Origin of the sequence: Bradyrhizobium sp. 170 (assembly GCF_023101085.1) — a bacterium.
GTDB lineage: Bacteria > Pseudomonadota > Alphaproteobacteria > Rhizobiales > Xanthobacteraceae > Bradyrhizobium.
The window spans coordinates 2731857-2846806 of the sequence record NZ_CP064703.1 but is presented as its reverse complement, the minus strand read 5'-3'; the positions used below and the strand labels follow the sequence as shown (position 1 = coordinate 2846806).

General features: G+C 61.5%; 101 protein-coding genes and 9 pseudogenes (1 of these 110 only partly in view). 34 read left to right on the top strand and 76 right to left on the bottom strand.

Going from position 1 to position 114950, the window contains the following annotated elements; genetic code table 11:
• The 7 genes and pseudogenes from IVB05_RS13330 to IVB05_RS13300 form a co-directional block, all read left to right on the top strand.
• Positions 1 to 1067 carry the 3' portion of an HlyD family efflux transporter periplasmic adaptor subunit gene (locus tag IVB05_RS13330; protein ID WP_247784819.1) on the top strand. Its footprint begins 184 nt before the window's first position, so the window shows 1067 of its 1251 coding nt (coding positions 185–1251); its start codon lies off the left edge, out of view; the stop codon is at positions 1065 to 1067.
• A gap of 4 nt (positions 1068 to 1071) precedes the next feature.
• Positions 1072 to 3510: a peptidase domain-containing ABC transporter gene (locus IVB05_RS13325; RefSeq protein WP_247784818.1), complete on the top strand. Its 2439-nt coding sequence runs from the start codon at positions 1072 to 1074 to the stop codon at positions 3508 to 3510.
• A gap of 201 nt (positions 3511 to 3711) precedes the next feature.
• A pseudogene (locus IVB05_RS13320) lies at positions 3712 to 3933 on the top strand (catalase-related domain-containing protein); the annotation flags it as partial.
• A gap of 1526 nt (positions 3934 to 5459) precedes the next feature.
• Positions 5460 to 8816 (top strand): LuxR C-terminal-related transcriptional regulator, encoded by a 3357-nt coding sequence (locus IVB05_RS13315; RefSeq protein ID WP_247784817.1) that lies wholly within the window; start codon positions 5460 to 5462, stop codon positions 8814 to 8816.
• Between the two features lie 432 nt (positions 8817 to 9248).
• Complete coding sequence (locus tag IVB05_RS13310) at positions 9249 to 9893, top strand: response regulator transcription factor (protein WP_247786678.1); 645 nt, start codon at positions 9249 to 9251, stop codon at positions 9891 to 9893.
• Positions 9894 to 10028: 135 nt separating this feature from the next.
• The gene (locus IVB05_RS13305) at positions 10029 to 10721 is read left to right on the top strand and encodes a cation-translocating P-type ATPase C-terminal domain-containing protein (RefSeq protein ID WP_247784816.1); all 693 of its coding nucleotides are present in this window, start codon (positions 10029 to 10031) and stop codon (positions 10719 to 10721) included.
• Between the two features lie 506 nt (positions 10722 to 11227).
• The gene (locus IVB05_RS13300; protein ID WP_247779089.1) at positions 11228 to 12184 is read left to right on the top strand and encodes a LysR family transcriptional regulator; all 957 of its coding nucleotides are present in this window, start codon (positions 11228 to 11230) and stop codon (positions 12182 to 12184) included.
• On the opposite strand, the gene IVB05_RS13295 is transcribed toward IVB05_RS13300, so the two are convergent.
• The 16 genes from IVB05_RS13295 to IVB05_RS13220 form a co-directional block, all read right to left on the bottom strand.
• Positions 12160 to 12399: a DUF2274 domain-containing protein gene (locus tag IVB05_RS13295; RefSeq protein WP_247779090.1), complete on the bottom strand. Its 240-nt coding sequence runs from the start codon at positions 12397 to 12399 to the stop codon at positions 12160 to 12162. The genes IVB05_RS13300 and IVB05_RS13295 overlap by 25 nt on opposite strands.
• A gap of 4 nt (positions 12400 to 12403) precedes the next feature.
• On the bottom strand, positions 12404 to 13534 hold the full coding sequence (locus IVB05_RS13290; RefSeq protein WP_247786677.1) for a TrbI/VirB10 family protein: 1131 nt from the start codon (positions 13532 to 13534) through the stop codon (positions 12404 to 12406).
• A gap of 62 nt (positions 13535 to 13596) precedes the next feature.
• Positions 13597 to 14508 (bottom strand): P-type conjugative transfer protein TrbG, encoded by a 912-nt coding sequence (gene trbG / locus IVB05_RS13285; protein ID WP_346771785.1) that lies wholly within the window; start codon positions 14506 to 14508, stop codon positions 13597 to 13599.
• 68 nt (positions 14509 to 14576) lie between these two features.
• Positions 14577 to 15260 (bottom strand): conjugal transfer protein TrbF, encoded by a 684-nt coding sequence (gene trbF, locus IVB05_RS13280; RefSeq protein WP_247779091.1) that lies wholly within the window; start codon positions 15258 to 15260, stop codon positions 14577 to 14579.
• Positions 15260 to 16507, bottom strand: a complete 1248-nt coding sequence (gene trbL / locus IVB05_RS13275; protein WP_247779092.1) for a P-type conjugative transfer protein TrbL — start codon at positions 16505 to 16507, stop codon at positions 15260 to 15262. Before trbL ends, trbF begins: the two co-directional genes overlap by 1 nt.
• A 384-nt stretch (positions 16508 to 16891) precedes the next feature.
• Positions 16892 to 17629: a P-type conjugative transfer protein TrbJ gene (trbJ, locus tag IVB05_RS13270; RefSeq protein ID WP_247786675.1), complete on the bottom strand. Its 738-nt coding sequence runs from the start codon at positions 17627 to 17629 to the stop codon at positions 16892 to 16894.
• Positions 17626 to 20067: a conjugal transfer protein TrbE gene (gene trbE / locus IVB05_RS13265; RefSeq protein WP_247779093.1), complete on the bottom strand. Its 2442-nt coding sequence runs from the start codon at positions 20065 to 20067 to the stop codon at positions 17626 to 17628. Before trbE ends, trbJ begins: the two co-directional genes overlap by 4 nt.
• A 7-nt stretch (positions 20068 to 20074) precedes the next feature.
• Positions 20075 to 20338, bottom strand: coding sequence for a VirB3 family type IV secretion system protein (locus IVB05_RS13260; protein ID WP_247779094.1), 264 nt, complete (start codon positions 20336 to 20338; stop codon positions 20075 to 20077).
• The gene (locus tag IVB05_RS13255; protein WP_247786674.1) at positions 20338 to 20634 is read right to left on the bottom strand and encodes a TrbC/VirB2 family protein; all 297 of its coding nucleotides are present in this window, start codon (positions 20632 to 20634) and stop codon (positions 20338 to 20340) included. Before IVB05_RS13255 ends, IVB05_RS13260 begins: the two co-directional genes overlap by 1 nt.
• Positions 20635 to 20657: 23 nt before the next feature.
• Positions 20658 to 21626 carry a P-type conjugative transfer ATPase TrbB gene (gene trbB / locus IVB05_RS13250; RefSeq protein ID WP_247784815.1) on the bottom strand — a complete coding sequence of 323 codons (969 nt, stop codon included), beginning with the start codon at positions 21624 to 21626 and terminating at the stop codon, positions 20658 to 20660.
• A gap of 129 nt (positions 21627 to 21755) precedes the next feature.
• On the bottom strand, positions 21756 to 22190 hold the full coding sequence (locus IVB05_RS13245; protein ID WP_247784814.1) for a ribbon-helix-helix domain-containing protein: 435 nt from the start codon (positions 22188 to 22190) through the stop codon (positions 21756 to 21758).
• Between the two features lie 9 nt (positions 22191 to 22199).
• Complete coding sequence (locus IVB05_RS13240) at positions 22200 to 24194, bottom strand: conjugal transfer protein TraG (RefSeq protein WP_247784813.1); 1995 nt, start codon at positions 24192 to 24194, stop codon at positions 22200 to 22202.
• A gap of 819 nt (positions 24195 to 25013) precedes the next feature.
• Complete coding sequence (locus IVB05_RS13235; RefSeq protein WP_247784812.1) at positions 25014 to 25874, bottom strand: alpha/beta fold hydrolase; 861 nt, start codon at positions 25872 to 25874, stop codon at positions 25014 to 25016.
• Positions 25875 to 25925: 51 nt separating this feature from the next.
• Positions 25926 to 26132 (bottom strand): hypothetical protein, encoded by a 207-nt coding sequence (locus IVB05_RS13230; protein WP_247784811.1) that lies wholly within the window; start codon positions 26130 to 26132, stop codon positions 25926 to 25928.
• A gap of 381 nt (positions 26133 to 26513) precedes the next feature.
• Positions 26514 to 27443, bottom strand: a complete 930-nt coding sequence (locus tag IVB05_RS13225) for an ABC transporter substrate-binding protein (protein ID WP_247784810.1) — start codon at positions 27441 to 27443, stop codon at positions 26514 to 26516.
• 160 nt (positions 27444 to 27603) lie between these two features.
• Positions 27604 to 28584: a tripartite tricarboxylate transporter substrate-binding protein gene (locus IVB05_RS13220; RefSeq protein WP_247784809.1), complete on the bottom strand. Its 981-nt coding sequence runs from the start codon at positions 28582 to 28584 to the stop codon at positions 27604 to 27606.
• Between IVB05_RS13220 and IVB05_RS13215 the strand changes: the two genes are divergently transcribed.
• Complete coding sequence (locus IVB05_RS13215; RefSeq protein ID WP_247784808.1) at positions 28555 to 29631, top strand: LysR family transcriptional regulator; 1077 nt, start codon at positions 28555 to 28557, stop codon at positions 29629 to 29631. The two genes, IVB05_RS13220 and IVB05_RS13215, sit on opposite strands and share 30 nt — an antisense overlap.
• Positions 29632 to 29671: 40 nt before the next feature.
• On the opposite strand, the gene IVB05_RS13210 is transcribed toward IVB05_RS13215, so the two are convergent.
• Positions 29672 to 31255 carry a winged helix-turn-helix domain-containing protein gene (locus tag IVB05_RS13210; RefSeq protein WP_247784807.1) on the bottom strand — a complete coding sequence of 528 codons (1584 nt, stop codon included), beginning with the start codon at positions 31253 to 31255 and terminating at the stop codon, positions 29672 to 29674.
• Between the two features lie 153 nt (positions 31256 to 31408).
• On the opposite strand from IVB05_RS13210, the gene IVB05_RS13205 reads away from it, so the two are divergent.
• Together IVB05_RS13205 and IVB05_RS13200 are read left to right on the top strand one after the other, a co-directional pair.
• The gene (locus IVB05_RS13205) at positions 31409 to 31648 is read left to right on the top strand and encodes a DUF1127 domain-containing protein (RefSeq protein ID WP_247784806.1); all 240 of its coding nucleotides are present in this window, start codon (positions 31409 to 31411) and stop codon (positions 31646 to 31648) included.
• A 749-nt stretch (positions 31649 to 32397) separates the two neighbouring features.
• Positions 32398 to 32874: a tyrosine-type recombinase/integrase gene (locus tag IVB05_RS13200; RefSeq protein ID WP_346771854.1), complete on the top strand. Its 477-nt coding sequence runs from the start codon at positions 32398 to 32400 to the stop codon at positions 32872 to 32874.
• A gap of 140 nt (positions 32875 to 33014) precedes the next feature.
• Here the strand turns inward: IVB05_RS13200 and IVB05_RS13195 are convergent, their stop codons facing one another.
• The gene (locus tag IVB05_RS13195; protein WP_247784805.1) at positions 33015 to 34952 is read right to left on the bottom strand and encodes a tetratricopeptide repeat protein; all 1938 of its coding nucleotides are present in this window, start codon (positions 34950 to 34952) and stop codon (positions 33015 to 33017) included.
• 360 nt (positions 34953 to 35312) lie between these two features.
• The gene (locus IVB05_RS13190) at positions 35313 to 35597 is read right to left on the bottom strand and encodes a hypothetical protein (protein ID WP_247784804.1); all 285 of its coding nucleotides are present in this window, start codon (positions 35595 to 35597) and stop codon (positions 35313 to 35315) included.
• Positions 35598 to 35629: 32 nt separating this feature from the next.
• On the opposite strand from IVB05_RS13190, the gene IVB05_RS13185 reads away from it, so the two are divergent.
• Positions 35630 to 36172, top strand: coding sequence for a DUF2380 domain-containing protein (locus IVB05_RS13185; protein WP_247784803.1), 543 nt, complete (start codon positions 35630 to 35632; stop codon positions 36170 to 36172).
• Positions 36173 to 36227: 55 nt separating this feature from the next.
• Here the strand turns inward: IVB05_RS13185 and IVB05_RS13180 are convergent, their stop codons facing one another.
• The 6 genes and pseudogenes from IVB05_RS13180 to IVB05_RS13155 all read right to left on the bottom strand — a co-directional run bounded on the left by IVB05_RS13180 (position 36228) and on the right by IVB05_RS13155 (position 44020).
• On the bottom strand, positions 36228 to 37667 hold the full coding sequence (locus IVB05_RS13180; RefSeq protein ID WP_247784802.1) for an IS1182 family transposase: 1440 nt from the start codon (positions 37665 to 37667) through the stop codon (positions 36228 to 36230).
• Between the two features lie 428 nt (positions 37668 to 38095).
• A complete protein-coding gene (locus tag IVB05_RS13175) occupies positions 38096 to 38875 on the bottom strand; it encodes a cyclic nucleotide-binding domain-containing protein (protein ID WP_247784801.1) in 780 nt (259 codons plus the stop codon).
• Positions 38876 to 39217: 342 nt separating this feature from the next.
• Positions 39218 to 40423: a serine hydrolase gene (locus IVB05_RS13170; protein WP_247784800.1), complete on the bottom strand. Its 1206-nt coding sequence runs from the start codon at positions 40421 to 40423 to the stop codon at positions 39218 to 39220.
• Between the two features lie 224 nt (positions 40424 to 40647).
• Positions 40648 to 42085 (bottom strand): annotated as a pseudogene (locus tag IVB05_RS13165) (IS1182 family transposase).
• 185 nt (positions 42086 to 42270) lie between these two features.
• On the bottom strand, positions 42271 to 43644 hold the full coding sequence (locus IVB05_RS13160; protein ID WP_247784799.1) for a (Fe-S)-binding protein: 1374 nt from the start codon (positions 43642 to 43644) through the stop codon (positions 42271 to 42273).
• 118 nt (positions 43645 to 43762) lie between these two features.
• Positions 43763 to 44020 carry a DUF1127 domain-containing protein gene (locus IVB05_RS13155; RefSeq protein ID WP_247784798.1) on the bottom strand — a complete coding sequence of 86 codons (258 nt, stop codon included), beginning with the start codon at positions 44018 to 44020 and terminating at the stop codon, positions 43763 to 43765.
• 150 nt (positions 44021 to 44170) lie between these two features.
• On the opposite strand from IVB05_RS13155, the pseudogene IVB05_RS13150 reads away from it, so the two are divergent.
• Positions 44171 to 44938: pseudogene (locus IVB05_RS13150) on the top strand (winged helix-turn-helix domain-containing protein); the annotation flags it as partial.
• Positions 44939 to 45086: 148 nt separating this feature from the next.
• Here the strand turns inward: IVB05_RS13150 and IVB05_RS13145 are convergent.
• Together IVB05_RS13145 and ltrA are read right to left on the bottom strand one after the other, a co-directional pair.
• A complete protein-coding gene (locus tag IVB05_RS13145) occupies positions 45087 to 45890 on the bottom strand; it encodes a class I SAM-dependent methyltransferase (RefSeq protein ID WP_247784797.1) in 804 nt (267 codons plus the stop codon).
• Positions 45891 to 46066: 176 nt separating this feature from the next.
• Positions 46067 to 47596: a group II intron reverse transcriptase/maturase gene (ltrA, locus tag IVB05_RS13140; RefSeq protein WP_247784796.1), complete on the bottom strand. Its 1530-nt coding sequence runs from the start codon at positions 47594 to 47596 to the stop codon at positions 46067 to 46069.
• Between the two features lie 48 nt (positions 47597 to 47644).
• Here ltrA and IVB05_RS13135 point away from each other — a divergent pair, with 48 nt between their 5' ends.
• A complete protein-coding gene (locus IVB05_RS13135) occupies positions 47645 to 47884 on the top strand; it encodes a hypothetical protein (protein ID WP_187436064.1) in 240 nt (79 codons plus the stop codon).
• 302 nt (positions 47885 to 48186) lie between these two features.
• Here IVB05_RS13135 and IVB05_RS13130 read toward each other — a convergent pair whose 3' ends face one another.
• Entirely contained in the window at positions 48187 to 48420 is a 234-nt protein-coding gene (locus IVB05_RS13130; RefSeq protein WP_247784795.1) for a DUF1127 domain-containing protein, read from the bottom strand.
• 138 nt (positions 48421 to 48558) lie between these two features.
• Between IVB05_RS13130 and IVB05_RS13125 the strand changes: the two genes are divergently transcribed.
• Positions 48559 to 50121, top strand: coding sequence for a winged helix-turn-helix domain-containing protein (locus tag IVB05_RS13125; protein ID WP_247784794.1), 1563 nt, complete (start codon positions 48559 to 48561; stop codon positions 50119 to 50121).
• A 226-nt stretch (positions 50122 to 50347) separates the two neighbouring features.
• Here IVB05_RS13125 and IVB05_RS13120 read toward each other — a convergent pair whose 3' ends face one another.
• From IVB05_RS13120 to IVB05_RS13070, 11 genes are all read right to left on the bottom strand, one after another.
• On the bottom strand, positions 50348 to 52114 hold the full coding sequence (locus IVB05_RS13120) for an adenylate/guanylate cyclase domain-containing protein (protein ID WP_247784793.1): 1767 nt from the start codon (positions 52112 to 52114) through the stop codon (positions 50348 to 50350).
• Between the two features lie 242 nt (positions 52115 to 52356).
• A complete protein-coding gene (locus IVB05_RS13115) occupies positions 52357 to 53631 on the bottom strand; it encodes an MFS transporter (protein ID WP_256473442.1) in 1275 nt (424 codons plus the stop codon).
• 136 nt (positions 53632 to 53767) lie between these two features.
• Positions 53768 to 54340 (bottom strand): ribbon-helix-helix domain-containing protein, encoded by a 573-nt coding sequence (locus IVB05_RS13110; protein ID WP_247784790.1) that lies wholly within the window; start codon positions 54338 to 54340, stop codon positions 53768 to 53770.
• Positions 54341 to 54552: 212 nt separating this feature from the next.
• A complete protein-coding gene (locus tag IVB05_RS13105; protein ID WP_247784788.1) occupies positions 54553 to 56307 on the bottom strand; it encodes a VirD2 family relaxase/mobilization nuclease in 1755 nt (584 codons plus the stop codon).
• 1017 nt (positions 56308 to 57324) lie between these two features.
• Complete coding sequence (locus IVB05_RS13100) at positions 57325 to 57834, bottom strand: S26 family signal peptidase (RefSeq protein ID WP_214489754.1); 510 nt, start codon at positions 57832 to 57834, stop codon at positions 57325 to 57327.
• A complete protein-coding gene (locus tag IVB05_RS13095) occupies positions 57831 to 58298 on the bottom strand; it encodes a DUF2840 domain-containing protein (RefSeq protein WP_247784787.1) in 468 nt (155 codons plus the stop codon). The genes IVB05_RS13100 and IVB05_RS13095 overlap by 4 nt, the downstream gene beginning before the upstream one ends.
• Before the next feature lie 250 nt (positions 58299 to 58548).
• Entirely contained in the window at positions 58549 to 59454 is a 906-nt protein-coding gene (locus tag IVB05_RS13090) for a replication initiator protein A (protein WP_247786673.1), read from the bottom strand.
• Positions 59454 to 59735, bottom strand: a complete 282-nt coding sequence (locus tag IVB05_RS13085; RefSeq protein ID WP_247784785.1) for a helix-turn-helix domain-containing protein — start codon at positions 59733 to 59735, stop codon at positions 59454 to 59456. The genes IVB05_RS13090 and IVB05_RS13085 overlap by 1 nt, the downstream gene beginning before the upstream one ends.
• Before the next feature lie 133 nt (positions 59736 to 59868).
• Complete coding sequence (locus IVB05_RS13080; protein WP_346771853.1) at positions 59869 to 60216, bottom strand: DUF2285 domain-containing protein; 348 nt, start codon at positions 60214 to 60216, stop codon at positions 59869 to 59871.
• Positions 60217 to 60445: 229 nt separating this feature from the next.
• Positions 60446 to 60643 carry a DUF6499 domain-containing protein gene (locus IVB05_RS13075; protein ID WP_214489758.1) on the bottom strand — a complete coding sequence of 66 codons (198 nt, stop codon included), beginning with the start codon at positions 60641 to 60643 and terminating at the stop codon, positions 60446 to 60448.
• Between the two features lie 148 nt (positions 60644 to 60791).
• Positions 60792 to 61079 carry a DUF2285 domain-containing protein gene (locus IVB05_RS13070; protein ID WP_247784783.1) on the bottom strand — a complete coding sequence of 96 codons (288 nt, stop codon included), beginning with the start codon at positions 61077 to 61079 and terminating at the stop codon, positions 60792 to 60794.
• 216 nt (positions 61080 to 61295) lie between these two features.
• On the opposite strand from IVB05_RS13070, the gene IVB05_RS13065 reads away from it, so the two are divergent.
• Entirely contained in the window at positions 61296 to 61550 is a 255-nt protein-coding gene (locus IVB05_RS13065; protein WP_247784781.1) for a helix-turn-helix transcriptional regulator, read from the top strand.
• A 153-nt stretch (positions 61551 to 61703) separates the two neighbouring features.
• Here IVB05_RS13065 and IVB05_RS13060 read toward each other — a convergent pair whose 3' ends face one another.
• The 11 genes and pseudogenes from IVB05_RS13060 to IVB05_RS13010 all read right to left on the bottom strand — a co-directional run bounded on the left by IVB05_RS13060 (position 61704) and on the right by IVB05_RS13010 (position 74217).
• Entirely contained in the window at positions 61704 to 62027 is a 324-nt protein-coding gene (locus IVB05_RS13060) for a DUF736 domain-containing protein (protein WP_247784780.1), read from the bottom strand.
• A gap of 1 nt (position 62028) precedes the next feature.
• A complete protein-coding gene (locus IVB05_RS13055) occupies positions 62029 to 62214 on the bottom strand; it encodes a hypothetical protein (RefSeq protein WP_247784778.1) in 186 nt (61 codons plus the stop codon).
• 368 nt (positions 62215 to 62582) lie between these two features.
• Positions 62583 to 63056, bottom strand: coding sequence for a hypothetical protein (locus IVB05_RS13050; RefSeq protein WP_247784776.1), 474 nt, complete (start codon positions 63054 to 63056; stop codon positions 62583 to 62585).
• A gap of 165 nt (positions 63057 to 63221) precedes the next feature.
• A complete protein-coding gene (locus tag IVB05_RS13045; RefSeq protein ID WP_247784775.1) occupies positions 63222 to 64163 on the bottom strand; it encodes a DUF2493 domain-containing protein in 942 nt (313 codons plus the stop codon).
• Between the two features lie 324 nt (positions 64164 to 64487).
• A complete protein-coding gene (locus IVB05_RS13040) occupies positions 64488 to 65555 on the bottom strand; it encodes a toprim domain-containing protein (protein ID WP_247784773.1) in 1068 nt (355 codons plus the stop codon).
• A 1-nt stretch (position 65556) separates the two neighbouring features.
• Positions 65557 to 69900: a strawberry notch-like NTP hydrolase domain-containing protein gene (locus tag IVB05_RS13035; RefSeq protein WP_247784771.1), complete on the bottom strand. Its 4344-nt coding sequence runs from the start codon at positions 69898 to 69900 to the stop codon at positions 65557 to 65559.
• A 301-nt stretch (positions 69901 to 70201) separates the two neighbouring features.
• A complete protein-coding gene (locus IVB05_RS13030) occupies positions 70202 to 70675 on the bottom strand; it encodes a hypothetical protein (protein ID WP_247784770.1) in 474 nt (157 codons plus the stop codon).
• 121 nt (positions 70676 to 70796) lie between these two features.
• Positions 70797 to 72911 (bottom strand): ParB/RepB/Spo0J family partition protein, encoded by a 2115-nt coding sequence (locus IVB05_RS13025; protein ID WP_247784768.1) that lies wholly within the window; start codon positions 72909 to 72911, stop codon positions 70797 to 70799.
• Positions 72912 to 73039: 128 nt separating this feature from the next.
• Positions 73040 to 73255, bottom strand: a pseudogene (locus IVB05_RS13020) (zincin-like metallopeptidase domain-containing protein); the annotation flags it as partial.
• A gap of 207 nt (positions 73256 to 73462) precedes the next feature.
• Positions 73463 to 73855, bottom strand: coding sequence for a hypothetical protein (locus tag IVB05_RS13015; protein ID WP_247784766.1), 393 nt, complete (start codon positions 73853 to 73855; stop codon positions 73463 to 73465).
• Positions 73855 to 74217 (bottom strand): hypothetical protein, encoded by a 363-nt coding sequence (locus IVB05_RS13010; protein ID WP_247784764.1) that lies wholly within the window; start codon positions 74215 to 74217, stop codon positions 73855 to 73857. The genes IVB05_RS13015 and IVB05_RS13010 overlap by 1 nt, the downstream gene beginning before the upstream one ends.
• Positions 74218 to 74324: 107 nt before the next feature.
• Here IVB05_RS13010 and IVB05_RS13005 point away from each other — a divergent pair, with 107 nt between their 5' ends.
• Together IVB05_RS13005 and IVB05_RS13000 are read left to right on the top strand one after the other, a co-directional pair.
• Entirely contained in the window at positions 74325 to 74795 is a 471-nt protein-coding gene (locus IVB05_RS13005; RefSeq protein WP_247784762.1) for a helix-turn-helix domain-containing protein, read from the top strand.
• Between the two features lie 135 nt (positions 74796 to 74930).
• Positions 74931 to 75896: a bile acid:sodium symporter gene (locus IVB05_RS13000; RefSeq protein ID WP_247784761.1), complete on the top strand. Its 966-nt coding sequence runs from the start codon at positions 74931 to 74933 to the stop codon at positions 75894 to 75896.
• A 27-nt stretch (positions 75897 to 75923) separates the two neighbouring features.
• Here IVB05_RS13000 and merBA read toward each other — a convergent pair whose 3' ends face one another.
• The 4 genes from merBA to IVB05_RS12980 are packed head-to-tail and all read right to left on the bottom strand — an operon-like array spanning position 75924 to position 79172.
• A complete protein-coding gene (merBA, locus tag IVB05_RS12995; RefSeq protein ID WP_247784760.1) occupies positions 75924 to 78185 on the bottom strand; it encodes a bifunctional organomercurial lyase/mercury(II) reductase MerBA in 2262 nt (753 codons plus the stop codon).
• Positions 78182 to 78430, bottom strand: coding sequence for a mercury transport protein (locus tag IVB05_RS12990; RefSeq protein ID WP_247784759.1), 249 nt, complete (start codon positions 78428 to 78430; stop codon positions 78182 to 78184). Before IVB05_RS12990 ends, merBA begins: the two co-directional genes overlap by 4 nt.
• A 1-nt stretch (position 78431) precedes the next feature.
• Positions 78432 to 78725 carry a cation transporter gene (locus IVB05_RS12985; protein ID WP_247784758.1) on the bottom strand — a complete coding sequence of 98 codons (294 nt, stop codon included), beginning with the start codon at positions 78723 to 78725 and terminating at the stop codon, positions 78432 to 78434.
• Positions 78726 to 78746: 21 nt separating this feature from the next.
• Positions 78747 to 79172: a mercuric transporter MerT family protein gene (locus IVB05_RS12980; RefSeq protein WP_247784756.1), complete on the bottom strand. Its 426-nt coding sequence runs from the start codon at positions 79170 to 79172 to the stop codon at positions 78747 to 78749.
• Positions 79173 to 79257: 85 nt separating this feature from the next.
• Between IVB05_RS12980 and IVB05_RS12975 the strand changes: the two genes are divergently transcribed.
• Positions 79258 to 79686, top strand: coding sequence for a helix-turn-helix domain-containing protein (locus tag IVB05_RS12975; protein ID WP_247784751.1), 429 nt, complete (start codon positions 79258 to 79260; stop codon positions 79684 to 79686).
• Positions 79687 to 79729: 43 nt separating this feature from the next.
• On the opposite strand, the gene IVB05_RS12970 is transcribed toward IVB05_RS12975, so the two are convergent.
• The 9 genes and pseudogenes from IVB05_RS12970 to IVB05_RS12930 all read right to left on the bottom strand — a co-directional run bounded on the left by IVB05_RS12970 (position 79730) and on the right by IVB05_RS12930 (position 92314).
• Positions 79730 to 80665, bottom strand: a complete 936-nt coding sequence (locus IVB05_RS12970) for a zincin-like metallopeptidase domain-containing protein (protein WP_247784750.1) — start codon at positions 80663 to 80665, stop codon at positions 79730 to 79732.
• Between the two features lie 223 nt (positions 80666 to 80888).
• A complete protein-coding gene (locus tag IVB05_RS12965) occupies positions 80889 to 81329 on the bottom strand; it encodes a hypothetical protein (protein ID WP_247784748.1) in 441 nt (146 codons plus the stop codon).
• The gene (locus tag IVB05_RS12960; protein ID WP_247784747.1) at positions 81326 to 83488 is read right to left on the bottom strand and encodes a hypothetical protein; all 2163 of its coding nucleotides are present in this window, start codon (positions 83486 to 83488) and stop codon (positions 81326 to 81328) included. The genes IVB05_RS12965 and IVB05_RS12960 overlap by 4 nt, the downstream gene beginning before the upstream one ends.
• Positions 83488 to 85329: a hypothetical protein gene (locus IVB05_RS12955; protein WP_247784746.1), complete on the bottom strand. Its 1842-nt coding sequence runs from the start codon at positions 85327 to 85329 to the stop codon at positions 83488 to 83490. Before IVB05_RS12955 ends, IVB05_RS12960 begins: the two co-directional genes overlap by 1 nt.
• On the bottom strand, positions 85326 to 86552 hold the full coding sequence (locus tag IVB05_RS12950) for a tyrosine-type recombinase/integrase (RefSeq protein ID WP_247784745.1): 1227 nt from the start codon (positions 86550 to 86552) through the stop codon (positions 85326 to 85328). The genes IVB05_RS12955 and IVB05_RS12950 overlap by 4 nt, the downstream gene beginning before the upstream one ends.
• A gap of 375 nt (positions 86553 to 86927) precedes the next feature.
• Positions 86928 to 87662: pseudogene (locus IVB05_RS12945) on the bottom strand (ArdC-like ssDNA-binding domain-containing protein); the annotation flags it as partial.
• Between the two features lie 1065 nt (positions 87663 to 88727).
• Complete coding sequence (locus IVB05_RS12940) at positions 88728 to 90392, bottom strand: recombinase family protein (protein ID WP_247784744.1); 1665 nt, start codon at positions 90390 to 90392, stop codon at positions 88728 to 88730.
• A gap of 204 nt (positions 90393 to 90596) precedes the next feature.
• The gene (locus IVB05_RS12935) at positions 90597 to 91211 is read right to left on the bottom strand and encodes a cell envelope biogenesis protein TolA (protein ID WP_247784743.1); all 615 of its coding nucleotides are present in this window, start codon (positions 91209 to 91211) and stop codon (positions 90597 to 90599) included.
• Between the two features lie 170 nt (positions 91212 to 91381).
• Positions 91382 to 92314: a Ku protein gene (locus tag IVB05_RS12930; protein WP_247784742.1), complete on the bottom strand. Its 933-nt coding sequence runs from the start codon at positions 92312 to 92314 to the stop codon at positions 91382 to 91384.
• A gap of 144 nt (positions 92315 to 92458) precedes the next feature.
• Here IVB05_RS12930 and IVB05_RS12925 point away from each other — a divergent pair, with 144 nt between their 5' ends.
• The 4 genes from IVB05_RS12925 to IVB05_RS12910 all read left to right on the top strand — a co-directional run bounded on the left by IVB05_RS12925 (position 92459) and on the right by IVB05_RS12910 (position 95907).
• Positions 92459 to 92854 (top strand): hypothetical protein, encoded by a 396-nt coding sequence (locus IVB05_RS12925; protein WP_247784739.1) that lies wholly within the window; start codon positions 92459 to 92461, stop codon positions 92852 to 92854.
• A 37-nt stretch (positions 92855 to 92891) separates the two neighbouring features.
• On the top strand, positions 92892 to 93341 hold the full coding sequence (locus IVB05_RS12920; RefSeq protein ID WP_092514826.1) for a hypothetical protein: 450 nt from the start codon (positions 92892 to 92894) through the stop codon (positions 93339 to 93341).
• A 61-nt stretch (positions 93342 to 93402) separates the two neighbouring features.
• Entirely contained in the window at positions 93403 to 95466 is a 2064-nt protein-coding gene (locus IVB05_RS12915) for an ATP-dependent helicase (protein WP_247786671.1), read from the top strand.
• Positions 95467 to 95562: 96 nt separating this feature from the next.
• Positions 95563 to 95907, top strand: coding sequence for a thermonuclease family protein (locus tag IVB05_RS12910; RefSeq protein WP_247784737.1), 345 nt, complete (start codon positions 95563 to 95565; stop codon positions 95905 to 95907).
• 256 nt (positions 95908 to 96163) lie between these two features.
• On the opposite strand, the gene IVB05_RS12905 is transcribed toward IVB05_RS12910, so the two are convergent.
• The 5 genes from IVB05_RS12905 to IVB05_RS12885 form a co-directional block, all read right to left on the bottom strand.
• Entirely contained in the window at positions 96164 to 96628 is a 465-nt protein-coding gene (locus tag IVB05_RS12905; RefSeq protein WP_247779135.1) for a carboxymuconolactone decarboxylase family protein, read from the bottom strand.
• Positions 96522 to 96992, bottom strand: a complete 471-nt coding sequence (locus tag IVB05_RS12900) for a MerR family transcriptional regulator (protein ID WP_247779136.1) — start codon at positions 96990 to 96992, stop codon at positions 96522 to 96524. Before IVB05_RS12900 ends, IVB05_RS12905 begins: the two co-directional genes overlap by 107 nt.
• A 311-nt stretch (positions 96993 to 97303) precedes the next feature.
• Positions 97304 to 98293 (bottom strand): tyrosine-type recombinase/integrase, encoded by a 990-nt coding sequence (locus tag IVB05_RS12895; RefSeq protein WP_247779137.1) that lies wholly within the window; start codon positions 98291 to 98293, stop codon positions 97304 to 97306.
• Positions 98290 to 99213, bottom strand: a complete 924-nt coding sequence (locus IVB05_RS12890) for a tyrosine-type recombinase/integrase (protein WP_247779138.1) — start codon at positions 99211 to 99213, stop codon at positions 98290 to 98292. The genes IVB05_RS12895 and IVB05_RS12890 overlap by 4 nt, the downstream gene beginning before the upstream one ends.
• A complete protein-coding gene (locus IVB05_RS12885) occupies positions 99210 to 100433 on the bottom strand; it encodes a site-specific integrase (RefSeq protein ID WP_247779139.1) in 1224 nt (407 codons plus the stop codon). The genes IVB05_RS12890 and IVB05_RS12885 overlap by 4 nt, the downstream gene beginning before the upstream one ends.
• Before the next feature lie 174 nt (positions 100434 to 100607).
• Here IVB05_RS12885 and IVB05_RS12880 point away from each other — a divergent pair, with 174 nt between their 5' ends.
• The 3 genes from IVB05_RS12880 (at position 100608) to IVB05_RS12870 (ending at position 103827) form a co-directional block, all read left to right on the top strand.
• Positions 100608 to 101252, top strand: a complete 645-nt coding sequence (locus IVB05_RS12880) for an SOS response-associated peptidase family protein (RefSeq protein ID WP_256473441.1) — start codon at positions 100608 to 100610, stop codon at positions 101250 to 101252.
• Between the two features lie 134 nt (positions 101253 to 101386).
• Positions 101387 to 103462, top strand: a complete 2076-nt coding sequence (locus tag IVB05_RS12875) for an ATP-dependent helicase (protein WP_247786670.1) — start codon at positions 101387 to 101389, stop codon at positions 103460 to 103462.
• Positions 103463 to 103560: 98 nt separating this feature from the next.
• On the top strand, positions 103561 to 103827 hold the full coding sequence (locus IVB05_RS12870) for a hypothetical protein (RefSeq protein WP_247784729.1): 267 nt from the start codon (positions 103561 to 103563) through the stop codon (positions 103825 to 103827).
• Between the two features lie 38 nt (positions 103828 to 103865).
• Here IVB05_RS12870 and IVB05_RS12865 read toward each other — a convergent pair.
• Positions 103866 to 104049, bottom strand: a pseudogene (locus tag IVB05_RS12865) (DUF3606 domain-containing protein).
• A gap of 109 nt (positions 104050 to 104158) precedes the next feature.
• Between IVB05_RS12865 and ligD (IVB05_RS12860) the strand changes: the two are divergent.
• Both ligD (IVB05_RS12860) and IVB05_RS43505 read left to right on the top strand, forming a co-directional pair.
• Positions 104159 to 105080: pseudogene (gene ligD / locus IVB05_RS12860) on the top strand (non-homologous end-joining DNA ligase).
• Positions 105080 to 105208 (top strand): hypothetical protein, encoded by a 129-nt coding sequence (locus IVB05_RS43505; RefSeq protein WP_256473283.1) that lies wholly within the window; start codon positions 105080 to 105082, stop codon positions 105206 to 105208. Before ligD (IVB05_RS12860) ends, IVB05_RS43505 begins: the two are co-directional and overlap by 1 nt.
• Before the next feature lie 86 nt (positions 105209 to 105294).
• On the opposite strand, the gene IVB05_RS12855 is transcribed toward IVB05_RS43505, so the two are convergent.
• The gene (locus tag IVB05_RS12855) at positions 105295 to 105909 is read right to left on the bottom strand and encodes a cell envelope biogenesis protein TolA (protein ID WP_247784728.1); all 615 of its coding nucleotides are present in this window, start codon (positions 105907 to 105909) and stop codon (positions 105295 to 105297) included.
• Positions 105910 to 106051: 142 nt separating this feature from the next.
• On the opposite strand from IVB05_RS12855, the gene ligD (IVB05_RS12850) reads away from it, so the two are divergent.
• Positions 106052 to 106999 carry a non-homologous end-joining DNA ligase gene (gene ligD / locus IVB05_RS12850; RefSeq protein WP_247784726.1) on the top strand — a complete coding sequence of 316 codons (948 nt, stop codon included), beginning with the start codon at positions 106052 to 106054 and terminating at the stop codon, positions 106997 to 106999.
• A gap of 84 nt (positions 107000 to 107083) precedes the next feature.
• Here ligD (IVB05_RS12850) and IVB05_RS12845 read toward each other — a convergent pair whose 3' ends face one another.
• From IVB05_RS12845 to IVB05_RS12825, 5 genes are all read right to left on the bottom strand, one after another.
• Positions 107084 to 107548 carry a metallophosphoesterase family protein gene (locus IVB05_RS12845; protein ID WP_247784723.1) on the bottom strand — a complete coding sequence of 155 codons (465 nt, stop codon included), beginning with the start codon at positions 107546 to 107548 and terminating at the stop codon, positions 107084 to 107086.
• Positions 107545 to 108048 (bottom strand): NUDIX domain-containing protein, encoded by a 504-nt coding sequence (locus IVB05_RS12840; RefSeq protein ID WP_247784721.1) that lies wholly within the window; start codon positions 108046 to 108048, stop codon positions 107545 to 107547. The genes IVB05_RS12845 and IVB05_RS12840 overlap by 4 nt, the downstream gene beginning before the upstream one ends.
• A 68-nt stretch (positions 108049 to 108116) precedes the next feature.
• On the bottom strand, positions 108117 to 108791 hold the full coding sequence (locus tag IVB05_RS12835) for an HAD family hydrolase (RefSeq protein WP_247784720.1): 675 nt from the start codon (positions 108789 to 108791) through the stop codon (positions 108117 to 108119).
• A complete protein-coding gene (locus IVB05_RS12830) occupies positions 108778 to 109113 on the bottom strand; it encodes a hypothetical protein (protein WP_247784719.1) in 336 nt (111 codons plus the stop codon). Before IVB05_RS12830 ends, IVB05_RS12835 begins: the two co-directional genes overlap by 14 nt.
• Before the next feature lie 6 nt (positions 109114 to 109119).
• On the bottom strand, positions 109120 to 110046 hold the full coding sequence (locus IVB05_RS12825; RefSeq protein WP_247784717.1) for a Ku protein: 927 nt from the start codon (positions 110044 to 110046) through the stop codon (positions 109120 to 109122).
• Positions 110047 to 110189: 143 nt separating this feature from the next.
• Here IVB05_RS12825 and IVB05_RS12820 point away from each other — a divergent pair, with 143 nt between their 5' ends.
• The 3 genes and pseudogenes from IVB05_RS12820 (at position 110190) to IVB05_RS12810 (ending at position 111378) form a co-directional block, all read left to right on the top strand.
• Complete coding sequence (locus tag IVB05_RS12820; RefSeq protein ID WP_247784713.1) at positions 110190 to 110585, top strand: hypothetical protein; 396 nt, start codon at positions 110190 to 110192, stop codon at positions 110583 to 110585.
• 47 nt (positions 110586 to 110632) lie between these two features.
• Positions 110633 to 110922 (top strand): annotated as a pseudogene (locus IVB05_RS12815) (hypothetical protein); the annotation flags it as partial.
• Positions 110923 to 111021: 99 nt separating this feature from the next.
• Complete coding sequence (locus tag IVB05_RS12810) at positions 111022 to 111378, top strand: Rid family hydrolase (protein ID WP_346771852.1); 357 nt, start codon at positions 111022 to 111024, stop codon at positions 111376 to 111378.
• Here the strand turns inward: IVB05_RS12810 and IVB05_RS12805 are convergent.
• Positions 111303 to 111467: pseudogene (locus IVB05_RS12805) on the bottom strand (GMC oxidoreductase); the annotation flags it as partial. The gene IVB05_RS12810 and the pseudogene IVB05_RS12805 sit on opposite strands and share 76 nt — an antisense overlap.
• A 590-nt stretch (positions 111468 to 112057) precedes the next feature.
• Here IVB05_RS12805 and IVB05_RS12800 point away from each other — a divergent pair.
• The 3 genes from IVB05_RS12800 (at position 112058) to IVB05_RS12790 (ending at position 113796) form a co-directional block, all read left to right on the top strand.
• Complete coding sequence (locus IVB05_RS12800; protein ID WP_247784712.1) at positions 112058 to 113230, top strand: MFS transporter; 1173 nt, start codon at positions 112058 to 112060, stop codon at positions 113228 to 113230.
• Positions 113231 to 113336: 106 nt separating this feature from the next.
• Entirely contained in the window at positions 113337 to 113714 is a 378-nt protein-coding gene (locus IVB05_RS12795; protein WP_247787446.1) for a hypothetical protein, read from the top strand.
• Complete coding sequence (locus IVB05_RS12790) at positions 113653 to 113796, top strand: DUF305 domain-containing protein (RefSeq protein WP_247784711.1); 144 nt, start codon at positions 113653 to 113655, stop codon at positions 113794 to 113796. Before IVB05_RS12795 ends, IVB05_RS12790 begins: the two co-directional genes overlap by 62 nt.
• Positions 113797 to 114950: the final 1154 nt, after the last annotated feature.

Sequence of the window (114950 nt, the reverse complement as noted above, 5' to 3'; positions counted from 1 at the left end):
TCACCGGCTATCTAACGCCGACCTTCGGAACGGCCAAAATTTTGGTGCCGCAACAGGGTTTCATCAAAGAACTCCACGTCAAGGAGGGTCAGGAGGTTGCCGAGGGCGACCCGCTCCTGACCATAGTCACTTCTCAAATCAGCGCCAACGGCGATGACGTCAATGCCGCCGTCCTCGCAGCGCTGGCGCGGCAACGCGAGGTCATCGAGCGACAGATCGTTGCGGAGGAGCGCCGGACCGCCTCGGAACACGATCGCCTCGCTTCTACGGCCAACGGGATCGAGGGGGAGATCGCCCAACTCGAGGACCAGCGCAACATCCAGAGCGAGCGGCTGAAGCTTTCCGAGAGTTTTGTGTCGACCGGGGCCACGCTAATCGCGAAGGGAGCGTTGCCAGCCGTCGAATTGAAGCGCCGCGAGCAGGCGGCGCTCGAACAAGCGCAGAACTTGGCGTCGCTCGATCAGCAGATCACTGTACGGCGCACCCAACTGACTGATGCTCGGCATACGATCGAGCAACTTCCGACCGTTGCCGCAGAACGAACTCGCGTATTGCGCGGCGATCTCTCCTGGATCGAACAGCGCACCGCCGAGGTAGACGGACGGCGGGCCTACGTTATCAAGGCGCCGACGAGTGGGCGCGTGTCCACGCTGCAGACGACCGTCGGCAAGGTCGCTGATCCAAAGCATACGCAGCTCGAAATCATTCCGCTTGATTCGACCTTGCAGGCGGAGCTGTTCTTTCCGACGCGCGCGTCCGGATTCGTGCGCCCCGGCCAGCAGGTCAGGATACTCTACGATGCCTTTCCTTATCAGAAATTCGGCACCTACCGCGGCACCGTGGAAAAAGTCTCTCACACGATCCTGACCGGCAATGATGCTACCGGGCCGATCACCCTCAAAGAGCCGGCCTACCGCGTGACTGTGCTTCCCGAGCGGCCCGACATCGATGCCTATGGGCGCAAGATGTCGCTTCAGCCAGGTATGCTGCTCAAGGCCGACGTGATCCTTGAGCAACGCTCGCTGATGCGGTGGCTGCTTGACCCGATGTTGAGCGCAAGGATGTAGCCGCATGCAGGGACTGTTGAATTTCAGCGGACGCGGGTTCCTCCCGGTCATCAGACAGACAGAGGCAGCGGAATGCGGGCTGGCATGCCTTGCCATGGTAGCGTTCTATCATGGCCGTCGAACTGACATGAATAGTCTGCGGCGGCGGTACGCGGTCTCGCTGAAGGGTGTCACTCTCCGCGACCTCATGGAGATAGCGGCTCACATGGGCCTGGCATGCCGGCCGCTGCGAATCGAGGTTGACCATCTGTGCCAACTGCGTCTCCCGGCCATCCTGCACTGGGACATGGATCATTTCGTTGTCCTGAAGGCGTGCAAGAAACACGGGATCGTGGTTCACGATCCCGCCGCCGGAGAGAAATGGTTTCCCATCACCGAAGCATCGAGACATCTCACTGGAGTCGTACTCGAACTCTCACCCAGTGAAGAGTTCTGTTGCACAGACCAGAGGGTGCGACTACCGTTCTCAGCATTCTGGAGCGGAATGAGGGGAAACTCTCATGTCTTAACGCAAATATTGGTTCTCTCGGTGGTCATCGAGATCCTTATCCTCGCCGCTCCTTTCTACATGCAGCTCACGGTTGACGAGGTCATCGCCAGAGGCGACGTCGATCTTCTGCTCGTACTCGGGCTTGGATTCGCGCTACTCGTCCTGGTCAAAGTCGCGTCGACCGCGACCCGCTCGTTCATTGTTCTTCTTCTGCAGAACACGCTGAGCTTTCAGATCGGCGCCCGGCTGTTTCATCATCTGGTGCGTTTGCCTCTCTCATTTTTCGAAAAGCGGCACATCGGCGACATCCTGTCGCGCTTCGGCTCGATTGAGCCCATCCGCAACATGCTCGCGGAGGGACTCATCACGGGCTTGATCGACGGTCTCATGTCGGTGTTGATGCTGGCGTTGATGTTCGCATACAGCGTCCAGCTCGGATTCGTCGTCCTGTTCGCGTTCGCGCTGTACGCCGCTTTGCGACTAGCTCTCTTCAGGATATTCCGACAACGGAGCGAAGCGGCCATTCACAGCAAGGCACAGGAAGACTCCAACTTCATCGAAACCGTGCGGGCGGTGCAGAGCCTGAAGCTGCTCAACCGAGAGAACGAGCGGGAGAGCCAGTGGTTGAACCGCTATGCTGAGTACGTAAATGCCAACGTGCGGCTAGGCCGGGCGAGGATCAGCTTCAAAGCGATCAACGACACGATATACGGCCTGGAGAACGTAATCACAATCTATCTCGCCGCTAGCCTCGCACTAGACAATCTTATCACGGTTGGCATGATATTCGCGTTCGTCAGCTACAAGCTGCAGTTCGCCGAACGGACAGCGCTGCTAATCGAGAAACTGGTGGACCTGCGCATTCTCGGACTGCACCTGGAGCGCCTCGCCGATATTGCGCTCACCCCCCTAGAGCGGGGGCACGACCAGGATCTGTCGTATGTGCGACCGATCCGCGGCTCGATCGAACTGCGCAACGTGTGCTTCCGCTATGCAGAAGCAGAGCCTCTGATTCTTAATAACGTCAATCTGTGCGTTGCTCCGGGACAATTCGTGACGATCATGGGGCCTTCCGGCTGCGGCAAGACAACTCTAGTCAAGATTATGCTCGGGCTGCTCGAGCCAACGAGCGGGGAGGTCCTGATCGACGGCCTTCCGCTAGGCCAGATCGGACCGCGCGTTTATCGCGAACACATCGGCGCGGTGATGCAGGAGGACCAATTGCTGTCAGGATCTATTGCCGACAACATCTGCTTTTTTGAGACAACATTCGATCAGCAATGGATGATCGAGTGTGCGCAGATTGCCGGCATCCACGACGATATCATGGCAATGCCGATGAGCTACAATAGCCTCATCGGTGACATGGGAAGCTCATTATCTGGCGGGCAGAAACAGCGAGTACTGCTTGCGCGCGCGCTCTATCGCCGACCAAAGATCCTGTTTCTGGACGAGGGCACGGCACATCTGGACACCGACAAGGAAAAAGAAATCAATGCCAATCTCCAGCATTTAAATATGACACGCGTGAGTATCGCACACCGACCCGAAATCGCCCACGGAGCGGATGTGATCATCCGTCTTCCCACGGCGGCCCGGCCGTTTCATGTCGGAGTTACAGGCCGCAGACCAGCTGCGGAGCCTGCGCGCGATGCTGGTCTCACCGGGTCTGCCGCCAAAGGTGCGAAATCGACCAAAGTCGCGCAGGGCCACGACTACTGCTCCGATGACAGCCGCAAAGGCGATCATTCGAAGCGTGCCGGGAAGGTCGACTGCTCGAAAGACGGCAAGGGCGAGTACTCCAAGCACGATGGTGGCTGGAAGGACGCCAAGAACGATGACTGCCAGCCCCAGAAGGATGGTTGCGACCCCAAGCCGTCCAGCGACTGCGGCAAGGGCGACACCTACCGTAACCCGGGTGAAGCGCTGGCCCAGTTCGACTTCTCACGATGATTTCGGCTCGCATGGTCCGGATCATTCGGGTGATATGCAGGGCTCGGCGCGTCGAAGACGGCCCTTTGGTCCGCCGCCTGCGTTGTTTGATCCAGCTACAGGTCTCAACGCTGCGTTCGATGAAGGAAGCGAGGTTCTCAGGTATCGCCCTTGGGAGACTTCAGCTGCCTGACGGTCTGCTTCCAAGGTTCGACGACGGTCGAACAAGGTCCCAAACGCCGGCCGCGCGCCGAGAGTTTCGCAGACCACTACAGCCAAGCCCGACAGTTTTTCATCAGTCAAACCATGGGCGAGCAGGCACACATCGCTGCCGCTCTGACGTTCGAACTCAGCAAGGTCAAAACGCCAGCCACCAGGGAGCGTATGGTCTCGCATCTCTTGAATGTCGATGAGACGCTGGCCAACAAAGTTGCCGCAAAGCTTCAGGACGCCTTCTGTTCCCCTATGTTGCGGCTTTCAGCTGGTCTAGTTGGAGTCGCATTTCGCCTGCGGTTGCCTATTTATCCCGCATGAGTATATCTGCGTTCGATCCTTGCATTCCGACGCGCGGGACCAAAGTTCCTAACCGACCGGAACGGCTCCATGTGATCAAGCACGACGGCTATCGCCTAATAGTTCAACGTGAAGGCAAGCGCGTTCGGCTATTCGCCCGCACGGATACGATTGGAGCCGCCGCTTCCCGCTCATCTCGAAGCGGCGCCACGAAACCGGCAGAGCTCATTTGTAATCGATGGCGATCAGTACCCTGATCCTCCATGCCGGTTTTTGAGTTCGCTTGCCGCGTCCTAAGCAATACTCATTCATCTCGAAACAGCTGAATTGATCGACGTATTGTCGTTAGCCAGTGACGGACATATTGCCTTGTACCTATCTGGTGTTCTGGAGTTGGGTAGCAAAATGGTAGCTAAGGACTGCGTGTGACAGTGCTACTTTTGGTGTGACTTTTATCCGAGGGTTCGAGTCCCTCCGCGCTACCAGTAAAATCAAATACTTAACGCGGAAAAACTTTCTCAAAAAAGGTTTTTTTGGTGCCCACACCCGCACACTCAGCAAGGTTTTGTGAACATCCGGCGCACCGCAGACACTTCCGGACGACACCCGCCGGGACTGCCACCCGGCCCGTTAGCCAGATGGCATATTCAAACTGGAGGGTAATATTGGCAAAATTGTGCGCATGCCAGACGAGAAGTTCACCTTTGGAGAGATGCAGGAGTTGGGTGCCTCAGGCGTCGTCGTGTTCTGCAGCGACTATCACTGTGCTCATTCCGTGAAGCTCTCAGCCGACTGCTGGCCAAACCATCTGCGGCTGTCGGATATCGAAAGTCTGTTCGTCTGCAAGGTTTGCGGCAATCGCGGTGCTGACGTTCGGCCGGACTATAGTGGTTTGCGAAGAAAGGCCGTCCCCGAGCAACCAAAGACGCCCTAAGTCAAACCTCTTGCTGCAGCGCCCAGCCTCGCCCCGCTTCGGAGGGCGGCCCTTTCGTCAATCACCAGCTCCGGCTCCCGAAGGGGAAGCCGATGCTCGGCCCGCCCCGATGTTAGCCGTAGCCGCGATCGCAGCCCGAGCCGCAGTAGTATCCGTAGCTCCGGCGCACCACGTAGCCGTCGTCGCTGCCGTAGTAGGGCTGGACCTAGCGGGGTCCGCAGGTCCGGGGTAGCAGCGGCCGAACTCGTTGCAAACCAGGCGGACCTAGTCGACGCCGGCGTGCGGTGGGGCACAAAAAAGCCATTCTGAACGGAAAATATCTAAGACTTGCAAGTGGGTTGGACGGTCTCGCACCGCACCAAAAAGCAAACATGGCAGCTACGTCGCCTTCCCCCTTGGAAATGGGTTATCCTGATCAGGCACTGAGGCGGGTAGCCCGGGTTGCCGACGCCAGACAATTTAGACTTTTCGTCGGGGTAGCAAGAGTAATCAGGCACCGCGCTGGGCAAGCGAGGTCAAGCCCGTGTTAGATGTGTCCGCGGACCAGGAGACATTCACGCGCTGCATCCGACTGGTGATCGCAGATCGACAACCGATTGTTCTCCAGGGGTTGAAGTCGGTCTTCGCAGGACAGCGCGACTTCGAGGTTGTTGCGTCGTGTAGCACCGGAACAAGCTGCCTCGAAGCAATTCGGAATTTGGCACCAGACGTCGCGCTTCTTGCTGATACGTTGGCTGACCTGACGGTATCCGAGATCTCCGCCATTGCGAAAGCTGAGAATCTTTCCACACGGCTGGTGTTCTTTACCGAATCCGAAAGCAACGACGATCTCACCGCGGCAATCGCGGCCGGCGCTTGCCGTGCAATTTCGAAATACTCGAACCCAGACACTATGCTGCGATCCCTGAGGCTGATGACGGGGCGCATCAGTGCGTCACCGGAACAGTCCCGCTCGCCAAACGGAAAGAAAGTAGACGGCGCCAAAATCGAAAAAATGCTGGGGGCGCTGACGCACCGCGAGCGCCAAATTGTGCGACTAGTGTGCGACGGTTTGTCGAACAAAGAGATTGCGCGCCAGCTGAACGTTTCGCGAGGCACGGTCAAAGTACACCTCCACAACATATTTCAGAAGCTTGAAATCAGTAATAGGACCGTGCTCGCCACGATCGCGTCGTTGCAACGATCCGCCGCCTTCGGCGCGCTTGCGCTCGCCCCCCTGGCGTTCGCAATTTTGAGCGACGCCAAGGCGTCGGATACGAACGACACCGATGACGACAGCACCGCCTACAAGGATATTGAGCACTGCGTATTTGAGATCTGGAAGAAGGCGATCCTCCGGCACATCATCGTTGTGGATCCTGGCGAGACAGTCGCGCTCACCCAGAGAGGGTCACCAATTAAGGTGAGCCAAGTCACGCACGCGGCGGCGAGATTGGAAGAGCTGCAAGCGGCCGAGCAGGCCGCCGTCCTCTCCAACTTCGGGAGAGGCTACGGCCCGATTGGATCCGGCACTCCCTACCTTTTCGTTTCGCCGCTGCTGCAAGCAATTAACAAGAGCCAGACCGGCAGCCCCGCGGCGCCGCAGCAGTTCCCGCCGCTTGAGTTTGCCTCCAATCTGACAAAGGGTCATGGAGGCTATGGCACCTTCATCATGACGGCCGCCGGGGTGTGGGCCTACACATTCGACAACTCCAATGCCGCAATGCAGGCGCTCGGCCCGGGCGAAACGCTGATCAACACCTTTCAGGTCGCCACCATGGATGGCACCACACAAGTGGCGACGATCACCATTCACGGGGCCAGCGATGTAGACGCCAACGATGTCGATGACCTGGCTTCGGGACAAGTTGTCCAAGACTCCCATCCGCCCCTCGCGTTTGGGACCCTTGGGCACGACAGCGTCACAGGAGAAGGAAACGCGGGCCAAATCTGTGTTGGCGCTCGTGACGACACCCCCAACGGCACCGGCGTAGTGGATGTTATCTACGGAGGCTCAGGGAACGATACCATTGAGGGTAACGGGGGCGACGACACGATCCACGGAGGATCCGGCAGCGACAACTCTACCCAGTTCGACACCATCATCGACTTCACATCGGGGACGGACAAGATCAACCTGGCGGCTCTCGGCGCGCTGGCGTTCCTGCAACTGACGTCAACAAGCACGTCCGTACCGCCGCATACCCTCGCCTGGATCTACAACCCCACGAGCAATGAAACGATCATCTACGTGAATCCGACGGATCGCAGCCTTAATATCGGCGATCCGGGCCTACTGGAAATCCACTTGCAGGGAGTTGTGTCCGTTGCAGTGTCGGATTTCGTCTACGAGCCGGAAGCGGCGGCTGTCGCGGCGGCATTGGAGGGAATCGATCCTGCGCTGCTGGTGGCGACCGCGAATGATGGGACCGTTCTGACGACGGGCAGCGCCCATGCTTCCATCGAAGCGGAGGCGAGCGAGAGCACACTCGGGACGGCTGGTGCGTGGACCATGCCTGCGGACGACGGCTTGAGGTTCCATTTCGGGCGGGATCGGATCGGTTCCATTGTCTCGACTAGGCTCACCAGCTTCAGCGACGATTCGGCTTATGCAACGGTAGAGAGCAACGAATGCACGGTTACCGTGCCACTGCACGTATCATCAATCGAGCTTGCGCATAACCAGGCGATAGTCTTGCCCGAGGAAAATCTCACTTTCAAGAAGGAACCGGTCTACGCGAACACCGGCGTTGTTACGACCGGGCACGGCAACTCGGAGCACCCTTCACACTCGGCCTCTGCAAGCGCTAAGGGGGCGGCCGAGCCGGTCGAAACTGGCGACGCACCCGGTAATAGCGCGGGCCACGGCAACGCGCAGCACGCCTCCAATTCGGCAGCTGCGAAGGCGGCCAACGAGCTGACAGAACCGGGCGTCACACCCGGCCACGGCCACTCGCACCCATCACACTCGGCCTCTGCAGGCGCTAAGGGGGCGGGCGAGCCGGTCGAAATTGGCGACGCACCCGGTAATAGCGCGGGCCACGGCAAGTCGCAGCACGCCTCGAATTCGGCAGCTGCGAAGGCGGCCAACGAGCTGACAGAACCGGGCGTCACACCCGGGCACAGCAACTCGGAGCACACTTCACACTCGACCTCTGCAAGCGCTGTGGGAGCGGCCGAGCCGATCGAAACTGGCGACACACCCGGTAATAGCGCGGCCCACGGTAAGTCGCAGCACGCCTCGAACTCGGCAGCTGCGAAGGCGTCAGCGGCCAACGAGCTGACAGAATCGGGCGTCACACCCGGCCACGGCCACTCCCACCCTTCACACTCGACCTCTGCAAGCGCTGTGGAAGCGGCTGAGCCGGTCGAAACTGGCGACGCACCCGGTAATAGCGCGGGCCACGGCAACGCGCAGCACGCCTCGAATTCGGCAGCTGCAAAGGCGTCAGCGGCCAACGAGCTGACAGAACCGGGCGTCACACCCGGCCACGGCCACTTGCACCCATCACACTCGGCGTCAGCAAGTGCTATGGCAGCGGCCGAGCCCGTCGAAACTGGCGACGCACCCGGTAATAGCGCGGGGCACGGTAAGTCGCAGCAAGCTTCGCATTCCGCCACTCCGAACGTTTTAGCGGCCGCCCAGCCGGTTGAATTTGCGTCCTTGACAGACGGCGCCGGCCACGAACCGGCATTCCATTTCAAGAACCAGGGTGCCCCTTCCACCCCCATCGAAGCCGTTGAGCTAGAACAGCTTAACGATTGGCCCGTAGGTCCCGCCGGCGACTTAGCGGCAATCCTTCAGGTTGGCCCAGCTGCTATGGAGGAACACGCGGCCAGTCACGTCAATAACGGTCAGCACCATGCAATAGGACATTTGCCGCACGAACTGCTTATTTGAAAAGTGTTGCAGCAGATGCACATTGGAGCCAGCTTTCTAAGGCTGAATTGTAAGACCGGGGTTCGACATAAACCTTGCATGTGAATCGTGGCGGGTTTTTTGCCCGTTCGACTCCCTGCTAACAGATTGCTACCCAATCGTTGTTCGCGTCGGGGGGATTGGGGTAGCTACAACCGGTGTTGTCTGGTGGTGTGGTGCCGGCGACGTATCCTATTTTGAGGACTGAGAGGCGTAGCGACCAATGCTCTTGAGCTAAAGGCCAATAATGTTTAGCCGGCTTGTTCGACCATTGACCTCAGGCGCCATCGCCAATCAAGCTCAGCTAGTTCGGCTGCGCTTACCCAATTTGGACTACTTCCAATTTCACCAACCGCAGAATCGCTTCCCACAAAACTGCCAACTACCTATTTATCCCGAAAAGGGAATGTGCTGATGCGGAAGCCCACTAGGCCGGCTACCAACGTTTTAATCGTCGATGATCACCCCGTAGTCCTGTCGGGCTGCCGGTCGTTGTTCGCCTCGGACAGCACTGTGAAGATCGATGTGGCCACCGATGCCAAGTCGGGTCACAGGGCCTACGTTTCACGGAAGCCCGACGTCACGGTCATCGATATCAAGCTTCCCGATGTTTCCGGCTTTGAATTGATGCGGCGCATCCGCAAGGAAAATCCGGACGCCAAAATCATCATGTTCAGCATGAATGATGATCCAGCGTTTGTGGTTCGCGCCATCGAACTCGGCGCGCAGGGCTATGTCTCCAAGGGAGACGATCCCAGAATGTTGGTGAATGCCGTTCGGAAGGTCACCGCCGGGTCTAATTTTATTTCACCGCCACTTGCGGAGGCCGTGACTTTTTCTGGCGCGTCGATGAAGGCCAATCCGGTGTCGCAAATGACGGCCCGCGAGCTGGAAATCCTACGGCTATTGGGCCGGGGCGACAAGATCGTCGAAGTCGCCGATATGCTGGAAATTTCCTACAAGACCGTGGCCAACATTACATCCCTTCTCAAGCGGAAGCTCGGTGCCAAAAGCCATTCGGACCTGATTCGGATCGCTGTCGATATGGAGCTTGGCTGAATTTTAAGGGCGGAACGCCCGTGCCGATAGGCACGACCCGTTCGCATCCCGGCAAAGCAAATCCGCCACCGCCTCCCAGCGGTCAATATCCGGAAGTTCCTGCGCTATCTCCTGTCGTCGAACATCGGCGAGGTCATGACCATGTTCTTCGGCGTGCTGCTGATCGACCTGATCGGGCTGTCGCAGGCGCGTGGCGGGGTCGTGCTCCCGCTCTTGGCGACGCAGATCCTTTGGATCAACCTGGTTACCGACGGCGCGCCAGCGCTCGCCCTTGGCGTCGATCCAGTTGATACGGCCGTCATGAATCAGCCGCCGCGGCCGCGCGGCGAAGGCGTGATCACACGTCGCATGTGGGTCGGCATCCTCTTCGTCGGCCTGGTGATGGCGGCCGAGACCTTGCTCGTCCTCGATGCTTCCTTGCCGGGCGGTCTCATTGAAGGGACCGGCACGATGCGCTACGGCCAAACGATGACCTTTACGACCCTGATGATGTTCAAGCTCTTCAATGCCTTGAACGCCCGTTCGGACGAGGAAAGCGCCTTTTGCGGCCTTTTCCGGAACCGCTGGCTCTGGGCGGCCATCGCCTTGTCGCTTTTTCTCCACGCGGCCGTTGTCTACATACCCTTCCTCCAGGAAGCGTTCTCGACTAGCGGCCTCGATGCCGATGATTGGCTTCTCTGCGCGGCGGTCGCAAGTTCTGTACTGTGGCTCCGCGAACTGAGCAAAGTCATCACACGCGCGATGGGCGGTGACCGAAGCGGCACCACGTCGGCACGGCCAAGCGCCACGGAGCGGCCCGACAACGCGCGAGCATACGATCACAGATGACGGGAGAGGCAATGCAACCCATCAAATCCTTGCGCAAGACAGTTTTACTTGCGGCATAACATCGGACCTGAATACTAGACTAAAGGCAGGGCTTAGTTCGGGTAAAGCGATTTTTCTCGCTCAATTCAGGTGCAAGCATTCACTAGAACGCCCTTGTTGGTATAAGCGCCGGCTGCCGCAGCAGAGCACAAGCTGCGCCCTGCTCTGATCACGTGATGCTTGCCGGTCTGTAAATCGCTTTCGCCGGATGCTCGCAATGGGCGCGATGTTCACGACAAGGTGCAGTCACCACGCGTAGCGTAACGCGAAGTCGCTTATCCGACGATCTGAGAGAAGCGTGCGCTACTCGGGCGACACGCGGTCCGGATGGCGCCTCCGTCATCGCCTGCCGGACGCCGACGGCAGGGCACGGATCGGCCCAATAAAAAACACAACCTGTCGATGAAATCACCCGATTCCAAATATCTTATCGATGCTCCTGCATTTTCAGAGCACCATGGTCGCGAATGGCCGACGAACAAGACCACAGATATTTATCGCTCCGCAATCAATCTGCAACGATCCCCCTTCAACACCTCCGATATGCGGTTGTTTCCGCGGAGTATGGAAGCTTCCGGCGGGCTGCAGAAGCGTTGTTGACGCAGCAGTCAACTCTGAGCCGCTGCATCCGGGAACTCGAGGAATCAATAGGCGTGATTGTGTTCGAGCGATCGAGCGGCGGCGTCTGCGCCACGTCGGCTGGCCGGGATTTTCTCCGAACGGCGCGGTCGATACTCGAACAAATGGATGCGCTGGTTACGTCAGCCAAGTCTAACGGACGCGGCGAGGCTGGGCGGCTGTCTGTGGGATTCTATACGTCGCTGTCGGCCGGCAATTTACGGGCGACGTTGGTGGATTTCAGGCAGCGGTGCCCACAGGTCGCACTTGGCATGGTCGAAAGGTCGCGGATGCGCCTCGTCGCCGCCTTACGCAATGGTGCAATCGACGTTGTCATCGCGACCGACGGAGGACACGTCTTTGACAGCAACGCCTTGCCGCTGTGGAGCGAGCGCGTCCTAGTGGCCTTGCCTGAGGGACATCAACTGGCTGGGAAGAAGGCGATCTACTGGACCGACCTGCGGAATGAGACGGTCCTTCTCAGCCATTATGACCCGGGACGAGAACTTGAGGATCTCTTGTTGGCGAAGCTGATCTCGACAGCAGACCGTCCCAAGATCGAACGCCATGACGTTAGCAGAGGCATCATCAAGACCCTCATATCCATAGGATTCGGTGTCAGTTTGGTGGCCGAGTCCGACATCGGCGTCACGTTTGCGGGCCTGATTTATCGAGAGATACGAGACGGCACGGGGCCGAGTCAGGTCCATTATTCAGCACACTGGCGCAAGGACAATGACAATCCGGCGCTGGCAAACTTTCTCAAATTGTTGAGCGAGCGCTATCCCTTGCCTTGCGCAGGCTGACCCTTGCGGCGGGCCTTTGCAAAGGCTCGGTCGGTTACCATGAATCGCGCCAGCATTGGTGCGACCAGCTTTGCGGGATCCGAGATCGACTGCCCGGTTTCGCGGGCAAGCATGTCGGTGTAGGCCGCGAGGTCGCGATGGACATCGGCCGGCAGTTCCACGCTGAGCTTTACCGGCTTGTCATCGGCGATGGCGCCGAGCTTCAGCTTTGCCATTTTTTCAGCCTCTGTATGGTTCGAGCACGAGGTCGCGATTGACGATTACCCGGACCGGAAAACCCGGCCGAATTGTCAGGGTCGGCTGGATGTTGAGATTGCGCCGAACGATCTGCTGACCGGTCTGGTTCAGGGAATCCCCTGCCCCACGGCGAAGGGCCTGCAGAATGGCGCTGTTTCCGTTGCCAGCATCCAAGCCGGAACCAAGTTCGGCTCCTACACCAAGCAAAGTCGACAGCAACGCAGCCTTGAACATCTCGCCCCCGTGAAGATCGACCTCGTCGTGAAGCCCCGCATAGCCTGCGGTATCGGCACCCGGCTGGCGCTCAAGGACGATCGATCGGCCGTTCGGCATGATCAGGCGTGTCCAGACCAGGAGCACGCGTGACTGTCCATGTGTAACGTGGCTATCGTAGATCCCTATCAGCCGCGCACCCTGGGGCACCAACAAAGTTTGACCGGACAGCGTATCAAATAGCGGTTCAGTCACATGCGCCATGATCTGCCCGGGCAGATCGGAGCGGATGCCCGTAATAAGGGCCGCCGAAATCACAGACCCTGCCTGGACGACAAAACGCGAGGCTGGCTTCGCCACACGGTCAGGGCTCGTGGTCCGCCGATCAACGGCAGCGCTAACAAAAGCGAGCTTGCGGTCCTGACCATTCTGGGCAAACGCCTCATCGGACGGTGATGCGGCATTTGAGGTCGTCTCGGCAGGAGTCGCTGCCGCCGGTGGCTGAACATTCGTTGACGCAAATACTTTGCTGGTGCGCGCGGCCTCGCTTTCCTGGTTCATGCGCTGTTGCTCGGGATCGACCGCAAGCGGCCCGGACTGGGCCTGGGCTGCAACAATGGGGCGACCGAGATCACCCGGCAATGGCGGCCCGAGGCGCGGCACGTCGCGCGGAATGCCCGCATAGTCGCGCGGCAGCCCGGCAAGGCCGTCGGCCACATTGTGGTGATCGGTGCTGTACAGCTCTTCGGAAGCTGGACCACGCGTGCGATTCTGCTGCAGGGCCCACAGCACGGCTCCGGAAACGAGAACGAGCGCGAGTGCCGTGCCCCCGGCCAATACCTTACGCGACAGGCGAGTCACGGGCGGAGGTTCTGGACGCAGGCGCAGTGAGCTGGCTATCTCCGCAGCACTCTTCGGCGAGGTAGAACCAGGACCACCGGCGCCAGTCGTTTGGTTATCGGTCACGACGGTCTCCCGTCGCTTCTGATGATTCGGACCTTTTGCTGAGAGTCGCCACCAAGTCGCAGCTCGGCCGCGGCAAACAGCCGATCGACGATTAGCACGTTACGATAGGTTCGGTAGTTGACGATCTCGGAATTGCCGTCCGGACCGATGACAAACAGCGGAGGCATTTCTCCCTGAACGATGCCGGGTGAGAACTCGATATAGACCTTGCGGCCATCGTCATAGACGCCGACCGGCCGCCAAGGCGGATTGTCGCCCTCGACGGTGTAGCGATAGCGCCGCTGAGAAGAGTCAGGAAGAACTGGCGTCGAGGAAACAGCTCGGGTACGGCCGGGCCGGTCCTCCGGATAATACCAAGCGACTGATGGCATGTAAGGCTTTTCACGCGAGCGCAGCTCGATGAGATAGGTGCGCCGGTCGGTGTTGACCACGAGGTTGGTCTCAATCGAAGGCCGCGTCGGCTTGACCATGATGTGGACACGTCTGGTATCGCCGCTTCCGCTTTCGGTGTCGCCAACGACCCAGCGCACGGTGTCGCCAGCCGATACCGGTCCCGAACCCGTGAGCTGCTCGCCGGGCTCGAGTGCGATATCGGTGATCTGTCCGGGGCTCGCGTAGATCTGATAGAGGGCGCCCGGACTAAAAGGGAAGACCTGCACAGCATTGAAGTAGCCGGCGCTACGCGGCTCGACGCGCGCAGCGTCATTGGCGGTCTCGATCCGCGCAATAGGCTCCTTTGCCTCAACGTTTCCCTTCTTGCCTCCCTTCGCAGGCGTCCAGGACGGCGGAACGTGAAGGAACCGCGGACGATCCTCCGCCAGCGACGGCGGACTGGGAAGTGGCGGGATATCGTCGTCGTAGCTGATCTGCGGCGGTTTCGAGGTGGCACAGCCGCTGAGTGCAAACATGCAAGCAAACAGAAGCGGGTGCATGACCTTGCGAACACTCGGGCTAGCGACTCCAGGAATCTGCATATTCACTGCCCAAGCTCCTTCGACCAGTTGATGGCGTTGACATAGACCCCGAGAGGATTTTTGCGCAGACGATCGGCATCGCGCGGAGTTTCGATCACGATGGTGAGGATGGCGGTCCAGCGCTCGGTGGCGGTAAGCTGCCCACTGTCGTAGCGGCGCTCGATCCAGGCGACCCGAAAGCTTTCCGGCGAGGCACGGATGACGCTAGATATTTCCACTGCGATCTGCAGCTTGCCTAGCTTGGCAAAGGGATCGTTGACGCGGGCGTGGTCGTTGAGGGCGACAGCGCCGCGATCGGTCGTAAAGTCGTAGGCGCGCAGCCAGTCCTGACGCAGCAGGATGGCATCAGCCGACAGCCCGCGGACGTTTTCAATGAAGCGAGCTAAATGATAGGCGATCTGCGGATCGGTCGGTTGATAGAAGGGATTGGCTGGGCCGACCGCCTGTGTCTGGCCGAGACGATCGACCTCAATGACCCAAGGCGTAATGCTTCCCTGTGTGGATTGCCAGACGAGACCTGATGCGAGTCCGGCCGATAGGATCAGAGAACCGAAGGCTATAAGTCGCCAGTTTTTGGCCTGCACCCGCGCCGAGCCGATGCGCTCGTCCCATACTTGCGCCGCTTTCTGATAGGGCGTTACGGGCGCGGGCGTACGGCCATAATGAACGGATGGTCGTTTGAACATCACTTCCCTCCTTCGGAGAGATCGACGGAGGCGCCCCCGCCACCATGGTCGGAAGTGCGGACGACGTTGGTAGCGGCCGACGCCCCACGACTCATGGTCTGCATGCGCTTCATGCGTCTGGCCCAACTGGACTGACTGTCCAGAGGTGAGGAACTTGCCGGTGGCTGGGCTGAGCTGGCTTCACCGGCTGCAGTGCCACCAGTTGAAGCCGAGCCGCTTGCAGCCGCGGGGCGACGAAGCGGGCTCGTCATCGCGGACGCGGCGGCATCCGCGACGCCGGACAAACCACCAGTCCTGAACGCCCCGCTCGCACTACCCGCTAGCGCCGCGGTCCCGCGCGCCGCGCCGGCGAGTGCACCGGCGCTTCCGGCAGCGACGCCCGCTCCGGCCACCACGACCCCGCCGGCAGCTAACCCCGTGCCCGCGGCGGCTCCGGCGCCAAGCTGCGGACCGCCGGACACGATGCCATTAGCGATACCGGGCCCAAAGATTCCCAAACCCAGCAGCGCTAATGCCGCGAGCACGAGGGCCATGGCATCTTCAATGCCGATCTGCGCACCGCTCGCGCCCGCGGTGAACTGTGAGAACAATGTCGAGCCGATGCCGACGATGACAGCGAGAACCATGACTTTGACGCCTGACGAGATGACGTTGCCGAGCACGCGTTCGGCGGCGAAGGCCGTCTTGCCGAATAGCCCGAAGGGAATCAGGATGAAGCCGGCAAGCGTCGTCAGCTTGAACTCGATCAAGGTGACGAAGAGCTGGATCGCCAGGATGAAGAAGGCGAGCAGCACGATCACCCATGCGAACAGCAGCACGGCGATCTGAATGAAGTTTTCAAAGAAGCTGACATAGCCCATCAAGCCCGAGATCGATTCCAGAATGGGCCGCCCGGCATCGATACCGACCTGCGCGATCCGCCCCGGACGCAGGAATTCAGCCGAGGTTAGTCCCGTCCCAGAGGCCTTGAGGCCGAGACCGGCAAAGCTCTCGAAAACGATGCGGGCGAGATTGTTCCAGTTGCCTATCAGGTAAGCGAACACGCCGACAAACATCGTCTTCTTTACGAGGCGAGCGATGATGTCCTCGTCGGTGCCCCAGGCCCAGAACAGAGCGGCCAGCGTGACATCGATCGCGGCAAGCGTGGTTGCGAGGAACGCGACTTCGTTACCAAGCAACCCGAAGCCACTGTCGATATAGCGGGTAAAAGTTTCCAAAAATCGGTCAATGACGCCGGTGCCACCCATGGAATCACTCGCGTTCGGGTGTTGCAACGGGCGGCCAGCCCTGGGGGAGACGATCGGGATGCTTGGGCTGCGCCAACGAGGGTGTCGGGCTGCCTGGTTGAGCATCGGCGGAAGTAACGCCCGATGTTTTCTTTGATCCAAGGAAGCGACGGCGGTTCTCCGCCCAAATCAGACGGCACTCCTGGAGTTCTGCAACCTGCTCGGAGGTGACCTTCCGGCAGCGTTCGAGTTCGCCGCCAAGCGGACTGGCTGCCCGGGATGCCGACGATCTAGCCGGTGGACCGTCGCTGTCGCCGCGGAGCTGGATTGTGCACGCTACGACAAGGATGGGGACGGCAGCCGCTGTCGTCACAAGCATCACCCGCTTAAGTCCACCACGTCCGCTCATTGGTGAAACATCCGAACTCTCGAAGGCTGATAGCCACGACCGGGTGCGAGAAAGCGACGAAGCTGCTCCCTGCCCTGATCCTGCGCGGTGGTACGCTGGGCCGTTTCGAGATTTTGCGCCCGCCCCTGCGCGGCAACTGCTGCCGTAAGGTCGGCGAGCTGTTGCGCCTGCAAACCAAGGAGCTGATTGCCGGCCTGGCTGGCCTGTAGCGCGCCGGTCGCGCCCTGGCTTGAGCTGACGAGAGCCGACATCTCTTTGCGGTGGGTGTCGAGATTACCGACCACGGTCGCCTGAACGCGCAAGGCATCCTGCAAACCCGCCACAGAATTCTGCCAGCGCGTTTGCGCATTCAAGATTAGGGCTTGATCTGACTCGTTCGTCGAGGCCGGCGCATAGGTCGTCGTGAACGCTTGATCGATCTGCTTGATATCGTAGGCAATGCGCTGGGCCTGGGCGAGAAGCAGCTGGGTTCGTTGAATCGATTGATCGAGCTGCTGCAACGAGGAATACGGCATGCTGGCGAGATGTTTGGCCTGGTTGATCAACATCTGCGCCTGATTCTGCAGCGAGGTGATCTGGTTGTTGATCTGCTGCAGCTCACGTGCAGCCGTGAGCACATTCTGCGCATAGTTGTTAGGATCGAACACGATCAGTTGGGCCGACGCGGGCGAAACTGCGCATGCGACGGCAATGGTGATGGCGCTCGCGGCGGCGAGGTACGGGAGGCGCTTCATGACAAGCCCTCCTGCTTGATGAGACCAGGAATGAGATCGGCGGCCCAACCTAACCCGCGCGCGGCGAGCCAACCGGTGACAAAATCATCACGGCCGTGTTCGGCGAGCACGCGCTCAATCATCGCCTGATCGGACGTTGATGAAGCTGCTGTGAAGGCGAGTGCGAATTCTTCTAGACCCAGCTCGAACAGGCGATTGCCGCGCCGTGACTGGCAGTAGTAGTCGCGCTTGGGCGTGGCGCGCGCGAGGATCTCGATCTGGCGGTCGTTGAGACCGAAGCGCCGATAGATCGCCGAGATCTGCGGCTCGATCGCGCGCTCGTTCGGCAGGAACAGCCGAGTCGGGCAGCTCTCGATAATCGCAGGCGCAATCGCGGACCCGTCGATATCCGAGAGCGACTGGGTGGCAAAGATGACGGAAGCGTTCTTCTTCCGCAATGTCTTCAGCCATTCGCGGATCTGCCCCGCAAACCCTGCGTCATCGAGCGCAAGCCAACCTTCATCGATGATGAGCAGCGTCGGCCTTCCGTCGAGATGGCCTTCGATCCGATGGAAGAGATAGGCGAGCACGGCCGGTGCGGCTCCGGTGCCGATCAGGCCTTCAGTCTCGAACACCTGGACCGAAGCCGAACCGAGTTGCTCCGCTTCGGCATCGAGCAGCCACCCAAAGGGGCCACCGAGGCAGTAGGGTTGAAGAGCCCTTTTCAGGCCCTGGGACTGCAGCAGCACGGACAAACCGGTCAGCGTTCGTTCGCCCGCGGGCGCAGAAGCCAGCGAAGACAGCGCCGACCAAAGATGCTCCTTGGCTTCAGGCGTCACGTCGATCTTTTCGCGGGCGAGAATGGCTGCGATCCATCCCGCGGCCCAGCCGCGCTCGGCCGCATCGTCGATCATGGCAAGCGGCTGCAGCGCGACCGGTTCGGAGGCGCTATCGGACAGCGCGCCGCCGAGATCATGCCAATCGCCCTTCATGGCAAGCGCCGCGGCCCGGATCGAGCCGCCGAAGTCGAAGGCAAAGACCTGGGAGCTTGGATACCGGCGGAACTGCAGCGCCATCAGCGCCAGCAGCACCGACTTGCCGGCACCGGTCGGACCGACCACCAGCGTGTGCCCAACGTCCCCGACGTGGAGGGAGAAGCGGAACGGTGTGGATCCTTCCGTCCGCGCGAAGAACAGCGGCGGCGCGCCGAGATGAGTGTCTCTCGCCGGCCCTGCCCAAACCGCGGACAACGGGATCATGTGGGCGATGTTAAGGGTCGAGACCGGCGGCTGGCGGACGTTGGCATAGACGTGGCCGGGCAACGAGCCCAGCCAGGCATCGACGGCATTGATGGTCTCCACCATGCACGTGAAGTCGCGTCCTTGAATGACCTTCTCGACCAAGCGCAACCGTTCGTCCGCGATGCGCGGATTCTCGTCCCAGACTGTGATCGTGGCGGTGACAAAGCCCTCTCCGATCAGATCGGAGCCGAGCTCCTGCAACGCAGCGTCGGCGTCGATAGCCTTGTTGCTAGCGTCGGTATCGATGAGAGACGAAGTCTCGTTGGTCATCACCTCCTTCAGGATTGCGGCAACGGATTTCCGTTTGGCGAACCATTGCCGCCGGATCCTGGTCAGGAGCTTCGTTGCGTCTGCCTTGTCGAGCATGATCGCCCGGGTCGACCAACGATAAGGGAAGGCAAGCCGATTGAGATCGTCCAGAATCCCCGGCGTGGTTGCCGTCGGGAACCCAACAATCGTGAGCACCCGCAGTTGTTGGTCGCCCAGCATCGGCTCGAGCCCACCCGTCAGGGGCTCGTCCGCCAACAGCGCATCGAGATACATGGGAATCTCGGGAACGCGGACGCGATGTATCTTGGTCGAGACGCAAGCATGCAGGTACGTCAGGGTCTCGCCGTCATCGAGCCATCGGCACTCCGGCATAAACCCTTCGACCAGTTGCAGCACGCGGTCGGTCCGATCGACAAAGCCGCGCAATACCTGGTGGGCGCCGGCAGCCTCCCCACGCTCAGGTCCCTCATAAAGGAGGCGCTCGGCGCGCGCCGCGTCCTCGGCCGGCGGCAGATACAGGAAGGTGAGGAAATAGGCTGACTCGTAGTGAGCTCCCTCTTCCTCGAACTGCGCCCGGCGCTCGGCATCGACCATGGCCGATGCCACGTCTGGACAACTGCTCGGTGGATAGGCATTCGATGAATACCTCTGCGCTTCAACAAACACCGCCCAGCCGGATCCGAGGCGCCTCAAGGCGTTATTGAGGCGGCCGGCAACCGCAACAAGTTCTGCTGGAACAGAGGAATCAAGATCGGGCCCGCGAAAGCGCGCGGTCCTCTGAAACGATCCGTCCTTGTTGAGGACGATGCCTTCGTCGACCAGTGCGGCCCATGGCAGGAAATCCGCAAGATGTGTAGCGGAGCGGCGGTATTCGGCAAGGTTCATCATTGGTTGCTCACACATTCAGATGGGTTGGGATGCGCAGATGGCGTCTTGCAGTCTCGACAAAGAGCGGATCGCGCTTCGCGGCCCAGACGGCAGCGGCATGACCAATTGCCCAGATCAGGAGGCCCGCGATCCACAGCCGCAGGCCGAGGCCGAGCGCAGCGGCAACGGTGCCGTTGACGATGGCGATCGCACGCGGCGCGCCGCCGAGCAGGATCGGTTCGGTCAGCGCGCGGTGCACCGGAATTGCAAAACCTTCAACCGGCCCGTCCATCAGATCAGCACTCCGCCGCCGAATGAGAAAAATGCCAGGAAGAAGCTCGAGGCTGCGAACGCGATCGACAGACCGAAAACGATCTGGATCAGGCGCCGAAAACCGCCCGAAGTGTCGCCGAAGGCGAGCGTAAGGCCCGTGACGATGATGATGATCACGGCCAGAATCTTGGCGACGGGCCCCTCGACCGACTGCAGGATCTGGTTAAGCGGCTGCTCCCACGGCATGTTGGAGCCAGCGGCCTCTGCAGTGGGCGAGATCGCCACAGAGCTGAGAGCTACCGCAACAGCTATCATCGCGCTTCTCAATGTGACGCCGTTCATGATGGGTCTCCTGCGGGTAAAATGAGGTAGTCCCCCTCGGTCGTCAGGCCATCGACACGCGCGAGTTCTGTCAGCCGACGGTCTGCGCCGCGGCCGGAGAGAACCGTAATCACGTCGATGGTGTCCGCAATCAGCGCGCGCGGCACAGTGATGACGGCTTCCTGGATAAGCTGTTCGAGGCGGCGAAGGGCGCCAAGCGCCGTGCCGGCGTGAATGGTGCCGACGCCACCAGGATGGCCGGTGCCCCATGCCTTGAGAAGGTCGAGCGCCTCGGCCCCTCGCACCTCACCGATCGGGATTCGGTCGGGGCGTAGCCGGAGCGAGGAGCGCACGAGGTCGGACAGCGAGGCGACACCATCCTTGGTGCGCAGCGCCACGAGGTTAGCCGACTTGCATTGGAGTTCGCGCGTATCCTCGATCAGCACGACACGATCTGCAGTTTTTGCAATCTCGGCCAGCAGCGCATTAGTCAGCGTGGTCTTGCCGGTCGAAGTACCGCCGGCCACGAGGATGTTTTGACGGTCCCGGACAGCGTTCCGCAGCCCTTCAGCCTGAGCGACTGTCAGGATGCCGGCGGCGACATAGTCGTCGAGCGTGAAGACGGCCACCGCCGGCTTGCGAATGGCAAAGGCTGGAGCGGTCACCACGGGCGGCAGCAACCCTTCAAAACGCTCTCCCGTCTCGGGCAACTCGGCCGAGACGCGGGGACTTGCCGGATGAACCTCAGCGCCGACGTGATGGGCAACGAGCCGCACGATGCGCTCGCCGTCGGCTGCGGCGAGACGCTCGCCGGTATCTGTCATGCCCCCCGACAACCGATCGACCCAGAGCCGGCCATCGGGATTTAGCATGACCTCGACGATCCCAGCGTCTTCGAGCCAGGCCGCTATCGTCGATCCGAGCGCGGTGCGCAACATACGTGCACCACGCGAGGCCGCCTCGGACTGAAAGGAATGAACTGCCACGCTTGCCCCCGAGGTCGCCAAGATATGAGCTCGGCGGTGGGGATCAGTAGAAAAGGCAGGTTACGCGCTCGTGCAACAAGCTGAAATCAGGCGGCGTGCCGTGGCGTAGCAAAAGAAAAGATGGCGGGATCACTTACGAGGAACGGTTGGCGACGTTTGCGCCGGATCGATGTCGAGCGAGATCTCCTGGGCCAGGGTCTGGCCCCTGGCCAGCCGGCGCCCGAGGGCTTCGACGAACCCCTCATACCGCTCCCGGCCCTTAGCCTGCGCAGCGGGCTGCGCCGTATCAGGCAGCGGCGGCGTTGCCGTCAGCCAGAACCGCACGAACAAGGCCAGCGCTTCATTTGAAATGGTGATATGACGCTCCAGCCGCTCGACGTGCCGGGTCAGCCGGTCAAGGCGACGGCCGAGCGCCGCCTCCATCCGCTCCGAATTATCCGGCGACAGGAATGAGGCCAGCGCAGTTTCGACGATGAGCGCCTGAGGTACTCTCTTGCGGCTGGCAAGATCGGCGAGCTTGCCCGCAAGGTCCGGAGGCAAACGAAACGTGTGCTTGGTTCGCATTATCTCATCCTAGAGGTCGAGGCCGTCGCCTGGATCCATCGCGGCCTGACGCGCCAGACCGGGAACGTTCATGCGCAGCACACGCGCCCGTATGGCGTCACTGTCGCCCTCATCTTCCGTGAAGTCGAACTCCGGTAGAGGCTTCAAGGCCTCTGGCGCGATATTTTCATGCTCGGAAAGCTCCGGCTCGCGGCGAATGCCGGAATTTGCGGTAGATTGCCGAGCACCCGACAAGCTCACCGGCTCGGCAACATTTGAATTCTGCGGAGCTGGCTGCCGGCTCCAATCGTCTGTCGCGGCCCTACCGTCGCGGTCGAGGGAGCTTGAGTTTGGCGGTGGTAGCACGCGCTCGGTCAAACGTGGATCCTCAAAATACCTCGCCTTCTTGGCGCGGATCGGTGGCACGCCGGAAACCAGAACCAGCTCGTCCTCGGGCGGAAGCTGCATCACCTCGCCGGGCGTCAGCAATGGCCTCGCGGTCTCCTGTCGCGAAACCATGAGATGACCGAGCCACGGACTAAGCCTGTGACCGGCATAGTTCTTCATGGCGCGTAACTCGGTGGCAGTCCCAAGCGCATCCGAAACCCGCCTGGCCGTACGCTCGTCATTGGTCGCAAAGGAAACGCGCACATGACAATTATCGAGGATCGCGTTATTCGGCCCGTATGCTCTTTCGATCTGATTGAGCGACTGCGCAATAAGGAAACTCTTGAGCCCATAGCCCGCCATGAAGGCGAGCGCCGACTCAAAGAAATCAAGCCTTCCCAGCGCCGGAAATTCGTCGAGCATGAGCAGCAATCGATGCCGGCGGCCCTTGGCCTGGAGTTCCTCGGTGAGACGGCGACCGATCTGGTTGAGTATCAACCGCACCAGCGGCTTGGTGCGGCTGATGTCGGATGGAGGTACAACGAGATAGAGCGTCGTCGGCCGATCGTCTTCAACGAGATCGCGGATGCACCAATCACAGCGGCGCGTCACCTCAGCAACAACAGGGTCGCGGTAGAGGCCGAGGAAAGACATCGCGGTCGAAAGCACGCCGGACCGTTCGTTCTCGCTCTTGTTCAATAGCTCTCTCGCTGCGGACGCGATCACTGGATGGGTCCCGGCCTCACCGAGATGCCGCGTGGTCATCATCGCGCGGAGCGTGGTTTCGATTGGCCGTTTCGGATCGGACAGGAAGCTCGCAACACCGGCGAGCGTCTTGTCCTGCTCCGCATAGAGAACGTGAAGGATGGCTCCGACCAGCAGCGCGTGGCTGGTCTTCTCCCAGTGATTGCGCCGTTCCAGCGAGCCTTCGGGATCGACCAACACGTCGGCCACATTCTGCACGTCACGAACTTCCCACTCCCCTCGCCTCACTTCCAGGAGCGGGTTGTAGGCTGCACTCGCCGAGTTGGTTGGATCAAACAACAGCACCCGGCCGTGTCGGGCACGAAAGCCTGACGTCAGGGTCCAGTTTTCACCCTTAATGTCATGGACGATGCAACTTCCCGGCCAGGTTAGAAGCGTCGGGATAACAAGTCCCACACCCTTTCCGGATCTGGTGGGGGCGAAGCATAGTACATGCTCAGGTCCATCGTGCCGCAAATAAAGTCCCTCGAACCGCCCGAGGATTACGCCGTCTGCCCCGGCAAGGCCGGCACTTCGAATCTCAAGCTGGTTGGCCCAACGTGCAGACCCGTACGTGGCCGCCGTCTCCGCCTCCCGAGCCCGCCACACCGACATCGCGAAAGCGACTATAATTGAGATGATCCCGCCGGATGCAGCGACGCAAGCCCCTTCAACGAACACTTCAGGTGCGTAGGCATCGTAGGCATACCACCACCAGAAGAAGGCCGGAGGCAGATAGATGGGAACGCCCGGTGCGAGCTCAAACCAGGGGTGTCCGAGTTGCGGCTGATAGCCGAGACGCCATGCCGTCCATTGCGTCGCGGCCCACATCGTGATGAGCACGACGGTCAAGACGCAGGCGATCTGGCCCCAAAGTATTCTGGTTGCGGACATGGCATAGAATATCGAGCGACTCCGCAATCCGCAGACAAGCTATCTTGCAGGCTGCGAGTATTTTCGGATATCCAGGCGAGCAGATTGGTGCGTCAGTCGCCGAGCGTCGTAGAAATTAAATCGCAGCCCGCACGTATCGCGAAAAGTGTGAAAGCGGACTTAGTCATGGCATCGGACGAGATAATTGTCCCCCTGTCGCCTGCCGGTGGCCTGGGACGCAGCGCTTAGCTTCCTTGCGGTCGGCAAGTTGATCGGGCAACTCCAACAGACTGGCGGCCTGAAGCAAAGCTCGCCGATAATCGAAGAGCTGATGTCGGCTTCACTTCCAGTAGCGGACAGTCCAACAGAGTGTTGGAATGTCCGCTTCGTGCCGATTGTGTTGAAAAAGTCCTTTTTCGCTGATGCCTGAAAATTCTCAGGACCGCTGATGCGTGTCTCTCGCGGCGAGTTGAGGGACCACGTTCATTACCGCAAAACGATCACTGGTTCTCGTATCGATTCTACAGAGCCTTGCAGCGCCTGAAATCGCCAATGCGCTACATTTGCGAGATTTTCGGAGCCCCGCGATTTTTGAGTTTTTCAACACAATCTGCCACAAGCAGACATAGCCGAATCTACAAGCTCGCAGCAAAGAGATCCCATCGGCCCGGAAGGCCCTTAAGCTCGTGCGATCCGCGATCCGAGAATTTCAAACCTGCTCCGGCCACAAGATCGGTCACGACTCTCGAGACAAGCACCTCGTCAGCGTTGGATTGCGCCATGACGCGAGCCGCGGCATGCACGGCGATGCCGCCAATATCTCGGCCTCTGATTTCGATCTCACCAGTGTGAAGGCCCGCGCGCAGCGGCAAACCGATTTGTTTTGAAGCCGTCTCGAAGGCAAGCGCGCATCGAACAGCGCGACCGGTCCGTCGAATGTTGCGAGAATACCACGCCAGTGCTCTTGATCAAAGTGCCGCGATGCTTTTCGACCATCTGCTTCGCCAATTCATCGTGACTATCCAGCAATCGACGCCATGTCTGGTCCCCCATCTCGGCGGCGCTGCGCGTCGAATCGACGATATCTGTAAACAGAACCGTGGCAAGGACGCGGTCAAGATCGATCGATGAAATCTCACGATGTCCAGTGATAAACTCCTCGATGTCACCAAGCATTGCCTCCACATCGCCGGAAAAGTAGGCGTGGTCACTGCCGGGATACTCAATAAATTTGGCGCCAGGGATTTGCGCTGCAAAATCGCGTCCCCACTCGACGGAAACCAGAGCATCGGTTCGACGGTGAAGCACAAGTGTCGGAACGCGCACGGTCGGCAGGATTGCCCTGACATCGATCAGCAAGTTCAACAACACGATCGCTTTGTAAGCTCCGGGGCTGGCCGAGAGACGTTCAAATTTGGCGAACTGGTTGACCGCGTCCTGGTTCTCTGCCCGGCTTGGCATGACGCCTTTGATCAGGCCGCCGTTGCCCCAATGCTTTATACGCCGCAACACTTTTTCCATCGAACTATCTGAACCCCAAAGGTCAGCACCGCGCGCAAAGCCGCCATAAAGAATGAGCTGGGATACGCGCTCCGGATACGTGGCGGCAAACAGTGCGCTCATCGCAGCACCTTCGGAAATTCCCATGAGTGCAGCGTGATGCGAACCAATGTCGTCCATGATGGCGCGAACGTCATCCATTCGCTGTTCGAGCGACGGAGCGCCGGATATTCTGTCGGATAACCCCTGGCCTCATTTGTCGAAGGTGACGACGCGGGCAAACGTCGAAAGGTGGCGCAAAAAGGCTGTATATCCCGGGATCTCATGCAAGAACTCGACATGCGACACCACGCCCGGGATCAAGATGAGATCGACAGGTCCATCGCCCATGGTTTGATACGCGATATTGATGTCACCGCTAACCGCGTACCGCGTTTCACGCAATACAAAATCGCTCATTGGTCAGCGGACCCCATGCAAAAGTGGTCATCGCCTTCTTATCACGAAATATAGGTCAGCTCGACCCGCATCAACACATTCCGCGTAAAGACGTTGGCAAAATGGGACCGAAAGGCCCCCCGCGAGTGCGCTTCGGCTCAATTTTGTACTCTGGAAGGGGCGGGAAGCGGCTTACGGCACAGTGCCGTTGGGCGCGACCGATGTCCGGGTTGGGTCATTCGCGTCGATTTGACCGGACCACGGCGACTTCCGGTCTACCCCGGTGAACGGACATTCTCAGGATAGGCGGGCATGTCTCAAAGGTGCCATTACCGGACCAACGCGCCGACTGAGCGAATGCGAAGGTAAGTCGCGCTGTATTTCGCAGCCCGACAGCCTGGTTCACTCGATGACTTGATCTGCCCGTTTGAGCAGCTCTGGCGGAATCGTCACACCAATTGTCCGGGCCGTCTTGAGATTGAATATCAGTATATGCTGCGAGAGAACCTCGATCGGCAAGTCGCCCGGTTTGGCGCCCTTTAAGATCTTTTCCACATACACGGGTATTCGCGGCAACGTATCGAGAAGGCCTGTCCCGTAGGCGATCAAGCCCCCGGCTTCCGACATCCGCCGGCCTCCCAGAAACATCGTCGGAAGGCGATACGTGGCCGCCAGCTCGGCGATCCGTTTCTGATGAATGATGGGTACAGGCACGTCCAGCACCAGCAGCGCCTGGGCGCGCTCGTTCTTCATCGCCGTGAAGGCTCCTTCGAGATCTGGAATGGGACCTTTAACCTTCAACCATTGAGGCCGCACGCCCAGTGATCGTGCCGCCGTATCGTTCGCTTTCTCCAAGGGGTTCCCGCCCTCCACGCGCGGAATATCCTCATCACTCAAGATCGCCAACCGGGTGAGGTTCGGAAACACCTGCCTGAGTAATTCGAACTGTTTGGTAGCCTGCTGCGGATCGAAGGTAGTGATCCCCGTGATGTTCCCACCAGGTCGCTCCAGTGTGGCGGCGAATCCGACGGCAACCGGATCGATCACCGCCACAAACACGATCGGTACCTTTGTGTTGGCTTTCTGAGCCGCTGCAGGCCCAACGGCGCCCAGGGAAACGATAACATCGACATTGAGACCGACCAATTCAGCGACGAGTTCGGGCACGCGGTCGAGATGTCCGTGGGCAAATCGCGCCTCGATGAGGATGTCGCGGCCCTCGACATAGCCGTGTTGGGCAAAACTTTGCCGCACGGCCTCGAAGAGGGTGTCTGGGCGTCCGTTTGCGATTACGCCAACTCGTGGAAATTTGGCTTGTTGCTGCGTGCCCATCACCTAATCTCCTCAACTCGGCGAACTGACTGAAAGCGTAACGGATCCTTGATGCGAGACAAGGCATCAATCACACTGGTATTGTCAGGAAGGTCGACGTCCGCGATCGGTCAGAAGCTGACTTCAAACGGTCGATACTCGACGCGGACCGCGCGCAACATCAATTGGCCTTGATGCCGGTCTCGCGGATGACCTTTGCCCACTTGGCGCTCTCCGTCCGGAACAGCGCGGCCGCCTGCTCGGGCGTCGTGCCAACCGCCGTAAACCCGAGCGCCGCCATTTTCTCCTTGACGTCGGGCAGCGCGATCAGTTTGACGATCTCGCGGTTCAGGAGCGCGGTGATCTCGCTTGGCGTTCCGGCCGGAACGATGAAGGCGAACCATCCCTCGCCCTCGATCTCGGGATAGCCGGCTTCCACCATGCTCGGCACGTCGGGAAGCGTCGGCGAGCGCATCTTGCTGGTCACGGCCAGCGCACGTAGCTTGCCGTCCTTGATCTGCGGCACGGCGGGGGGCAGCGAGCTGAATGCAATCGGCGTGTGCCCAGCGAGCGTCGAGGCGACGGCTTGGCCCGCGCTGTTGAACGGCACATGTACGAGGTCGAGCCCAAGCAATAGGCGGAAATGCTCGCCGATCAGATGTGGCGGAGTGCCGGTGCCGGGCGACGCGAAGCTGTACCTGGCGTCGCCGGACCTGATCAGTGTAACAAGGTCCTTGACCGTTTGGACCGCCAGCGACGGATGCACCGACAGCACTGTGGGCGCGCTGACGGCAATCGTGACCGGGTCGAAGTCCTTGTAGGGATCGTAGGGCACCGTGTCGTACATCGCCGGATTGACGACGATGTTCGGCGGAACGACCAGCACGGTGTAGCCGTCAGCGGGCGCTCTGGCGCCCTGACCCATGCCGATATTGCCGCCGGCGCCGCCGATGTTCTCAACGTAGAACTGTTTTCCCAACTGATCGGAGAGCTTCTGCGCGGCGAGCCGTGCCAAGATATCGGCCGGGCCGGCGGGCGCGTAAGGTACCAGCACGCGCACTGGCCGCGCCGGGTAGGTCTGCGCAAGCGCGAAGGACGACAGCGCTGGCGCAACAAGCGAGCCCGCCGCCAGATGCAGAAATTGCCGGCGCAACAGCGTCATGACCATCTCCTTATCGAACAAGGCCGGTATATCATTTGCGAGATAGCCGAGGTATTATATGGATCAGGCAAAATTCATATCGAAATGGATATGGCAATGGAGCTGCGACATCTCCGGCACTTCGTCGCCGTCGCCGAAGAAGGACACATCACGCGGGCCGCGGAGCGGCTCGGCATGCAACAGCCGCCGCTTAGCCAGCGGATCAAGGCGATCGAAACCGAACTCGATGTCCAGCTCTTTCGCCGCAAGGCGCGAGGGGTCGAGCTGACCGAAGCGGGGAGGGTTTTCCTCGATCGTGCGCGCGCGACACTCGCGCAATACGACGGCGCGTTCGAAGCCACACGCAGTGCCGCGCGGGGCGAGCAAGGTCGCCTCTGCGTGGGCGTCATGCCGACCGCTCCGTTTCATCCCTTCGTGCCATTCGTCATCCGGGCGTTTCGCGCAGCCTTCCCGCTGGTGTCGCTAACGCTGGACGAGTGTCTCAGGAAGGAGGCGCTCGAACGCCTGCGCAATGACCAGATGGACGTTGCTTTTATGCGCGCGCCCCTTGCCGAACCGCAGAGCCTTGTCGTCAATCCATTGCTGGTAGAACCGATGGTGGTCGCGTTGCCGAGCGATCACGCGTTGGCGCGGCGCGATCGCGGCGGCGGGGCCCTCTCATTGAAGGACCTTGCCGGCGAAACATTTATCGTCTACGCGCGCCAGCTCGGACCCGCGTTTTATGAGGCGACGATGGCGGCATGCCTCAAGGCAGGGTTCAGCCCTCGCCTCGGCCAGGAAGCGCCCCGCATCACATCGGCGCTGAGCCTCGTCGCCGTCGGGCTCGGCATTTCGCTGGTGCCGGCTTGCATGCAGCGAATGACGATGGACGGCATCGCGTACCGGCACCTCAAGGGTACCTCTCAACCGAAAGCCGTCTTGAACCTCGCATCGCGCCGCGGTGAACCATCGCCGGTGGTGCGCAACTTCGTGAGCCTGGTGCGTCGGGCCGCACGGAATCTTCACACCGATCCCGGAAAGAGTGGCACAATTCGAAGGTCCGGTTAGGGGTCAGGAGCGGAAGTCGCACTCCGCCCTGACGACCACGCTATTCGGGCAGCCCGACTCGCCGCAGCGCCTCCTCAAGTCGTGAAAGATCTTCGGGGCGCCGATAGGGGCCAAGCACGTCCTTGAGATTGGAAACGCATAGACTGGGATTTTGCTCTCGCAGCCGGGCCAACGCCTTGTGCGCCTCCTCCGATCGGTTTGCCATCGCATTGCTTGCGGCATTGATACGCAACCCAGCTTGATAGTCTGGATTATCTTGCAAGGCCATCGCTCCCCACGATGCCGCCTGGTCATAGCGGCCCTGGAAAAAATGGGCATACGCCGTCCCGGCTCGCATCATGCTAGTCCGCGGATCGAGTGGGCTTAGACGCATAGCATGGGCGAACCGCTCGACCGCCAGCTCTGGCTCCCCGAGCCATAATTTTACATATCCTCCGTAAGCCCACGCCTCAGCCAAATTGGCATTGAACATAAGCGCGCGATCAATCAACGCCGCACCTCTCTCGAGATCGCGAACAACAAAGGCTAACGCCCATCCGCTGCGACAGAGTGCGACTGCGTCATCTTTGCCCAGGTCAAGCGCTCGCTGAGCGAGCCTCGTCACCTCGTCGATTTCATCCGATGTGTTTGCACTCCAACCGTTCGTCTTTGCATTTACGTAGCAAGAGGCAGCGCGACCGTAGGCGGAGGCAAACTCCGGGTCGAGTTCTATCGCATTGCTGAAGAGCTGCAACGCCTCGTCATTCGCCTGCCGGCTAGTAAACAGATAAAGCGCGGCCAAACCGCGCAAATAGAGAGTGTAAGCGTCTAGACTTGCGGTCGGCTTGCGTTTCGCACGCTCGATCTCTGCTCTTTCCACCGCAGGCGCCATCGCACCGACAACGCTCTCGGTGACCTGCTCTTGCAGATCGAAGATATCGCCAAGCGCGCCATCAAACCGGTTCGCCCAAAGCTGTGCTCCAGTGGCGGCCTCAACGAGCTGTCCCGCAATCCGCACCCGATCAGCCGCTCTGCGAACGCTTCCTTCCAACACGTAGCGTACGCCAAGTTCGCGCCCCACCTGCTTAATGTCTACTGCCTTGCCCTTGTACGCGAAGCTCGAATTCCGCGCGATCACAAACAGCGACTTAAAGCGCGACAATGCGGTTATGATTTCCTCCACCACCCCGTCAGCAAAATACTCCTGATCTGGATCTGAGCTCAAAATGGTAAATGGTAGAACGGCGACTGAGGGTCTGTCGGGCAGCGCGAGTGCGAGTGTGGACGGATGATCCACTTGCTCATCTGAAGTCGCCTCGACCCGCGAAGGCTGATCTGACTCGCGGACTGTGCCGATGAAACGATAACCCTTTCGCGGCAGCGTTTTGATAAGACGCTGTTCTTCGCCGGAATCGCCGATCACGCTTCGGGCAGCGTTCAACCGAGTGGTCAGCGCCGCATCGGATATAATTCGCCCCTTCCAGATTGCATTGACGAGATCGTCCTTACTGACCACGCGCACTCTGTTGCGGATCAAATAGTCGAGCAGATCGAACACCTGTGGCGTTGTACGCACGATCTCAGGCCCGCGATGTAGCTCGCGCCGCTCGGCGTCGAATACAAACTCTTCAAATAGATACCGCAAGGCAATATTCCCCCGGCTGCTCTGTGACGAGCTGTAGCACGGTATGGCCCGAAAAAATAAGCCGCTGGTAAGGAAAATGTAAGCCACTTGCCAAGCAGGCCTTCCGATATCCCGGCAGGTTGTTCAAACGAAGCAACCCCGAGGGATGTCTCAATGACGACCTACAATGAAATTGGGTGGAAGAAGACGATCGCGCCCGTACGGTTTGGCTTGACCACGTTCAGGAACTATTGGGCTGCGCTTTTGGAGTGGCGCGAACGCGAGAAGCTAAGGGCCAATCTGTACGACTTGAGTGACCGAGAGCTGCACGATATCGGTATCGCGCGAGACCAGATCGAGTACTTTGTCTCAAACCGCTTTATCGACCCGCGAGGCGTCGTCTACCCTCCATGATCAGACGTGTTTTGCAGCCCTAAATAGTTTCCGAGTTGGGTCAATCGCGACCGGGTCGCGGCCATAGCAAGTCCAGCCATGTCCGCTATGCCGCCGAAGACGGAAGTAGATTCAGAGCATTGGCGGTAACGCATAGTCATGGCGGGTTGATCGCTTATGACGGAATCAACTGTTCTCCTTTGTTCTTCGGGTCCTGTCGGGGTCCCGGTTGGGTCCCGCATGAACGTGAACGAACGCAGAAGATCGCAAATTGTCGACGTAAAAAACCCCGAGAAAACAAGGGCGTTCTGCTGATCCAGACCGCTCATAACGGTCTGGTTGCAGGTTCGAGTCCTGCCGGGCCCACCAGCCTTCGCTCGCGAAGCGAGTGAAGGCTGCCGCGCCGAAGCCAACGGCGAAGGCTGGCCGCTCGGCCCGCGAGCTACGGCTCGGCAAGCCACCCTGCTCCCAACCAAAATATCGAAAACAACCCCATGCAAAGTAACAGGTGGTGGCTGGCATGGATGCCTTGACCGAATCCTGCGAAAACATTTTGACACGTCGGGCAAATCAGCGGCACGATTGCATCGTCGCGCAATTCGTTAAACGCCCATGGCCCCACCCAGCAGCAGGCTCTTCGGCGCGATTGCAGGCAAAACCTGTACAAACGTGCATGATCTCGATCAAGAACCGCTGATTTTTCCTGGTTTCCCGACAGAGCCCGCTGCCGGACTTGACGCATTGGTTGCGGGCAAGCTGTCACGTGCCTCTTGAGCGGCCGCTATCACCGCCTGGCGATCGGCCGACGAGCGACGAACAAGCGTCAGCCCACCGTGCCGCTGCCGGACCGTCTGCTGGTCCACATGCGGCGCTGGTACGACAAGAAGATCATCGCCAACCACTTCGTTGAGTGGCAGGGCGCTGGCGTCAAGTCGGTGAAGAACGGCTTCGCGCGGGCGGTGGAGGTGGCGAAGCTCGACCTCTCGGACGGAAACGTCACTCCCCACACGCTACGCCATACGGCAGCGACCTGGCTCATGCAGCTGGGCACTGACCCATGGGAAGCGGCTGGTTATCTCGGCATGTCGGTGAAGGTTCTGATTGACACCTACGGTCATCAACATCCCGATTACATGAAGGAGGCGTCCGGGGCGATCACTCGCAAGAGGGAGACGCCCAAGCGCGTCGTCGGCACCACCCAGACTACCAAGCCGGCCGTCCGCACTCGCAGCATTCGAGCAATCTAGGCCGTGAAACTATAAATCTGCCGGGCGGACGGCTTGCCAAAGTCCGCTATGCCCGGATAGCGACCAAGTTCTGCAGCGCAGCGAAATGACGCGATGTGCCAGAAGCGGGAACTTCGCGGCTTGCCACTAAGCAAGTAGCTCTATTGCTCCCGCACGCCTACCTTCCTGAGTCCATCGAGAATGTCGTCGAACTCACGGCGAAACTGCGGGTTACTCGTGAGTGCATAACCGAAATCACGATACCATTGGATCGTGAAGTCTGGTCGGATCTTGTTCAATTCGGTTAAGCTCAGCTGTGCCTGCTCCAATTGCCCGGTCGCTGCGTAAGCCGAGGCCAGACCTATATAGGCGAACCAGAATGCGCTGTTCATATTGGTCGTCCGCCTGCATTCTTCGATTGCTTCTTGATAATCGTGCAGGTGCAGGTGTGCATGGCAGAGAGTCCAACGCCAAGCGACAGCAGAAGGATCCCTGGGGCTGAGCCGGAGGGCTAGCTGCGTCACGGATAGGGCTTCGCGTGCCCGCCCGACGAGGATTAGTGCATCTCCTTTACCTGAGTAGGCGGCCGGGAAATTCGGATTGATTTCAAGCGCAGCGTCGTATTGATGCAGCGCCTCGTCAGGGTTACCAAATCGAAGAGTGTCTCCCTTCACCACGTGAGCCATTGCGTTTGCCGGGCTTTTCGAAAGGGCTCTGTCGACGAGATTGGTTGCCGTCTTTTTGTCTTCCGTCACGGACACAGGCCATCCGGAGAGCAAATTGATAGGGGGGCTCAGATACCACGCCTTCCCGATCATTGCATCGACATTGTCCGGATCGAGGCGCAGCGCATTGTCGAATAGCTCCTTTGCCTGCGCAATTGTCGTCTTCGATCGAGGCTCATAGGACTTTGCCCAGCCGCGCATGGCGAAGTCCACGGCATCCGGATTCTTCGATCGGTCCGTTTCGCTACGGCGGCTTTCAGCTTGTATAAGTTCAATATTGAGCGAGCGGGCGAGCCGTGCTGTGATCTGGTCCTGCAAGACTGAGACTTTCGTGCGATCACTGTCGAAACGATCGGACCAGATGTCACGACCACTCTCGACATCTGTAAGCGACACGTTGACCCGGACCTGATCTCCGGCGCGCCGCACCGCGCCCTGTACGGCCCAGCGGATACCCAGGTCCTTGCCGAGAGTCTTCAGATCGACCTGCCTGTTCTTATAGGTAAAAGCCGTCCCGCGTCCGATGACAAATGCGTTGCGCATTCGCGCGAGATCTGTCGTTAAGTCGGTCGTAATGCTGTCGGCGAAATAGTCCTGCTCCGGATCGTTGTTGAGGTTCGCAAAGGGCAGGACGACTAGAGACAAGCGAGGAGCGATATCGGGCCGGCCTGCTGCCTCTCGCTGTGTCTTTTGTCCGTCCGGCAAAACGTCAGTGCGGACGGAGTTCCAAACATTCCAATAACCGAAGAGGCCGACCGCTCCGACGGTTGCGACCGACGCGAGCGCGCCGCCAGCAAGCTTCAGACGGCCCCGGATTCGACCCAGCGAGCCGCCCGCGCCAGCGGATATAGGCCGCTCCGGTACGTCCTTCGGGACTTCTGAGTCCGATGGCCTTGCGCGCCAGACACGTATCGGCTCGGCGATGTTTTTCAGCGTCTGCGGCCCCATGTCTTCGAACGCCATATCGACCTTGCCGCGGACCTGATCGTAGGCGGAAGACGCGATGCAGGTGCCGCCTGGCTCCGCGATACCTTCGAGGCGAGCCGCAATATTCACGCCGTCGCCGAAGATATCGTTCGGCTCGACGATGACATCGCCTATGTTGATACCCACGCGAAAAAGAAGGCGTTTGCCCTTCGCGTCATTCTTCTGTAGGTCGCCAACAGCGCGTTGGAAGCACGCGGCCGCTCGAACTGCCTGGACCGCGCTCGGAAACTCGGCCAAGAACCCGTCGCCGGTGTTCTTGACAATGCGGCCTCCGTGCTCTGCCACCGTGGGCTCGATAACATCGTCAAGGAGCGCCGTGAGACACCTGTGCGTGCCCTCCTCGTCGTCGTGCATGAGCCGCGAATAGCCCGCGACGTCGGCGGCCATTATCGCCAACAGCCTGCGTCCGCCCGGAACTCGCCGCTTTCCAGCCATAGCGCGAAAGCCTCAACTGGAAGGAGTGTACGATAGATCTGGCCGCCGAGCCAGTCGCACGATGGTTCGCTCGAATTGAGCCAGCGACAGCAATGCAATGAAGTCTTTGCAATCCATCTTGGGCCAAGAGAAGGCCTGGCAATGGAGCTGCGGAACGATCCGCTTCGTCAGGTCGGCTCAGGGTCAAGAAGCGACTTCGCCGACCCATCCGCGCCTAGTCAGCTCTCCACCCGAAAGCCGACGTGGGCGGCCAAAATAGGCACGTCGGCTGGGGCCATAAGCGGACTCATGCGTTGCAGCAAACTGCGTCTCTTAGACGATCGATTCGTCTGCGCGGACGAGCGGCGCCGCGGGAAGATCGAGGCCGAGCATTTTAGCGGTCTTGAGGTTGACGACCAGCTCGTATTTGGTCGGCGCTTGCAATGCGAGCACTTCAAACAGCCTTGAATGACTAACTTGTAAGCTGACTTTCCGCTGGCGACCTCTAATCTTCTGGTCAAATCCGCTTTGGATATTTCGGCGCAACTTGGTCTGAACGACGGTGCCGGATAGCGGCAGGGAATGCAGCAATTGATGGTTGGAAAGGGTTAGTCGCACCGCAATTCAGCCACGGAGATCGAGCCATCGCCATGCGCCACGCCTCCCTGTTGCACGCTCTTACCACAGCCGGCCTGTTCACCAGTCTGTTCCTCGGATCCAGCCTCATCTCAGATGCATCCGCCGCGACGGCCGACCACGCCTTGGCTGTCTCCGTCGACGATTTCAATTATATCGACACGTCGAACGAGCCCACCGATCAGACGGCCGCGCATGAAAAGCGATTGCGGGCTTTCATGACCGCGCTGCGGGACGACGTCACGGCAGACCGGCGCTTTGAGCTCGTGCCCTCCTCCTGCGCGCTAAATTGTCCGATAGACGGACCGGCGTTGCGCGATCGGCTGCGCGCGGCGTCACAGGCCGGCACGCAGACCCTGATTATCGGCATCATTCACAAGCTAAGCACGCTGGTGCAAGTTGTGCGGATTGCTGCCATCGATACAACAGCCCAGCGCGTCGTGTTCAGAAAGTACTTCCAGTTCCGCGGTGACAATGACGAGGCATGGCAGCGGGCGGAGCGCTTTGTATCGGAGGAGGTCCGCGACCGGCTGCTTGAACGCAGATCGCAGCAATAGGCCGCGCGCGTCTGCAATAGGGACGTCGGTATTGGGAGCAAAGGCCGAGTGGGTCTCAGGCCACGATCGCAGCCATCAGCGGCTTGGTCCCGACGATGTTCATAACCCGTGTCAGATTATAGGCCAGGACCGAGAGAGCCATCTCGGCAGCTACCTTTGGAAGCGTTTTGGTGAGGAAGTGTGTCGCTCCCATGCGGGCTTTCATCGTGCCGAACGGATGCTCGACCGTCTCGCGACGCAGGCGCATGGCTTGTGGGTTTGCATCAAGGCGCTGCTGCACAGCTTCGAGCAGATGCTCATGCTCCCATCGTGGAATCCGCCGCTCTGGCCCTGTCGTGCACTGCGATTTAAGCGAACAATCTTGACAGGCTGTGGTCCAGTAGCGCCGTAGCCGCTTGCCGTCCTCCTCGCTCGTAAAGCGATATGGCAGTTGCTCCCCGGCTGGACAGCGATAGGCGTCCTCCTCTGCCAAATAGACAAAGTCCTGCTTGCCGAAGCGGCCATCTGACTTGGCACCCGACGTCTGCGGCTTGGGCAGAGTTACCGTGATGCCGGCCTGGTGACATGCGAGGATCTCCAAGCTGCTGAAGTAGCCGCGATCGGCAACAGCCTCGAGCGTCTCGGTCTGGAGAACAGCCTTCGCCTGCTTGGCCATATTGGCCAATTGAGCCCGATCTGAGCCGCTGTTCGTTACCTCATGCGTCACAATCAGGTGGTGCTTGGTGTCCACCGCGACCTGCACGTTGTAGCCGACGACGCCGGAACCACGCCCGCTCGTCGCCATCGAACGGCTGTCGGGATCGGTCAGCGAGATTTGCTGGTCAGGCGAAGCAAGCATCTGCTTCTCGTAAACGGCAAGCTTGCTCATTTCCTCCTTCAGCTTCGTCAGTTTCTCGGTAAGCCTCGTCACCTTCGCGGCCAATGCCTCCGTCGGCTCTTGCCGGTCGGCCGTGTCAAGTTGGCTCAGATAGCGGGCGACGCTCTCCTCCAGTTGGGCACGCCGCCGTTCCACCTTCGCCCGCGTGAAGTTCTTGTCCCGGTTGTTCACGGCCTTGAACTTGCTGCCATCGATGGCAACGCTCGCCGTCGCGAGGAGGCCCATCTCGCGGCAGAGTTCGACGAAGCGCGCACATACCCTGCGCAGCGCCAGGCCGTTGTCTTTGCGGAAGTCCGCGATCGTCTTGTGATCAGGTGCGAGTCGACCCAGCAGCCACATGACCTCGACATTGCGTCCGGCCTCGCGTTCGAGCCGCCGGCTCGACTGCACCCGGTTCAGATAGCCGTAGATATAAAGCTTGAGGAGAACCGAGGGGTGGTACGATGGCCGACCAGTCGCCGCAGGTTCCACTCCCTCAAAGCTCATCTCAGCCAAATCGAGCGTATCGACAAACACGTCGATCACGCGAACAGGGTTGCTCTCGTCAATGAAATCATCAAGGCATTCGGGCAATAGCGTCCACTGCCCACGATCCGCCTGCTCAACGAAGCGCCGCATCAGCTTCCCCCGCAGAATCACGAGAGAATCATAGCAAAGCAGCGACGTTTTCACACAGCCAGGGTCAATCGCGCCGGTTTGGCCGGATACCGGCGACTTCCGGTCTACCCCGGTGAACGGACATTCTTAGGTCAGGCGGGCATGTCTCAAGGGTGCCACAAGCGGACTCAGGCACTGCAGCAAGACGCTCTTGTTTTCGGCTTCGCTTTAGAGGCGATGGCCGCAGGCAGCGTGCAATGATCGGTACTTCAAGCCCTGCCAAGCGAAGGATGAGCGGGAGGACTGTTGCCAATCTGCTCACCAATCTGGCGCTCGATCCGTTTGGAAAGATCCCCGAATTCGAGTTCTGCGCCGTGCGCGCGAAGCCAGTGGGAATTAGGACGGCGGCGGAGCAGGCGACGGCCGGGATCAATCTCCTCGGACCGCTGTCAGTTGGCGAAAGGCGTCTGCGGCGCGATCTTGTTCTGCGCGATGATGGCTTCGGCCCGCGCGAGATTTTCCAGCAGGCGCTGGCTGGTCAAGACAAGGAAGTAATAGCCGAACTGCGGGTTTTGGAAGTAGATCTCGAGCAGCTTTTCATAGCTGATAGTCAGGACGCGGCCATCCTCGAAACATTCGATCGTCGCGGTCCGGCGGTTGTCGAGCGTGAGGAAACCAAGCTCGCCCATCAAACGCCCCGGCGGAAGTTCGACGTTGATTTCGATGACCCGGAATTTGCCGGTAACGGTCAGCAGCATTTCGTTGGCTGCGTCACCCTTCTTCATCAAGATATCGCCCTTGCGATACTTGCGGTCGGTCATGAACGGCTTGAGCCACTCCATCGACATGTCGCCCTGTGTTGCGGTGCGCGCCTTCTTCACCAGCGCGAGCATTTGACGGAGACGGTAGGCATTGATGGGAATCATCAGGAGATAAAGAAGAAAGATCGTGACGGCTCCGGTGAGCGCACCGAAGATGGCGAAGAATGCGCAACCGATCATGTTCGCGACCCGTAGCGGCACCATCGTGTGCGTCAGCAATGTAGCGACAAAGAAGATCGCGCCGACCAGGGCGAACATATTGGCAAGCGTGATGTTGTGCAGAAAGATTTCCAGCAGGCGGTTGAAGATGGCGTCCCAGGTCACGTTGTTCGGATCGAGACCCATTTGGACCAGAATCTTCGCGAACCTGAGGTTGTCGGTTGCTGCATCGAGAATGCGGTCCAGCATGATGGACATATCTCCTTTGGAGCCGGTGAGGCCAGCTTACCGGAAGTGACTTTATCACAGCGCAGCAAACTTGGCCGCCCGACTTCCGAGATGGGTCATTCGCGTCGCCTTGACGGTGCGCCGGTCACTTCCGATCTTCCCTAACAACCGGACAATCCAGGAGCCCGTCAGCCATGTCTCAAAGGTGCCATCCGGACATCGGCCAATAGCGTCGTGCAGCGCAGCCTATAGGCGGCTCTTATTGTCTGCTTGTCCACCATGGTCGACTCCCCATGGTCCGGCGCCGCGGGGTGATGTTTCCACCGTCGGCTAGAGTGGCGAGGGATGTCGCCGCGCCGGGGCCTACGACGCTGGCTCCGTTCGCAGCGCGCGCACCGCAGCTCTGATCATAGCGACGATTTCGACCGCGGCGTCGTTGTCCTGAGACTGACGCCACGCGCTCAAGATGGCGATGACCACCTGCTCGGCCGGATTGACGAAGATGATCTGGCCGTAGGCGCCATTCGCCGAAAAGGCGCCGTTGTTGACGCCTCCCGGCAAGTGCGGCGCCACCCACCAGTGGTAGCCATATCCCGCCGGCAAACCAGGCATCAGCTGACCGAAGCCAGTGGGCGCGCTGTCGGGCTGTCCGGCGAGATCGCGCCAGCCGGGCGGCAGGACGCGTCGGCCGTTGAACGCTTCGCCGTCCTCCAGCACCAGTTGACCAAAGCGGCCGAAGTCGCGCAGGCGCGCGCTGACGCCAAGCCCGCCCAGTTCCAGGCCGCCCTCGGACTCGAGTTGCCAGTGCCCGTCTGCCTCCATGCCGGCAGGTCCCCAGATCGTCTCAGCGCAGTAGTCGGCCAGGGGCTGGCCCGTAGCGGCCGCGACCAGCGCGCCAATCAGGCAGCTCTCGCCGGTCGAGTAGTTGAAGACGACGCCCTGCGGATGAGCGCGCGGCAGTTTGCATAGCAGGTCCAGGACGGAGCCTGGCCGTCGGCTCACCATGGCCTTGCCGAGGCGATAGTCCTCTGAGCGTCCGTCTGCATCGTTTTCCTCGCGCCAGGCCACACCGGAGCACATCCGCAGGAGATTACGAATCGTGACGCCCTCGTAAGCCGAGCCGCGCATCCGCGGCAGGTATTGCTCGCAGCGATCGTCAAGGCTGCCGATCGCGCCATCGTGGAGCGCAGCCCCGACGAGCGTCGCGGTGATCGACTTCGCGGTCGACATGCTGGCCCACCGGCTCTCCGGGCCGTTGCCCATGCCGTAACGTTCCAGCGCAATCTCGCCGCGCTTGAGGATCAGCAGCCCGGCCGTGCGGCGGCGGGCCATGTAGTCGCTGAGGCCGACGCACACCCCGCCCACCTCGAACGTCAGGTCCGCGAGCGAACGGGCGTGCGGTGGCAGTGGCCGCACTGCGTCGCCGCGCCGGATGACGCGGTGCGGCCAGACCTGGTCCTGGTTGCGGAAGGTCGGCGCCTGGTTTTCCGGTGTAGTGTTCGTGATATCCGGAGCCACCCGCTCCGGATCGGTGTCATCAGCGGCATTCGTCGGTGTAGGATTGGCCATGAATACCCCCTCGTTCGTTGAGACGACGCCAAATCGCCCGGGAACGGCGCGTTTGCAAAGCAAATCAAGTTGGTTTGACGTGGTCTTGTCCCGCTGGCATGCTAACGGCCTACCGTAGCGGAGACATCGCCCCGTCAGGGGATGTGCGAATGTCCGCTCAGGGTCTTGGCCGTGTAAAAACTCCCTTCCGAGGGAGTCGGTGAGAAGCCAGGACCGGCTCGGTCTCAGGCCGCGATCGCAGCCATCAGCGGCTTGGTCCCGACGATGTTCATGACCCGTGTCAGATTATAGGCCAGGACCGAGAGAGCCATCTCGGCGGCTACCTTTGGGAGCGTTTTGGTGAGGAAGTGTGTCGCCCCCATGCGGGCTTTCATCGTGCCGAACGGATGCTCGACCGTCTCGCGACGCTGGCGCATGGCTTGTGGGTTTGCATCGAGGCGCTGCTGCACAGCCTCGAGCAGATGCTCATGCTCCCATCGCGTAATCCGCCGCTCTGGCCCGGTCGTGCATTGCGATTTGAGCGAACAATTTTGACAGGCTGTGGTCCAGTAACGCCGTAGCATCTTGCCGTCTTCTTCGTTCGTATAGCGATACGGCAATCGCTCCCCAGCTGGACAGCGATAGGCGTCCTCCTCTGGCAAATACGCAAAGTCCTGCTTACCGAAGCGCCCCTCCGATTTGGCGCCCGACGTCTGCGGCTTGGGCAGAGTTACCGTGATGCCGGCCTCGTGGCACGCGAGGATCTCCGTGCTGCTGAAGTAGCCGCGATCGGCCACGGCCTCGAGCGTCTCGGTCTTGAGAACCCCCTTCGCCTGCTTGGCCATTGGCAAGTTGCGCCCGATCTGAGCCGCTGTTCGTTACCTCATGCGCCACAATCAGATGATGCTCGGTATCGACGGCGACCTGCACGTTGTAGCCGACGACGCCGGAACCGCGGCCGCTCGTCGCCATCGAACGGCTGTCGGGATCGGTCAAGGAGATTTGCTGGTCAGGCGAAGCGAGCATCTGCTTTTCGTAAACGGTAAGCTTGCCCATTTCCTCCTTCAGCTTCGCCAGCTTCTTGGTAAGCCTTGTTACCTTCGCGGCCAGCGCCTCCGTCGGCTCCTGCCGGTCGGCCGTGTCAAGTTGGCTCAGATAGCGCGCGACGCTCTCCTCCAGCTGGGCACGCCGCCGTTCCACCTTCGCCCGCGTGAAGTTCTTGTCGCGGTTGTTCACAGCCTTGAACTTGCTGCCATCGATGGCGACGCTCGCCGTCGTGAGAAGACCCATCTGACGACAAAGTTCGACGAAGCGCGCACATACCTTGCGTAGTGCCAGGCCGTTATCCTTGCGGAAGTCCGCAATCGTTTTGTGATCGGGAGCGAGCCGACCCAGCAGCCACATCACCTCGACATTGCGCCCGGCCTCTCGTTCCAGCCGCCGGCTGGACTGAACCCGGTTTAGATAGCCGTAAATGTAAAGCTTGAGGAGAATCGAGGGATGGTACGACGGCCGGCCGGTTGACTCGGGATCTACCCCGCCAAACCCGAGTCCGGCCAGATCGAGGTCGTCGACGAGGACGTCGATGACGCGAACTGGATTATCCGCGTCGATCCAGTCCTCCACGCATTCAGGAAACAGCGTGCTCTGCCCACGATCCGCACCCTCAACGAAGCGCTTCATCCGAGCCCCCCGCAAATCGTGCGGGAATCATATCGCGCGAATCACATCAAGCGCAGCGTTTTCACACAGCCAGGGTCATTCGCGACGGGGTCGGGCCTCCAGCAAGCCCGGCCATGTTCGCTATGCCCGGATGGCGACCAAATTACGCATTGCAGCGAAATGACGCGATGTGCCACGTCAGGCAGCTACGCCGACGCCACGTCGCTCGCGCCTTGCTCCACCGGGCGTGACCCACGATTCAGGGGAAGAGGTTGGTCGCCGAGCATCGCTTTAACAACGACGTCGCGAGCCTTTCCGACGTCCAGCGCATGCTGCGCGATCAGGTCGCTGCATTCGGACACGATCTGGTCAGCATCCTGCATGATCTTGAGCTGCTTGTAACGATCGTGCTGATGGAGCCCCATACTCTCGCCGACCACTTCGAGGATGTTAATTATACGGAATGGCCAGTCGCGTTCGTGAGCGCACAGTTCGCGATGATCGGAATGATAGACCGCAACCAGTGCATCAACGCCCGCGTCGCACGCCGCTTGGAGCTCGTTAAGCTGCAACTCGCGTTTGAACGCGGGAAGCACGCCGACATTGACGCTCTGCAAGCCGACTGCTGGCTGCTTGAGGTCAACGAGTTCAACGCCGGGGATTGCACCCAAGATTTCAGCAGCGGCTTCCATGACGCCTGCTACGCCGGGATGTCGGTGCAGCGCGACCCGCATTTCAACCCGTCGCTGCAAGTGCGGCTTCAACTGAGCAAGCCGGCCGTCGAGAAATTGCATGAACGGCGTCATCTCGAACGGCCGCGAGCCGCGCTGTCGTTCAATCGTCGGCAGTGTCAATTCTGTGAACTGGACGTAGCAGCTAGGACACCAGGCGATCACCTGGCCGGACTTGGAGTGCGACAACTTCTCCATCGTGTTCGAGCCCATACGTCCAGACATCTCAATGTCGCCGGGGCCTAGCTGCGTGATGCCGCAACAATGGCTTGGCCCGCCCATCACCTGGTACGTGATGCCGAGCGCATCCATGATATCGAGGGCAAGCAACGCGATGTGCGGCGTCTTGAGCACATTGCAGCCGGTGTAAAACACGAAGTCGGGCGCCTCGACGGGTGTCGACACTGACGCTGATTTCTGGCCGAGCCGCTCCAGCACCTCGCCATCGAGCTGCAAACGCGAGAGCACCATCACATCGCGACTGAGATCGCGGTACCTTTCCACGCCCAGGCTCCGCCGGTCGGGCAGCTCGCTATCGGCCTTCGCCATAGCGAGGCGTGCCATGGCAAGCAGGAAGCGCGGATTGACACCGTAGTCGCACGCCTTGATGCACTCGCCGCTTCGCATGCAGGACGCTGCCCATTTGCGCGACGCCTCTGGGCCATCGCCGCTGCGCACGATGTCAAGCACACCGCTGATGATGTCGTCGGAACTTGCGGCCGCGATGCCGGCAGGTTTCACGCTCGGACAGACCTCGACACATTTGCCGCACCGCGTGCAGGCGTCGAGCATGTCCTCGACGCGCTCGCCCAGAGCTGTCTCGAAAGAGATGTCGTTCATCGGCTGCATGTCCAGCTCTCTGCTTGCGGACGAATAAGGTACGCACGGCTCGTGATGACCGTCGGAACTTAGCTCACAAGCGCTGAGGCGTAAAATGGAAAGCGGCAACCCGGCGTGCCTATGGCGGTCATCTTAGGGTGCCGATATCAGACATCCAACGGAGGGGATCGGGTGAGATTGAGTGGCTCGAGGCGACGTAGTCGATCTCACCGCGCGTGATACCAATGTCCATAAGCTCGCTGTCCGTCAGGCGGCACAATTCGGTTTGCAGCCTCCGGCGCTTGCGCCACTCCTGAAATGCATTCCAATACGTTTCGAGAGGACTGTAGACCTGTCGCTTTGCGGTTGTCGGTCCCAGCTCGGTGGTCCCTTGGATCGTGCTCATTGCGGTGTGTGTCCTGTCTGGACTGTTCACCGGGCCAAGTTGCCGCAAGATGCGCTGGCGCGCTTAACTGGTGGCTTACATTTCCCTTACCGGCAGCTTATTCTTTGTGCTCCAGGGGCTTCAGAGTGGACCCCGAGAGGGAATGGCAGCTTGCGTTATCTCTTCGAGGATTACACATTTGATACGGAACGGCGCGAACTGCATCGGGGGGCGGATGCGGTGTCGATCACACCGCAAGTTTTTGACCTGCTCGAATACCTGATCCGCAACAGGGAGCGCGTGGTAAGCAGAGACGACCTCATCAACGCCGTTTGGAACGGACGCATCGTCTCAGATGCTGCGCTGACGACCCGCCTAAATGCCGCTCGCAGCGCAATTGGCGACACGGGCGAGAAGCAGCGTTTAATCAAAACATTGCCGCGCAAAGGTTTCCGCTTCGTTGGTACAGTGCAGGAAGCGCACAGGCCCGCAATTGAGCCGGTTGGCTCGGCGGCGCAGAACGGCGACTCGGCGCCTAGCCCGCTTTCAGGGCCTCGCCTTTCCATCGTGGTGCTGCCGTTCGCGAATATCGGCGGCGATCCCGAGCAAGACTTTTTCGTTGATGGCGTGACCGAAAGCCTAATTACGGACTTGTCGCGCATCAATGGCGCGTTCGTGATTGCGCGCAACACCGCGTTCACCTTCAAGGGCAGACCCGTGGACGTAAAGAAGCTGGGACGTGAGTTGAACGTTCGCTATGTGCTCGAAGGCTCAGTGCAACGTGGTGGCAACCGCCTCCGGGTGAACGTGCAATTGGTCGACGCCGAAACCGGCAGTCACCTTTGGGCCGAGCGCTTTGACAAGCCCATTGCTGACTTATTTGATATGCAGGACGAAGTCGTATCGAGGCTCGCCAACGCGCTAGATGCCCAACTTATCGTGCTCATAGCCGGGGTGCCAGAGGGCTGAGGTCGGAGATGGGTCAATCGCGTCGTTCTGGCTGTGCGCCGATGACTTCCGGTCTACCCCGATGAACAGACATTCTCAGTGTCCGCCGGCATGTCTCAAAGGTGCACAACAGGAGACACTACGTCAGAGGGCGTTGGCCGCTTGCGAACTGATACTCAACTTCGATTTCTACGGGCCCGCCTGTACCTCCGAGATTGCGTTGCACTTCCTCGCGAACAATATCGCGCACCGATTGAGGGAGTGTCAGGTAGGCTTGTCCAGTCGAGCCGCCGCCGCGTTCAAACGGGCCAAAGTAGGCATCGAAAGAAGGCATTTTGAATCGGTGCGCCTGCGTCGTTATTTCGATATTTTGGAATCCGGCCTTCTCGAGCAACTGTCGCAGTCGAACGGAGTCACCCAATGAAAACGTCCTTGCCGTTGCCTCGCTGATCGCTGGCAAGTGCTTGGCAATAGCGATGTTGATCCTGCCGTTGTAGGTTCGTTCCGGCACCGTGGCAACGGAAGCTGCTGCGCGTCCGCCCGGCCGAAGGACACGCAAGAACTCCGACAATCCGCGCGAGGGATCAGGGAAGAACATTAGCCCGAGACTGCAAGTCAAAGTATCGAAGCTGCTATCGGCAAACGAGAGAGATTGGCCGTCCTCCACCGCGAAGGTGACATTTGCCGCTGCGCTCAGGCGCTGCCGCGCCTGTCCAACCATGGCTTCCGATACGTCGGCCGCGACGACGTGCCCCGTTGGTCCGACTACGAGCAAGGATTCTGCCGCGGCCAGTCCCGTACCCGTTGCGATGTCGAGTACCTTCATGCCAGACGCAACACGCGCGGCACTCAGGAGGAACGGCAAAAAATGGCGTGATACATGTGCAAACGCGCGATCATACCCAACTGCGGCCTCGTCGTGGTACGCGAGCTCCTTTGTCATTGGATGCCCCTCAAATTTGCATTCAGTATAGGTGCGGATCATGGCCCACTAAATTGGCGGGGGCAAGAATGAGCGCGCGCCTTTGTGAAAATGGCAGCGTAAGTCTGCCATGTCGGCCTTGAGTCAAAAGCGTCGTCTTGGCGGCCGGTCGGCCACTTTCGCGGTAGGGACGCGAGTTACCTCGCGCCCCCCGCACAGATCCGTACGGGCCCAATTCGGGCATACGGCTCCCACCTTGGGTGTCTAACGGCGAAGCGACTCGCTGGCCACGGATGAAGGATTCGCGGTTTCGGGAGCCAGTCGTCGGCCAACCGCTTGATCCGCTCCCAGGTCGTCCAGTCTTTCTGGCTCCGCTGCCGTAGCGTGCGCCGCCATAGATTGGTGACGTGGAATAGGAACGCGGTCAGTGTCGAACTGTTTGTCGGCACCGCGTGGTAGTTGAAGTAGCCGGTGACGACCTGCTGCAACCATCTTCCCTGCTGGGGAATCGGCTGATGCATGCGCCGTCGCAGTTCCTGTTTGATGGCTTGCAACTTTGCCTGCATGCGATCCCGCCGGGACTTCCGTTTGATTTGGAATTTGCCCCGACGAGTTTTGCTGCAGATAAAGGTGAAGCCCAGGAAGGTGAAGGTCTCCGGTTTGCCGAGCCCGCGCCGCTTGCGGTTTTCCACCGCGAAGCGTCCAAACTCGATCAGCCGGGTCTTCTCCGAATGAAGCGACAGTGCAAACTCCTGTAACCGCTTACGCATCTCGTCGAGGAAGCGACGGGCGTCGGTCTCGTGCTCAAAGCCAACAATGAGGTCGTCGGCGTAGCGCACGATGATCATATTGCCCGCAGCCTCACGCCGTCGCCAGCGCTCGGCCCAGAGGTCGAAAGCGTAGTGCAAGTAGAGATTGGCCAGAAGCGGTGAGATCACCGATCCCTGCCCGGTCCCCTTGTCACTGACCGTCACGATCCCGTCTTCCAGGACGCCTGCCTTGAGCCATTTCTGGATCAGGCGGATGATGCGTCGGTCGCCGACGCGATGTTCCACAAACTTGATGAGCCACTCCTGGCTCACTGTGTCGAAGAACGAGCGGATGTCGGCGTCCAGTATCCAGTTCACCCTTGTGCTGGTGATCCCGACCATGAGCGCATCCATCGCATCGTGCGTGCTGCGTCCGGGTCGGAACCCATACGAGAACCCGAGGAAGTCTTCCTCGTAGATCGCGCTCAGCACCGCAGCCGTGGCCCTCTGGACGATCTTGTCCTCAAGGGCGGCGACCGCGATCGGGCGTTGCCGACCATCCGGCTTGGGTATGTAAACCCGCCGCGACGGTAGTGCCCGATACGCTCCCCGATGGACGCGAGCATGCAGGTCCTCAAGATTGCGCTCAAGGTGCTGCTCGTAGTCCCGACATGTCAGCCCGTCCACTCCAGCTGCAGCATTCTCCTTGAGTTCAGAGAATGCCTCTGCGAGGTGATCAATACTGACGTGATGGAAGAGCGCGGTGAACTTCTCCTTCTTCCTTTGCCTTGCAGCTTGCCGTATGCGCGCCAGCGCCTGTGACACGGTTCCCCGGTACTGTGCCCGGCCCGTGCTTTGCTGACTCACATTCCCCTCGGCCCCCGCCCTTGGCTCCACTAACTCCGCAGCCGGTTGCCCGGCTTTGTTCGTCGGCTTCACAGCTACTATGGCGGGGTCAGACTTCTCATGATCGTACATCGTCGGCTATGGCTCCTCGCCTTCCCGACGCGGACCAGTGCAGCACGCATGCTGGCGCTGGCCGACCATGAGATCTCCCGGTTCCCGAGCAAAGAGCGTGCGCACATGCCGGTGTCTAAGACCACGCCGGGCCGTCTGGGCGCTCGCGTTATCGCGCCCATCCGTGTTGCCTTCCGTCACCGGAACGACGTCGGCACCCAGGATGAGGGTACTTTCGCGGCTCAATGGCTGGCCTATGCGCTCCCCTGTCAACGCTTCGCCAATACCCTCACGGGTATCTGCGCATGACTCGGGGTCGATGCGGTTCGCTACTCCTTCATCGTGATGGACTTGCACCATCTACTCCTTGCCGGTCTCCCGGCGCACTCCGGTCTACCCCGATCAACGGACATCAACAGACTGGCCGGGTTGGTCTGGTTGGGGGCCAAAAGCCGACTTCAGCGACGTTGTTCGGCAGATCAAAGGCAACATGCGAATAACGCTCCGCAGCAGACAGGCGCTGCCATTGAACCCAGTCCGGCCGCGGATTTAAGGACGAAGGCGTTGGTCGCTAGACGTGACCGCCCGGTCCGCCCAAAATAGAGCAGCAGCTATGGTGTGAAACGCGGGTCGGTTGAGAGCGCCGATCGAGCGACGTAGTCAATCTCGCCCCGTCCAATTCCGATATCCTGTAGCTCTCTGTCGCTCAGATCGTCCAGCGTAGCACGCAGCCTCTTGCGTTTGCGCCACTCACGAAATGCATTCCAATATGCTTCGAGGGGGCTGTAATACTGCCGCCTTGCCGTTGCTGGTCGAAACTCACTGGTCCCGTGGATGGTACTCATTGCAGTGTCCAGGTTGGGCTATTCTACCAAGCGAGATTGCCAGCACATCTCCTGGCGCGCTTAACAGCTCGCTTACATTTTCCTCACTGGCAGCTTATTCTTAGGGTTTCAGAGGGTGGCCCCCGAGAGGAATGCAGCTTGCGTTTTCTTTTTGAGGATTACGCATTGGATACCGACAGGCGCGAACTGCAGCGCGCAACGGACGTGGTTGTTGTCACACCCCAAGTGTTCGATCTGCTTGAATACCTGATACGAAACAGAGAGCGCGTCGTCAGTAGGGACGACCTCATCAACGCCGTTTGGAAGGGTCGCATCGTCTCGGATGCTGCGCTGACGACCCGCCTGAATGCCGCCCGGAGCGCAATCGGCGACACGGGTGAGAAACAGCATTTAATCAAAACATTGCCGCGCAAAGGTTTCCGCTTCGTTGGTGCAGTGCAGGAAGCCCGGAGGCCCGCAAATGAGACGGCGGGCCCAGTCGAGCGAACCGGCGACACGCCGCCGCGCCTATCCATCGTCGTGCTACCCTTCGCGAACCTGAGCGGTGATCGCGAGCAGGACTATTTCGTGGATGGCGTAACCGAGAGTTTGACCACGGACTTGTCGCGCATCGCTGGTTCATTTGTAATCGCACGGAACAGCGCCGTCTCATACAAGGGTAGAGCAGTCGATGTACGGCAAGTCGGCCGCGAATTAAACGTTCGCTACGTGCTCGAAGGTTCAGTGCAACGCAGCGGAAAGCGGCTTCGGATGAACGTGCAGTTGATCGATGCTAATAGCGGCCAGCATCTTTGGGCCGAGCGCTTCGAGAAGTCTGTCGTCGACCTGTTCGACATGCAGGACGAAATCGTATCGAGGCTCGCCAATACATTAGGTGCCCAACTCATCGAGGCTGAGGCGCGACGAGCCGAGCGTACACTTAATCCCGATGCGATGGACTTGTACTTCCAAGGCCGGGCCTGGTTGATGAAGGGGTTTAGCCCTGAATGCGTAACGCAAGCGCGGAGCTTCTTCGAACGCTCTCTAGAGTACGACCCCGGCAACGTCGAAGCAATGATTGGCCTGGCAAGTGTTGAAACGGCAGTTGGAGCCAGCTTTACGACGGATGATGGGCCTGCGCGGTTTGCAGCGGCCGAGGCGATGGCAAATAAGGCATTGTCGATCAGGCCGAACCGTACTTCAGCCCACTTGGCACGGGGTTGGGTCCAGATCTTTACGAACCGGGCCGCCCAAGGCATCCGTGAATTCGAGCACGCGTTGGCGCTGGATTTGAATAAGGCCAACGCTCATGCTGCCCTTGGTTTTGCCAAATTCTATATGGGGCGCGCTGCCGAGACCGAAGGCCATATACTCGAGGCTTTACGTCTCTCCCCTCGCGACGTTGAAGCCTACCAGTGGACGTGTTATGTGGGCGTGGCCAAGCTACAGCTTGGTTCGGACGTCGAAGCCGTCAGTTGGCTACGACGAAGCACTGAGGCGAACCGCAACTTTCCTCTCGCTCATTTGTTGCTCGCCGCTGCGTTGGGCCTGAGCGGCGCGCTCGATGAGGCGCGAACTGCTGCAAGAACGGGACTTGCGCTCAACTCAGGTTTCACCATCCGTCGCTTGGTCGCTGCTCAACAAAGCGACAACTCGATTTTCCTTGCTGGGCTCGAGCGCGTCTGTGAAGGCCTGCGCCTCGCTGGCGTGCCGGAAGGGTGATGAGCGCTTCGGGTCATAAGTCGACTTCAGCGCGTTCCTGCCCTGCGTCGTCTTTGGGTCAAAAGCGTCGTCTTGGCGGCCGGTCGGCCACTTCCGGTCTACCCCGATCAACGGACATCAACAGACTGGCCGGGCTGGTCTGGTTGGGGCCAGAACACGAACTCACCCGTACGACTGCTTCAAGGGCCCTGATCGACTTTGACCTATTCCTTGTCTTTTGACGAACTCACTCGGGCAGCCCCGCCCTACGCAGCGCGTCATAAAAGTGCTTGTCGTCTTTGGCGTGCTTGAAGGTGGTGAGCGTTCTCGCAGTTCCTGCGATCGTAACGTTGGGGTCGATCCGCAGCACCTCGGCGATTTCTGCCCGAGCCTCTTCGACTTGGCCCGATCGCACGTGGGTCATGGCCAAATAGAGATGGCCCCACGGAAGCTGTGGCACCCGGGTGACATAATCGCGCAACACCGACAGGGCTTGCGGATATTCCTTGAGCATGAAGTGTGCAAGACCCAGGAGGAGGAGGCCGAAGGGGGGGTGGAACGGATCGAGCCGCATATGGGCCTTGAGGACGTCGATCGCCCGTCTCGAATGCCCTGATAGCACCAGCGGATAGCCGAAGCGCCAGTCCGTATAGTTTGGATTGAGCGCAAGGGCTTTTTCAACCGATGCCATCGATGCGTCGTGCTGGTGCTTGAACGTCAGCTCAAATCCGAGGATCGCATGAGCCTCGGGCAGGTTCGGGTCGAGTTGCACCGCCTTGCGTGCCAATTCGAGAGCCAGATCGAGGGTAGCCGGATTGAGACAATCGCCGTCCAGACGGTTGACGTACGTGGCATCGTGCGTATTCGCGAGCAGGGCGTAAGAGCGGGCGTAGTTTGGGTCGATGGCGAGCGACAACTGGAGCAGACGCCGCGCTTCGTAAATGGCCTCCACACTGAAGGACGTCACAAAAGAGGTGAAGGCCTCGGCGGCCTGCAGATAATAGTCGTATGCCCGCCAATTGTTGGGGGGCCTGGTACGCGCACGTTCGGCTTCAGCCTTCCTGACATGCGCTGCGAGGATCGCGACAATCGTGGCTACGACCTCATCCTGTACCGCAAAGACCTCTTCGAGCTTGCGATCATAGCGCTCCGCCCAACAATGTCCTCCGGTTATGGCATCGATCAACTGCGCGGAGATGCGCAGGCGAGGCCCGGCCCGTCGTACGCTGCCTTCGAGCAAATAGCGCACCCCCAGGTCGCGTCCAATATCGCGCACGTCGGTCGCCTTGCCCTTGTACTGGAAGCTGGAATTACGGGCGATGACGAACAGTTCGCCGAACCGCGACAGCGCCATCGTTATATCCTCCACGATGCCATCTGCGAAATACTCTTGCTCCGGGTCGGCACTGTGGTTTTGGAAGGGCAACACGGCAATCGAGGGTTTGTCCGGGAGCGCCAATGCAGGTCTTTGCTTGGCTGCCGCAACACGATCCGACACCCTAAAGACCCGGACCGGTCGGTCGATATTCTTGAGGTTCTGCTCCCCGACATCCTCAAACACGACGTCGAGTTTGTCGCGGAGTTGTCGGTGGGCATCATCCGAAACACAAATACCGCCCGGCTCCGCGATAGCTTCGAGGCGCGCCGCGACATTGACGCCGTCGCCAAATATGTCCCCGTTGTCCTCGATAACATCACCGGCATTGATGCCGATCCGGAACTCAATCCGATCATCCGGCGGCACGTTTGAATTGCGCTCCGCCATGCCGCGCTGAACATCGATCGCACAGCGCATCGCGTCCACGACGCTACCGAACTCGGCGAGCAGCCCATCGCCGGTATGCTTGACGATGCGTCCGCGATGGGAGGCAATCTTTGGATCAATCAGGACACGCAAGTGTTCCTTCAGTCGGACGTGAGTGCCCTCCTCGTCGATGCCTGTCAGACGGCTATAACCGGCGACATCAGCCGCGAATATAGCCGTTAGCCGTCGCACTAAATGTTCGGCGGTCAATGGTAGCCCCCGGGTGTCTGGCACCGCTTTAACTAGCACACCTCGCAGGTTTGCGACATGATGTCCGCTCCGGGGTCATTCGCGTCGGTTTGGCCGGACCACGGCGACTTCCGGTCAACCCCGGTGAACGGACATTCTCAGGATAGGCGGGCATGTCTTAAAGGCGCACAGAAGGCGACATCGACGGCCAAATAGGCGGAATCTGCTTTATCCTTAAGAACGGACCTGCTCAGGATGTCCCGTCATGCTCTCGCGATCCTGCAGAAAAAGCCGCCTACCCCCAAGTTCGAATGCGTGCAGCGGCTTGAGGGAGAATGCATCAGTTCATTCCCCTCGCGTCGTCGTGTCAGAATCCAAGTTAGCGCAAACCAAACCCCAGCTACGATCTGAAGCCCTACGTTGAAAGCAAACGCAGTTTGGTAAGCTATCTCAGGATAGTGCCCATTTGTGGGAGCCCAGACCTGAACCAATAACCCCGTCATATATTGCACGACAAACGCGCCGCCGATGTGGAAGACGTTCAGCGCTGCATTGGCCCTGCCCGCCAGCTCCTTTGGGAAATACTCGGCCAGGATCGCGTAACTGAGGACAGTTCCAGCACCGACCGCCGCCACGACAATCCACGGGACATACGACGGGAGCGGCAATCGCAGGATCAATGCCAGCTGAGCCGCGATGAACATCGTGGCGACAAGGCCCAACAGCGGCCGCGGTCCAACCCCACGCCGGCGCGCTCGATCGACTGCAATGCCCCACAGAAGCCCGCCCAAACTTAATGCGATTGCCATGATGAGCAAATGCCAGAGTAGTCCCGGCCGGTCGAGGCCCTCGACATCGCTGAGCCATGGCGCCGCCCACAGTCCCTGCAACGCCCACGCCGTCCCGATGCAGGTGGCCGAAAGTGGAGCCAGGCGCCAGAAGCGTGGGTCGGCATAAATCGTCCTTAAACTGTTAGGCGTTGGTCCGCCCGCGACCGACATAGCTGCCGACACCTCTGGAACGACAAAATAGATGATAAGAGCGCATCCGGCCGAGACAATCGCAAGCAGCACAAACAATGCTCGCCAGCCCATCGAGACCAGCAAAAATTCCACAGGCAAAGTTGCCGTCAGTGCGCCTAAGGCCCCCAACATGATCATCAGGCCGTTGAGCAGTGGAATACGTTCGCTGGGAAACCAGAGCACGAGGGCTTTCAAGCCGGCCGTCAATGATGCGGCCACACCAAGGCCGATCAGTGCTCGGCCGCCGAGGAGCAGCCAAAAATTGTCCGAGACGGCAAATAGCGCTGCGCCCACAGCCGCGGCAACCATCACGGCACTCTGGATCAAGCCCGGACTATATCGGTCCAACAGGATGCCGATCGGAATCTGAGCAGCCGCGAAGGTCAGGTAGTAAACAGACGTCAGTAGGCCAAGGTCGCCAGCGCCAAGGCCAAATTCCGACGTCAAGGAGCCGGCGACCGTTGCATTGATGGTCCGAAACAGAAATGAGAGGTAGTAAGCGGCAACGAACGGCAGGAAGACGCGCAGAATCAGGTGCCAGTTTTCTGTCCAGTCCCCGACACGTCGGCGTCGGGTTGCAAGGCTGGACAGTCGGGACCGTGGTGGCTGTTCGACCGATTCTTCGTGAGCAATTGTCTGCCTCTGAACAGGTCTAGTGCAGGGGCAGTCCTGTTTTCCCTGGAAAGTTGAGCAGGCTGCCGCCCTCCCGGCCGGCAGTGGAGTGCTCTACCTCGAGGTTGACCGGGTTTGACGTGCGGAGATCTGGCTCGAGAACTGGCGAGAAGGTCTTCGTCGTGCCCTTCCCATCAGCGAGCGCATCTCTCTTGTGGCTGAGACGATCCACCGTTTCCTGCACGAGCGAGGTCCCCGACTGAACGCGCCGCCAAACCTGCGTGGCAAGTTCATCGAACCGCTCCGCCCCGAGCGCGCACGCGGCACGCAGAGCGGCGGCCGGCAGCGGCGGCGTCACCGCTAGCTGGTATCGAGCCTGCAGCGCCACAGTCTCGTTGACGATTCGAAGATCGCGATCGAGTTGTTCGAGCTGGCGGCTCATCAACGAAAGGCGGCGGTCCACCGGGGGATTGTCAGCGTCATCGTCCGAACCAAGGAACGCCGCGAGGGCGGCCTCAACGAGCGCCGATTTGCTTGCGCCCCGAAGCTTGGCAGTTGCCGCTAGCCGCGCCGCAATCTGCTCGGAGAGGTAGACGCCAATTCTGGGTTTCATCCTTGGACCTCTTGAAAGCGTGACTTCCCGCCGTGCGCGTCCAGTGGAGGAATGAGGGTCGGCCTCACCGACGCGCCGAACGTGGGCTTCAACAAGCGGCTAATCGCGGTCCTGAGCAACCGCTCAATCGCAGCCATAGTGTGTTCGGATAGATTGGCGTACAAAGGCCGATCCCCCGCTTTGCCGAGCCAAGACTCAACCCAAGTTCGGTATCACATTGCGAGATCGATCTTCCTTCCAAAGCTCCAGGTCACCCCGCCTCCACTTGTCACGACCCCGGATACCTGTCGATCGAGATGCTGCTCAAGTGCCGGCCGCCAGGGCACGAGTTGGAATCCAAGCCCGTCGTCAATCATGGCAAACCGGCCTGACGCAAGCGTTATGCGCCGGCGATAGACGCCCACTATGCGTTCGCCCTCCGGTGAAGGATTGTGAGATAACCCCGTCTGGGCCGCGAGTCTCGCGACCGCCGCGTCCAGCTCCCGCTGTCTTAGCGTGTTGAGGAGATCGCGGGCAAAGATGACCCTTGCCCCCTGCCGGCGCACCAGGCCTTCGGCCGCGAGATGGTCGATCCGGCGGTCCATGGCTTCACGAACTTCGGATCCGAAACCGCCGTTCGCCACGAACGCATCCCGCGCGAGTAACTGCCGGTCAAGCCAGGTCGCGCCCGGCGCCATTACCTGGGCTTCGACATTGAGATCGGACCGCGTGGCGAGCGAGAGCCGTTTGCGGCCCTGAGCATCGTCGTAACTCCGCGCCTCCACGATCGCGCCGGGCGCGGCGTCACCGGTCATTTCGATATCGGTGAACCTGAGGTGATGCGTTCGTCCATCGATCCCCTCGACGATCGCGTAGGCCGAGCCCTTCAGTTCGTCATGCAATCCCCGGTCGATTAGACGGCCGAGCACCCTATCCGCCGGCTCATCGCCGTGCAGGGCAAAGCCGGATACGTCCGGCTCGCGCCCGAAGCCGCGCGTTGCTCGATGCATCGTTTTGATGATGTCGCCACGAACTGAGAGATCACGCAGCTTGTCCTCGATACCGGGTTTGAGGGTCCAGCAGCCCGGTGCAATCTGCTCGGCAAGACCGAAACGTTCGAGTTTAGCCGCCCGACCAACCATCAGGCGGCGGAGTGCGAGGTCTTCGCCTGTTACACTGGGACGAAGGTCCGCCACGCCGGCCCCCTCGTCGGCGGCAATACGCAACGCCCTATCGAGGCTCGTCCAGCGTTCGGCCTCGACCTCCCTTTCCAGGGCAGACTGAATATCCCGCTCGCTGCGCGGGCCGAGCTCCAGCGTAACGCGCTCAGCGGCACGATCGCGGAACCCGCGGCTGATGTAATCCCGGCTGATCACGAGATCCTGGCTATCTTCGGCGCGGCCGCGAATCAGAACATGGATATGCGGATTGTCTGTGTTCCAGTGGTCGACCGCGATCCAGTCCAGTCTGGTTCCGAGATCCCGCGCGACATCGGTCATCAGTTCACGCGCGAAGGCGCGGAGATCGCCGAGCTCGGCGGCGTCCTCCGGAGAAATGATAAATCGAAAATGATGCCGGTCATTCTTGCAACGCTCAGCGAAAGCACGCTCATCCGCTGCATCCGATGCTGCATCGAACATCCGGGCGTCAGCGCCGTCCCGTGTCACGCCCTCTCGCTTCAAATAGGTCATGTGCTTGGACATCGGCGCCGAGCGAAAGCGGGTGCCGTGGTGACGAACCACGCGCGCCTTCATCACCACGCGTCGCGAGGTCGAGCGGAGCGACAATGAAAGGGCGGAGCGCCGGCCTCGCCCGAATCGCGACCGGCTAACGCCGGCCTTACCGCGTCCGAAACCGTTGCCGACATGCCCGGCCCTCTTGGCCGCCCGCATAACCTGGCCGACAAAGCTATTCGGACGCGACGAGCTACGTCCGCCGTCGCGGATGCGGCCAGGACGAACGCGAAGATCATTGTCCTGCTCACTCACGATCGTCTCTCCGCGAGCTGTTGCTGGCCGACGGCTCTCGCCGCATTGATTTCGCTGACGATTTGCAATGGAGCGACGGCTTGGCTATTCCCGATGTCTGTTAAAACGTCAACCCCGCCAACCACATGCGCCCGGCCGAAGGCGGCGCTTTTCCCTTGCCGTCCTCGTCGTCCTCGGTCGCTGGTTCCCAGGGCCCAACTTCCAAGCCAACAAACTCTCGGCACTCGCGGCGATTTGCGACAAAATGCAGTTCGGGTCATGCGGTGGATCCTCCAACAGCGCCTGCCCGAACACGTCGGCTGGTGGCCGATTCATTGCGAAAAAGCCGCCGCGACTTGGCAGTTGACTTGCGAAGCCCCACTGTTTGCGAGCGAAGCGAGCGTTTGCGATAGCGATCGTTACCCGAAGGGCCGAGACACCCGTAGGGTGGCTCGGTGAGGAGCGAAGCGACGAGTAGAGCGCGGGCCGAAGGCATCGCCCGTATGCCCTCAGCGCGTTGATATCGCGCTCCTCCGCGAACTCTTGCCGCGTGAGCGAGGGTCCTTCAGTAGCAAACCCGAAAGTCTTAGCGTCATGATCGTGTTGCAGCGCTTCGAATGCAAACCGAATGTCCGTCACGATGCGCCCGCCCGCTCAGCAAACAGCCGCTCAACAAGCAGGGGAGCCTCCCGCCAAGGAAGTGCACGCCTGCCGTCAACTGCGGCATGCTCACCCTGCTCGTTGTCCAGCAATAGTGTGACCGCCGCGACGTAGGCCGTAGTTTCGGATGGAAGCCGCTTGCAATACGGTCTGTGCGCACGCGAGGCTCGAAGAGCGCGGAAACAGCGGTGACACACGAATGGCGCGACCGCCACAATAGCACGCACGGTACGTCGGAGCGAAACGAAGCCACACGGCCGAGCCAAGCTTTCCGTTGCAGGCTGTGAGAACGATGCTTCACTGTTGGCCGGCAAGGAAAAAGTGAAGTCCCTTCGAACGAGCCGTAATCCGGCGGCTTGTAGGGAAGTTCGTGCATGATCACTCCTCGTTAGTCCACACGGGTACCGCTCTGCCGATCACTGCGGAGGCAGGAAGTGGCCCGAAGTAGCGGCTGTCCAGCGAGTCGGTTGACTGCCAGTTCATGACAAAGATGTCGCCATCAGCAATGACGCGGCATCCGTTCCAAGCCGGAAGCGGACGGCCTCTCCCGTCGCGTTCCTGCGCCTGGCCGACCTCGACGCCGTCGACGGCGATCGTCAGGCGGTTTCGGCAAACCTTCTGTCCGGGGAGTGCCAGCACGCGCTTCAGCATGGGGACACCGATCGGCAGATAACCATTGAGATCAAGGAATGCAGCAAGGAGATCAGGTGGCTGAATCGCGACAAGTTCGGTAACGACCAACGTGGTCATCGGCTGAAGGCGGTAAAGGCCAATTGGAACGCTGTTCGATGCATTCCATATGTAGCGTGGTGGCGCTCTGCCGATCGTCCAAAGGAGAAGAACGGTTGCTACAGATGTCGTGAAAACTGTCGCACGCCGAGCGCTCATGACATCATCACCCTCCGCCGATGGAGCCAGGCCTGGTGCCGGGACCGGGTGTATGTCCGAGGCATTTCGTTGACCGACAACCGGTTATGCGCATGGTGCCAATAGTCGGGGGCGGCGTCGGCAGGGTCGATGCCAATCGCTTCGACGGCATCGATCAGCTGCAGCACGCGCTCTACCTTTGGCCAGCCTGACAGGCGCAACAGGCTTTCGCCGCCCGGCCTGACATAGGGGACAGTCGAGCAGCGCTGGCCAGTTGCGACCGCCCGCAAGATGTCGATGCGTGAAACGACTGTTCCAAAATCGTTCGACATCCAGCGCACAAACGCGAAGATGCTGCCGGGCGCGAACGACAGGACCCGCCTGCGGCGATCGAGAATTCGCTCCTCGGCGACGCGACCGAAGCGAATTCGGTTCTCGATGCGACTTTCAAGCCATAGCAGCTCAACCTGCGTGAGATTGCTCATGCGGCTGCTCCGTCTGCTCGGAGGTCAAACGCCTTGGTCCGCCCAAGCAGACGGCGCAGCGCCCGCTTACCAACAGGCTGGAAAACGACCGTCCCCGTTAGAAGGAATCCGAAGGATTCCAGGTTAGTAAAGTTACGGCCGCGACAAGCTACTGAGCACCAAGACGTTTCATCCGATTTTGGTCCTCGATAGCACGAAGATCGGGTCCTCGATGGCACGTGAATCCCGGTCCCCGATAGCACGAGCTGATTCACAGGTTTTCCCCCCGGCAGGTGGTCAGAGCCCGCTTGCGCAGACGTTCTACAAACGGATCGACGGGAGTCGGCGCAAAGACGAGACGTTCAGCGCCTCGAGGTCCCGGTCGGATGAAAAGACGGTAGCCAGGCATTGCCTGGCGACGGACTATTTCGCGCAGGTCGTAGGCAAAATGTTTGAGCGGCGAGAGGCTGCCGGACTTGGCGTGGAGATGAACAAGATCGAAACTCCAGCCGCCTTGCTGATGGCCGCCGTGCTTACGGACGACCCGATAAAGCCAGCGCTCAAGTCCACCTGTCAGGTCGAAATAGGCCCGGTCGATCGTGAGCACGAGCGCGTCGTCCAATACACCGCCGTAGAACCAGTCCGGCAGGATCAACTCCAGTCCACGCGGGCGGCCGTGCACATCCGCGGTCTCCTTCCACTCGTTAATCCAGGAGAACCGGTGCCGCCGGCGCTCCGTCGGTTGACGGATCGACGTCATCACGCTGGTCGATTGCAGCCGGTCGAGCGCCGCCTTGAGACGGTCGTAGTCGCGGGCGCTGGTACCGCGGCCGACGAAGGTAAGGATTTCGTAGGGCGTTGTCGCCATCAGGCGGGAGGTCTTCAGCCCGCTGTCTCGCGCTTCAACAATCTGCGAAGCGGCCCAGATCAGCACATCCGCGTCCCAGATCGTCGCCATGCCGTGTTCCGGCACGGCCTCGACGCGAATGGCGATCTTGCCAGCGCGGAAGTCGATCGGAACGACGCGCCTGGACTTGGCCAGGGAGAAGAACGGATATGCCATCAGGTCCTGCGCATCGCGTGCCGCGAGGTCGCCCGGAAGCGCTCGGAACAGGTCGAGCTGTTCGCGCTCTAAGATACCTCGGCGCCAGGCCGGCCGATCATGTTCCCTGGCCATCAGCATCGCGCCTTGCCCGCATAGGGAATGGGGCTCGCATGCCGCCTGGCGGGTAGCACCGTGCCGGCGCCTGGATCAGAGGTGGAGGTTTTGGCGCCCCGATCTGCCCAGGCCCTCAGGTCCTCCAGCGCATAGACCACGCGCCCACCAAGTTTTCGGTAGGCCGGGCCGGTGCCGTAGGTTCGGTGCTTTTCAAGCGTGCGACCGGAAAGCGAGAGGAACCGCGCAGCTTCGGGCGTGCGCAGATAGCGCGGCGGCAAGCCGGCGTTCGGATCGGGCATTTGAAAGGCTCCATGATCTTCTGAAGCGCCGGCGAGGTTGGCGGCGCGTCGAAGGTCAGGGTGGCGGAGTGAGGGCGCGAAGGGGGATGCCGATGATCGGGAGGTCCGTTTTCGGCCCCCCTTGAATTATCGGCTATTGCTTGCGGCGCGACCGCTGAAGCAATGCCCGATAGCTGCCGCGCATCAGCGCCAGCCCGCTCTGGACCAGGCGGATCGTGCGGTTACGCAGGTCATGGGTTTTCCAGGCATGATGCGGAATGCGGCTTTTGCCAAACAAGGCTTCTGCAATGGCGCGATAGCTGTTTCCTTCGGCTCGGCCATCGAGGGCGCGGATGGCAAGCGTTATCCGCTGGCGTCTTTGCGCAGACAGCGCAGGAAGTGGCGGTCCCGGCCGCCGTCCGCCAAGAGCCGACCACAGTCGATGCGCGGCGCGCGAGCGAACGTCGAACTCGGCGTCGAGCGGTAGTTCGAGGATCAGCAATGTGGCCTCAGTTGGGGGCTCCCTCAGCCACAGCCGATGCGTCGTTCCACCCAACCGGACGACGGCATGCCATCCATCTGACGCACGCCGAAGCTCGGCGCCGGTCAGTTTGGTCAGGTCAAACTCGTACCGACAAGCATCAATCGACGAACGAACTCCCGCCGGCAGCACGGTCGGCAGAACCTCGGGCGCCCAGAAGATGGCCTGCGTATCGAAGGGTTGGCGGGGGTCAGCTGCGAAAAGAAAGCCCCCATCGCTCTCGGAATTTTTCCTCGCTCAGCGCAGCCGGCGACCCGCCACGCTGCAGCGAGCGGTAATCTTCACGATAGTCGAGATTGCGACGAAGACACTCCCAGGCGAAGTCAGTTGCTTCGGCACTCTGCAGGCTTGCATAAGCCTCCGGCGATCTCCAATCGAATTCCGACATCGTGTTACTTTCCCCATGCTTAAAAGGACAGGGAATTGCAGCACGAGAATGGGGACCCTTTATGGTTGCACGATACGCTGTCGCTATTGCGTCATTCAGCTTTGCAATCAAGGGACAAACAAGAAGTCATCTTTCTGTCAAATGGAATTCACTTTCCATCTTCTCGCCGGCCTCCATGCAGCAGATGACGATAGCCCTGGTCCGCCATCCATTTCGCGCGAGCAAGATGGGTGTCGAACGCACGGCGTGCACGTTCCGGCTCCCGGACGGCATCAATGTGGAGGATGAGGCGCGCCGCTTCGCGCCAATCCGCGTTATCGGCCTCGGCGTCGAGCAGGCGCAAATAGGTGACGACGTGTTCCTCGTCATACACTGTCAGGACGGGATCATCGGGAGCCGTATCTGCAACATTGGGATCGAGCGGTGGCGACGGCATTGAAACTCCTACTATTTTCTAGAAGCTTCGACCTCGGGGCATCTTAGCTGCCCTCAGGCGATCTTTGTACTGGGAAGCCCGGCCGCTTAGAGGCTTTGTTGGCCCCAAAAGATTAACCAACCGTTTGTACGGAACGTTCCCACCCGTCGGATATCACGCGCGATTGTAGAGAATACTCCGTGGTGAAATACTCTTCAAGGCGCTGCCCTCTCAGGCATGGAGATACGAGAGGTACTCGCGCTCAATCTGAGGAAGCTTCGACGGGCACGCGGCTTTTCGCAGGAGGAGTTGGCGCACCGTGCCAAAATCGACCGTACCTACATCAGCTCGCTTGAACGAAACCTTTACGCCGCCGGCATCGACGTGGTGGACAGGCTCGGACGGGCTCTTGGGGTCGAAGCAGCAGATCTTCTCAGGCGTCCCCCTGCCGAATCAGGCGAACGAAAGAAGCGGACGCCGCCCAAGCGTTGAAATCGAAATTTGGATCGGATGCTGGTGCAACGCTTTTTCGCGAGCCGGGCCTAAAGGCCAGGCCGGACGCAGTCCCGCGTCAGCCGCGTTGGCCGATCCTTGCCGAAAATGCAACACCCCGCTCGACGAGCGGGGTGTTGGGTCTGGTTCGGCTCAGTCCACGTTGGGCTTGCGGCTGCGGGACCAGATCAGGGTGGAGGTCTCGGCGTCTTCGTCGTCGAAGAGGTTGGCGTAGATCGGAGCGTTAAAGCTCGGATCGTCGAGCTTCACCGACAGATAATCGCGGCCCTCGCTGGAGCGCTTCGGCCAGGCGGCCCCGATCTCGGCGCGGCCGACATAGACCCGGTGGCTCGGCGCGTTGTCGCTGGTCCGGTCTGTCTCGGGCACGATGCGGACGCCCTTGGTCTGGAGGCTCAGGGTGACGATCTCGCCCTGGAATTCCTGGCCGGACTTCTTGAAGGAACCGATGTTAGCCATGTCACTTCTCCTTAGCTTGTTTCGAGCCCGCGACCACCGCGGCCTCGATGGCGATCTGAAAGCCGAAGGCGATCGACGCCGCACCCGCTTGGGCCGCAGCGCAGCGGAGGATGGCGGCGGTGAGACTTTCTTGGCCCGCGCGAGGAATGGGCGAAGCCCAGGGGAAGAAAGTCGATCCGTCCGCCATTGCCGTTCAGGCGATCGAGGCGCAGCCGGCCTTCGGCTAGATCAAGCCAATGAGAGGCAAGGTGCTCGCGTGCTCTGAACAGCATTCGAGGAGACGTGCCAGCTATCAATCGGTCCGAACAAGAGACCCCGGCGCATCCGGGAAGGAAGAGAAAACCTGGCGTACAGAAAGGCGGCCAAGCGTCGACGAGACAAACCGGACCAACGACAACGCGCCGAGCCTTCAGGATTATCGTCGACCGACGGGATCGTCACCGCCCGTTCGAAGCGCTCCCGCGAGGGCCGCTATCTTTCGGTCACGAAGAACGACAGCCTCCCGTTCCATAGCGAGCCGAGAGAAGACGGAGCCGGACGATCACCCGTCTGGGGTCACCGATCCCAAGCATGGTCCCAAGGGTGATGGAGCCGACCAGCACCAACGCTCTCGCTGAGAACAGGTGTCGTCAATATCGCCACGCGGGCCCAAGCGGTGCATCCGATGCCGACCGCGCCGACCAAGGCAAACACTTCCCGCCACCATTCCGAGGAAATGCCGATATGAGCGAGGCTGAGCGTCACCTCATAGCCGGCCCATACAGCGGGAGCCGCGAACAAAAGGGCTATGACAAGACGGATGGTGGGAGAGCGTGTGACAGAGAAGAGATACCGACCGGCCAAAAGTCCGAAGGCACCCGCGACAAAACCAACAGCGATGGCGCCGATGGGACCTATTCCAGTTCGATACGTATACATGCCGGCGGTCATGCCGACGAAGAACGGCAATGCATAGACTGCGAGCGTGAATAGCGCCCAACAGCCGACGCCGAGCCCGGCGATATTGAGAAGAATGCCAGTGGTGATCATGGTGGTGGCTCCCGTGACACGTGTTGCAAGGGTTACGCCTCCACCACCACCACGGCGCACCATTTAGCATAGCCGAAGACATGAGGTGACGGGAGAGGAAATTCGTTGGCGGTACCTCCGTCTGGTCAATACTGAAATGTGCCTTTTGTCCGGCAGTAGCGGCGCTTACGCGCCGTTGTCGCCGCCGAACTTCCAGACGGGAATACCGAGCTTGCGCGCTTTGTCGGCGAGATTGTCCTGAATGCCGGTGCCGGGGAATACCATGACGCCAACCGGCAGGACGTCGAGCATCTGGTCGTTGCGCTTGAAGGGTGCCGCCTTGGCGTGGCGGGTCCAGTCCGGCTTGAAGGCGATCTGCGTTACCTTGCGGTGATCGGCCCAGCGGGCGGCGATGCGTTCGGCGCCCTTTGGCGATCCTCCATGCAGCAGGACCATGTCAGGATATTTGGCCCGGACCTTGTCGAGCGTATCCCAGATCAGGCGGTGATCGTTGCAATCGAGCCCGCCGGTAAAGGCGATCCTGGTGCCCGCGGGCATCAGCGGCTCAAGGGCGACACGACGTTTGGCTGCGAGAAAGTCGCGACTGTCGATCATGGCCGAAGTCAGGGTGCGATGGTTCACCAGAGATCCCGAGCGTGGCCGCCAAACTGAGCCGGTGTGACGTTCAAACTGCTCGGCGGCCTGGTCGCGAAAGAACTCGATGGTGTTGCGGCGTTCGATTAGGGTCATGCCCTCGGCGATGACGCGTTCCAATTCGACCGAGCGGATTTCCGAGCCATCCTGATCCTTCTGGCTGCGCTTCTGCGCCAACTCATTGCCGTCAAGGTCGCGTTCGATACGCATCGTGGCGCGGTGGAAGAGATTGACGCTTCCCCACAGCAGGTTCTCAAGATCTGGTTCGAGACGGGTCTCGCTGAGCGTCGCGATCAGGGCGTCAAAGATGTCGGCGACGGCGTCGGCGACGGTGTGCGCTTCAGGCAGCGGTCTGGGGTCGGGTTCGTCCTGAAAGGGGCGATAGCCATGGAGCTGGAGTTCGGTGAGAACGTGATCGGTTGGGGATGTCGTGAGCGGCGGATCCGAGGTCTGTTCGTCGCGATCGGTCGTCATGGCGTTTTCCTTTGTCGGAACGGCCGCGCCCATCGCGGCCTTCGTGGTGACGAAAGGCGGCGGGCGGACAGGACCTGCACCGCGAAGCGGCTGAAGCGGAGCGGAGGATGGCGGGAGCCGGCTATTTTGTTTCGCGATGTAAAGCGTCCGTAAGGACGCGACGGAAAATAGCCGGCTCGCGCCATTGCATGGCCGGGCCGCTTGCCGCAGGGTCGCCCTCTCAGAAGGCCGGGGAGCGGTCCTCTCCGACACACCGGGAAACGCCTGCGAACCGGCGCGAGGGAATGCGGAGACCCCCCGTTCGTGTCCCGTACCGGCGGCGTGTCAGAACTCCACGAAGCGCGCTACGTCCTCCGGGGCGAGTCGTGCCCGGAGCGCTGCCCGAAGCGCATCGATGCCGAAACCTCGGAGATCCTCGTTGAAATCTCCGCAGCGCGGCGACAGGGCGATCGCCTCGATCCCGTTCGTGCCAGCCCGCGCGGTCAGGCTTTCCATTGCATGATCTCCGGCGGGATCGTCGTCGCGAACGATGTAAAGGCGACGCAGTGTGGCCGGAAGGAGAATGGCTGCGAGGTGAGCGGCTGAAAGTGCCGCCGCCATTGGCATATCAGGCAAACCGCAACGGAGCGACAATATGGTTTCGATCCCCTCGCCGGCCGCCATCACGTCGTCTGCGACACCGAAACGAACGGCGTTACCGAGGAGATGGCCCATCGCGCGTCGTGGCGTGTCGATTGGCGCCTTGCCGCTGGCCGAACGATCGAACCCTTGCGGATTGAGGTAGGTACGATGCGCGCCGGTAATCCTTCCGCCGAGATCGGTCACCGCCGCGATCATCGCCGGCCAGGTCTCGGTCGGTTCGTATGGATCCGGACGGTAGTAGCAGCGCGGATGGAACCGAAGGCTTGCGCAGTCGCGAAGCACCGTGATGCCGCGGGCACGGAGATTTGCTTCCGCAAGCGTCCCCGCAATCGGCTGAGACATCGCGAATAGCCGCCGTGCCGATTCCGGAGAACCCCTGGTCGCCGACTTCGGCGATCCAGTCGGTACCACCGAATGACGCGGCGGGTAGTCCGGTTCAGGTCGTGGTAGCCTGAGGAAGCGTCTTGCTTCGCCAGCCACGTCGCGGAAATCGACGAAGCCGCAGCTTTTGCGGATGACGTCGAGCAGATCGCCGTGCTCGCCGGTGGCGGCGTCGGTCCATTTGCCGGCGACGCGTTTGCCGGATGCATCGCGGCTCAGGCGTACGAACATCGAGCGGCCAGCGGCGTTCCTGACATCGCCGACCTGCCAATAGTTTCCGACCCGCCGCCCGTTGGAGAGATAGTGACGGCACACCGCCTCGGCCTCCCGCGCCAGGCGATGCGCCAATTCGGTTGCATCGCGGGGCATGTCACGCCGCCGCCCGATCGGAGATGCGCGAGAGCGGATAGCGCTCCAGCACTTTGCCCAGGATTGCCGGCCCGGAAGCGTCCGTCGGCACGAACATGCGCAGCTTCCACGAGATGATTTCGTGGAACAGGCCATAGGCTCGCAGCCGGTCCCGCATCGCGTCGGTAAAACCGGACAGTTCGATGCGGTTCACGCCCATGACGCGGACGCGACGAAGTTGCAGGCCTTCGGCGAGATCGAGCACGGTCTTGCCATCCATCAGCGCCGTAAAGGCCCCGTCCGGCGTCAACGTCGCCATACCGATTGAAAGTGCGCCCGCGACCCAAGCCGGCGAGACCTTGCGGCCAATGATGCGCTCGCCGGTATCCAGTTGGAGCCGGTAGACCCGCGTCGACTCGTTGGGCAAGCGCTTCCAGATCGGTAACAACAATCCAGACACGATGTGGATCTTGCTGTCGGTGAATTCCGGTACCTCGGCAACCTCCGCGGTCCAGACACGCGAAAAGGTCTCGCGGTCGGTCTCCTGCCAGTGGGTCTGTGGCATCATCGCCAACGCGACAGTTGGATGCTCCATCGGTCGAATGAGACGCACCCGGCGTTCGACCTCACCGTCGTCAGTCATCAGACTGCGAGCCGGTACCTGCACTGCCGCTCGTCTCGACTGGCTGTTGACCAGGAGCACGGCGCGCGGATCGGCGAGACGATTGAGCGCGTCGTCGAGGGTAACGGGTCTGTTGCGATCACGTTGGGTGATCGTCAGCAGACGGGTCTCAGCCGACGTGCCGGGATGGGTGTAGATGGTCTGCCGATCGGCGATGGCAAAGGACTCTGCCGTGAGCGTTTCCAATCCGACATCATAGGTACCGCTTGCGATCGCCCCCTCGATGCGCGAGGTCAGCAATTGTTCGAAAGCCGTGAACAGGATGTTCTGCAGATCGATAGTCATCGCCAGCAGACGGTTGAGGAAGGTCGTGATCGGCGGCAATTCGTCCCTGATGCCGTTGGCATCCATAAGCTTGAGCCCTGTGGTATCCTCAAACGTCTGGAGTGAACAATCCTCGACCTTGCCCATGACAAGGAGAACGTAGAGCTGCCGCAGGGCATCGCGGGCATAGTGGCTCTCCAAATTGTCCTCGGATCTGAACAACCCCTGCCCGCCGGTCTGGCGCTGGCCTTTGGTGATGGCGCCGAGGGTGTCGAGACGCCGCGCGATGGTCGAGAGAAAGCGCTTCTCGGCCTTCACGTTGGTCGCGATAGGGCGGAACAGCGGCGGCTGCACCTGGTTGGTGCGGTTGGTACGGCCAAGGCCCTGAATGGCGGCATCGGCCTTCCATCCGGCCTCAAGAAGGTAGTGAACCCGAAGGCGGCGGTTTTTGGCTGACAGCTCCGCATGATAGCTGCGTCCGGTACCGCCTGCGTCGGAGAAAACGAGGATGCGCTTGTCGTCATCCATGAACGCCTGGGTTTCGGCGAGATTCGCCGAACCCGCGCGGTTCTCGACCACGAGCCGATCGATGCGATCGGCGCCCCGCTTGCGAACGATCCGGCGCGAACGGCCGGTGACTTCGGCCACCATGTCGGTGCCGAAGCGCTGAACGATCTGATCGAGCGCGCCGTGGACAGGCGTTAACGAGGCGAGTTTTTCGATCAGCCGGTCGCGGCGCGCGACGGCGTCCCGACACTGCACTGGCTGGCCGTCACGGTATACCGGCCGTGACGACAAATTGCCCTCGCTGTCGGTGAAGGGCTCGTAGAGCTGGGTCGGGAACGAATGCGCGAGATAATCCAGCACGTATTCGCGCGGGGTAATGTCGACCTGGACGTCGCCCCATTCCTCGGTCGGAATTTCGGCGAGCCGCCGTTCCATCAGCGCCTCGCCGGTCGAAACAATCTGGATCACGGCGGCATGGCCCGCCGCAAGATCGCGATCAATGGCTGCGATCAGCGACGGCGTCTTCATCGCCGTAATGAGGTGGTTGAAGAAACGCTGCTTGGCGCTCTCAAAGGCGGAGCGCGCGGCGGACTTCGCCTGCGCGTTCAAAGTGCCGGTGGAGCCGGTGATGTTGGCCGCCTGCATCGCCGCATCGAGATTGTTATGGATGACGCTGAACGCGCCCGCATAAGCGTCATAGATGCGAATCTGCTCGTCGGTGAGCGTATGCTCAACCAGCTCGTATTCGACGCCCTCATATGACAACGATCTGGCGGCATAGAGACCGAGCGCCTTGAGATCGCGCGCCAGCACTTCCATCGCCGCGACACCACCGGCCTCAATCGCCTCAACGAACTCCGCGCGGGAGGCGAATGGGAAATCTTCGCCGCCCCACAGTCCAAGCCGCTGCGCATAGGCGAGATTGTGGACCGTAGTGGCGCCGGTCGCCGAGACGTAGACGATGCGCGCGTTCGGCAAGGCATGTTGCAGGCGAAGCCCCGCGCGGCCTTGTTGTGAAGCGGCCGCGCCGCCACGTTCACCTTTCCCGCCCGCCGCATTCTGCATCGCGTGAGACTCGTCGAAAATGATCACGCCGTCGAAATTCCTGCTCAACCATTCAACGATTTGCCGGACCCGAGAAACCTTCTCGTCACGCGCGTCGGAACGTAGCGTGGCGTAGGTCGTGAAAAGGATGCCCTGCTCCAGACGGATCGGTGTGCCCTGACGGAAACGCGAGAGCGGTGTCACCAGCAGGCGTTCCTGGCCGAGTGCGGACCAGTCACGCTGGGCGTCCTCGATCAGCTTGTCGGATTTGCTGACCCACACTGCACGGCGGCGACCCTTGAGCCAGTTGTCGAGCAGGATACCGGCGACCTGACGGCCCTTGCCGGCGCCAGTTCCATCACCAAGAAACCAGCCACGCCGAAACTGGACGGCGTTCTCGGCGTCCGCGGGCGCGGCCGAGACGAAATCGAACGTCTCGTCGACCGTCCATGATCCCTGGAGAGTGCCGCCATGGGCTTCGCCGGCATAGATCACGGATTCAAGCTGTGCATCCGACAGCAGGCCGTCCGACACCACATTCGCGGGAAGATGCGGCCGATAAGAGGGAATGGGTGGTGCGACCGACGCCATCGCCGTTGATTGCACGAGCATGGTGGGATGGGCTTGGGAGCCGGGAATACGGATCGACTGTAAGCCGTACTGTTCGTAGAGGGCTTCGGTGATGCGGCCGTGCTCGACGGGGTGCCACGCCAGGGTTTCGTGGGCGAGTTCGGTCGCCTCGGATCCCATCGCCGGTGCTGGGGCGGCGGATGGGCGCATGGCGTAGGCGCGTACCGTTTTGAGAATGGCCGGACGCGCGGGCGCTGGACTGGCGACAGCCGATCCGATCGGAGACCGAGATGGCACCTGCCGTATCACCCAGCCGAGCAGTGTTGCTACATCCGGCGCCATGCCTGGCGACAGCGGAAACACCGTTGTATCTTCGCAAGGCACCTTGTCGATCACGGTCAGGCGCGTATCGGTGCTGGTGCCGTGCTTGGCGAAGACCGTGCCGTCAATGGCAGCGGAAAACACGACCCGCCCGCGTTCCTGCAGGGCGACGAAAGCGTCCCGCCACGCGGGATTGTCGGGCGCGCAGTTCGCGCCTGATATCGCGACCAGGCGTCCGCCTTCGGCCAGGCGTCCCAGTGCCGAGGAGATGTGACGGAGCGCCGCGTCGGCCATACGGCGATCGACGTTGGCGACGGCCGAGAATGGCGGATTCATCAGCACGACGCTGGGGACGGTGTCGGTGTTGAGATGATCGTCGATGTGCGCGGCATCGAACGAGGTCACCGCGATGCCGGGAAAGAGGAGTGACAAAAGTCCCGCGCGGGTTTCGGCCAACTCGTTGAGGGCAAGAGATCCCCCGGCGAGTTCGGCGAGGATCGCAAGCAGCCCGGTGCCGGCCGACGGCTCCAGGACAACGTCAGCCGGCGTGATCGCGGCGGCCAGGCTCGCCACAAAACTGAGCGGAATGGGCGTACTGAACTGTTGGAACGTCTCGCTCTCTTCGGAGCGGCGGGTATGGGTAGGAAGAAGGCTGGTGATTTTGGCCAGCATCGGCAGCATGGCGACCGGCGATGCGGCGCGTGCGCGCATCGCCGGGGCGAACTTGCGCAGGAACAGCACCGTCGCCGCTTCACAGGCGTCGTAGCCGGTCTTCCAGGCCCAGGCTCCCGAAGCGTCGGTGCCGCCAAAAGCGGCGTCCATGGCGACGCGCAGGAGCGGCGCATCGATGCGACGACCACTTTCGAGATGAGGAAGGAGAAGTTGCGCGGCCCGGCCAATCGCGGCAGATCGGCCTGCGATATCGGAAGCGGCCTCAAAGCACGCGGATGCGGCGGCAGAAGCGGAGATGTATGTCATGGAAGTGACCTCGAAAGAGCGGAGACGGGTCGAGCCGCAGGCGCTCTCTCTCGACCTCGCCGGCTCAAACCCGTCCCGGCCGCGCTCTTCCTTTGACCCGTCCACGAACAAAGGGTCCGACGCATCAGCGTCGGACCCTCGAGTTGCCCGCGATCAAGCCGGTTGCGCCTCCGGCTCGATCAGCCGCCTGGTGTGCTTCTTGACGCAGCAGGCACGATCGATCGGCCCCTGCCCGCTACACGGAACCGCGCGATGGCCGGGAGCCCTACGAGTGAACGGGTACAGTGGATCGCACCGAAGGTCAGGCGGCCCGACCCTCGACGACATCAGCGCCGACCTCATCCTCGGTGACCTCGTTCAGGCGCACGTTGGAATAGCGATGTTGCGTCAACCAGCGCTCGGCCGCTTCGTGGCTTTGGGCTAGATGAAGCAGTTCGGCATTGTCGCCATATTCCTGGAGGATGCGTACCGCGCCGATGGCAGGGCGTTCGACGATCTCGAAGCGGAGATCGCTGTCGAGGGAGTATGTACGCCTGACCGTCAGCACCACGACGCCGCCGCTCCCGAAATCGCCCTCGTGGAGTGTGAAGCTGGCAGGCGAGATCCAGTTCGGCCGCTCTCTGGCCGGCTCTTTCCTGACGAGGCGCCCGGCGCCGTTGCGGTTTTCCCACGCCGCGAGCTTCTTTTTGAAGCGCGCAGGCGGCCTCGGCGTGCCGTCGGAATAGCGAATGAGTGAACCGAGTGGTGCATTTTCGTAGACAGTGTGAGCAGACATGATCGTTCTCCTGAAACGATGAAAGCCCGGCATGTCCCTGTCATTGGGGGGAGCCGGGCTTGGGGATGGGTGTGAGGCTGGGAAGGTGCGAAGCGGCCGCAACCGCCTCGCGTTCACTCAACTATTCAGCTGCGATGATTTGGGGCCGGTCTTCGTCTGCGTCGGCGGCGACTTCGTCGTCCTCCGCGAGGAATTCCGGAAGCGCCTCGACGTCCGCGGCCGGACCTTGCTGCGCGTCGTCGATGTCAGGGAGACGTAGCGGCTCGGGCAGCCAGCCCGTGCCATCGAGCAAACGCTCGGCCTCCCGCGCCATGTCGCCTTTCTTCAGGTGGTCGATGAGCTGCACCGACGGCTCACCCTTGGCCTCGCGCACCGCCTGGAGAATGCGGGGCTTGGTGACGCGGCCAAGGTAGTTATCGGCAGTCGGCTTCCAGCCTGCTGTCACCATGTCGAGCTCGACAGCGCGAGCCAGGGCATCGGCCTGATCGAGCCGGCGTCGGACGCCGTGGGCGGAGACGCGCCCCTCATTGTACCGGTTGGCGGGTTCGTGAAGTGCGTTGACCGCGGACGAGGCGCAGTGCGCGAACAGGGCCGCCTGCGCGGTCCCGTCGAGCGCGGCAAGCGCGTCCCACAGGCCGCCCTCCTCCTTGGGCAACCGCGCCTTCCATCCATCGTGGCGTGCGTCGATGGCGACAGCCGACGCGCTCTCCTTCAGGCCGGCAGCCTGAGCGGGGAACGTCGGCGTTCGGATCGAGATCTCCAGGCAGCCGCTCGACGATGCGAAACGATAGAAGGTCGCCAGCACGAAATTGTGCAGCACCGCCTGGAAGGCGACGGCGGGGTTGTTGGCCAGTGCATCGCGCAGCGCCAGCGTGCGATGCGCGGTCAGTTCGGTGACGAGCCGGTCCGGCAGCGGCTTTACGGCATCGTCATCGTCCTCGTCGACTGGCTCGGTCGACGCACCACCGACCGTGATGACGGCACGCTTGATCGTACCGGGCTCCCGGTTGTCGACTGTCTCTCCCCCAGCGTCGGCGTCGCTATCGGGGACTTGGGGCACCTCGTCCTCAGGACGAACGTAACCGCGGTCGATCGAGAGTAAACCTTCGGCGTCGATGCTGACGAAGCCGCCGGCACGGGCGATGTCGGCCGGATCGTAGATGAGCGATCGGTCTTCAAATGCCGAACGCGCCGCCTCGATCTCGCCGAGAAGCTGGTCGATCTCTTCGGGGAGTTCGTCGGCGTCCTGGTAGTCGGTCTCGATCCTGGCGTACTCGGCATTCAAGGCGTCGAGCGTCGCCCGCTCCTCCTCCGTCAGTTCAGCCAGCTGACCGTCGAGTTGGCGCAGTCCGTTGGACTGACCGTAGGGGAAGTCGACGGCAACTGTGATCCACTTCCAGCCCTCGGACGCGATCGCCTCGGCCTCGATCCTGAGCTTCTCCGTGACCATACGATCGAGCAGCGGCACGTCCTGCAGCCACCCCCCGTCATCGTGCTGAAACAAGTCGCGCAGCACGACGCCACCCGCCTGCTCGTACGCGTCGAGCCCGACGAATTGGGCGCGGCGGTCGGAGGCGCGCACGGTGTGTTCCGTGAGCATCCGGCGGATCTGGTACGGTTCGTCGTTCTGAGAGCGGCTCACATCGTCCCAAACCTGCTCCTGACGCGCCTGGTCGCCGGTGACGGTAAAGGCCATGAGTTGCTCCAGCGTCATGCCATCCTCGGCGTAGACGTCGTGCAGCTTCGGCGACACCGAAGCCAGGCGCAGGCGCTGCTTGACGATAGCCGGCGTCACGAAATGCCGTGCGGCGATGTCCTCTTCGCTCATGCCGCCATCGCGGAGGATTTGGAACGCGCGGAACTGATCGAGCGGATGCAGGCCGACGCGTTCGTCGTTTTCCGCAAGCGAGTCGTCTTCGGCAATACCGCCGTCCCTGACCACGCAGGGGACCGGTTGCGTCTTCGCCATGCGCTTCTGCTTCACCAGAAGCTCGAGGGCGCGGTATCGACGCCCGCCCGCAGGCACCTCGAACATGCCGGTCTCCGTGCCGTCGGCGTCGACGACGGCACGGACGCTGAGGCTTTGCAGCAAGGTGCGCTGCGCGATGCTCTCGGCCAATTGCTCGATCGAGATGCCCGCCTTGACGCGGCGAACATTCGACTGGCTCAAGACCAGCTTGTTGAAAGGAATGTCCCGGGATGGACTGAGTTTGATCTTCTGAACGGCGCTTGCCATGTCGAATTCTCCGCGACGGGCGGCCGAAAGACTCTCTCTCGACCTCCAACCCGTCACGAAAAGCCCACCCCTCCTCTCGCTCTCTGACGCACCGCCGCGAACGCAAGCCGAAACAACCGGCGGATACACTACGTGGCCTCCTCGTTGCTATCATTGGCAGAGGCGATCGGCCGTTGCAGAAAGCCGAGCAGGAAATCGGCAGCCTTCGATGCCGCGCTCGCCGCCCGCACGACGGCGCGGTTGTCCTCGCGCAGCACCTTGAGCCAGGAGCCGATATAGTCGGCGTGGCGCACGGTCGGCACGATGCCAAGGGTGGCGCAGACAAACGCCCCCGCCATCTCGGCGCGTTATCTGAACAGTCAACCTGTCTCACAGCTCGTTTGTGACGGCGAACTTGCTGGTTTTCCGAGCCGTTCGATCGAGCGGTCATCATGAGACAGATTCTTCGCTTTTCCCAATTCGGAGAACGCGCGTGGAACAACGAAGCCTTGGGGACAGCAGGATGCTCGTGCGAGGACGGACATCCGCCCGCCCACAGCGTCAGCAGCATTCTATGATGCGAGCAACCGCACGACGCTTGGCTCGAGGAAAGGCCACGAGATCGCCAGTACGAGGAAGATAGTGGCGCAACTCATCGCAAAGAGGGTCGGCTTCGCAGGCCTCGTCTTCGATCGGAGGCTCTGCCACCCGACCCAGAGCCAAGCGGCGGCGGCGGCGACGAGCGCGAGATCCATCATCCAACTCTGCGCTTGTGCGAACCAAGCAATGATGCCGCCGGCGCTCGCCAGCGCAACTGCCGGCAGGGCGAACGGCAGCACGCAGCAGACCGCGCATGCAAGCGCTCCCGTTGCCGTCACCGCGGCGGCAGCCACGATGACACGACCACCAGCCTTCCGCGCGAGCGTGTCGACGCCGTCATGGGGGAGTTCAGGCGTGTTCCGCATCATTGGTCCCCCGGTGAACAGCCGCAAGCGGAGGCACCGGGCCCGCGCCCTTGGAAAGGCTCGAAGACGGCGTCGAGGGCATCGCGTGCGCTCTCGGGAGCCTCTATGACGAGGTGAACGGCATCTCTCTCTACGCGCACGTCAAAGGTTAGGAACGCACAGCATTCCTGCTCGCGCGCGACCATCTCGCCCACGCGGTCGAGCGCAGCTGCCGCGTAGGTGAGTTCGAGGCGCAGCCCATCCCGACGTTGGGAGCGCAAGGCGTCGCGGTTGAGGTCGTCGATCCAGGCCACGCGCTCCTGGAAGTCTCCGGATCCAAGGGTGCAGGCGATCGGCGTTGGTTCGGCCACGGCAGCGGTCATCTTCGATGCTCCTTCTGATCGTCCGAGAGCCTGGACGACTTGGACTGGCAGGAAGATAGGACTTCAAGTAACTTGAGGTTCAAGAGCCCTGACGAAGGAAAAACGCGATGCAGGATCTGAAGATCGGCGCCTTGGCGAAGCGCACCGGCACGAGCACGCCGACCGTCCGCTACTATGAGGAGATTGGCCTCCTGCCTCGCGCGATCCGCCGCGAGGGCGGCCAGCGGAGCTATGGCGACGAGGACGTCAAGCGGCTGACCTTCATACGCCGGTGCCGCGACTTCGGCTTCTCGATCGAGCAAGTGCGATCACTGGTGGCGCTGATGCAGGACAGGGAGCGGTCCTGCATGGAAGCCCGAGATATGGCGCAAAGCCACTTGGACATGGTTCGCGTCAAGCTGGAGGAATTGAGGGCGCTGGAGCGGACAATCGCCCGCTTCGTGGAGAGCTGCGATGCGTCCTGTGCCGGCGGACCAGGACCGGATTGCGTGATCCTGGGAGATCTAGCGCAATCCGCACCGCTTCGGCACGCTGGCGCAGGCTCGAAACGCCGAATGTCGCGTCAAGCATGTGGCTAAGAGCATCGGTGCGAATGCGGCTTTGACGCAGCCGGTGTCGCCCGAGGGCGACGATTCCGCAAAACTGAAATTGAGCGACGCTGCGGCGTTTGCTGCAGAAACGCCGACGCGATCGGCTGGAAAGGATCAGGAAGAGTGGAACAGGTTCGAGCGGCCTTGGAGGCGCGCCAGGTCGCGATCTACTTCGCCGCGATCGCAGTCGGGGCGCTCGTCGGCCTCACCGTTCCGACCGCGAGCGCGCTTGAGTTCGCCATCAATCCCGCTTTGGCGGTGATGTTGTTTGTGACCTTCCTCCAGGTTCCGCTGGCAGAGCTTGGGGCGGCCCTGCGAAACACGCGCTTCCTTGGCGCTCTGCTCGCGACGAACTTCGTCGTCATGCCGGCCGTTACGGCCGTGCTCGTGCAGTTCCTGCCATATGATCCGATGCTACGGCTGGCGGTTCTGTTCGTGCTTCTCACACCTTGCATCGACTATGTCGTCACCTTCACGCATCTCGGCCGCGGCGACGCCCGGCTGCTGCTGGCGGCAACACCGGCGCTCCTGCTGCTTCAGATAGGGTTGCTGCCTGTCTATCTAAGATTAGTGCTGGGTGGTGATGCCTCTGGCCTCGTCCAGCCTGGCCCATTCATCCACGCCTTCGTCTGGCTGATCGCCGCTCCCCTTGTGCTGGCCGGAGCTGTCCAGCTCTGGGCCCAGCGAGCGGCGAGTGGCGTTCGGGCGGCGACTGCATTTGGGCTTCTTCCGGTGCCGGCGACGGCCCTTGTCCTGTTCCTTGTCCTCGCCTCGGTCATGCCGCGGATCGGCGAAGCGAGTGCCGCCGCGCTGACGGCGGCGCCGATCTACGTGGCTTATGCCATTCTCGCGCCGGTGATCGGCTGGCTCGTCGCACGAAACCTACGTCTTGAGCCCAGGGCCATCCGTGCGGTGTCGTTCAGTGCAGCAACGCGCAACTCGCTCGTAGTTCTGCCGCTCGCCTTCGCAATCCCCGGAGGCGTGCCGACGCTTCCAGCGGTGATCGTCACCCAGACGATCATCGAACTCGTGAGTGAGCTTCTTTACGTGCGCTGGATTCCACGCCTGTCGACGAAGCTCCCGCAGTAATCACGGCAGATTGTGTTCTTGGCGCGCTCAACCAGCGCAGCACGACAGTTTGGCGACATCCCTGCCGAACGACAGCGCCGCGAGCTTCAGGCCCTCGACGGTGGTGAGATACGGAAAGATCGCATCCGCGAGGTCGTCGACGGTGAGACCCTGCCGGATCGCCAGCGCCGCGGTCTGGATGCTGTCGGCTCCTTCCGGCGCGAGGATATGCGCACCCAGCAGCCGGCCGCTGCCGGCGTCGGCCACGAGCTTGATGAGTCCACGAGTGTCGCGAGCGGCGAGAGCGCGCGGCACCTGGTCGAGACCGATTGTCGAGATACGGATGGCGTGCCCGGCCGCGCGCGCCGCGGCCTCGGTCAGGCCGACGCTCGCCACCTGCGGGTCGGTGAACACAATGGCCGGCATGGCGCTGTTGTCGTAGCGCAGGCTGTCGCCATTGAGGGCGTTCTTGGCGGCGAGCTTGGCTCCGTAGGCGGCCATATAGACGAACTGGTCGCGGCCGGTGACGTCGCCGGCGGCATAGATGCCGGCCCCGGTGGTGCGCATGCGGTCGTCGACGACGATGCCGCCCTTCGGCGAGACGGCGATTCCGTGTTCGGTGAGCCCAAGGCCTTCGATGTTGGGCGCGCGCCCGGTGGTGATCAGCACCTGATCGGCGTCAATCGTGGTGTTCTGGCCGTCGCGCGAAACATCGAGCGCAATGCCGTTCTCGGTCTTGCGGATCGCACGGTAGGCGATGCCGGAGATCACGGAGATCCCTTCGTCCTGGAAATATCCCGTCAGCGCCGCGCCGATCTCGGCCTCCGCCTCGGGGAGCAAATGGGACCGGCATACGAGCGTCACCTTGACGCCCGCGCGGGCGAACATCTGGGCAAGCTCCGCCCCGATATAGCCGCCGCCGATGACGAGCAACGATCGTGGTAGCTCCTCAAGATCGAGCGCGGTCGTGCTGGTCAAATACGGCACGGCCTCGATGCCGGGGATGGCGGGTATCGCAGGCCGCGCGCCGGTCGCAATGATGATCTTGCTGGCCGAAATGCGGGCGCCGTCCACCTCGACACCACCTTCTATGAGGCGCGCCGGTCCTTCACGATAAGCGATACTGTTGTAGGCGGGAAGCAGGTTCGTGTACTTGGCCTGGCGCAGTTCGGAAACGAGTGCATCCTTCTGACGAACGGTGCTGCGCCAGTCGGTCAGTTCGGCCTCCGCCGTGATGCCGGCAAAACGCGCTGCTACGCGCGCGTTGTGAAGCGTCTCGGCGGCTCGGATCAGAGTCTTCGACGGCACGCAGCCGATGTTGACGCAGGTGCCGCCGATGGTGCCGCTGCCGATGAGCGCTACCTGCGCGCCCTGATCGGCGGCCGCGATCGAGGCCGAGAAGCCGGCCGAGCCGGCGCCGATGACGACGAGATCGTAGGCGCCACCATTGCGACCGTTCGTGCGAAACCGGTCCGCCACTACAGCGCGCTTCGATGTCGAGCCGACCGACGACTGTGCCGCCGTATCGAGGCCGGCGAGGCTCGGCCCGAACAGAGCGCGGCCAGCCTCCAGCCCTTCCTCGATCGACAACCGAAACCCGGCCTCGTCCGCGGCCTGTTCACGGCGCCAGGCGGAGAGATGGTCGTCCGAACAGAAGAAGGCGGTGGTCGCGCACAGCGAGTTCGCAGCACACGCGCCTTCGTAGCGAACGCTTTGCCACATGACAGCAGTCCGCGGCTCGATCTGCGCCAGCGCCCGCCCTTGGTCCCGAGTGGCGATCCGGATTGGCGCACCACAATGGCGGCAGCGCGATGCAATTATGATATCGCGATCAGTCATGGCGCCAATGCCGAGTGCGTCGACCGCGCACATGGCGTTGAGAACACGTCCGTCCAGTGTGACCCGGTGGCCCGTGTCCTTATCGGTGAAGGGATAGGCGCCGACGATCCGCTCGCCGTCGAGCACGGCCAGGTCGCGACGGCGGAGCTCTTCGAGCAGAGGGCGGACGGACGTATCGTTCAACCCCGCTCGCTTCGCAAGCGCGCCCGTGGTCGGGGCTCGTCCGTCTTCGGCGTAGAGTTGGAGCAGCGCAACGCGAACGCGGTCGGTGGCGGGATCGTAGCCTCTCCAGCGATCGAACACATGGTCGGACCCGACCATTGCCTGCAGCGCATCCTTGACCGCTGGTGATTTGACCACAGACCAATCCGGAAACGTCACGCCCGGCCGCACGGCGTAGCTCGGTAGTGTCGTGGATGCGGAAGCTGCAAGCTTGTCCAGGGACGAGGAGGATGTGCAACAGTCGTTCATGGCTTCACGCCCTCCTTGTGAATTTTGGTCTCGCTGCTGGCGGCTTTTGCGTGGCGACGATGGATAGCCCACGCGACGAGACCGAAGCACGCGACCATCAGGGGAAGCACCACCAGACCCTCACCTACCAGCCACGCGCCGAGGCCGGCCAGTGGCAGGACTCCGGCGAGGAGCGGCGCCGCGCAACAGATCGCAGCGAGGACGGCACCAGCCGTGCCTGCACGGATCAGGGCGCGGTCATTCACCTCAACTGCCCTGCTTCACCGTATGGGCCGGATAGCCCGCGTTCATGCTGGCGGTCGCGATGGCGTCCGAGTTCGTCTTCGTGTCGTCGAAGATCACGGTTGCGGTCTTGGCACGGAAGGAAACGGCGACCTTTGCGACGCCGGAGACCCCCTCCATCGAACTCTTCACGATGTAGGGACACGAGGCACAGGTCATGTTGTCGACGGAGAAGGTGACCGTGCGCTCGCCGGCGAATGCAGTCGATGCCGTCATCATCGAGGCGATCAAGGTGAGTGCGCTCAAATATTTGTTCATCGGACGGGTCTCCTTTTGGTGTCAGGCGCGAAGCAGCAGCGGGGCGACGTAGTCGAAGGCGAAGGCGGCGATCACGAGCACGGTCGCGATCCAGAGCGCGAGCTGGACGAGACGGTTGGAAATGGGGCGCGCGCAAGCGGCGCCCTCGGCGCAGGCTCGCCGCGGCTTCCAGTAGACGAGATAGAAGCCGTAACCGAGAAGGCCTGCGGTTGCGGCGACGAAGATCGGTTTGTAGGGTGCAAGCGCCGTTAGATTGCCAATCCAGGCACCACCAATGCCGAGGCTGAACAGGATCAGCGGCACGATGCAGCAGGACGAGGCGGCGAGCGCGCCGAAAATGCCGCCAACGGCGATCAGACGCTGCCGTCCGACCTCGCCGCGCTCGGACGCGGAGGGATCCGCCGCACGAGGCGCCATGCTTGCCGTTCCGGATCGCGATGCGACCATGTCCACTCTCTCTTTCCTTGTCGAAATCCTATGCGTGCCGTACCATGAGGTCTGTAGTCGCTACAGGGTCAAGAGGGATTTTGGGATGCGCGATCACGCCGTGGTGAAGGGCCTGCAGCGAGCCGAGCTCGCCCAACGGACGGGGTGCAACCTGGAGACCGTGCGCTATTACGAGAAGGTCGGTCTTCTGCCCGAACCGCCGCGCACGGCTGGCGGCTATCGCAGCTACGACACCTCGCATGAGCGGCGCCTTCGCTTCGTGTTGCGCGCGCGCGAGCTCGGCTTCTCCCTCGATGAAATCCGTGAGCTGCTGCGTCTCGTCGACGAGCGCGACCAGCCCTGTGCCGAGGCGCGCGCCGTCGCCGCCGCACACCTTGAGGACGTGCAGGCGAAGATCGCCGATCTGAAGCGCATGGAGCGGGTGCTCAAGAAGGTTGTCGCGCAATGTGCTGACGGCACGTTGCCGGAATGCCCGCTGATCGAGACGCTGTTCCGGGAGGGTGCGGTCAACTGATCGCACCCGGTGGATCCCTTGAAACGGCCCCGCTGAGGGGCGCCTACGCGGCGCCCTTGACTTCGTGCCGATGAGCATTGGCTTGCCGGGCGTGCATCCAGTCGGCGATCTCTTGTGCCTTGCTCGCTGCGGTGAAGATGGCGCGCTTGTCGGAGCGCAGCACTTCGAGCCAGGAGGCGATGTAGCGGGCGTGGTCGGGTCGCGGCTCGACACTGAGGTTGAGATCGGCGCAGATCATGGCGCTGAGAAGTTCGACCGTGCATTCTTCCATGGCGTAGGCGGCCGAGCCGAATCGTCCGGAGAGATCGCGGTCGAGGCGATGCTTGGCACCCGAGGCGTGTCCGCATTCGTGGAGTAGCACGGCGTAGTAGGCAATCGCATCACGGAAGCAGGCGAAGTCCGGCATCTGCACGCAGTCCTTCGATGGGATGTAGCAGGCCTGCGATCCGCCGTGGCGAATATCGATGCCAAGGGCGGCGCAGAACCGCTCGGCATGCTCGATCCGCTCGGCTGCCGGCAGCAGCGCCATCTCGTGCGGCGTGTATCCGTCGACCTGGGCGCAGTTGAAGACGGTGTAGCCGCGGGCGAACATGCGCCGCGAGGGCTCATCGTGATTGTCGTCGCCGTCCTGACGATCGGCGCCGCCGTCGTCGCGATCGCTCATCTTCCAGAACACGACGAGGTGGCCGCGCTCGCCCTTGCGAACCTGAGCGTCGAGTTCGCGCCATTGGCGATAGGTGCCCCAGATGCCGGCGGGATAGCCGGCCGCATGCGCCGCAGCCCAAAGGGTGATTACGTTGACACCGCGATAGGTCTTGCGTGAGGCAACATTGACGGGTGTGGTGATGGCCGATCCGTCGTGATGCCAGGGCATCCGGTGCTCGCCGGCGCCGGCCTCGACGGCGGCGATGATCTGGTTGGTGACGCGCTCGTAGATATCGTTGACGGTCCGGGCCTGGCTGTTGCGATCGGTGGTCATGGGTGCCTCCTGTGCTCGCCCTCTCCGTCGAGGGCGAAGCGGCAGGGGCAGACGCGGCGAGCCGGGCCGTCACACCCTGTTCTCGGTTACTGGTGCGGAACAGGGTTGACGGGCCGGCAGCGTCTGCCACAACCGAGCCCCTGCCTCGACGGGCGAGCACAGGAGACGTCGGCCATGACCGATGGCCGCAGGACCGGCCGGCGGTGAGGATATTGCGTGGCTCTCAGCCAGCGCCGTCTCGCGGCGAGCGCCGCAGCGGAACGACCTTGGCCTCATTCGATCGCGCCAGTTCATCCTGCAAGGCGGCAATCACCTCGTCACGCTCGGCAACCTGCAACGTCAGCACCTGGATGTGCTGCGCGAGCGTGCGGGTGAGCGCGCGCAGTTCGGCCATCTCGGCACCGCGCACGGCCCGGAGCTCGGCTTCGATGGAGCGGACGCGATCCTTCAGTGCTTGAGGAGATGATCGCCGGTGGCGCGCTTCGGCAGCACGAAACTCGGCGAGAAGATCGACCGCGCGGTTCGCTGTTGCCCGGCTGACGCCGGCCTCGCGCGCCAGATTGGAGACGGTGAGCGCGCCGTCGGTGCGTTCGGGCCGACCGTCGACCAGTCGCGCCATTGCCGCCCTCAATGCCGCCTCGCTCCTCGGACCCAGGCTGGTCATGCATCACCATCCATCAGAGGTGCGATCAGCCGACGTTTGCGTTCGTTGTCACGCGTAATGGCCACCCGCTGCAGGGACGACAGGTGCCGATGCTCAAGCAAGGCCTCGCCTTCAGCGATTGAGGCCTGCCACGGCTCGCGATGGCGTGCGGTCAAGCAGGCATTCGGGCAGCGATCGGGGCTGCATCGTGATAAGGCGGGCGCCGTTCGTTCGGCGTCGGATGGGTCTCTAAGGCAGAGCGCAGTTGCGGCATCGAAAAGGCAATCATTGAGGAAGCCGACATGTAAGGTCCGGCCGAGATGGGCGAGCATGGTGCGCAGTCGCTTGCGATCCATGATGCGGCCCGGGAGATCGCCAAGCTCGTTCTGCACCCGCGCGAACTCGCGTCGCAACCGCGTGGCACCAGGTCCCGCCGGACCTTCATGACGAAGAAACGCTTCGTAATGAGCAACGATGTCGTCGAGCTGGCCAAGCGCGCGTTCGCGTTCGACGGCGAGGCGGAAGTCGGCCTGCGCCGAGCCCGCATAGCCTTCGAACATGACGACTGAGGCGTGCTTATACTGGATTTTGCCGGCGACGGTGCCGAACGGCCGGTTGGCGATGTACCACGCGACCGTGCGGCGCAGTTGCCGAGTGGTGAACTTCCAGGGCTCACCCCCGATCCGCGGAATTGCCGGCGTGTCGGCGGAGCGCGCATCCAGCCCGTCGCGAAACAGATTGAGCGTGATCGCCGCACCCATGCCGAGATGATCGTTGCTCCAGGGCCAATCCTTCAGCGCTACCCATAAGGACGACAATCCCTTCTCGCGGCGATTACGTGCAGAGAGAGCCTCCATGACCGCGACGGCACGAGCGACCGGCTCGATCGTAATCCAGTCAGCCGTCGCGCCGCGCGCGCCTTGACGTTTGTAGACGGTGCTGCGCACCCGGTAGCGTTCGACCAGGCCGTCGGCGCTACGCACCGCTGAAACGCAGCCCGGCTGCATGGCTTGCACCTCGCTGTCGCGCATGCCGGTGAGATAGGCGCAGACCAAATAGCAGGCGCCTTGCAGCATCCGCTCCTCGCGGGCGAGGCTTAATCCGTCGAAGCGCTCACGCCACGGCAAGCCCGTGTCGGGATCAATCGAAATTGGCGTATCGAGACCGCCGATCTCGGTTCCCAGTTCAGCAGCCGCGGCGTCGATCAACTGTGCAGTCGGTTCGGACTGGCTGACGCGCCCGCTCTCGGGAGCGCCGACATGCAGCCGCATCAGATGGAGGTTGTAGGGAGGAATCTCGCGGCCGGTCAGCGGATCGATCCGGCGGGCGGCGTTGGGCGCCCGCTCCCAGATCGGCACGCCTCGGCCTGCGGCCCGGCGCGCGTCGAGCCACTTTGCCACACGGGCGCGGTAGGTCTTGGCAACGGCTCGACCCGTCCGGGCGTCGCGCGCCATCAATCGAGCGCAGCGATCCTCCATGGCATTGAGTTCTGCGCGCGCCGCCAGAATGTCCGGCGCGTAGACCTCGATGTACTTGAGCGACCAGCGAAGCATGGCGCCGATGATTGGCTCGGGAATGCGCGGCGTGGCATTCTCGGCGGGTGTGGGTGGACGTCCCGCAACGTGGTGCGCCGCGCGCCCGCGCCACGGAAGAATACCGATGCCGCCGCCCGTCAACCACGGCGATAGATGATACAGATCGATCGGCAATTCGACATACTTCACCGTCTCGTTGGGCGTTCGCCGCCCGCCGTCGCGGGCGTGCACCAGATAGGCATCGAGCAGCGCCTGATCGATCCGGCTCAGATCGACGGCACCGATCCTTGTGCTGAGAAACGCCGCGAAATGCTGGATGTAGCGCAGCAAGCGGATCGCCGAGGTCGCACCACACGGCGCGCGGTATCCCGGCACATGGATGCGCAAACGGGCGATCACATACTCCTTCGCCAGCCGCCGCGTCACAGGATCGGCGATGCGGGCGAAGTTCAGCCGATAATTGCTGTAGCGGGCGTTCACGCGGAAGATGGTGGCGCCCAAATCCCAGTGATCGTCACCGAAACGGGGAAGCTGCGCGCGGTCGATATCCTCCCTGACCGTGACGCCGGCGAGGACAGGCTCGTCGTCACTATAGATGGCGGATGGCAGCGACGCCCGCGCCGGCAGCGTGATCGGCGTCGGCATCACGGTGCTCCCGCTTCAGGTGGCAGGTAAATAAGCGCCGGGTCTGAAGCCGCGACCTGACGCGCCTGTTCGATCTCGGCATCGCTGAAGCGGGGCAGGATCTGATCGGCGATCCGTCCGTGAACGCGTCCGAACTTCGTCGTCCAGTCAGGTTCGGTGAGCGTCTGCCTTTGCGCGCGGATGAAGGTAAGGAACGACAAGAGCGCGGGCAGCTTGCGGGCAGTAATCACCGCATTGCTGCATTCCAGGCATCCCCAGAACGGTGACGGACAGGCTTCGCCGTCGGCCGCGAACGGGCTCTTGTAGAAGCCGCCGCAACTGGCGAGCCAGACGTCTTGCTCGCCGCTCAACAGGGCGTTGACGGCAGACGCTCCCGAGACCGGCAGATCAACGGCGTCGTCGGGATCGGCTCGAAGGGCCGCCTCCTGCTCCGATGACAGGACGTGCGGATGCCGAGCGGCGTCGAGCGCATCGGTCATGGCGTCGGCAATGGTCGCTTCGTGGAGATGGCGAAGCGCGGGAATGTCGGCGTAGTGATTGGCCGCGACCGCGATGCTGTGCCCGACCGCGAAGCGGTCGAGCTGGCCGCCGGTTCGGCGATACCATGCCGCCTTATGGGTCTTGCGCAGGCGGGTCAGGTTGAGGCGGAGCGGCCGGCCGTGCTCGTCGAGGATGCCATGCCGTCCGATCCATGAGGCGATGACTTCCTTCATGCTTAGGACGCGTGGGGTCAGGCGGCCCCAGGCGAAATGAGCCCACAGCGAGTGCACGCCGAGCCGGTGTCTGGTGCCTTCCGTCCAGTGCAGCACCTTCCGGATCAGCCCGCCGGGCGTCGACGATCCGCCATCGCGGACGCGCAGTCGCTTCCACTCGGCGCCGCGCGCCCGCCGCTTGCAGTACTCGATCTCGACATAGCCGCCGGATGGGTTCTTCAGGCAATCCGACCGCAATCCCTTGATGGCTTCGACCTCGAGACCAGTCTCGAGCGAAATGAGAACAACAAGCGGCACGAGGTCGGTGGCCAGCAGATGCCTGCAGCCATGGAGATCGTAGATCAGGCGATCGTTCGGCAAACCGCACTCCCGGCGGAGCGTATAGAGCCGTTTGAAGAGCGGATGCCGGTGCCCGATGACGCCCTCCGCATCGATCGCTGCCATGGCCGCTTCGTGTGCTGCTGCCAGAGCGCTGCTCCGATCGGCATCGTCGTGCGCCGGAAGGCGCTCGACCGCGGCAAAGCGATGCATGATCGCGCTGAGGTCTGCGCGTGCTGCGCTTCGCAATGCCGAAGCAACATCATCGCCATAGGCATCGCGCGGTTGGGCGCGCACGCCCGGCCGATCACTCGTGTACATCAGCCGCCGCGACGCATCAGGTGGCAGTTGCCGCGGCGACGCCGCATCCGCCAGCCGGAGCAGATTGAGCACTTTGCTCATCCGGTGCAGCCGATGATTGGGGTGCAGGCCGCTCTCTTCCATCCAGGCGTCGAAACCGTCGATGCACGCGGCATCGATGTCCGATAGACGCGTTACGCGATGAGTGCCGGCGTCGAGACAGCGCCAGAACATCTTGAGCGCATTGGCGTAGGCAGCGGCCGTCGAGATCGAGCCTGCCGGGCCGCCAACCTGGCAGGCGCGCCAAAGCGCACCCGCAAGCGTCCGCGCCAATGCTCTGCGACCGCCCAGTATCGTCAGGTCGATGGTCATGGTGCGGTCCGCGAGGGTGACAGGGAAGCGGAGCGATGCGATCGCCGCAGCAGCTTCCTCCTCGGGATCGGGCAGCGTCTCGGGAAAGAGGGCACGGCGGCCGGGCCGCCGCGCCGATGTGGTCATGGCGGCGGTCATTGCGCATCACCGGCCGTATCTTGGGCCCAGCGATCCGCGGCCGTGTCGACCAGTTCCTGCGCTTCGGCCAAGCTGTCGAGATAGATGTAGGTGCTGGTCACGCTCGCGTGCCCCAGCAGATGCTGCAGCTTCTGCAGCGGATCGCCGAGAATCCGGCGATAGGCCGCGCCGTGCCGATCCTGCGGATCGAACACCGCGCCGATCTGCTCGCGGATCAGCATGGAAAGCATGTTGACGGCGAAGGTATGCCGCAACGTATGGGGCGATACGTTGACGTCGATGCCGAAACGATGGCAGCGCGCGCAAGCCCGCCGAAAAGCGGCTTCCCAAGTGGCCGCAGGCAAGGGCCGGCCGCCTTCGGTCAACCAAAGCAAGGCGTGTTGTGCTTTGCCCGGTGTGCCGATCAGCACACGCCGTCGCTCGCCCGGCGTGAGCCGGTCGAGCCGGACCCGCTTGCCCGCCGCGGCGACGATCTTCCCACCCTCCGGCGCCAACCAGAGCGGATTGGTGACCGCAGGCTCCGATCGGGCGGATGAGACAGCGCGCTCGAGATCGATGTAGTCGTTGATCAGCGCCAGCACGCGACGGGGAATGCGAACACGGCGCGGCCGTCCGCCCTTGGCGACCGCGCCTGGCAGATCGAATACGACCGAGCGTGATCCGGCTTCTGTCGCACGAGGAAGATCGGCCAGAAGCAGGCTACCGCCTTCGGTCAGCCGCAGTCCGGTCGTGACCAACAGCTCTGCGAAGAGCGCATTCCGTTCGCCATTGCGGCCACGCCACGTCGGATCGTCGGTGCCGTCGGGCAAGCGCCCTCTCAGCCCCACGTCCCTGAAGAGCAAATAGCGGCCGAGATCGACGTAACGCATATCGTGCAGCCGTGGCGCGCGCTCGCGCGCCCGGTTCGTCGTAACGGCCAGCATAGCGCGCGTACCAACTGCCCTGCGGAGGGTGACGCCATAGCTGAAGGGCGAGGTCGCGATGATCCCTTCTTCGACGGCCCACCGATGAAAGGCCAGCACATCGTGGCGGTCCGCCTGCCAGACCGTCTTGCCGCCGCGCCGCTCGCTGAGAAAACGCGCCCAGACGAGAATGTCCCGGGCGTAGGAGCGCCATGTGTTCGGCGACCGCGCCCCCATGCCCGGACAGGCGCGGAAGAATCGATTGAGATGGAGATCGTAGCTGCCGTCATCCATCAGGATGAAAGGCATGCCGTCGATCAACCCAGCGCGCTCGGCGCTGCCAAGCGCGGCGGGCGCAATGATCCTTACGAGGCCATCAATGGAAAGCGGGCGAGAAACAGCGTCAACGTTTGTAAAATACAACTGCACGCGCGATACCTAAGCGGAGCGCCTTCGGCGCAACTTCATTGTTTAGAATGCGAGGGGTTCCCCTCGCGCTCTCCCGCTCGCCGCGTGGCAGGGGTGCAGGACTTCGCCTGCACCCATAGACAAGTTTGTGGAGTCGCCGCCGCGTCAAGCGTTGTCCTCGCTTACGCTGCGGGAACGCTTGACCCGGACGTCTGAAGAGCTTCATCGGACCAGTCCGTGATGCGGCTCCATGCCTGATTCTGAGACAGGATCACAGAGTCAGGATAACGCGACCAGTTCCTCGCGCGCGTAGGATTTGGAGCCGAACGAGCCCGAGAGATCCCGACCAAGCCGGGGAGCCGCTCCGCTCCAGTGCGAGAGTTCGTGAAACGCGGTCCGATGCCAATTGATCGGCTCAAAGTAAGCCGCCGGCGGCGGGACCTGCACGAAATCGCCGCTCGTATTATAGTAGGCGCGCGCGCCGCCGATGCGGAAGTCGGCACCGGTCGCGGCAATCAAAGCTTCAGCCTGCGGTTCGATCTGGTCCGGTGGGGACGGGACTACCGAGCCAGCGACGTCCTCGGGCAAATCGCATTGGTCGGTGTTGAAGAGAGTGAAACGCTTGAGGAACGGGATCGTGCCCGGCTCTTCCCCGGTCTCCGCGGCATGCTGGCGCTCACCCTGGGGAACGAAGCGATCGGCATAGACGACGGTGGTTCCCCGCTCTCCCTTCCTGACATGGCCGCCGAGCCCGAGCGCCTGACGAAAGGTCAGCCAGCTCTGGCCGGAGAAGCCGTGTTCAATGACGGCGCCCCACAGAATCAGCACGTTAATTCCAGAGTAGCCGCGCTGCGTCGAAGCATTGCGCGGCATGGCGAGCGGCGCCTTGATCGCCGCCGTCCCCCATGGCTGCACCCATGGGATGCGGCCGGCCTCCAGTTCGGCGATGATCTTGTCGGTGATTTCGGTGTAAAGGCTGGCCCGATCCTGACCGGCGCGCGCGTATGATTTCTGGCTGAACATCGCGGTTCTCCGCGACGGGCGCCGGAAGCCTCTCTCCCGACCACTCGACCCGTCACGAACCCGGTCTGCCCTCTCACTCTCAATCTCGATGACGGGCGCACTGCGCCGGAAAAGAAGCTGAAGGCTCGGTAGATTTCGAACCGGATGCACCCACGTATCTCGGTCGGTCTGGACGCGCTGCTGCTCCAAATGCCGATGGTTGTGACGGCGCGCCCAAGCTCGCGCGAGGGCTCACGCGTGTGATTAACGGGGCTGATGTGGCGGGTCGGGTCAGGAAGCTTTGCGCGCGAGGTGCGGAGGTCCCGTCATCAACATAGAAGAGAAGTGTATGGGCGGCGCGAAAGCGGAGACCACTCACGGGTCGCGAGACCCGGCTAAAAAAGGCACCCGCAGGAGGGTCAGCATAGCGCCGACGCGTAGCGGCGGGACCCGGGACCGAGTGCAGTCGCGAGACCGGTTAAAAAGGCACCCGAGCGCGGGGCAGTGATAGCGACGCCGGAATGAAATGACGGCGGGACCCGAGAGCGAGTGCCTCCGGCGAGCGACTCGTTATTCTGCGCGAGGGATCGAAGCCGCATGGCCGAGACGCTGCGCGGCTCGGTTCACGAGAGCCCGGTGCGGCGACAGCCGCACGCGCAAAGACGAGAAGCAGCAACAACGTGAGCTCGGGAAATGCGGATATCCTCACGAGCGCTTTTTTGCGGGTGATAGATCCGGATCTGACCATCGGAAACGCTTCTTCAGTTCTCCGCCGACTCAAGCACCCTTGCCGGGTGGCAAACTCGGCCTTAACAACCACAAGTGTGTTTCGGCGTGGGGTTTGGACGCCTATCGGCGCCGGGGTCGTTCCCACATCAATAAAGTCAAGACTTTAGATCCGCACGTGCGGCGATTGAGGGGTCAACTTCGATCAGCATTCACACTATGGGGCACCTGGGGTGTTTCCAGGAGAATGTAATGCCCGACCAATGTTCCGAGCTCGTCGAGATTTCGAAGCTCAATGGCGATTTCAGGAGAAACTACGGCAAGGTATTGGGCGCCATTCTCTATCTGATCTGCGCTCCGTCAGTGCCGCACGCGGACGTTCCTGGTTTTGGGCCGGCTTGGTTTCCTTCGCTTGTTCGGTCGCGTTGGCTTGGCTGGCGCGGCATGGCTGGACGAAGTGAACCTCGCTTTGATGTTCCGAATAAGTTCGTTCACAGTGTCTACGCGAACGGCCTTGTGGCGGGCCAATGCGCCGTCTGAAAGCGTTAGATAAGGCTTCGCAGTGTCTGCTGCGGGCAACAGCACATAGTCTTGAACCACCTTGTTGGCCTCCTTCAGCCGCAAGAAAACACACAGCCTGGTTCGTTCCTTTCTCAGGTGGGCTCTCCACAGAGCAACATGATTTGGGGTCCTCCGCGCCATTCGCCGGACGACCTGAAACGAGATGATCTTGCTGTTTCCGTGCCGTGCGAGCCCTACACCATCGTCGGTGAGATTCAACCGAATCCCGAGATCGGTCCTCAGCGCCTCCGCAACCTGCCCTGCCAGCTTTGACAAAAGCTCGGACCAATGATCTCGCACGTCAAACCATTCGCAGTCACGGGATCCTTGATAACCGATAAGCGCGTAAGCTTTTCGTAGTGAGCCAAAATGCTTGATGTAGCATGCGACAGAAGGGAGTCCGGGCGCATTTTTAATGATGCGGGTCGTGAGTTTTCCTTTGCGACCGAGCGTCAGGCGGAGTCTGCGCAGCATCTGGTCTTCTGGAATCGAGATGTACCGTTCAGCCATGATCTTCTGAGCACGTGCAAAGAGATCCTGGTCGATCACCGGCGACACTACTCCTGGGCTACGAATCCACAAATTATCGGGATTGTTTACTTGCGTCTGGCCGAGACGGCGGGTCGTTCGGTTGTAAACGAGATTGCCGATATAGTTCTCATTTCTGAGAATAGAATGGACCATGATGTAGGTCCAGGGTCGCCCATGGTGACTGGCGATGTTTCCGCGATTGAGCTGCCGTGCGATTTCGACGTCGGTCTTTCGCTCTAAGACGAATTGCTGGAATATCCATCTGACGACCGCAATCTCTTCGTCAGACCCCAGCCGAAGCCGCACACGGTCCGTTTTCAAGGCCTTGTACTCGCCCTTCGCCAGCCGACCTTTGGAGCGTTTCTCCTCATCGACCATCTCTCTGCCGAGCCCGAACGTGAGCGAGCCACCAACGCGATAGCCAAGGCTCGCTATTCGGCAGTGGCCGGCGTGCACCTTGACGCCAAGCTCCCGGCTGAACTCAGCCGCCATTACGCGCTTGATGTTCTTTAAGATGCTCGACAGAAGGCTTCCGTCGTTTTCGAATTGTTCAGCGCAATAGGCGACCTTGACGCCGCTTCGCTTGCAGACAAACTCATAATGCGCGCTTTCATCGACATCCTGGAAGCGTCCCCATCGGCTGACGTCATAGACCAGAATGTGCTCAAAGTCCGTGTTTCCTGATTGAACATCCTTGATGAGTTCGGCAAGGGCCGGCCGCCGGTTGATTCTCACTCCGCTGCGCCCTTCGTCGACATAAGTCCGAACGATGGTAAGGTTTCGTTGCTGCGCGTATGCCGCGATAGCGGCCGCCTGGTTCTGGGTCGAATAGCGCTGAAGATCGGTGGACATTCGAACATATTGCGCCGCGCGAAGAGCCTTCAGGGCTTTTGCCAGTTGCGTATTGCGGCGGATGACGAGCGCATTGACCATGGACTTACCTCGATCACTCGGCTCGCGGGTAATCCAATCCTCGAACCGACTTCAGTGCAAGGGCCGCCGGTTCAAGCTGGCAGAGCCGTAGGCATTGGAAATCCCGCCGAGTTGGCCGATTCTGCCGCGGCAAGGGCGAACGAGCCCGAACGATAAACACTTGAAGAGACCGCTGACCTTCGCTCGTGGGTGCCGCTACAGAAACTAGCCCCGCGCGCGCCGCAGCGCGGCTTCCAATCGCTCCTTCTCCTTATCCCAGCGGGCTTTTTCGGCTTGCGATCTCTTCTCGATAGCCTCGACCTCGGCCTGAATGGCGGCGGCCTGCTTCGCGTGCTCCTGCTCGGCCTTGTCCAACGCAGCCTGCGCCTTGTTGATGGCCTGCTGCCGGCGTTCACGGTCCTTCTGCCTGGCGGCCTCTTCGGTCGCCCGTTCAAGCTCGCGGCTCCTCCGTTCCCGTTCGTAGTCGAAAGCGGCCTTTCGTTCCGCAACCTTATCGACGGGGCGAGAGGAAGGCTTCTTCGCCTTTGGGCCTTTCGACTTGCGGGCGGCTTTCGTTGGTCCACCGCCGCCAAGATGAGTGGGCAGTTCGGCATGCTCGCTGAAAGATCCGTCGGATCCGACCGGGCGCCTGAGAACGACGCCGGGCTTTGCCATGGCCGCCGCGATAACGTCCGGATCGTCGCTTTCCTTCGCCGCGCCCTGGTGGAAGAGATTGCTGTCGGCGCCCCACGCTTCCAGAGCCGCTTTCATGGAGGGAGCGGCCATCGCCAGATCGAAGAAGCCCAGCGAGGTCTGGTAGGTCTTCAGTTTTCTCGCCATGAGACGCTTCCCCGCACCGCCCACTGACCGCTGCCATGCGATCAGCCGTGCTGTCTACCTCGTGAGCAGAGAACTTTCAAAGCGGGCGCGCAGAGCGCCCGCCCGGGCAATATCTCGATGCATCCGGAGTGTCGGAGCGAAGCTTTCTGTGAACCCACCGCAAAGATACCTTAAGCCGACTTCCGCTGCGGTTTGGCCGCCAGCTTCTTCGCCGCGGTCTCCTTGGCCGATTTCTTGCCGGCAATCGGCATCAGCATTTCCTTCTGCCCGGCCGCCGCCTTGCGCGCCTTCTTGGCTGGCTTCTTCGACGCCTCTGTCGCTGCCGCCGCGCCTCCTCCGATGCTCTTGCGCAGCGCGTCCATCAAATCGACGACGTTCTCGCCGCGGGGACGCGCTTTCGCGGTGATCGGTTTGCCGGCGCGCTTCTGGTTGATGAGATCGATAAGGGCGGTTTCGTACTGGTCCTCGAACTTGTCCGGCTCGAAGTGTCCCGCCTTCTGGTTGACGATGTGCCTGGCGAGATCAAGCATGTCCTTGGTGACTTTGACGTCCTGAATATCGTCGAAATATTCGTCCGCAGAACGCACCTCGTAGGGGTAGCGCAGCAGCGTTCCCATCAGGCCCTTGCCGAGCGGATCGAGCGCGATGATGTGCTCCCGATTGGTCAGCACCACGCGCCCGATCGCAACCTTGTTCATCTCTCGGATGGTCTCGCGGATGACGGCGAAGGCGTCATGTCCGACCTTGCCGTCCGGCACCAGGTAGTAGGGGCGGATCAGATATCGCGGATCGATCTCGCTGCGGTCGACGAACTCGTCGATCTCGATCGTTCGCGTCGATTCCAGCGCGACGTTCTCGAGCTCTTCCTTCGTCACCTCGATGAAGGTGTCGGTGTCGACCTTGTACCCCTTGACGATGTCCTCGTTGGCGACCTCCTCGCCGGTGTCGGCATCGACCTTGGCGTACTTGATGCGGTGGCCGGTCTTCCGGTTGAGCTGGTTGAAGGAGACCTTCTCGGATTCCGACGTGGCCGGATAGAGCGCTACCGGACAGGTGACGAGGGAAAGGCGCAGGAAGCCTTTCCAGTTAGCGCGGGGGGCCATAGGCGGGGAACTCCAATACTGATGCTGGATCCAAGACGAGTGGCTCGGCTTGGTTCCGACATCGCGACCTTTCCAACAGGAGGATTTTTCACGGAGGAGCCTCGATCGGACTCGACTTATGTTCTCTTTATGTTCTAATTCGGAATGTCCGACCGACCCGCGAGCTGGCGCATGCCGACCCCAAAGCAGATGGAAAAGCTGGCCGCTGAAGCCGTCCGCAGTCGGGCCCCCTCCGCTGCGGCTCCGGATGCGCCCCTCCCGGCCGAATACTGGGAATCGGTCCTCAAAGACCCTCGCGCCGATGCGACCGGAGCCCAGATGCGGCAGCGATGTCTTTCGGAAATTCAGCGCCACATCCTGCGCGTCTCCTGCCGTCGCTGCGAGCGGACCGTCGAAATCCAGACCGCCGATGCAGTCCGATTGTATGGCGGCAATGCGGTCTGGAAGGACGTCGCGCAGCGACTGCTCGACAACACCTGCCAGCAGCGCACCGGAAGACATGAAGAAGACGGGTGCTGGCCGGGATTTGACATGACCTAGCCTGCACCGCGAGTTTGGTCTGCGCTTGGATGTCCGGATGGCGCCAAAACATCACCCCACGCCGCTGTCAGGCGGGGACCGAAAGGCTCTGACGAAGGAATTGGGGAAAGCACGCGCGATGACCGGCATTCTGGCTGCGCAATCAGCCGAGATGCGAGCCAAGGGCGCTGCGCTGATCCAGCAGGCCGATAGGTTGCTCTGTGAAAGCTGGAACGAGCGGATGTGGAGCGATGGCGAACCGATCGACCCTTCGCCAACAATTGACCAGGCTATTAACGGCGGCTTTCCCTGGCTGGAAATCCAGTGTTCACGGTGCAAGACCCCGAACGATGTCGATCTGGCAGCCCTCAAGCACCCGCCGACCACTTTCGTGCACGATCTTGCAAGCCGTCTGCGCTGCCGCAAGTGCGCCAAGGCCGGGCGGCGCCCCTCCGCGACCTTGCTCCAGCTTGGTTGGCAGCCGCGCCACCCCCGAGCGGAGGTCTAGGTTGCGATCACAGCAGGAATCATTGACCGTCGTTTCTTCCAACCATGAACGGACGCCCAAGGTGCAGACGGCAACCGCCTACCTCGAAGCCCTCAATCCCGAGCAGCGGCGTGCGGTTGAGCACGACCCCGCGGGTGGATTGGCGGCGCCACCGCTGCTGGTGATCGCAGGAGCTGGGTCCGGAAAGACCAACACCCTCGCCCATCGGGTCGCCCATCTGATCGTTCAGGGCGCCGACCCGCGCCGGATTCTGCTGATGACGTTCTCCCGCCGCGCTGCCTCCGAGATGACCAAGCGCGTTGAACGCATCGCGCGCAAGGTGTTGGGCGACAACGCCGGGATCATGACCGACGCGCTGACCTGGGCCGGCACCTACCACGGCATCGGCGCCCGCCTGCTGCGCGAGTATGCCGAACAGATCGGCTTGGACCCGGCCTTTACGATTCACGACCGCGAAGACTCAGCCGACCTCATGAACCTGGTCAGGCATGAAAAGGGATTCTCCAAGACCCAAAGTCGCTTCCCGACCAAAGGCACCTGCCTTTCCATCTATTCGCGCTGCGTCAACGCTGAGACGCCGATCGAGCAGATTATCGGCACGTCGTATCCATGGTGCGCCGGATGGGCGGCGGAGCTTAAGGAACTGTTCGCGGCCTATGTCGAAGCCAAGCAGAAGCAGAACGTTCTCGATTACGACGATCTCCTTCTCTACTGGGCGCAGATGGTCGGCGACGCTGGCCCCGCCGATGACATCGGCGGCCGCTTCGACCACGTCCTGGTCGACGAGTATCAGGACACGAACCGCCTGCAGTCCTCCATCCTGCTGGCGCTCAAGCCCGGAGGGCGAGGCCTGACGGTTGTCGGCGACGACGCCCAATCGATCTACTCGTTCCGTGCCGCGACCGTGCGTAACATCCTCGACTTTCCCGACCAATTCTCGCCGCCCGCCAGCATCATCACGCTCGACCGCAATTATCGCTCGACGCAGACAATTCTCGCCGCCGCCAACGGCGTCATCGGTCTCGCCAAGGAACGCTTCACCAAGAACCTCTGGACCGAGCGGACGTCCGGAGCCAAGCCGCAACTCGTCACCGTCCGCGACGAGGCCGACCAGGCCCGCTTTATCGTCGAGCGCATCCTGGAGAATCGCGAGTCCGGCACGCTCCTCAAAGAGCAGGCCGTGCTGTTCCGGACATCCAGCCACAGCGGTCCGCTTGAAATCGAACTGACGCGCCGGAACATCCCGTTCGTGAAGTTTGGCGGACTGAAGTTTCTCGACGCCGCCCACATCAAGGACATGCTCGCGTTGCTGCGGTTCGTCGAAAATCCGCGCGATCGTGTCGCGGGCTTCCGTCTGCTGCATCTTTTGCCCGGCATCGGTTCCGCAACCGCGCAGCGTGTGCTCGATCGTATGGCGGAGGCCGCCGACCCGATCGCGGCGCTCGCGGGCATACCGACGCCGCCGCGCGCGGGCGACGACTGGAAGGGCTTCGTCGAGACCTTGGGCAATCTCCGATATTCGGAATGGCCCGTCGATCTGGAGCGGGCTCGCTTGTGGTATGAACCACATCTCGATCGCATCCATGAAGACGCCGAGACCCGGCGGGCTGATTTGCTCCAGCTCGAGCAGATCGCCTCCGGATACCCTTCGCGCGAACGCTTTCTGACCGAGCTCACGCTGGATCCGCCCGACGCGACCAGCGATCAAGCCGGCGTGCCGCTGCTCGACGAGGACTACCTGATCCTGTCCACGATCCACTCCGCCAAGGGACAAGAGTGGAAGTCGGTCTATCTGCTCAACGCCGTCGATGGCTGCATGCCTTCTGACCTCGGTGCCGGCACCTCGGCCGAGATCGAGGAGGAGCGTCGCCTGCTCTACGTCGCCATGACCCGCGCCAAGGACGACCTCCATCTGGTCATACCGCAGCGCTTCTTTGTTCACGGCCAGCACGCGCAGGGCGATCGCCATCTCTATGCCTCCAGGACGCGCTTTATCCCCGAGAAGCTGCTCGGACTGTTCGAGCGCACGTCATGGCCTCTTGTGCCCGCCGGTACCGGGGCGCGCCCCGCCGGCCAAGGACCCAAAGTCGATATAGGCGCCCGCATGCGGGGAATGTGGCGGTAGTCGGGAGATGCCGAAATGAGATTACTCGCCGCAATGGTCGCCGCATTTGTTTGTTCGCCAGCGATAGCGGCGGACTACCTGGGAAGGGTTCTAGCCGTGTCGGACGGAGACACCTTCACCATGGAAGCCGATGGCGCCAAGGTACGCGTGAGGATCTGCGGAATCGACGCCCCCGAACGCGGGCAAGCCGGTTACGGACAGGCTGCCGGCGCCTTGTCGAACATGATCGAGGGCAAGACGGTCCATTGCCTACAAGTGGGTGAAGGCACCGTCTGCGACGGGCGGTCCCGACCTACCAGCCGGGACCGCATCGTGGCACAGTGCTTCCTCGACAAGGTCGACATCGCAGAACAAATGACCAGGTCCGGCACCGCGTGCGACTGGCCCAAATTCTCCGGCGGCAGGTACAAGACCAGCGACACCACCTGCTCGCGCAAATAGGATTCGACGCCGTTCAAGGGCCGTTCGTGCGGCCGTCCAAGCAGAACGAGACCCCCGTGTGCAATCTCTATTATGCCGATCTCCGTATTATGCCGCGCCGATGCGCATTCCCGAGGACAGGGGCGCAATCTCGGCGCGGCATGTCGGCATAATCAGAGCGCCTCGAGGAATGCGAGCAGCTTGTCGCCGGGGCGAGAGTGGCCGGGCTTTGCCATCGCCCGTCACAGCAAGAATCTGTTTGTGCGCCGGTTGGCGATCAAGAGCCGGTTGTCTCCCCGCTGGGCGTGGCGCGGAGGGCGAATATTTCCTTGGCTGCGAACAGGCCGTTGAGCGCGGCCGGGAAGCCGGCATAGACGGCCATCTGCATGATGACCTCGGTGATCTCTTCACGGCTCAGGCCGACGTTCAGGCCAGCCTCGATGTGAACCTTGAGCTGAGGGCTGGCATTGCCGAGCGCGGTTAACGCGGCAATGGTCGCGATCTCACGGGCCCGCAGATCGAGGCCGGGGCGGGAATAGATATCGCCGAAGGGGAACTCGATCACATAGCGCGCGAAATCGGGCGCGATGTCCGCCAGCGCCGTGATGACGTTATGCCCAGCCTTGCCGTCAATCTCATCTAGTGCTCGCCGCCCGCGCTCGAGCCGGCTTTCTTGCGGCGAGAAGACCGGTGCGGGGGGTGCGCATGCGGGTTGAGCCTGTGCTTTCGTGGACTGCGTCATGATTTTTGCTCCTTGTTCTCGTGCCGGCGTAGCCAGCAATCTTGGTGTCGAGAACGAGAAGGCACGCTTGCAGTTCGGCAGCGTGGGCACGGACGGCCGCACGGTGGCGCTCCAGAAGCTCGCGACGCTCAGCCTCAGTGCCGACGCCGCGCTCCCGCAGTGCTGCGTAGCGCAGCATGTCCCGGATCGGCATCCCGGTCGTCTTCAGACGGCCGAGAAACTCGATCCAGGTCAGGATCGATGCGTCGTAATCCCGATGGCGCGATTGGTTGCGGTCAGCATAGGGCAGCAGCCCGATCCGCTCATAGTAACGAATCGTATGTGCTGTCAGTCCCGAGCGTTTCGCCAGTTCACCAATCTTCATGAGCACCCTTCTCGATCAACGACGCAACGGAAGCTAGGGGTTCGAGCGCGCTCTAAGTCAAGAGGAAATCGCATCACAGTGATTCGAGCACCAGCACGCTGTCTCCGACGGGGTGGTGCATCGCTGCGATTTGGAACAGGCAAATGGACAAACAAGGTCTGTTCGCCGCTCGGCGAAGTGAGCCTGCCCGGCGACTGCTAAGCTTGAAGCCAATTCATTTTCGGCAGGGGGCAGGGAGGGGGCCGATTATGCCGACCGTTGGCTCAGGACGGCCTCAGGCGGCGGCGATCGCTGCTTTGGAGTCGGCATAATCACAGTGCCTCCAGAAATGCGAGAAGCTTATCATTCGGTCGAAAACGACCGGCAGTAGCTACCGCTGGAGCTGTAGCGGCCAGTGCGCGTTCCTTGATTCCCATATCAGCGTGTAGGTAGATGTGGGTGGTTTCGACCTGCTCATGGCCGAGCCAAAGTGCTATCACCGAAGTCTCAACTCCCGCCCGCAGCAGTCGCATCGCGGCGCTGTGACGCAACACATGCATGCTGATGGTTTTCTGTCCCAACGACGGACAGGCGCGGGTGGCGATCTGAACGTATTTGGCGAGCCGATGTTCGACGGCGTCACGGCTGAGTGACGTCCCCGACTGGGTGACGAAAAGTGGCTCCGCCGGTTGACCAGCGCGCTCAGCGAGCCAAACACGCAGGAGGGCGACCATGCCCGACGTAATCGGTGTGATCCGCAACTTCCGTCCTTTCCCCATGCAACTGACATGCGCGCCAGTGCCGAGATGAACATCGCTGATGCGAAGGCCGATCAATTCTGACGCACGCAGGCCCGTTTGGGCCGCGAGCGTAAGCAGGGTATGGTCGCGCCGCCCGGTCCAGGTCGAGCGGTTGGGTGCGCGGAACAGCGCATCGAGTTCTGGTTCGATCAGGAAAGTGACGAGCCTCCGGTCGAAACGCTTGCGTGGAATGGCAAGCACGCGTTCGATTATGGCGGCATGCTCGGGATGTCGAAACGCTGCGTACCGGAACAGCGAACGGACGGCGGCAAGTCGAGCGTTGCGAGTGCGCGCACTATTCTCCCGCTGCTTCTCAAGATGGTCGAGGAAGGCGCCGATGAGCGGCGCATCAAGATCGTCGATGTCTAGCTTCGATGGTTCGACGTCTTTCCTCGCGGACGCGAAGACCAGCAGCAGCCGCAGCGTGTCCCGGTAGGCCGCAAGTGTATGGGGACTAGCTTGGCGCTGGCAGATGAGGCGTTCCGTGAAGAACGCTTGCAGGGTTGGGGCAAGTGCGGTCATGCGGCACCTCCGAGGTGCCGCTCCAAACGATCACCAACCAGCGTCAGCAACTCCGGCGCAGCTGAGATATACCAGTATGTGCTGACGGGATCGACGTGGCCGAGGTAGGTCGACAGCAACGCGATCCGGTTCCCCGGCTCCCTGCCATCTCGATATCCGTCAAGGATGGTATTGACGGCAAATCCGTGCCGCAGGTCATGCAGCCTCGGACGGCATGAGGCAGAGCGCGGCTTGAGGCCGGCGACATCCACAATTTGACGAAAGACGGGCTGGACGCCCATGTAGCGGAACCTGGTGCCAACCGTAGTGACCAGCAGTGCCGGCGTATTCGACGAGTTTTTCGGACGGTCGTCTCGACGCAGATAATCAACCAGTGCAGCCACGGTGCTCGGATGCAGCGGCAATTGGCGAGACTTGCCGAACTTTGCGTTCCGAATGGTGAGTAGTCCAATGACGGAGTCAAAATCGTCGCGGTCGAGGCCGATCGCTTCCCCAACCCGCATGCCGGTCACTGCAAGCAAAGCGATCAATGTCCGAAATGTCGCCACTCGGTGCGGTGCCCGCAGCGTCCCGGCTGCGGCGATGAGGGCCGCGATATCCGACTCCGAATATAGGTAGGGGGTGGCCCGGCCTTTTTGCTGCACCAGCAAGTGTGTCGGGGGCACCTCGGTCGCGGGGTCGATCCCGCGCAGGTGTTTAGCGAAGCGGCGAACAACGGAAAGCCGGGCAAACGCCCAGGTTCGACCGCGCTTAGGGAGTGTCGCCCAAGCGAGCGCCGCCTCGGTTGTCAGATGGTCTTCGCCACGATCCTCGACGAAGGTGAGAAACTGACCGAGTAGTTTCTCGGCTCGATAGAGCTTAAAGCCGAGGGCGCGGCGAACCGCAAAATAGTCAGCGAGAGCTTTGCGGAGAGCGTTCATGCGATGTCTCCCGGCCAAGGGCGGGCGATCGACCGCAGAGCATCGCGATCGACCTTGGCGTAAATCGATGTCGTAATAGCGTTGCGGTGGCGCAGGAGTTGTCCGATCTCGGGCAGCGATGCACCGCCGCGTAGCATCAGAGTCGCCGCGGTGTGACGCAGCCGGTGAGCATGGATCGGTTCAATGCCGCACCGTTCGCTAGCGTGGCGAACAATCTGCGTTACCGCGCCAGTGGTGAGAGCATGGTGCGGAGCTGTGATCCGTGCAAACACTGTGCGGCCTTGCGTGCTTGCGGGACGGCCGTGACGCAAGTAAGCCGCAATTGCTTCGCCGACATCCGCGGGCAAAGGCAATCGTTCGGTGCGATTGCCCTTGCTGTGAGCAATCACGATCTCGCCGGCTCGCCAATCGATGTGCTCAAGTTGCAGTTTGGCGACTTCGCCTGCCCGCAGGCCCAGGCGAACAAGCATGGTCAGGACCGCGAAGTCACGACAGCCACTTCGGGTGCTGGCGTCGCAGGACGCCAGAAGGCGCTGCACCTGGTCAGAGGCCAATCCCTTCGGCAATCCGGTTAATCGCCGACCGGGAACGGTCGGCACCGCAGACACCAGCGACCGATCGATAGCGCCGTCGACGTAAAGAAAACCGAGTAGTGATCGAAGGGCCGTCACCGTCAGCCCGGCCGTCCCAGGGCTGAGGCGGGAGCACTTTGTCACTACAAAAGAAATGACATCAGCCGCTGTCAGGCTTCGAAGGTCCAGAGCAAGGCCGTCCGGCAAGACCCTGGTTTGAAGGAAGGGACGCATCAGTTCAACATACCTGGACGCTGACGCATCCTTGATGCCACGTTCAAGTATCAAGTAACCTCGGTATCGCGCCAGGGCCGCTTCAAGCACTCCGCTGGCCGGCGGCAACAAAGCCGCAGGTGCGGTCCCAAGACCGCGCAGGTAACCGAGGATCGGCTGCATCGCTCTGATAGAGCGAAGAAAACTGTAACCAGCTTCATGACGGCTGCGCTGAAACCGCTCTACTTCCTTTGCGCATAGTTCCCCTACACCGAGCCCCTCGCTCACAAGCCAATTGCTCAGCTGATTTAGCAGCAACAAATGAAAGCGGGCCTGCTGTGGGCTATAGCCTTGTCGTGTCAGGTGGTCGGCAAACCCGGTCGCGAATGCCGAAAGCGGACCCGAAATCCTAACTCGTGACAGATCAATCAACATCAAAGCCTCCCTTCGATTGGCAAGAGGGAGGCTATACGCGGTAGCCATCAATCGGATTATGCCGACTCCATCGCAGCGATCGCCGCCGCCCGAGCCCGCTCTGAGCTAATGGTCGGCATAATCCAGAGGTCGGCATAGTAGAGATTATGCCGACGTCGGCATAATCTCTACTCGATCACGACCAACCAGGCGGCGATTGCAGGCCTGTTTCGGCGCATGAACCGGTACGTCGGCAACCTACCGCCGATGCCCGGTGTTTTTCCGGACTATCCGGCACCGGTGATCCGCAATTTCGGTGATGCTGAAGAGATGGTGTTGATGCGCTGGGGCATGCCGCCGCCACCGAGGACCGGCGGCCCGCCGGTAACTAACATTCGCAACGTGTCCTCTCCTCACTGGAGAGGCTGGCTGAAGCCGGAGAACCGCTGCCTTGCGCCGGCGAACAGCTTCGCCGAGTACGCGCCCGAGATGAACCCGGAGACCAAGAAGAAAGACGTCGTCTGGTTTGGGCTCGACGACAGCCGACCGCTGTTCATGTTCGCCGCCATCTGGACCGAGTTCAAGGGCGATCGCGGCACGAAGTCGAAGCCGATTCCCGGGCCTCATCTCGTCTATGGTTTCTTGACGACCTCACCGAACGCGGTCGTCGCGCCGATCCACCCGAAGGCAATGCCGGTGATCCTGACTTCCGAGGAAGAGCGCGACGTCTGGATGCGCGCTCCGTGGGACGAGGCGAAGGCGCTGCAGCGTCCGCTGCCCGATGATGCGTTGCAGATCGTCATGCGCGGAACCGACAAGGAGGATAAGGCGGCGGCGTAGGCCGGTGTTGCACGGATCGCCGGAACAACTGGAAGGACCGACCAAGACTGAAGGACGTCCCCAGGATCCAGCGTAGACGATCTCATTGCGATTTGAGCGAGAATCATCGAGCGTGCAATTCTAACAGGGGGACGATCGTGCTCGCGTCGACGGCCGCATCATATCTTGAGACGCTCAACCCGGAACAGCGTCGAGCCGTCGAGCACGGGGTCTCCACCGACAGTCATGTCGGAGTTCCCCTGCTGGTCATCGCCGGCGCCGGATCCGGCAAGACGAATACTCTTGCCCACCGAGTTGCTCACCTCATCGTCAGCGGCGCCGACCCTTCTCGGATCTTGCTGATGACATTCTCGCGGCGCGCTGCGTCCGAGATGTCAAGGCGCGTCGAGCGGATCGCGCGTAAGGTGCTTGGCGCTGATGCCAGGATCATGACTGACGCGCTCAGTTGGGCGGGCACCTTCCATGGTATCGGCGCCCGACTGCTTCGTGAATATGCCGACCAGATCGGCCTCAATCCTGCTTTTACCATTCACGATCGCGAGGACTCGGCGGACCTGATGAATCTGGTCAGGCACGAGCGCGGGCTCTCGAAGACCGAAAGCCGCTTTCCTGCGAAGGGCACGTGCCTTTCGATCTATTCACGCTGCGTCAACGCCGAGGCCGAACTGGACCAAGTGCTCGGCGCGTCTTACCCGTGGTGCGCCGGCTGGGCCAATGAACTCAAGGAACTTTTCGCGGCGTACGTCGAGGCCAAGCAGAAGCACAACGTTCTCGATTACGATGATCTTCTTCTGTACTGGGCACAGATGATGTCCGATGCCGGCATCGCCGACGATGTCGGCGGCCGCTTCGATCATGTCCTCGTCGACGAATATCAGGACACGAACCGTCTGCAGTCATCGGTTCTGCTCGCTTTGAAGCCGGGGGGCCGTGGCCTCACCGTGGTCGGCGACGACGCGCAATCGATCTATTCCTTTCGGGCCGCCACTGTTCGCAACATTCTCGATTTTCCTGATCAATTCAGTCCGAGAGCGGAGATCATCACCCTCGACCGCAACTATCGTTCGACGCAGCCGATCCTCTCCGCCGCAAACGGCGTCATCGATCTCGCCAGGGAGCGCTTCACCAAGAACCTATGGACCGAGCGCTCGTCGTCAGCAAAACCTCGCCTGGTCGCAGTACGAGATGAGGCAGATCAGGCGCGGTACATCATCGAGCGCATTCTCGAAACCCGCGAGGAAGGCTCCCTCCTCAAGCAGCAGGCGGTGCTTTTCCGTACGTCCTCGCACAGCGGCCCGTTGGAGGTCGAACTCACCCGTCGCAACATCCCGTTCGTGAAGTTCGGCGGTCTGAAGTTTCTCGACGCCGCGCATGTGAAGGATGTCCTTGCACTGCTACGGTTCGTCGAAAATCCACGTGACCGCGTCGCTGGGTTCCGTGTGTTGCACCTGTTGCCTGGTATCGGTCCTGCTTCCGCGCAGCGCATCCTCGATCACATGGCGGAGGCTACCGACCCGCTCGGCGCGCTCTGTACCCTTCCCTCCCCACCTCGCGCCGGCGACGATTGGACCAGCTTCGTCGAGACCATCGGAAACCTTCGGTATTCGGAATGGCCATCGGACCTGGAGCGTGCCCGCCTCTGGTACGAACCACATCTCGACCGCATTCACGAAGACGCCGAGGTCCGGCGCGCCGACCTCGTTCAACTTGAACAGATAGCCGGCGGATACCCTTCGCGCGAACGCTTCCTGACCGAACTCACGCTGGATCCGCCGGACGCGACCAGCGACCAGGCCGGCGTGCCGTTGTTGGACGAGGACTATCTGATCCTATCGACCATTCACTCGGCCAAGGGCCAGGAATGGAAGTCGGTGTACGTACTCAACGTGGTCGACGGCTGCATGCCGTCCGACCTGGGAGCTGGCACTTCCGCCGAGCTCGAGGAAGAACGCCGCCTTCTCTACGTCGCGATGACGCGAGCGAAGGACGATCTCCATCTGGTAGTGCCGCAGCGCTTCTTCACTCACGGCCAGCGCTCACAGGGCGACCGGCACGTTTATGCATCGCGAACCCGCTTCATTCCCGAGAAGCTGCTCGGCTTGTTCGACCGCGCGAACTGGCCGACTACGTCCGCAGACGGCGCTGCGCGGGGCCCAAGCCAGGGACCTCGAGTTGACATCGGAGCTCGCGTGAAAGGGATGTGGCGCTAGAGCTTCGCGGATAAGCACCGCGATTTCGAATCCCTGCTCTGCGACAGTGACGAGGAACGAACGCCGGCCGTACGGATTCCCCGGCAGGAGAACCCCCAATGCTGATGACGAAAGAGCGCCGCTCTGCGATCCGGACGCTGCGTGGCTGGGCAATCTCGGTGCTGCAGGAAGCGGGCGCCATCCGCGAGTGCGAGGAGCACGGCTGGATGCAAGATCGCGCCGACCCGCACGCCCCCAAGCGCGCCTTCGACATCGCCCGCCAGGATCCGCCGGACGGACTCTCTGGGACAGAGGCGGTCGCCGAAATCGAAGACGTATTAGCCTCGATCGGCGACACCTGCCCTGAATGCCCGCCGGACTGCTAGAGAACCAGCACCGGGAAATCGGCGCGGGCCAAGTCGGCCTAGCTTCCGAGCCGCTTCTCGACCCGCTTTCGGCTATTGCCGACCTTCTTGACGGCCTTCCTTCACCGCCGTCGCCGAGCGCCCGGTCTTCTTCGACTCGTATCGTAGCTCGTAGTTCTGCCGGTCGGCCACCCCGGCCCTGTCCTGTTTGCGCCCGCGGGCCGTCCTCTTCGCTGTCGCCATGGGCTCCTCCTCTGTGACAAGACGACCATGCAACGCCGCAAAGGATTCACAGGTTCCGGAACGATTCGAACTGTGCCACTTTGAATCACCTATAGCCTGGAGTTCGTGAGTGGCGTTTCAGCGTCGAAACCCGGCGGCCATTGGCGTCAAGGCACCGCTGCCTGGCTTCATCGAACCGGCCCTGGCCAGCCCGGTCGAGAAGGTGCCGAGCGGCGCCCGCTGGATTCACGAAATCAAGTTCGATGGCTACCGCGTCCAAGTCCATCTGGCAAACGAGGCCATAAGGGTCTTCACCCGGCGCGGAAAATGACTGGACCAAACGCTTCCGGAAGATCGCAGGTGACGCCTGGCACATCAAGGCGGGCTCGGCGGTCATCGACGGCGAGGTCGTCGTGCCGGCCGCCAACGGCGCGACCGACTTCTCCGTGCTGCAGAACGAGCTCAAGGGCACCTCGATCAAGATCGTACTGATCGCCTTCGACCTGCTCTACCTGAACGGCAGAGACCTCCGAAAGCTGCCGCTCTTCGAGCGCAAGGCCGGACTGAAGAAGATCATCGCCGGGACCGACGTGCAGTTCAGCGAAAGCTTCGAGATCGAGGGGCGCGAGATGTTCGCGCACGCCTGCAAGCTCGGGCTTGAAGGCGTCGTGTCGAAGGTTCGCGACAGCGTGTATGCGAGCGGCCGAGGAATCAGCTGGGTCAAGAAAACCTGCGCGCAACGCGAGACTCTGACAATTGCCGGATATGCTATCGATAAAGGCAAGTGGGATGGCATCTACGTTGGCCGCAGAAAGGGTGCCGATCTGATCTACGCCGGGAAGGTAGACCATAGGTTCGACAAGACGTCAGCCACTGACCTTCAGAAGCGACTGAAGCCGCTGATCCGCAAGACGCAGCCCTATGCAAAGCGGATCGCGCACAAGGGAATCTGGGTCGAGCCAAAGCTGCTGGCCGAGATCGAGTACCGCGCGAAGTCGGCGGAGGGCAAAGTCCGCCATCCCTTCTTCAAGGGACTTCGGGAGGATCTGTGATGGACGCTTTTGACCGCTTCTGGCAGTGGGCCACCAAGCCCTTAGAAAGTCAGCTGACGATTCCGGCCGAGCTGCATCGAGCGGTCATGGAGCTTGCTCCTGAGGCCGACGAGACCGCGCCGCGGTGAACCAAGCCGCAGCACGCGTGCTGGATCCCGAACGATGAACGCTTGACGGCAACCGCCCCCTTCACGCGTGGATGCCGGCACAGAAACTAACCCCGCGCGCGCCGCAAGGCGGCTTGCAATCGCTCTTTCTCCTTATCCCAGCGGGCTTCTTCGGTTTGCAATCTCTTCTCAAGAGCCTCGACCTCAGCCTGGATGGCGGCCGACCGCTTCGCGTGATTCTGCTCGGCCTTGTCCAACGCAGCCTGTGCCTTGTCGACCGCCTGCTGACGGCGTTCACGCTCCTTCTGCCTCGCGGCCTCCTCCCTCGCCCGTTCGACATCGCGGCGCTTCTGTTCCCGTTCGTAGGCGAGAGCGGTCCTTCGCTCCGCAGCCTTGTCGACAGGGCGAGAGGAAGGCTCCTTCGCCTTCGGGCCTTTCGACTTGCGGGCGGCTTTCGTTGATCCGCTGCCACCAAGATTGGTGGGCAGTTCAGCATGCTCGCTGAAAGGTCGATCGGTTCCAACCGGGCGCCTGAGAACGACGCCTGGCTTTGCCATGGTCGTGGCGATGACGTCCGGATCGTGGCTCTCCTTCGCAGCGCCCTGATGGAAGAGATTGCTGTCTGCGCCCCATGCTTCCAGAGCCGCTTTCATGGAGGGAGCGGCCATCGCCAGATCGAAGAAGCCCAGCGAAGTCTGGTAGGTCTTGAGTTTTCTCGTCATCTGTCTCCCCGCCCTCCCCGATCATCAACGCGCCCCTGGTTTGTCCGGCGCATGACGGAACATGGCGCCGCCCTGGAGCGTTCCCTAATCCTTGAAGGACGTCCATGCCTTACGCAACGAGTTCTGAAGGATTGGCCCGCGAATGAGCCGGACGTCGACCCTGCCCAAGCGCCTGCAGCCGATGCTCGCTACCCTCACCGACGCGCCGTTCGACGACCCCGGCTGGGTTTTCGAGGACAAGTACGATGGCTTCCGGATGATCGCGGAAATCCGGCGGGGCAAGGTCGCGCTTTACAGCCGCAATGGCAAGATCATCAGCCGCAGCTATATCGAGGTCGCCAAAGCGCTGGAGGGCGTGAAGGGCGACGCCGTGATCGACGGCGAGCTCGTCGCGATCGGAAAGGACGGCGTCTCATATTTCCAGTTGCTTCAAAACGCGCTGCGCCATGAAGCGAAGCTACTGTATTGCGCCTTCGATCTCATGTTCGAGAACGCAGTGGACTTGCGCAAGCAGCCTCTCCTCAAGCGCAAGAAGCGGCTGAAGGCGATCCTGCCGCGCGACAGGCTGATCGCCTTCAGCCCTCACCGCAAAGGAGACGGTACGAAATTCTTCGTTGAGGCCGAGCGGAAGGGTTTGGAAGGCCTCATGGCGAAGCGCGCCGACAGCGCGTATACGTCCGGAAGCCGAACCCCGGATTGGCTGAAGATCAAGACGGCAAAGCGACAGGAAGTGGTGATCGCCGGCTTCACGGCGCCCAAGCGCACCAGGCCGTTCTTCGGCGCCCTGGTCCTCGCCGTGCGGGAAGACGATACATGGCGCTACATCGGACATGTCGGCACTGGCTTCAGCCACAGGGTCCTGGAAGACCTCCATGCCAAGCTCGTGAAGCTGACGGGCTCTAAATCACCTTTTCCTGCCAAAGTGAAGGACGAGGCCGCCACGACCTGGGTCAGGCCGTCGTTGGTGGCCGAGGTGAAATTCGCGGAGTGGACGAGCAAGGGCGAACTGCGCCAGCCCGTCTATCTCGGGCTCAGGTCCGACAAGCGGGCGAAGGATGTCGTGCGCGAGCGAGAACGTCCGCGCAAATAGCGCTTCCCGTCGGGCGTGACCGGCAAACCGAACGAATTAACGCATTCGCCTCCTCCGCTGTAAATTCCCTCCGCGGTCGTGCGTTCAGTCGCCTCCAAGGTCGTGGATTTCCGGTCGCATGCCCTCAGGCGTGACCTCGAGCGTCGCAAGCGTGATCGGCAGCCTGAAGCGCCGCCGTCCCGCGCTGCCGGGATTTAGGTAGAGAACGCCACCGACCGTGTCGATCTTCGGCACGTGGGAATGCCCGGAGACGATGACGTCGATGCCGGCGCCGGGATCGGCCTGCAGCGTCTTCAGGTCGTGCAGAACGTAGATCGACTTTCCCGCCAAGCGCACGAGCTTCGTGTCGGGGTATTCGCGGGCCCACTCGCCACTGTCCACGTTTCCACGGATGGCGGTGACGGGCGCGATCCGGCGAAGCGCGTCGACGATCTCGGCGCGCCCGATGTCGCCGGCATGGATAATGTGATTGACACCCGCCAGGCCTCGTTCCGCCTCGGGCCTCAACAGGCCGTGCGTGTCCGAAATGATTCCAATCCTGAACATCATTTCCTATCGCTCGCACCCGCGATCGCTAAAAGACGATCGAGGAGCTCTACTTGAGCGGACAGCATCTTGGTCCGCGCGAACTCGATATCGAACCATTCCGCGCGGTCTACTTCGGGAAAGCTCTGCCGTCGACCGCTTCGGGGCGGCCATTCGATATCGAAGGTATTGCTGGTCAGCGCCGCCGGGTCAAAATGGCCCTCGCCGGCGAATGCGATGACGCGATTCCCTCCTCGCTGTCGGATATCGCCCAGCGGCTGAAGTGGACCAATCGAAGCGCTGTGGCCGAGCTCCTCGGCAAACTCGCGCCGCGCGACCTGCTCTGGAGCATCCGCGGCATCGATTTCACCCTTTGGAATGGACCAGGCGCCACCGTCCTTTTTGCGCCAGAACGGACCACCGGGATGAACGAGCAGAACCTCGAGCCCGCGAGTGCTTTTCCGGTAGGCCAGAATGCCCGCGCTCAACGTCGATCTCCTCGAAGTCTTTTTCAGCGCAGGCATGTCGCTCCTATTTTGCGGCGCGGATCGAGAGCTGGGCAACGGCGAAGGATCTGAGGCGCTACGACTGGCTACTTGCGCAGCAACGAATGTTCAAAACACGCTAGTAGCGCAGCGGGCCCCGGATACACCTCGGCGCACCCGGCTTTCCTCAATTCGTTCTCCGTGAAGCCTCCACAGAGTACACCGACCGTGCGAACCTCCACCTTAGCGGCCGCTTCCGCATCGTATGGCGTGTCACCGATCGCGACGGCGTCGGCGCCATCGATCTTAAGCTTCTTGAGAACGATCTTGAAGATGTCCGGAGCCGGTTTTGATTCATCCACGTCGTCGGAAGAAGTTGCGAGGTCCACGAGATCGACGATGCGAGCGATGTCGAGGTACTTGTCGACTTCATTCTTTGCAGAGGAGGCAATTGCGATCTGAAGTCCAGCCTCGCGCACGCGTCGCAGCAGGTTCGGGACCGCCGAGAAGGGACGCACAAGCGGCAGATACTCCGTCTTGAAGCGATTTCCGCGCCACTCTTCCAGTTTTTCGCCATGGTCTCGTTGGTCTTCGGCGGACAGGAAGACGGGAATGAGCTTGTCCCCGCCTTTGCCGATCTGGCCTCGAACCAGTTCAAAGCTGACATCGTGGCCAAACTTGAGCAAAGCTTCCTGCCATACCAGCGCGTGGAGATCCACCGAGTCCAGAAGCGTGCCGTCCAGATCGAAGATAGCGGCTTTTGGCAACTCACAGTCCTCCATGGTCGGAGCGAGCCAGTTTCGCATACCAGTCGGCATAAAGCGTGTTCTTCGCCATGTGCCGGTTGAGATCCGGCGAGCCGTCGCCCCACCACACCGCACCGCGGTCGCCGAGTGCCTGCTTGAGCTCGTCCACGGTCCTATGCGCCGTTGCTTCCGCCTCCAGATCGGCCGCTTTCTTGGCGTCGCGTACCGCCCGCCGGGCTCCCATCAGCCGCCCGACGAGATCGGCCTCGCTTAACCTCGTCGAGACCGGATTCGCCATCCGCCAAAGCCTGCCGCGGACGACGAAGTAACGGCCGTCTGGCGTCACTGGGTGCTTCACGACACGCTAGGCTGACTTCCGCTGCGGTGCCGCCGACTTCTTCGTGGCCTCCTTGGCCGGTTTCTTGCCGGCAATCGGCATCAGCATTTCCTTCTGCCCGGCCGCCGCCTTGCGCGCCTTCCTGGCTGGCTTCTTTGGCGGCTCTATCGCTGCCGCCGCGCCTCCTCCGATGCTCTTCCGCAGCGCACCCATCAAGTCGACCACGTTCTCACCCCGGGGACGGGCTTTCGCGGTGATCGGTTTGCCGGCGCGCTTCTGGTTGATGAGATCGATAAGGGCGGTTTCGTACTGGTCTTCGAACTTGTCCGGCTCGAAATGTCCTGCCTTTTGGTTGACGATATGTTTGGCGAGATCGAGCATGTCCTTCGTGACTTTCATATCCTGGATATCGTCGAAATACTCGTCTGCGGAACGGACTTCGTAGGGATAGCGCAGCAGCGTCCCCATCAGCCCCTTGTCGAGCGGCTCGAGTGCAATGATGTGCTCGCGATTGGTCAGCACCACGCGACCGATTGCGACCTTGTTCATTTCCCGGATGGTTTCGCGAATGACGGCGAAAGCGTCGTGCCCGACCTTGCCGTCGGGGCGCAAATAGTAAGGCCGGATGAGATATCTCGGATCGATCTCGCTGCGGTCGACGAACTCGTCGATCTCGATGGTTCGCGTCGATTCCAGCGCGACGTTCTCGAGCTCCTCCTTCGTCACCTCGATGAAGGTATCGGTGTCGACCTTGTAGCCCTTGACGATGTCCTCGTTGGCGACCTCCTCGCCGGTGTCAGCATCCACCTTGGCGTATTTGATGCGGTGGCCGGTCTTCCGGTTGAGCTGGTTGAAGGAGACCTTTTCGGATTCCGACGTGGCCGGATAGAGCGCGACCGGACAGGTGACGAGGGAAAGACGCAGAAAGCCTTTCCAGTTCGCGCGGGGGGCCATTGCAGGGGAACTCCATTACTGATGCCGGATTCAAGACGAACGGCCCGGCTTGGTTCCGACATCGCGCCCGTCCAAAAGAATGATTTTTCTCTGCGCTGGCTTGAGCGGACTCGACTTTTGTTCTCTTTATGTTCTAATTCGGAATGACCGACCGTCCCGCGAGCTGGCGCATGCCGACCCCAAAACAAATGGAAAAGCTGGCCGCCGAAGCTTCCGGTAGGCGGGGCCACTCCGCTGCGGCTCCGGATGCGCCCCTTCCGGCCGAATACTGGGAATCGGTACTCAAAGACCCTCGGGTCGACGGGACCGGGGCACAGATTCGGCAGCGACGACTTTCGGAAATTCAGTGCCACGTACTGTGCGTCTCCTGCCGCCGCTGCGAGCGGACCGTGGAAATCCAGACCGCTGATGCAGTCCGATTGTATGGTGGCAACGCGGTCTGGAAGGACGTCGCGCAGCGGCTGCTCGACAACACCTGCCAGCAGCGCACCGGCAGGCATGAAGAAGATGGGTGCTGGCCGGCGTTCGAGACGCCATAACCCGCTCCGGATCGCCGGATCCGATCTCTTTGCGCCTGGATGTCCGGATGGCCCCGAAGTATCACCCTACGCCCCTGTCGGGCGGCAATCGCAAGGCTCTGGCGAAAGAGCTCGGCAAGGCACGCGCGATGGCCAACATCCTGGCCGCCCAATCGGCGGAGATGCGGGCCAAGGGTGTGAGGCGATGATCCAGCAAGCTGACAGGCTGCTTTGCGAAAGCTGGAACGAGCGGATGTGGAGCGACGGCGAACCGATCGATCCGTCGCCCACCATCGACCAGAATGGAGGCTACCCCTGGCCTAAGATCAGGTGCGCGCGCTGCAAGACGCCGAGCGACGCGGTAACCGGAACGGCTGGCTTCTTCCGCCCGTCGCGGTGAACAATCTCGCGACGGTTTGGAGATCGATCCCTACCTTGTTTGAAGAGGAGCGAAATCATGGCCAAGCGCGATGCGATCTTCCCTACCGGCCGACAGGCGCTCTACGAGCGCAATCGCTATTCAGCGGCGATCCGCTCGGACGACTTTCTCTTCGTCTCGGGCCAGGTCGGCAGCCGCGAGGACGGATCGCCCGAGCCGGACTTCGAAAAGCAGGTCCAGCTTGCCTTCGACAACCTTGCTGCAGTGCTGAAGGCCGCCGGTTGCATGTTCGATGACGTCGTTGACGTGACGACCTTCCACACCGATCCTTCCACACAATGGAATACGATTGCCGCCGTTCGCCTGATGCGCCGGGACAGTTTCACGCCTTCGAGAATGCGGCGGCGATCACTCGGATCGGCCAGCAAGTTATAGTCGATCCGAGGCGCAATACGTGGGTCGCGACTTTTCAGCAGAACGCTGCCCCCCGATCTTGGCCTCGTTACGGTCGTCGCACGTGTCATCATTCGACCCGTCGGAAAGGCTTGCGGATCAAATGAGTGCGACGTCGTCACCCGAAGATCCAATTCCTCCCCAATCGCCTCCGCCGATTTCGTCCAGATGGTCGCGCCTCTCGCAGGATGCATGTCACCAGGGCCGCGGACGCTCTCGCCCGCATCGTCGGAAATGCCGCGCTGCAAGCGGCCTTCATCGGAAGGGCCGTCCGACCCGCCCGGCGGTTGCTCGCTCGATGTCATATCGAGATCCCGCCGGCCGCATGCGAAGCGTGCAGTCATGATCGATTTTCGCAATCGGGAACCGATGCTGTCGGCAAGCCGTTTAAGCGCTGCAAGTCCCCCGACTAATCCTCACGCCGCGGCGGGCTTTTGCCCCGTCAGGATCCGGGACGGCTCACGGGATTTGGCCGGATGTAACATGTAAGGAGAGGACCTTGAAGATGATCTCTGCCAACAAAGAGCTAGTTCTTCTCGTCAGAGTAATGGGAGTCCGGCTAGTGGCAACAGCTGCTACCGTCATTGTTGCCAATCCGATTCAGGAACGATGGTCGCTGGACGAGCTCATCCGACGGTGATGTGAAATGGCTCGAGGCTTGTTGTCGATCGGTTCCGCGTCGCCCGCCTTCACCTTCGTACTCATCATGGGCGCCGTTGATTTCTTCGGCGACACGACCTACTCAGGTGGCGCGAGCATGAATGGGCCGTTCCTCGCCTCATTGGGAGCTGGCGCGGCCGTCATCAGCGTTACCGCGGGTCTGAGCGAATTCCTGAACTATCTCACCCGCGGCATTTCCGGCTATCTCGCCGACAAGACGGGAAAGTATTGGCGCATCGCCTTTGTCGGCTATGCACTCAACCTGATTGCCGTCCCAGCGATCGCGCTGGCTGGACATTGGACTCTGGCAGCCGGGCTTGTCCTCCTCCAGGGCATCGGTCGGGGCATGCGCAAGCCGATCGTCGAGGCGATGCTCTCCTACGCCACAAGCCAGCACGGCAGAGGCTGGGTCTATGGCGTCCACAACGCCTTGGACGCCGGAGGCCGGACCGTCGGCCCTCTCCTCATCGCGCTGCTGCTCTTCCTGCACGGCCAGCATCGGGCGGGCTATGTCCTGCTCGCTATCCCGTGTCTGCTCGCGCTGGCCTCTCTGACTTTCGCGCGCCACCAGTTCCCGGTCCCCTCGCGGCTTGAGGAACATCGCAGCGCACCAGCGAAAGGATTCACGCCGGCCTATTGGCTCTACATGCTGGCAGGGGCATGCTTCGCGGCCGGGCTCATGAGCTTCGAGCTCATTGCCTACCACCTCTCCCGCAGCGGCCTGGCTACTGTTTATTGGGTGCCGCTCTTCCTGGCATTCGGCACCGCTTGTGGCGTGATGGCAAGTCTCGGCCTGGGCAAGCTGTACGACAGGATCGGATTGCCGGTCATGCTCATCGCGGTCGTCCTGACGGCTCTCTTCTCGCCGCTTGTATTCCTCGGCGGCTTCTATCTAGCGCTCTTGGGAATGGCGTTTTGGGGCATCGGCCAGGTCACGCAAGACATGCTGCTGAAAGCCGTTGTCGCCGGCGTCCTACCGGAGAGCCGACGAAATCTCGCCTTCGGACTGTTCTTTGCGGGTTATGGAAGTGGTTGGCTGCTCGGCAGCATCGCGACCGGTCTTCTGTATGAGCAGTCGCGGCTCGCGCTCGTTATATTCGCCGTCGCAGTCCAGTTCGCATCGCTGCCACTGTTCGTGATCGCGCGGCGGCGGCAGGGAGCGGCGGGATCCTAACGCTCCCTCGTTGGGCTCGCTGCAATTGCGTGTGTTGGCCGCTCGATGACGGATCTAGTCTTTGCGCGTTGCTGGGAAGCGCAGCGAACAAAAAAGAAGCGCCGATATGGATCACATGAAGACGAACAAGGGTGGCTATGCCAGCCTCATTGTTCAGACGATCATCAGCGGCGTCATCACGTATCTCGTGATGTTCGTCATGATCGATGGGCTCGACAGCTTCTCCAACAATCTCAATATGCTCTACATGACGGTGGTGATGGTCGCACCGATGGTGGTGCTGATGATCATGGCGATGCGGCACTTGTTCCCGTCGAGGGGCGCAAATACCGCGATCCTCGCGGGCGCAATCATCGTTTCGTCGGCAGCTTGCCCTGATCCGCAGCCAGACGACGATCGGCGATCGCGCATTCCTTCGCTCGATGATTCCGCACCACTCGGGTGCAATCCTGATGTGTCAGCAGGCGAAACTGACCGACCCTGAGATCGTCCGCTTGTGCGGTGAGATCGAACGGTCGCAGCGTCAGGAGATCGATCAGATGAAGGCGATCCTCCGGCGGATATAGGCTGCGGCGCCCTGGCGTCTGCGATTAGTCGTAGTGGAACGTAGAGTACAAGATCCGCGCGTCCTGGACGGTGCTCGCTGAGCATCTCGTGATGGGTTGACTCGAAGGCGAGAAATAGTTGCGCGCAAGGTCGCGCTGCCGACTCTGTCCAGATCGGCCAGAGTTGCTCGATGTTGTTCCGATAAGCACGTGCGCGGCATGTTAGGCCATGGCGCGGCTGCGGCGTTCACACCCCGCAAGCAGCGTTCAGGGACCTTTTGCGAGGTACGGCGTTACGCTTGAGGGCACTATGGAGGAATAGTCATGCCAGAGCGACGAACCGTGGAGAAGGCCCGGAAGGACAAGCGCGCGGGCAAATCAACCACCACTCAGGCGGGCGAATTTGTGCATGAGGAGATCCGCAAGGTTCGCCGCGGCAAACATGGGGCGAGATCGCCGCAGCAGGCCATTGCCATTGGCCTATCCAAAGCGAGGCGCGCAGGCGTTGCTCTTCGCCCGCCACGGAAAGGCAAGGCCAAGGCGAGCACCCGCAAAAGCGCCGAGTACGCGTATGAGGCAGGCCAGGGCAAGCGAAAGCCCCGACGCCGACCGCGCGTCTCGCGCGCCGTGTCACGGGTCCTTAAGCGCGAACCGCGCAGCACGGCGTCGCGCACCGCGCTCTCGAAGCAAACGCGTCGTGCCGCCTCGCGCCGCACCGCCTCAGCTCGTTCTGCCGCAGCCAAGAAAGCCGTAAAGACAAAAGGCGCTGCTAGCCGCTCTGCCGCCGCCAACGAACCAGGGCCCGTCGCCGACGATAGCGCGAGTTGGTCGATAGCTACTCCGGATCTAATTCCTGTCCGAACACATCGTCCGGACGACCTTTTCGTGAAGGGAGATGGGCGGGAAAAGGATTGACGCTGCCCGTGCCGTTGATGCTCCGTGACTATACGGTGGTCCACTTCCTGGTCCGCTGTGACAATGTTGCCCGTCCAGCGCTGACCGGGCGGGCATTGATGTCGAACGCCGCGGGAGCGTGGGGGAAATGGCGCAAGAGCAAGAAGAGGGTTATCAAAATCAACGACGAGATCAGGTCAGCGGTTGAGCGGCAGATTACTACATGCGCAGGCTAAGGGATCTGCATAGTAATAGAGGCTACGCAGGGTGATCCGTCGCGG

What these genes read in the sequence shown, in the direction of transcription:
- IVB05_RS12925 (WP_247784739.1), top strand. Translation starts at nt 92,459, where the DNA reads ATGTCCGACCGACCCGCGAGCTGGCGCATGCCGACCCCAAAGCAGATG.
- IVB05_RS13235 (WP_247784812.1), bottom strand. Translation starts at nt 25,874, where the DNA reads ATGGATGACGTTCGCGCCATCATGGACGACATTGGTTCGCATCACGCT.
- IVB05_RS13010 (WP_247784764.1), bottom strand. Translation starts at nt 74,217, where the DNA reads ATGACCGCTGCCGTGGCCGAACCAACGCCGATCGCCTGCACCCTTGGA.
- merBA (WP_247784760.1), bottom strand. Translation starts at nt 78,185, where the DNA reads ATGAACGACTGTTGCACATCCTCCTCGTCCCTGGACAAGCTTGCAGCT.
- IVB05_RS13030 (WP_247784770.1), bottom strand. Translation starts at nt 70,675, where the DNA reads ATGTCTGCTCACACTGTCTACGAAAATGCACCACTCGGTTCACTCATT.
- IVB05_RS13130 (WP_247784795.1), bottom strand. Translation starts at nt 48,420, where the DNA reads ATGAGTACCATCCACGGGACCAGTGAGTTTCGACCAGCAACGGCAAGG.
- IVB05_RS13215 (WP_247784808.1), top strand. Translation starts at nt 28,555, where the DNA reads ATGCAGAAATTGCCGGCGCAACAGCGTCATGACCATCTCCTTATCGAA.
- IVB05_RS13255 (WP_247786674.1), bottom strand. Translation starts at nt 20,634, where the DNA reads ATGATAGCTGTTGCGGTAGCTCTCAGCTCTGTGGCGATCTCGCCCACT.
- IVB05_RS13325 (WP_247784818.1), top strand. Translation starts at nt 1,072, where the DNA reads ATGCAGGGACTGTTGAATTTCAGCGGACGCGGGTTCCTCCCGGTCATC.
- IVB05_RS12965 (WP_247784748.1), bottom strand. Translation starts at nt 81,329, where the DNA reads ATGACCAGCCTGGGTCCGAGGAGCGAGGCGGCATTGAGGGCGGCAATG.
- IVB05_RS12920 (WP_092514826.1), top strand. Translation starts at nt 92,892, where the DNA reads ATGGCGCCAAAACATCACCCCACGCCGCTGTCAGGCGGGGACCGAAAG.
- IVB05_RS13170 (WP_247784800.1), bottom strand. Translation starts at nt 40,423, where the DNA reads ATGGCCAATCCTACACCGACGAATGCCGCTGATGACACCGATCCGGAG.
- IVB05_RS43505 (WP_256473283.1), top strand. Translation starts at nt 105,080, where the DNA reads ATGGACGCTTTTGACCGCTTCTGGCAGTGGGCCACCAAGCCCTTAGAA.
- IVB05_RS12810 (WP_346771852.1), top strand. Translation starts at nt 111,022, where the DNA reads ATGGCCAAGCGCGATGCGATCTTCCCTACCGGCCGACAGGCGCTCTAC.
- trbL (WP_247779092.1), bottom strand. Translation starts at nt 16,507, where the DNA reads ATGGGTGGCACCGGCGTCATTGACCGATTTTTGGAAACTTTTACCCGC.
- IVB05_RS13065 (WP_247784781.1), top strand. Translation starts at nt 61,296, where the DNA reads ATGGAGATACGAGAGGTACTCGCGCTCAATCTGAGGAAGCTTCGACGG.
- IVB05_RS12930 (WP_247784742.1), bottom strand. Translation starts at nt 92,314, where the DNA reads ATGGCCCCCCGCGCTAACTGGAAAGGCTTCCTGCGCCTTTCCCTCGTC.
- IVB05_RS13070 (WP_247784783.1), bottom strand. Translation starts at nt 61,079, where the DNA reads ATGCCGTCGCCACCGCTCGATCCCAATGTTGCAGATACGGCTCCCGAT.
- IVB05_RS12905 (WP_247779135.1), bottom strand. Translation starts at nt 96,628, where the DNA reads ATGACGCAGTCCACGAAAGCACAGGCTCAACCCGCATGCGCACCCCCC.
- IVB05_RS13240 (WP_247784813.1), bottom strand. Translation starts at nt 24,194, where the DNA reads ATGTCCGCAACCAGAATACTTTGGGGCCAGATCGCCTGCGTCTTGACC.
- IVB05_RS12885 (WP_247779139.1), bottom strand. Translation starts at nt 100,433, where the DNA reads ATGTTGATTGATCTGTCACGAGTTAGGATTTCGGGTCCGCTTTCGGCA.
- IVB05_RS13195 (WP_247784805.1), bottom strand. Translation starts at nt 34,952, where the DNA reads ATGGCCGCCGACGTCGCGGGCTATTCGCGGCTCATGCACGACGACGAG.
- IVB05_RS13055 (WP_247784778.1), bottom strand. Translation starts at nt 62,214, where the DNA reads ATGGCGGACGGATCGACTTTCTTCCCCTGGGCTTCGCCCATTCCTCGC.
- IVB05_RS13230 (WP_247784811.1), bottom strand. Translation starts at nt 26,132, where the DNA reads ATGAGCGATTTTGTATTGCGTGAAACGCGGTACGCGGTTAGCGGTGAC.
- IVB05_RS13260 (WP_247779094.1), bottom strand. Translation starts at nt 20,338, where the DNA reads ATGGACGGGCCGGTTGAAGGTTTTGCAATTCCGGTGCACCGCGCGCTG.
- IVB05_RS13160 (WP_247784799.1), bottom strand. Translation starts at nt 43,644, where the DNA reads ATGCAGCCGATGAACGACATCTCTTTCGAGACAGCTCTGGGCGAGCGC.
- IVB05_RS13075 (WP_214489758.1), bottom strand. Translation starts at nt 60,643, where the DNA reads ATGTCGGAATTCGATTGGAGATCGCCGGAGGCTTATGCAAGCCTGCAG.
- IVB05_RS13110 (WP_247784790.1), bottom strand. Translation starts at nt 54,340, where the DNA reads ATGAAACCCAGAATTGGCGTCTACCTCTCCGAGCAGATTGCGGCGCGG.
- IVB05_RS13180 (WP_247784802.1), bottom strand. Translation starts at nt 37,667, where the DNA reads ATGCGGCGCTTCGTTGAGCAGGCGGATCGTGGGCAGTGGACGCTATTG.
- ligD (WP_247784726.1), top strand. Translation starts at nt 106,052, where the DNA reads ATGAGCCGGACGTCGACCCTGCCCAAGCGCCTGCAGCCGATGCTCGCT.
- IVB05_RS13060 (WP_247784780.1), bottom strand. Translation starts at nt 62,027, where the DNA reads ATGGCTAACATCGGTTCCTTCAAGAAGTCCGGCCAGGAATTCCAGGGC.
- IVB05_RS13090 (WP_247786673.1), bottom strand. Translation starts at nt 59,454, where the DNA reads ATGGCCAGGGAACATGATCGGCCGGCCTGGCGCCGAGGTATCTTAGAG.
- IVB05_RS13145 (WP_247784797.1), bottom strand. Translation starts at nt 45,890, where the DNA reads ATGACAAAGGAGCTCGCGTACCACGACGAGGCCGCAGTTGGGTATGAT.
- IVB05_RS13095 (WP_247784787.1), bottom strand. Translation starts at nt 58,298, where the DNA reads ATGAGCAATCTCACGCAGGTTGAGCTGCTATGGCTTGAAAGTCGCATC.
- IVB05_RS13025 (WP_247784768.1), bottom strand. Translation starts at nt 72,911, where the DNA reads ATGGCAAGCGCCGTTCAGAAGATCAAACTCAGTCCATCCCGGGACATT.
- IVB05_RS12855 (WP_247784728.1), bottom strand. Translation starts at nt 105,909, where the DNA reads ATGACGAGAAAACTCAAGACCTACCAGACTTCGCTGGGCTTCTTCGAT.
- IVB05_RS12890 (WP_247779138.1), bottom strand. Translation starts at nt 99,213, where the DNA reads ATGAACGCTCTCCGCAAAGCTCTCGCTGACTATTTTGCGGTTCGCCGC.
- IVB05_RS12870 (WP_247784729.1), top strand. Translation starts at nt 103,561, where the DNA reads ATGCTGATGACGAAAGAGCGCCGCTCTGCGATCCGGACGCTGCGTGGC.
- IVB05_RS13100 (WP_214489754.1), bottom strand. Translation starts at nt 57,834, where the DNA reads ATGAGCGCTCGGCGTGCGACAGTTTTCACGACATCTGTAGCAACCGTT.
- IVB05_RS12940 (WP_247784744.1), bottom strand. Translation starts at nt 90,392, where the DNA reads ATGGTCAATGCGCTCGTCATCCGCCGCAATACGCAACTGGCAAAAGCC.
- IVB05_RS13135 (WP_187436064.1), top strand. Translation starts at nt 47,645, where the DNA reads ATGCTGGCGCTGGCCGACCATGAGATCTCCCGGTTCCCGAGCAAAGAG.
- IVB05_RS12835 (WP_247784720.1), bottom strand. Translation starts at nt 108,791, where the DNA reads ATGGAGGACTGTGAGTTGCCAAAAGCCGCTATCTTCGATCTGGACGGC.
- IVB05_RS12820 (WP_247784713.1), top strand. Translation starts at nt 110,190, where the DNA reads ATGACCGACCGTCCCGCGAGCTGGCGCATGCCGACCCCAAAACAAATG.
- IVB05_RS12790 (WP_247784711.1), top strand. Translation starts at nt 113,653, where the DNA reads ATGATTCCGCACCACTCGGGTGCAATCCTGATGTGTCAGCAGGCGAAA.
- IVB05_RS13035 (WP_247784771.1), bottom strand. Translation starts at nt 69,900, where the DNA reads ATGACATACATCTCCGCTTCTGCCGCCGCATCCGCGTGCTTTGAGGCC.
- IVB05_RS13305 (WP_247784816.1), top strand. Translation starts at nt 10,029, where the DNA reads ATGACCATGTTCTTCGGCGTGCTGCTGATCGACCTGATCGGGCTGTCG.
- IVB05_RS13225 (WP_247784810.1), bottom strand. Translation starts at nt 27,443, where the DNA reads ATGGGCACGCAGCAACAAGCCAAATTTCCACGAGTTGGCGTAATCGCA.
- IVB05_RS12980 (WP_247784756.1), bottom strand. Translation starts at nt 79,172, where the DNA reads ATGGTCGCATCGCGATCCGGAACGGCAAGCATGGCGCCTCGTGCGGCG.
- trbG (WP_346771785.1), bottom strand. Translation starts at nt 14,508, where the DNA reads ATGTTTGCACTCAGCGGCTGTGCCACCTCGAAACCGCCGCAGATCAGC.
- IVB05_RS12960 (WP_247784747.1), bottom strand. Translation starts at nt 83,488, where the DNA reads ATGCCGACGCCGATCACGCTGCCGGCGCGGGCGTCGCTGCCATCCGCC.
- IVB05_RS12900 (WP_247779136.1), bottom strand. Translation starts at nt 96,992, where the DNA reads ATGAAGATTGGTGAACTGGCGAAACGCTCGGGACTGACAGCACATACG.
- IVB05_RS13295 (WP_247779090.1), bottom strand. Translation starts at nt 12,399, where the DNA reads ATGGCAAAGCTGAAGCTCGGCGCCATCGCCGATGACAAGCCGGTAAAG.
- IVB05_RS13005 (WP_247784762.1), top strand. Translation starts at nt 74,325, where the DNA reads ATGCAGGATCTGAAGATCGGCGCCTTGGCGAAGCGCACCGGCACGAGC.
- IVB05_RS13015 (WP_247784766.1), bottom strand. Translation starts at nt 73,855, where the DNA reads ATGCGGAACACGCCTGAACTCCCCCATGACGGCGTCGACACGCTCGCG.
- IVB05_RS12895 (WP_247779137.1), bottom strand. Translation starts at nt 98,293, where the DNA reads ATGACCGCACTTGCCCCAACCCTGCAAGCGTTCTTCACGGAACGCCTC.
- IVB05_RS12975 (WP_247784751.1), top strand. Translation starts at nt 79,258, where the DNA reads ATGCGCGATCACGCCGTGGTGAAGGGCCTGCAGCGAGCCGAGCTCGCC.
- trbE (WP_247779093.1), bottom strand. Translation starts at nt 20,067, where the DNA reads ATGATGAACCTTGCCGAATACCGCCGCTCCGCTACACATCTTGCGGAT.
- IVB05_RS12795 (WP_247787446.1), top strand. Translation starts at nt 113,337, where the DNA reads ATGGATCACATGAAGACGAACAAGGGTGGCTATGCCAGCCTCATTGTT.
- trbJ (WP_247786675.1), bottom strand. Translation starts at nt 17,629, where the DNA reads ATGAAGCGCCTCCCGTACCTCGCCGCCGCGAGCGCCATCACCATTGCC.
- IVB05_RS12840 (WP_247784721.1), bottom strand. Translation starts at nt 108,048, where the DNA reads ATGCCTGCGCTGAAAAAGACTTCGAGGAGATCGACGTTGAGCGCGGGC.
- IVB05_RS12825 (WP_247784717.1), bottom strand. Translation starts at nt 110,046, where the DNA reads ATGGCCCCCCGCGCGAACTGGAAAGGCTTTCTGCGTCTTTCCCTCGTC.
- IVB05_RS13155 (WP_247784798.1), bottom strand. Translation starts at nt 44,020, where the DNA reads ATGAGCACGATCCAAGGGACCACCGAGCTGGGACCGACAACCGCAAAG.
- IVB05_RS13185 (WP_247784803.1), top strand. Translation starts at nt 35,630, where the DNA reads ATGCGCCACGCCTCCCTGTTGCACGCTCTTACCACAGCCGGCCTGTTC.
- IVB05_RS13050 (WP_247784776.1), bottom strand. Translation starts at nt 63,056, where the DNA reads ATGATCACCACTGGCATTCTTCTCAATATCGCCGGGCTCGGCGTCGGC.
- IVB05_RS12985 (WP_247784758.1), bottom strand. Translation starts at nt 78,725, where the DNA reads ATGAACAAATATTTGAGCGCACTCACCTTGATCGCCTCGATGATGACG.
- trbF (WP_247779091.1), bottom strand. Translation starts at nt 15,260, where the DNA reads ATGTTCAAACGACCATCCGTTCATTATGGCCGTACGCCCGCGCCCGTA.
- IVB05_RS12935 (WP_247784743.1), bottom strand. Translation starts at nt 91,211, where the DNA reads ATGGCGAGAAAACTGAAGACCTACCAGACCTCGCTGGGCTTCTTCGAT.
- IVB05_RS12970 (WP_247784750.1), bottom strand. Translation starts at nt 80,665, where the DNA reads ATGACCACCGATCGCAACAGCCAGGCCCGGACCGTCAACGATATCTAC.
- IVB05_RS13040 (WP_247784773.1), bottom strand. Translation starts at nt 65,555, where the DNA reads ATGCCCCGCGATGCAACCGAATTGGCGCATCGCCTGGCGCGGGAGGCC.
- IVB05_RS12955 (WP_247784746.1), bottom strand. Translation starts at nt 85,329, where the DNA reads ATGACCGCCGCCATGACCACATCGGCGCGGCGGCCCGGCCGCCGTGCC.
- IVB05_RS13205 (WP_247784806.1), top strand. Translation starts at nt 31,409, where the DNA reads ATGACGACCTACAATGAAATTGGGTGGAAGAAGACGATCGCGCCCGTA.
- IVB05_RS13310 (WP_247786678.1), top strand. Translation starts at nt 9,249, where the DNA reads ATGCGGAAGCCCACTAGGCCGGCTACCAACGTTTTAATCGTCGATGAT.
- IVB05_RS12845 (WP_247784723.1), bottom strand. Translation starts at nt 107,548, where the DNA reads ATGATGTTCAGGATTGGAATCATTTCGGACACGCACGGCCTGTTGAGG.
- IVB05_RS13300 (WP_247779089.1), top strand. Translation starts at nt 11,228, where the DNA reads ATGGCCGACGAACAAGACCACAGATATTTATCGCTCCGCAATCAATCT.
- IVB05_RS13220 (WP_247784809.1), bottom strand. Translation starts at nt 28,584, where the DNA reads ATGACGCTGTTGCGCCGGCAATTTCTGCATCTGGCGGCGGGCTCGCTT.
- IVB05_RS13245 (WP_247784814.1), bottom strand. Translation starts at nt 22,190, where the DNA reads ATGCGAACCAAGCACACGTTTCGTTTGCCTCCGGACCTTGCGGGCAAG.
- IVB05_RS13045 (WP_247784775.1), bottom strand. Translation starts at nt 64,163, where the DNA reads ATGACGACCGATCGCGACGAACAGACCTCGGATCCGCCGCTCACGACA.
- IVB05_RS13175 (WP_247784801.1), bottom strand. Translation starts at nt 38,875, where the DNA reads ATGCTGGACCGCATTCTCGATGCAGCAACCGACAACCTCAGGTTCGCG.
- ltrA (WP_247784796.1), bottom strand. Translation starts at nt 47,596, where the DNA reads ATGTACGATCATGAGAAGTCTGACCCCGCCATAGTAGCTGTGAAGCCG.
- IVB05_RS13085 (WP_247784785.1), bottom strand. Translation starts at nt 59,735, where the DNA reads ATGCCCGATCCGAACGCCGGCTTGCCGCCGCGCTATCTGCGCACGCCC.